The organism is uncultured Azohydromonas sp., from assembly GCF_937926365.1.
Lineage (GTDB): Bacteria > Pseudomonadota > Gammaproteobacteria > Burkholderiales > Burkholderiaceae_C > Azohydromonas.
On sequence record NZ_CALAOH010000082.1, the window covers coordinates 1 to 84,062 of the forward strand.

At 70.5% G+C, this 84,062-nt stretch carries 80 protein-coding genes and 1 pseudogene; 49 read left to right on the forward strand and 32 right to left on the reverse strand.

Going from position 1 to position 84,062, the window contains the following annotated elements; all coding sequences use genetic code 11:
* From Q0741_RS08065 to Q0741_RS08085, 5 genes are all read left to right on the forward strand, one after another.
* On the forward strand, positions 1–278 hold a 278-nt coding region (locus Q0741_RS08065), incomplete at its 5' end, for a TRAP transporter large permease subunit (RefSeq protein WP_298232683.1).
* A 90-nt stretch (positions 279–368) separates the two neighbouring features.
* Positions 369–1,382 (forward strand): TRAP transporter substrate-binding protein, encoded by a 1,014-nt coding sequence (locus Q0741_RS08070; RefSeq protein WP_298232684.1) that lies wholly within the window; start codon positions 369–371, stop codon positions 1,380–1,382.
* Between the two features lie 65 nt (positions 1,383–1,447).
* The gene (locus Q0741_RS08075; RefSeq protein ID WP_298232685.1) at positions 1,448–2,338 is read left to right on the forward strand and encodes a shikimate dehydrogenase; all 891 of its coding nucleotides are present in this window, start codon (positions 1,448–1,450) and stop codon (positions 2,336–2,338) included.
* Positions 2,339–2,461: 123 nt separating this feature from the next.
* A complete protein-coding gene (locus Q0741_RS08080; protein WP_298232686.1) occupies positions 2,462–4,375 on the forward strand; it encodes a sugar phosphate isomerase/epimerase and 4-hydroxyphenylpyruvate domain-containing protein in 1,914 nt (637 codons plus the stop codon).
* Between the two features lie 139 nt (positions 4,376–4,514).
* Positions 4,515–7,469: a response regulator gene (locus Q0741_RS08085; protein WP_298232687.1), complete on the forward strand. Its 2,955-nt coding sequence runs from the start codon at positions 4,515–4,517 to the stop codon at positions 7,467–7,469.
* On the opposite strand, the gene mnhG is transcribed toward Q0741_RS08085, so the two are convergent.
* From mnhG to Q0741_RS08115, 6 genes are read right to left on the reverse strand one after another with little or no spacing between them, the layout of a single operon-like run.
* Positions 7,426–7,788: a monovalent cation/H(+) antiporter subunit G gene (mnhG, locus tag Q0741_RS08090; RefSeq protein WP_298232688.1), complete on the reverse strand. Its 363-nt coding sequence runs from the start codon at positions 7,786–7,788 to the stop codon at positions 7,426–7,428. The two genes, Q0741_RS08085 and mnhG, sit on opposite strands and share 44 nt — an antisense overlap.
* Positions 7,785–8,063 (reverse strand): K+/H+ antiporter subunit F, encoded by a 279-nt coding sequence (locus tag Q0741_RS08095; protein ID WP_298232689.1) that lies wholly within the window; start codon positions 8,061–8,063, stop codon positions 7,785–7,787. The genes mnhG and Q0741_RS08095 overlap by 4 nt, the downstream gene beginning before the upstream one ends.
* Positions 8,060–8,548, reverse strand: a complete 489-nt coding sequence (locus Q0741_RS08100; RefSeq protein WP_298232690.1) for a Na+/H+ antiporter subunit E — start codon at positions 8,546–8,548, stop codon at positions 8,060–8,062. Before Q0741_RS08100 ends, Q0741_RS08095 begins: the two co-directional genes overlap by 4 nt.
* Entirely contained in the window at positions 8,545–10,227 is a 1,683-nt protein-coding gene (locus tag Q0741_RS08105; RefSeq protein ID WP_298232691.1) for a monovalent cation/H+ antiporter subunit D, read from the reverse strand. The genes Q0741_RS08100 and Q0741_RS08105 overlap by 4 nt, the downstream gene beginning before the upstream one ends.
* Positions 10,224–10,568 carry a Na+/H+ antiporter subunit C gene (locus tag Q0741_RS08110; RefSeq protein WP_298232692.1) on the reverse strand — a complete coding sequence of 115 codons (345 nt, stop codon included), beginning with the start codon at positions 10,566–10,568 and terminating at the stop codon, positions 10,224–10,226. Before Q0741_RS08110 ends, Q0741_RS08105 begins: the two co-directional genes overlap by 4 nt.
* Complete coding sequence (locus tag Q0741_RS08115; protein ID WP_298232693.1) at positions 10,568–13,486, reverse strand: monovalent cation/H+ antiporter subunit A; 2,919 nt, start codon at positions 13,484–13,486, stop codon at positions 10,568–10,570. Before Q0741_RS08115 ends, Q0741_RS08110 begins: the two co-directional genes overlap by 1 nt.
* A 222-nt stretch (positions 13,487–13,708) precedes the next feature.
* Here Q0741_RS08115 and Q0741_RS08120 point away from each other — a divergent pair, with 222 nt between their 5' ends.
* Complete coding sequence (locus tag Q0741_RS08120; RefSeq protein WP_298232694.1) at positions 13,709–14,647, forward strand: universal stress protein; 939 nt, start codon at positions 13,709–13,711, stop codon at positions 14,645–14,647.
* Positions 14,648–14,694: 47 nt separating this feature from the next.
* On the opposite strand, the gene Q0741_RS08125 is transcribed toward Q0741_RS08120, so the two are convergent.
* The gene (locus Q0741_RS08125) at positions 14,695–15,102 is read right to left on the reverse strand and encodes a GreA/GreB family elongation factor (RefSeq protein ID WP_298232695.1); all 408 of its coding nucleotides are present in this window, start codon (positions 15,100–15,102) and stop codon (positions 14,695–14,697) included.
* A 485-nt stretch (positions 15,103–15,587) separates the two neighbouring features.
* On the opposite strand from Q0741_RS08125, the gene Q0741_RS08130 reads away from it, so the two are divergent.
* The 8 genes from Q0741_RS08130 (at position 15,588) to Q0741_RS08165 (ending at position 24,127) form a co-directional block, all read left to right on the forward strand.
* Positions 15,588–16,574 carry a DMT family transporter gene (locus tag Q0741_RS08130; RefSeq protein WP_298232696.1) on the forward strand — a complete coding sequence of 329 codons (987 nt, stop codon included), beginning with the start codon at positions 15,588–15,590 and terminating at the stop codon, positions 16,572–16,574.
* Between the two features lie 165 nt (positions 16,575–16,739).
* A complete protein-coding gene (locus Q0741_RS08135) occupies positions 16,740–17,981 on the forward strand; it encodes an MFS transporter (RefSeq protein WP_298232697.1) in 1,242 nt (413 codons plus the stop codon).
* A gap of 112 nt (positions 17,982–18,093) precedes the next feature.
* Positions 18,094–18,501, forward strand: a complete 408-nt coding sequence (locus Q0741_RS08140; protein ID WP_298232698.1) for a hypothetical protein — start codon at positions 18,094–18,096, stop codon at positions 18,499–18,501.
* Between the two features lie 133 nt (positions 18,502–18,634).
* Entirely contained in the window at positions 18,635–19,912 is a 1,278-nt protein-coding gene (locus Q0741_RS08145) for a histidine kinase (protein ID WP_298232699.1), read from the forward strand.
* Complete coding sequence (locus tag Q0741_RS08150; protein WP_298232700.1) at positions 19,909–20,571, forward strand: response regulator transcription factor; 663 nt, start codon at positions 19,909–19,911, stop codon at positions 20,569–20,571. The genes Q0741_RS08145 and Q0741_RS08150 overlap by 4 nt, the downstream gene beginning before the upstream one ends.
* Positions 20,572–20,997: 426 nt before the next feature.
* A complete protein-coding gene (locus tag Q0741_RS08155; RefSeq protein ID WP_298232701.1) occupies positions 20,998–22,869 on the forward strand; it encodes a methanol/ethanol family PQQ-dependent dehydrogenase in 1,872 nt (623 codons plus the stop codon).
* Positions 22,870–22,966: 97 nt separating this feature from the next.
* On the forward strand, positions 22,967–23,578 hold the full coding sequence (locus tag Q0741_RS08160; protein WP_298232702.1) for a pentapeptide repeat-containing protein: 612 nt from the start codon (positions 22,967–22,969) through the stop codon (positions 23,576–23,578).
* Positions 23,579–23,623: 45 nt separating this feature from the next.
* Positions 23,624–24,127 carry a c-type cytochrome gene (locus tag Q0741_RS08165; RefSeq protein ID WP_298232703.1) on the forward strand — a complete coding sequence of 168 codons (504 nt, stop codon included), beginning with the start codon at positions 23,624–23,626 and terminating at the stop codon, positions 24,125–24,127.
* Between the two features lie 194 nt (positions 24,128–24,321).
* On the opposite strand, the gene Q0741_RS08170 is transcribed toward Q0741_RS08165, so the two are convergent.
* The gene (locus Q0741_RS08170; RefSeq protein WP_298232704.1) at positions 24,322–26,655 is read right to left on the reverse strand and encodes a TonB-dependent receptor; all 2,334 of its coding nucleotides are present in this window, start codon (positions 26,653–26,655) and stop codon (positions 24,322–24,324) included.
* 103 nt (positions 26,656–26,758) lie between these two features.
* Between Q0741_RS08170 and Q0741_RS08175 the strand changes: the two genes are divergently transcribed.
* Positions 26,759–28,174 (forward strand): histidine kinase, encoded by a 1,416-nt coding sequence (locus Q0741_RS08175; protein ID WP_298232705.1) that lies wholly within the window; start codon positions 26,759–26,761, stop codon positions 28,172–28,174.
* Positions 28,171–28,809 (forward strand): response regulator transcription factor, encoded by a 639-nt coding sequence (locus tag Q0741_RS08180; protein WP_298232706.1) that lies wholly within the window; start codon positions 28,171–28,173, stop codon positions 28,807–28,809. Before Q0741_RS08175 ends, Q0741_RS08180 begins: the two co-directional genes overlap by 4 nt.
* Here Q0741_RS08180 and Q0741_RS08185 read toward each other — a convergent pair.
* Positions 28,779–29,249 (reverse strand): GFA family protein, encoded by a 471-nt coding sequence (locus Q0741_RS08185; protein ID WP_298232707.1) that lies wholly within the window; start codon positions 29,247–29,249, stop codon positions 28,779–28,781. The genes Q0741_RS08180 and Q0741_RS08185 overlap by 31 nt on opposite strands.
* A 141-nt stretch (positions 29,250–29,390) precedes the next feature.
* A complete protein-coding gene (locus Q0741_RS08190) occupies positions 29,391–30,395 on the reverse strand; it encodes an isochorismatase family protein (RefSeq protein WP_298232708.1) in 1,005 nt (334 codons plus the stop codon).
* A gap of 111 nt (positions 30,396–30,506) precedes the next feature.
* Between Q0741_RS08190 and Q0741_RS08195 the strand changes: the two genes are divergently transcribed.
* From Q0741_RS08195 to map, 4 genes are all read left to right on the forward strand, one after another.
* Complete coding sequence (locus Q0741_RS08195) at positions 30,507–31,454, forward strand: LysR family transcriptional regulator (RefSeq protein WP_298232709.1); 948 nt, start codon at positions 30,507–30,509, stop codon at positions 31,452–31,454.
* A complete protein-coding gene (locus Q0741_RS08200) occupies positions 31,454–32,323 on the forward strand; it encodes a MaoC family dehydratase N-terminal domain-containing protein (RefSeq protein ID WP_298232710.1) in 870 nt (289 codons plus the stop codon). Before Q0741_RS08195 ends, Q0741_RS08200 begins: the two co-directional genes overlap by 1 nt.
* A gap of 74 nt (positions 32,324–32,397) precedes the next feature.
* On the forward strand, positions 32,398–32,622 hold the full coding sequence (locus tag Q0741_RS08205; protein WP_298232711.1) for a ParD-like family protein: 225 nt from the start codon (positions 32,398–32,400) through the stop codon (positions 32,620–32,622).
* Entirely contained in the window at positions 32,619–33,467 is an 849-nt protein-coding gene (gene map, locus Q0741_RS08210; RefSeq protein WP_298232712.1) for a type I methionyl aminopeptidase, read from the forward strand. The genes Q0741_RS08205 and map overlap by 4 nt, the downstream gene beginning before the upstream one ends.
* Here the strand turns inward: map and Q0741_RS08215 are convergent.
* A complete protein-coding gene (locus Q0741_RS08215) occupies positions 33,395–33,709 on the reverse strand; it encodes an IclR family transcriptional regulator C-terminal domain-containing protein (RefSeq protein WP_298232713.1) in 315 nt (104 codons plus the stop codon). The two genes, map and Q0741_RS08215, sit on opposite strands and share 73 nt — an antisense overlap.
* 97 nt (positions 33,710–33,806) lie before the next feature.
* On the opposite strand from Q0741_RS08215, the gene Q0741_RS08220 reads away from it, so the two are divergent.
* Both Q0741_RS08220 and Q0741_RS08225 read left to right on the forward strand, forming a co-directional pair.
* Positions 33,807–34,694, forward strand: coding sequence for a 4-hydroxyphenylpyruvate dioxygenase (locus Q0741_RS08220; RefSeq protein ID WP_298232714.1), 888 nt, complete (start codon positions 33,807–33,809; stop codon positions 34,692–34,694).
* Between the two features lie 29 nt (positions 34,695–34,723).
* A complete protein-coding gene (locus Q0741_RS08225) occupies positions 34,724–35,602 on the forward strand; it encodes a TIM barrel protein (RefSeq protein ID WP_298232759.1) in 879 nt (292 codons plus the stop codon).
* Between the two features lie 147 nt (positions 35,603–35,749).
* Here Q0741_RS08225 and Q0741_RS08230 read toward each other — a convergent pair whose 3' ends face one another.
* Entirely contained in the window at positions 35,750–36,049 is a 300-nt protein-coding gene (locus tag Q0741_RS08230) for a hypothetical protein (RefSeq protein ID WP_298232715.1), read from the reverse strand.
* An 84-nt stretch (positions 36,050–36,133) separates the two neighbouring features.
* A complete protein-coding gene (locus tag Q0741_RS08235) occupies positions 36,134–37,642 on the reverse strand; it encodes an adenosine deaminase (protein ID WP_298232716.1) in 1,509 nt (502 codons plus the stop codon).
* Positions 37,643–37,833: 191 nt separating this feature from the next.
* Between Q0741_RS08235 and purT the strand changes: the two genes are divergently transcribed.
* On the forward strand, positions 37,834–39,045 hold the full coding sequence (gene purT / locus Q0741_RS08240; protein WP_298232717.1) for a formate-dependent phosphoribosylglycinamide formyltransferase: 1,212 nt from the start codon (positions 37,834–37,836) through the stop codon (positions 39,043–39,045).
* A 34-nt stretch (positions 39,046–39,079) separates the two neighbouring features.
* Here the strand turns inward: purT and Q0741_RS08245 are convergent, their stop codons facing one another.
* On the reverse strand, positions 39,080–40,681 hold the full coding sequence (locus Q0741_RS08245) for an asparaginase domain-containing protein (RefSeq protein ID WP_298232718.1): 1,602 nt from the start codon (positions 40,679–40,681) through the stop codon (positions 39,080–39,082).
* 53 nt (positions 40,682–40,734) lie between these two features.
* Positions 40,735–40,983, reverse strand: a complete 249-nt coding sequence (locus tag Q0741_RS08250) for a DUF1272 domain-containing protein (protein ID WP_298232719.1) — start codon at positions 40,981–40,983, stop codon at positions 40,735–40,737.
* Between the two features lie 345 nt (positions 40,984–41,328).
* Between Q0741_RS08250 and Q0741_RS08255 the strand changes: the two genes are divergently transcribed.
* The 4 genes from Q0741_RS08255 to Q0741_RS08270 all read left to right on the forward strand — a co-directional run bounded on the left by Q0741_RS08255 (position 41,329) and on the right by Q0741_RS08270 (position 44,387).
* Positions 41,329–41,697, forward strand: a complete 369-nt coding sequence (locus tag Q0741_RS08255) for a PilZ domain-containing protein (protein ID WP_298232720.1) — start codon at positions 41,329–41,331, stop codon at positions 41,695–41,697.
* A gap of 289 nt (positions 41,698–41,986) precedes the next feature.
* Positions 41,987–42,370 carry a PilZ domain-containing protein gene (locus Q0741_RS08260; protein ID WP_298232721.1) on the forward strand — a complete coding sequence of 128 codons (384 nt, stop codon included), beginning with the start codon at positions 41,987–41,989 and terminating at the stop codon, positions 42,368–42,370.
* A 111-nt stretch (positions 42,371–42,481) separates the two neighbouring features.
* Positions 42,482–43,498: a ribonuclease Z gene (locus Q0741_RS08265; protein ID WP_298232722.1), complete on the forward strand. Its 1,017-nt coding sequence runs from the start codon at positions 42,482–42,484 to the stop codon at positions 43,496–43,498.
* A 235-nt stretch (positions 43,499–43,733) separates the two neighbouring features.
* Complete coding sequence (locus Q0741_RS08270) at positions 43,734–44,387, forward strand: hypothetical protein (protein ID WP_298232723.1); 654 nt, start codon at positions 43,734–43,736, stop codon at positions 44,385–44,387.
* A 110-nt stretch (positions 44,388–44,497) separates the two neighbouring features.
* On the opposite strand, the gene fba is transcribed toward Q0741_RS08270, so the two are convergent.
* From fba to Q0741_RS08315, 9 genes are all read right to left on the reverse strand, one after another.
* Positions 44,498–45,517, reverse strand: a complete 1,020-nt coding sequence (fba, locus tag Q0741_RS08275; RefSeq protein WP_298232724.1) for a class II fructose-bisphosphate aldolase — start codon at positions 45,515–45,517, stop codon at positions 44,498–44,500.
* A gap of 280 nt (positions 45,518–45,797) precedes the next feature.
* A complete protein-coding gene (gene tkt, locus Q0741_RS08280; protein WP_298232725.1) occupies positions 45,798–47,822 on the reverse strand; it encodes a transketolase in 2,025 nt (674 codons plus the stop codon).
* A gap of 325 nt (positions 47,823–48,147) precedes the next feature.
* Positions 48,148–49,026, reverse strand: a complete 879-nt coding sequence (locus Q0741_RS08285) for a phosphoribulokinase (protein ID WP_298232726.1) — start codon at positions 49,024–49,026, stop codon at positions 48,148–48,150.
* A gap of 34 nt (positions 49,027–49,060) precedes the next feature.
* Positions 49,061–50,101, reverse strand: a complete 1,041-nt coding sequence (locus tag Q0741_RS08290; RefSeq protein WP_298232727.1) for a class 1 fructose-bisphosphatase — start codon at positions 50,099–50,101, stop codon at positions 49,061–49,063.
* A 38-nt stretch (positions 50,102–50,139) separates the two neighbouring features.
* Positions 50,140–50,820 carry an HAD-IA family hydrolase gene (locus Q0741_RS08295; protein ID WP_298232728.1) on the reverse strand — a complete coding sequence of 227 codons (681 nt, stop codon included), beginning with the start codon at positions 50,818–50,820 and terminating at the stop codon, positions 50,140–50,142.
* Positions 50,820–51,617 (reverse strand): HAD family hydrolase, encoded by a 798-nt coding sequence (locus tag Q0741_RS08300; protein WP_298232729.1) that lies wholly within the window; start codon positions 51,615–51,617, stop codon positions 50,820–50,822. The genes Q0741_RS08295 and Q0741_RS08300 overlap by 1 nt, the downstream gene beginning before the upstream one ends.
* Positions 51,614–52,558, reverse strand: a complete 945-nt coding sequence (gene cbbX / locus Q0741_RS08305) for a CbbX protein (protein ID WP_298232730.1) — start codon at positions 52,556–52,558, stop codon at positions 51,614–51,616. Before cbbX ends, Q0741_RS08300 begins: the two co-directional genes overlap by 4 nt.
* 15 nt (positions 52,559–52,573) lie before the next feature.
* The gene (locus Q0741_RS08310; RefSeq protein WP_298232731.1) at positions 52,574–52,993 is read right to left on the reverse strand and encodes a ribulose bisphosphate carboxylase small subunit; all 420 of its coding nucleotides are present in this window, start codon (positions 52,991–52,993) and stop codon (positions 52,574–52,576) included.
* Between the two features lie 22 nt (positions 52,994–53,015).
* The gene (locus Q0741_RS08315; protein ID WP_367184084.1) at positions 53,016–54,473 is read right to left on the reverse strand and encodes a form I ribulose bisphosphate carboxylase large subunit; all 1,458 of its coding nucleotides are present in this window, start codon (positions 54,471–54,473) and stop codon (positions 53,016–53,018) included.
* Positions 54,474–54,608: 135 nt separating this feature from the next.
* Between Q0741_RS08315 and Q0741_RS08320 the strand changes: the two genes are divergently transcribed.
* The 7 genes from Q0741_RS08320 to Q0741_RS08350 all read left to right on the forward strand — a co-directional run bounded on the left by Q0741_RS08320 (position 54,609) and on the right by Q0741_RS08350 (position 61,168).
* On the forward strand, positions 54,609–55,574 hold the full coding sequence (locus tag Q0741_RS08320) for a LysR family transcriptional regulator (RefSeq protein WP_298232733.1): 966 nt from the start codon (positions 54,609–54,611) through the stop codon (positions 55,572–55,574).
* A gap of 155 nt (positions 55,575–55,729) precedes the next feature.
* The gene (locus Q0741_RS08325) at positions 55,730–57,547 is read left to right on the forward strand and encodes a methanol/ethanol family PQQ-dependent dehydrogenase (RefSeq protein WP_298232760.1); all 1,818 of its coding nucleotides are present in this window, start codon (positions 55,730–55,732) and stop codon (positions 57,545–57,547) included.
* A 110-nt stretch (positions 57,548–57,657) separates the two neighbouring features.
* On the forward strand, positions 57,658–58,059 hold the full coding sequence (locus tag Q0741_RS08330) for a cytochrome c (RefSeq protein ID WP_298232734.1): 402 nt from the start codon (positions 57,658–57,660) through the stop codon (positions 58,057–58,059).
* Positions 58,059–58,949 (forward strand): quinoprotein dehydrogenase-associated putative ABC transporter substrate-binding protein, encoded by an 891-nt coding sequence (locus Q0741_RS08335; RefSeq protein ID WP_298232735.1) that lies wholly within the window; start codon positions 58,059–58,061, stop codon positions 58,947–58,949. The genes Q0741_RS08330 and Q0741_RS08335 overlap by 1 nt, the downstream gene beginning before the upstream one ends.
* Before the next feature lie 4 nt (positions 58,950–58,953).
* Positions 58,954–60,027, forward strand: coding sequence for a serine protease (locus Q0741_RS08340; RefSeq protein ID WP_298232736.1), 1,074 nt, complete (start codon positions 58,954–58,956; stop codon positions 60,025–60,027).
* Positions 60,024–60,782 (forward strand): hypothetical protein, encoded by a 759-nt coding sequence (locus tag Q0741_RS08345; RefSeq protein WP_298232737.1) that lies wholly within the window; start codon positions 60,024–60,026, stop codon positions 60,780–60,782. Before Q0741_RS08340 ends, Q0741_RS08345 begins: the two co-directional genes overlap by 4 nt.
* Positions 60,779–61,168 carry a hypothetical protein gene (locus Q0741_RS08350; RefSeq protein WP_298232738.1) on the forward strand — a complete coding sequence of 130 codons (390 nt, stop codon included), beginning with the start codon at positions 60,779–60,781 and terminating at the stop codon, positions 61,166–61,168. The genes Q0741_RS08345 and Q0741_RS08350 overlap by 4 nt, the downstream gene beginning before the upstream one ends.
* A gap of 143 nt (positions 61,169–61,311) precedes the next feature.
* Here Q0741_RS08350 and Q0741_RS08355 read toward each other — a convergent pair whose 3' ends face one another.
* Entirely contained in the window at positions 61,312–61,863 is a 552-nt protein-coding gene (locus Q0741_RS08355) for a DUF3280 domain-containing protein (RefSeq protein ID WP_298232739.1), read from the reverse strand.
* A gap of 20 nt (positions 61,864–61,883) precedes the next feature.
* Complete coding sequence (locus Q0741_RS08360) at positions 61,884–63,890, reverse strand: sigma-54-dependent Fis family transcriptional regulator (protein WP_298232740.1); 2,007 nt, start codon at positions 63,888–63,890, stop codon at positions 61,884–61,886.
* 298 nt (positions 63,891–64,188) lie between these two features.
* Between Q0741_RS08360 and Q0741_RS08365 the strand changes: the two genes are divergently transcribed.
* From Q0741_RS08365 to fae, 7 genes are read left to right on the forward strand one after another with little or no spacing between them, the layout of a single operon-like run.
* The gene (locus Q0741_RS08365; protein WP_298232741.1) at positions 64,189–65,223 is read left to right on the forward strand and encodes a beta-ribofuranosylaminobenzene 5'-phosphate synthase family protein; all 1,035 of its coding nucleotides are present in this window, start codon (positions 64,189–64,191) and stop codon (positions 65,221–65,223) included.
* 27 nt (positions 65,224–65,250) lie between these two features.
* On the forward strand, positions 65,251–66,153 hold the full coding sequence (locus Q0741_RS08370; protein WP_298232742.1) for an NAD(P)-dependent methylenetetrahydromethanopterin dehydrogenase: 903 nt from the start codon (positions 65,251–65,253) through the stop codon (positions 66,151–66,153).
* Entirely contained in the window at positions 66,113–67,279 is a 1,167-nt protein-coding gene (locus Q0741_RS08375) for an ATP-grasp domain-containing protein (protein WP_298232743.1), read from the forward strand. Before Q0741_RS08370 ends, Q0741_RS08375 begins: the two co-directional genes overlap by 41 nt.
* Entirely contained in the window at positions 67,263–68,252 is a 990-nt protein-coding gene (gene mch, locus Q0741_RS08380; protein WP_298232744.1) for a methenyltetrahydromethanopterin cyclohydrolase, read from the forward strand. Before Q0741_RS08375 ends, mch begins: the two co-directional genes overlap by 17 nt.
* A gap of 8 nt (positions 68,253–68,260) precedes the next feature.
* Positions 68,261–69,190, forward strand: a complete 930-nt coding sequence (locus Q0741_RS08385; protein WP_298232761.1) for a RimK family alpha-L-glutamate ligase — start codon at positions 68,261–68,263, stop codon at positions 69,188–69,190.
* Positions 69,187–70,074, forward strand: a complete 888-nt coding sequence (locus Q0741_RS08390) for a triphosphoribosyl-dephospho-CoA synthase (RefSeq protein ID WP_367184085.1) — start codon at positions 69,187–69,189, stop codon at positions 70,072–70,074. The genes Q0741_RS08385 and Q0741_RS08390 overlap by 4 nt, the downstream gene beginning before the upstream one ends.
* A gap of 57 nt (positions 70,075–70,131) precedes the next feature.
* Positions 70,132–70,644, forward strand: a complete 513-nt coding sequence (fae, locus tag Q0741_RS08395; protein ID WP_298232745.1) for a formaldehyde-activating enzyme — start codon at positions 70,132–70,134, stop codon at positions 70,642–70,644.
* A gap of 128 nt (positions 70,645–70,772) precedes the next feature.
* Here fae and Q0741_RS08400 read toward each other — a convergent pair whose 3' ends face one another.
* A complete protein-coding gene (locus Q0741_RS08400; RefSeq protein WP_298232746.1) occupies positions 70,773–71,267 on the reverse strand; it encodes a dihydroneopterin aldolase in 495 nt (164 codons plus the stop codon).
* A gap of 230 nt (positions 71,268–71,497) precedes the next feature.
* Here Q0741_RS08400 and Q0741_RS08405 point away from each other — a divergent pair, with 230 nt between their 5' ends.
* From Q0741_RS08405 to Q0741_RS08430, 6 genes are all read left to right on the forward strand, one after another.
* Positions 71,498–73,513 (forward strand): sigma-54-dependent Fis family transcriptional regulator, encoded by a 2,016-nt coding sequence (locus Q0741_RS08405; RefSeq protein ID WP_298232747.1) that lies wholly within the window; start codon positions 71,498–71,500, stop codon positions 73,511–73,513.
* Positions 73,514–73,520: 7 nt separating this feature from the next.
* Positions 73,521–74,129 (forward strand): flavoprotein, encoded by a 609-nt coding sequence (locus Q0741_RS08410; protein WP_298232748.1) that lies wholly within the window; start codon positions 73,521–73,523, stop codon positions 74,127–74,129.
* Positions 74,108–75,529, forward strand: a complete 1,422-nt coding sequence (locus tag Q0741_RS08415) for a DUF6513 domain-containing protein (RefSeq protein WP_298232749.1) — start codon at positions 74,108–74,110, stop codon at positions 75,527–75,529. The genes Q0741_RS08410 and Q0741_RS08415 overlap by 22 nt, the downstream gene beginning before the upstream one ends.
* On the forward strand, positions 75,526–76,098 hold the full coding sequence (locus Q0741_RS08420) for a DUF447 domain-containing protein (RefSeq protein ID WP_298232750.1): 573 nt from the start codon (positions 75,526–75,528) through the stop codon (positions 76,096–76,098). The genes Q0741_RS08415 and Q0741_RS08420 overlap by 4 nt, the downstream gene beginning before the upstream one ends.
* A complete protein-coding gene (locus Q0741_RS08425) occupies positions 76,095–76,907 on the forward strand; it encodes a (5-formylfuran-3-yl)methyl phosphate synthase (RefSeq protein WP_298232751.1) in 813 nt (270 codons plus the stop codon). The genes Q0741_RS08420 and Q0741_RS08425 overlap by 4 nt, the downstream gene beginning before the upstream one ends.
* Before the next feature lie 237 nt (positions 76,908–77,144).
* Positions 77,145–77,618, forward strand: a complete 474-nt coding sequence (locus Q0741_RS08430; protein WP_298232752.1) for a hypothetical protein — start codon at positions 77,145–77,147, stop codon at positions 77,616–77,618.
* A 97-nt stretch (positions 77,619–77,715) separates the two neighbouring features.
* On the opposite strand, the gene Q0741_RS08435 is transcribed toward Q0741_RS08430, so the two are convergent.
* From Q0741_RS08435 to Q0741_RS08455, 5 genes are all read right to left on the reverse strand, one after another.
* Positions 77,716–78,168 carry a hypothetical protein gene (locus Q0741_RS08435; protein WP_298232753.1) on the reverse strand — a complete coding sequence of 151 codons (453 nt, stop codon included), beginning with the start codon at positions 78,166–78,168 and terminating at the stop codon, positions 77,716–77,718.
* 487 nt (positions 78,169–78,655) lie between these two features.
* Positions 78,656–80,026 carry a hypothetical protein gene (locus Q0741_RS08440; RefSeq protein ID WP_298232754.1) on the reverse strand — a complete coding sequence of 457 codons (1,371 nt, stop codon included), beginning with the start codon at positions 80,024–80,026 and terminating at the stop codon, positions 78,656–78,658.
* A 174-nt stretch (positions 80,027–80,200) separates the two neighbouring features.
* Positions 80,201–80,803 carry an aspartate kinase gene (locus tag Q0741_RS08445; protein WP_298232755.1) on the reverse strand — a complete coding sequence of 201 codons (603 nt, stop codon included), beginning with the start codon at positions 80,801–80,803 and terminating at the stop codon, positions 80,201–80,203.
* Between the two features lies 1 nt (position 80,804).
* A complete protein-coding gene (locus Q0741_RS08450; protein WP_298232756.1) occupies positions 80,805–81,866 on the reverse strand; it encodes a hydantoinase/oxoprolinase family protein in 1,062 nt (353 codons plus the stop codon).
* The gene (locus Q0741_RS08455) at positions 81,856–82,824 is read right to left on the reverse strand and encodes an ATP-grasp domain-containing protein (protein WP_298232757.1); all 969 of its coding nucleotides are present in this window, start codon (positions 82,822–82,824) and stop codon (positions 81,856–81,858) included. The genes Q0741_RS08450 and Q0741_RS08455 overlap by 11 nt, the downstream gene beginning before the upstream one ends.
* Here Q0741_RS08455 and Q0741_RS08460 point away from each other — a divergent pair.
* Complete coding sequence (locus Q0741_RS08460; RefSeq protein WP_298232758.1) at positions 82,823–83,563, forward strand: HisA/HisF-related TIM barrel protein; 741 nt, start codon at positions 82,823–82,825, stop codon at positions 83,561–83,563. The genes Q0741_RS08455 and Q0741_RS08460 overlap by 2 nt on opposite strands.
* A gap of 242 nt (positions 83,564–83,805) precedes the next feature.
* Positions 83,806–84,062: pseudogene (locus Q0741_RS08465) on the forward strand (formylmethanofuran dehydrogenase); the annotation flags it as partial.

Here is an 84,062-nt window from a genome sequence, read left to right on the forward strand (position 1 = left end):
CCATCCTGATCATGACCCCGGTGCTGATGCCGGTGATCAAGGCCGCGGGGATCGACCCGGTCTACTTCGGCGTGCTGTTCATCATGAACAACGCCATCGGCCTGGTCACGCCGCCGGTGGGCACCGTGCTCAACGTCGTGGCCGGCGTGGGCCGCATGAAGATGGACGAGGTGACGCGCGGCGTCCTCCCGTTCATGGCGACGCAGTTCGCCGTCATGTTCCTGCTGGTGCTCTTCCCCTCCATCGTCATCGTGCCGGCGCGCTGGCTGGCCAATTGACCGTGCAACGGTCGGCGCCCTCGTGCGGGTGCCGGCCGCCTCGCCCTACCTGTCCGCAACTCCCGTTCCACGAATCCCGGAGACCATTGCATGAAACTCGTCCGCACCCTCTTCGCCGCCGCTGCCGCCACTGCCGTGATGGCGCTGCTGCCGCTGTCCGCCCAGGCCCAGGTCAAGGAGCGCACCGTCAAGTTCGCGTTCCAGAATCCCAAGGAGCACCCGCAGGGCATGGGCGCGCAGAAGTTCGCCGACCTGGTGGCACAGAAGTCCGGCGGCAAGATCACGGTGAAGCTGTTCCCCGGCGGCACGCTGGGCGGCGACGTGCAGACCGTCTCCGCGATGCAGGGCGGCACCATCGAGATGACGGTGCTCAACGCCGGCATCCTGCAGTCGCAGGTCAAGGAGTTCGCGGTCTACGACTTCCCCTTCCTGTTCAACAACGCGCAGGAAGCCGACGCCGTGACCGACGGCCCCTTCGGCAAGGGGCTGCTGCAGAAGCTGGAGGCCAAGAACCTGGTGGGCCTGAACTACTGGGACCTGGGCTTCCGCCACCTGAGCAACAGCAGGCGCGCCATCAACAAGGCCGATGACATCGCCGGGCTGAAGATCCGCGTCATCCAGTCGCCGATCTACATCGACCTCTTCAACGCGCTGGGCGCCAACGCCACGCCCATGCCTTTCCCCGAGGTGTACCCGGCGCTGGAGCAGAAGGCCATCGACGGCCAGGAGAACCCGGCCACCGTCATCCGCGCCAACAAGTTCAACGAGGTGCAGAAGCACCTCGCGCTGACCAAGCACATCTACAACCCGCAGGCGGTGATCGCCAGCAAGAAGTTCTGGGACTCGCTCTCGGCCGAGGAGAAGAAGATCCTCACCGAGGCCGTTGACGCCGCCACCACCTACCAGCGCGGCATCTCGCGCACCCAGGCCGACCAGGCGCTGGACGAGTTGAAGAAGTCCGGCATGCAGGTGACGGAGCTGCCCGCGGCCGAGGTCGAGAAGCTGCGCGCCAAGGTCAAGCCCGTGATCGACAAGCAGACCGCGGTGGTCGGTGCCGACACCGTCAAGGCGCTCAACGCCGAGATCGCCAAGGTCCGCAAGTAAGCGCCGCGCTTCGGGGGGCGGCCTCGGCCGCCCCTTTTCTTTGCCTAACGACTTCCACACTCACCATGTCTGCCTCCTCCGCCCCCCTGGCCTTCCCTCACAACAAGCTGCTCGTGGGCCTGATCGGCGCGGGCATCCAGCGCTCGCTCACGCCCGCGATGCAGGAGGAGGAAGCGCGCCACCACGGCCTGCGCATGCACTACCAGCTCATCGACCTGGACACCACGAAGTCCGGCCCCGAGCTGCTGCCCACGCTGCTGGCGGCCGTGCGCACCATGGGCTTTGCCGGGCTGAACATCACCTTTCCCTGCAAGCAGGCCGTCATCCCGCTGCTCGATGAGCTCTCCGACGAGGCGCGCGCCATGGGGGCGGTCAACACCGTGGTGCACCGCGACGGCAAGCTCATCGGCCACAACACCGACGGCTCGGGCTGGTCCTGGAATTTCAAACGCCAGCTGCCGGACGCGGACCTGTCCCGTGTCCTGCTGCTGGGCACCGGCGGCGCGGGCTCGGCCATCGCGCACGCGGCGCTGCGCATGGGCGTCAAGGAACTGCGCCTCTACGACGTGGACCCGGCGCGTGCTGAAGGGCTGGCCGCGGAGCTCAACCGCCTCTACGGCGCGGGCCGCGCCGTGGCGGTGGGCGACATCGCCGGCGGCATCGCCGACGCCACGGGCCTGATCCACGCCACCCCGATGGGCATGGACAAGATGCCGGGCCTGCCGCTGGCCGAGGCGCTGCTGCGACCCGAACTGTGGGTGTCGGAGGTCGTGTACTTCCCCATCGACACCGCGCTGCTCAAGGCCGCGCGCGCCAAGGGCTGCCACACGGTGGACGGCGGCGGCATGGCCGTGGGCCAGGCCGTGGGCGCCTTCAGGCTCTTCACCGGGCGCGAGCCCGATGCTGCGCGCATCGATGCCCATTTCCGCCGCCTGCTGGCCGAGCGCGCGTCCTGATCGGATTTCCGTTCGCCCTGAGGTATCGAAGGGTGAACGGCCCCGGCCGAGCGGCAGGGCTTCGATACCTCAGCCCGAACGGACACTTTTTCACGGAACAGTCAGATCAGGAGGCTCTCCCCCATGCGCCGCTCCATCGCCACCGTCTCCCTCTCCGGCACGCTGCGCGACAAGCTGCAGGCGATCGCCGCCGCGCGCTTCGACGGCATCGAGCTGTTCGAGCCCGACTTCACCAACGCGCGCATGTCCGCCGCCGAGTTGCGGCAGCAGTGCGACGACCTGGGCCTGAAGGTCGAGCTCTTCCAGCCCTTCCGTGACTTCGAGGGCATGCCCCAGGACGCCTTCGAGCGCAGCCTGGTGCGCGCCGAGAAGAAGTTCGACCTGATGGAGGCGCTGGGTTGCCCGATGGTGCTGGTGTGCTCCAACACCTCGCCGCTGGCGCTGCCCGACCCGCAGCTCGCCGCCGAGCAGTTGCATGTGTTGGCCGAGCGCGCGGCGCGGCGCAACCTGCGCATCGGCTTCGAGGCACTGGCCTGGGGCCGCCACGTCAACAAATGGCGCCAGGCCTGGGACATCGTGCAGCGGGCGGACCATCCGCACCTGGGCCTGATCGTGGACAGTTTTCATACTGCATCGCTCAAGGACAGCCCGACGGGGATTGCAGACGTCGGTGAAAAGCTCTTCTTCGTGCAGATGGCCGACGCACCGCTGCTGGGCCTGGACGTGATCGACTGGGCGCGCCACCACCGCAACTTCCCCGGCCAGGGCCAGTTCGACGTGGTCACGTTCTTCGAGCAGTGCGTGCGCGCGGGCTACGGCGGGCCGCTGTCGCTGGAGATCTTCAACGACGTGTTCCGCGCCACGCCCAACCGCCGCATCGCGGTGGACGCCATGCGCTCGCTGCTGTGGCTGGAGAGCGAGGTGCGCCAGCGCCTGGAGCAGGCGCAGGGCGAGGACGCCCAGGCGGCGCGGCTGCTGCAGCGCCAGGTGCTGTTCGACCCGCCGGCGGTGCCGCGCTTCAGCGGCCTGAGCTTCATCGAGTTCGCGGTGGACGGCACGCACGCCGAGGAGCTGGGCCACCTGGTGCGGCAACTGGGCTTCCGCTTCGCCGGGCGGCACCGCTCCAAGGCCGTGACGCTGTTCCGCCAGGGCGGCATCAACCTGGTGCTCAACCAGCAGGCCACCCCGGCCGCGCGCGAACGTTTCAGCCTGCAGGGGCCGTCGGTGTGTGCGCTGGGCCTGCGCACCGGCGATCCCGTGGGCGCCTTCAACCGGGCCACCGCGCTGCAGTCGGCCCGCTACGACGCGCCCACCGGCACGGGCGAGCAGCGGCTGCCCTCGATCGTGGCGCCGGGCGGCATCGTGGTGCACTTCGTGGACGAGGCGCTGGGCGAGAACGGGCTGTTCGAGAAGGATTTCATCCTCGAACCCGAGCCCGCGGACGGCGCCGGCGGCGCGGGCCTGGAGTCCATCGACCACCTGGCCATCGGCCTGACGCCGGACCGGCTCGACACCTGGGTGCTGTTCTGCCGCGCGGTACTGGGCCTGGGCGCGGGCGACGCGGTGAAGTTCGCCGATCCCTTCGGCCTGATCCGCAGCACCGGCCTGTCGGACGCGGCGCGGCAGCTGCGCTTGGTGCTCAACATGAGCATGAGCGAGCGCACGCGCATGGCGCGGGCCGCGCAGGCCAGCGGTGGCGTGGGCGTGCAGCACATCGCTTTCGGTTGCCGCGACCTCTTCGCCGCGGTGGACAAGCTCCGGCGCGCGGGCGTGCGCTTCGTGCCCATCTCCGACAACTACTACGACGACCTGCCCACCCGCTTCGAGCTGGCGCCGGAGCTCGTGGAGCGGCTGCGCGCGGCGGGCGTGCTGTTCGACCGTAGCCCGCAGGGCGACTACCTGCACGCCTACACCGAGGGCTATGCCGGCGCGGGCTTCTTCTTCGAGCTGGTGCAGCGCCTGGGCGGCTATGACGGCTACGGCGCCGTCAACGCGCCGGCGCGCATGGCCTCGCAGGCGCAGGAGGAGCAGCAGTAAGCGCGCAAGGACTTGCACACCGGCCGTGGGCTGACCTTGAGGCTGATCAAGCTGCCTCGTCACGGCCGTGGAGCCGCCGGAGCCGGACAGGGGAAAATGGACAGCTGCCTGTCCCCGCTTTGCCCAAGCAGTACCCCCTGTGACCGACGCCCCGCTCCAGGCGCCCTCCCCGCTTTCCGACGATCCGGCCGCCGAACGCCGTGCCCTGCGAGCCACGCGGCTGCTGGCCGCCGCGGTGACGGCGCTGGGCGGCGCCGTGCTGCTGGGCTGGGTGCTGGACATTCCCACGCTGCGCCACGTGCTGCCGCGCTTCGAGTCCATGAAGCCCAACGGGGCGGCCGGCTTCGTGCTTTGCGGCACCGCGCTGCTGGCGTGGGGATTCAAGCCGTTGCCGTGGCGCCGGCTGGCCCGCGCCCTGGGCGCGCTGGTCGTGGTGCTGGCGCTCGCCGCGCTGTTCCAGGATCTGGCCGGCATCGATCTGGGCATCGACGCCTGGCTGATCGACGTCCACCGCGTTGCGGGCGAGAGCTCGGCCCGCATGGCGCCGCTGACGGCCTTGTGCTTCGTGCTGTGCGGCAGCGCGCTGGCCTCGGGGCCGGGCTGGATCGGCTCGCGCGGCGCGCGCTATTGCGCCCTGGGCACCGGCTTCCTCGCCCTGGTGGCGCTGTTCGGCTACCTGTTCGGCAACGACGCGCTCTACCGCCTGGGCATGTACCGCGCCATGACGGCGCATGCCGCCCTCGGCATGCTGGGCCTGGCGGCAGGGATGCTGCTGGTGATGCGGCCGCGGCACGGCGAGGGGCAGCTCTCGCGCCTGGTCACCACCGTGGCGCTGGCCGTGCTGCTGTCGGTGGGCTGGGTGGTCTCGGACCGGCTCAACAGCCTGGCCGAGTCCGACCGCCGGGAGACGCGCCAGGAGCTGGCGCTGCACGAGCTGGACCGGCTCAGCCTGTCCCTGGTCAACGCGGAATCGGCGCTGTACGGCTACATCCTGACCGGGGAGGAACTGCGGCAGGAGCTCTTCCATCGCGCCGTGCTGGCCGCGCAGGGCCAGCTGGCGTCCGCGCAACGGCTGCTGGAGGGCCAGCCCGAGCAGCACCATTGGCTGGCGCGGTTGGCCGTGCCCATCCATGAAGAGCTGCTGCGCATGCAGGCCAGCGTGGAGCTCATGCGCATGCAGGGCCCGGCGGCCGCGCGCCAGAGCGTGCTCGCGGCCGTGGACGGCGAGGTCCACATGCTGGGCATCCGGCAGCAGATCACGGAGTTGCAGGCGCAACAGCAGCGCCTGCTGGAACACAGCGTGGCGGCCAAGCAGGCCGACATCCAGCGCGCGCGCCGCACGCTGCTGGGCGGCGGCGCCTTCGGCACGCTGCTGCTGCTGGGCATCCTGGCGCTGCTGTGGCGCGAGAACGCCCGGCGCCGCGCCAGCGAGATCGAGCTGCAGCAGCGCCGCGACGAGGCCGAGGCCGCCAGCCGCGCCAAGAGCGCGTTCCTGGCCAGCATGAGCCACGAGATCCGCACGCCCATGAACGCCATCCTGGGCCTGACGCACCTGCTGCAGCGCGACGGCGCCACGCCGCAGCAGTCGGCGCGGCTGGGCAAGATCGACGGCGCGGCGCGGCACCTGCTGTCCATCATCAACGACGTGCTGGACCTCTCGAAGATCGAAGCCGGCAAGCTGCGGCTGGAGGAGCGCGATTTCGGCCTGGGCGCCCTGCTGGAGCAGGTGCGCTCCTTCATCGCCCCTGCCGCCGCGGCCAAGGGCCTGGAGGTGCGGGTCGTTGCCGAGGGCGCGCCGTCCTGGCTGCGCGGCGACGACACCCGCGTGCGCCAGGCGCTGCTCAACTACGCTGCCAACGCCGTGAAGTTCACGGCGCAGGGGCAGATCACGCTGCGCGCACGGCTGCTGGAGCGGCGCGGCGAGCGGCAGCTGATGCGCTTCGAGGTCGAGGACACCGGCATGGGCATCGACGCGCAGCTGCTGCCGCGGCTGTTCGAGGCCTTCGAGCAGGCTGACCGATCGACCACGCGCCAGCACGGTGGCACGGGGCTGGGGCTGGCCATCACGCGGCGCGTGGCCGCGCTCATGGGCGGCGAGGCCGGCGCCGACAGCACGCCCGGCCGTGGCAGCCTGTTCTGGTTCACGGCCTGGCTGGGCCGCGGCGAGCCGGTGCAGGCGGCCGGGCCCGCCGGGGTGCAGGCCGAGACCGAACTGCGGCGGCGCCATGCCGGCGCGCGCGTGCTGCTGGCCGAGGACAACGCCATCAACCGCGAAGTGGCGCTGGAGCTGCTGCACGGCGTGGGGCTGGTGGTGGACGTGGCTCAGGACGGCGAGGCGGCGCTGGCGCAGCTGCGGCGCGAGCCCTACGCCCTGGTGCTGATGGACGTGCAGATGCCGGTGATGGACGGCCTGGAGGCCACGCGCGCGTTGCGGGCGCAACCGGCGCTGGCCGCGCTGCCCGTCATCGCCATGACCGCCAACGCCTTCGAGGAGGACCGCGCCGAGTGCCTGGCCGCGGGCATGAGCGACTTCATCGGCAAGCCGGTGAACCCGCAGGCCCTGTACGCGGTGCTGCTGAAGTGGCTGCCGCCGCTGGCGCCCGCGCCGCCGCCCGCGCCAGCGGTCCGGGTCCAGCCTGCGCCGGTGTCCGAGGCGGCACTGTCCGCCGGGCCGGCCGCGGCGGCCGGTGCCTCGGCATCGCAGGACGACCTGCTGGCCCGGCTGGCGCAGCACCCGGGCATGGACGTGGACGGGGCCCTGACGCGGCTGGCCGGCCTGGAGCACCGCTACGGCGCGCTGCTGCGGCTCTTCGCCAGCCACCACGGCCGCGACGGCGAGCGGCTGGCGCAAAGCGTGGCGCGGCAGGATTTCAACGCCGCCCGTCTCACGGCGCATGGGCTCAAGGGCCTGGCCGCCACGCTGGGCGCCACCGAGCTGGCCGAGTCCGCCCAGGCGCTGGAGACGCGGCTGCGCGAGGGCTGCATGGACGCGGCGGAGCTGCGTGCGCTGGCAGCGTCGGTGGAGCAGCGCCTGGTGCCGCTGGTGCGGCTCATCGAGGAGACGGCGGTGGACGCTCCTGGCGCCGAGGCTTGAGCGCGGGCGGCAGCGCATCGCCCGCCTGGCGGCGGCGGAACAGCGCCGCGCGGGCCAGCACCATGGTCGTCACCGGTGCGGTGATGGACAGCACGATGATGATCAGCCACACGTGCAGCGACAGGCCTTCGCCACGGGCCGAGAAATGGACGATGGAGGCCAGCGTGACGATCCACGCCGCCAGCGTCGAGGCCAGCGCTGGCGCGTGCATGCGCAGGAAGAAGTCCGGCAGCCGCCACAGGCCCAGGCCGGCGGCCAGCACCATCGCGCCGCTGAGCACCAGCAGCACGGCCACGACCCACTCGCTGGTACTGGTCATTCGATGACCTCCCCGCGCAGCAGGAACTTGGCCAGCGCCACCGAGCTCACGAAGCCGAACAGCACCATCAGCAGCGCGCCCTCGAAGTACATGCTGCTGTCGTAGCGGATGGCCAGCACCAGCATCAGCAGCATGCCCACGACGTACATGAAGTCCACGGCCAGCACGCGGTCCTGCGCGCTGGGGCCGCGGAACAGGCGCATCAGCCCCAGCCCCATGGCCAGCACGTACATCACCAGCGTCACCGTGATCGCCACGGAAAGCACAGGGCTCATTGGAAGATCTCCCGCAGCGGCCGCTCGTAGCGCTGCTTGTAGTGGTTGACGAACGCGGCTTCGTCCCCGACGTCGAATACGTGCAGCAGCAGCGCGCTGCGGTCGGGCGCGAGCTCGCACCAGACGGTACCGGGTACGACGGCCGTGATCACCGACAGCGCGGCCAGCGCGTGCTCGTCCCGCAGCTCCAGCGGGATCAACACGAAGCGGCCGCGCGGCGGCCGCCAGCGCGCGCGCAGCGTGCCGTGCGCCACCTGCAGCGCCGACAGCACCACGTCGTGGCCCACCGTCAGGATCAACCGCGCCAGCACCAGCGGCCGGCGTACCGGGCCGCTCGGAGGCCGCAGCGGCGCCATCAGCCGCGGCAGCAGCACGGCCAGCACGCCGCCCAGCAGCAGGTGCGCCGGGCTCAGGCTCTCCTGGAGCATCAGCCACAGCGCGAACAGCGCGGCCGACAGCAAGGGGGCGGGCAGCCAGCGCTTCATGGCGTGGCCTCCACGGCCGGTGCGACAAGCTCGGCCGGCGCCACGGGCCGCGCCCCCATCACGGCGTCGATGTAGCGCCCGGGCTGGTGCAGCGTGTCGGCCGTGCGGCGCATGTAGCGCAGGGCCGCGTCGCCGTGCACCGACAGCAGCAGGCAGCCCAGCAGCAGCAGCCCGATGGGCAGCGTCTCGATGATGCGCAGCCGTGGCGCGGGCCGGGCTTGCAGCGTCCAGAAGTGGCGCATGCCCACGCGCAGCAGCGCCGTGACGGCCGCCAGGCCGGAGACGATCAGCAGCGCGAACAGCACCCAGCCCGCGCCCTCCTGCAGGTACAGCAGCGTCGTGAGCATGGCCAGCTTGGCGACGAAGCCCGACAGCGGCGGCAGCCCCGCCACCACCAGCGTGCACACGGTGAAGGCCACTCCCAGGAAGGCCAGCGCCGCCGGGATGGCCCGCCCGGTGAGCGCCTCCTCGTCGTCGTCGAGGTTGGTGCCGGCCGGCGGCTCGGCGTCCACGAAGAACGGCAGCGCCTCGCGGCTGTCGTCGAGCTGCGGCGGCGCGACCTCCACCTGCCGCGCCCGCTCCAGCAGCTCCACCAGCAGGAACAGCGCGCAGCCCGCCAGCGTGGAGCTGGCCATGTAGAACAGCGCGCCACTGCTGAGCGCGGGCTGGTTGAAGCCCAGCGCGGCGATGAGCGTGCCCGAGGAGGCGATGACGCTGTAGCCCGCCAGCCGCGCGAGCTGCTGCGAGGCCAGCATGCTCACCGAGCCGAAGGCCAGCGTCGCCAGCCCGCCCCACACCAGCGCCTCGCTGCCGAACATCGCCGATGCGCCCGCGCCGATCGGGAAGCACAGCGTCCACAGCCGCAGCACCGCGTACACGCCGACCTTGGTGAGGATGGCGAACAGCCCGGCCACCGGCGCGCTGGCCGCGGCGTAGGCCGGTGGCAGCCAGAAGTTCAGCGGCCACAGCGCGGCCTTGGCCAGGAAGGCGATGGCCAGGATCGAGGCCCCGGCATGCAGCAGCCCGCGGTCGCTCTCCGGGATCACGCGCAGCTTCATGGACAGGTCGGCCATGTTGAGCGTGCCGGCCACGCCGTAGAGCAGCGCCACGCCGATGAGGAACATCAGCGAGGCCACCAGGTTGATGGCGATGTAGTGCAGTCCGGCACGCACCCGCGCCGTGCCGTCGCCGTGCAGCAGCAGCCCGTAGCTGGCGGCCAGCAGCACCTCGAAGAAGACGAACAGGTTGAACAGGTCGCCGGTGAGGAAGGCGCCGTACAGCCCCATGAGCTGCAGCTGGAACAGCACGTGGAAATAAACCCCGGCCTGGTGCCAGCGCGCCAGGGCGTAGAGCAGCGAGGCCAGCCCCACGCCGCCGGCCAGCACCGCCATCAGCGCCGAGAGCCGGTCGGCCACCAGCACGATGCCGAAGGGCACGGGCCAGTTGCCGGGCAGGTACAGCGAGAAGGCCTGCGCCGCGTCGCCCACGCCCACCCGGCGCAGCAGCAGCACCGCCAGCACCAGCCCCGTCACGGTGGAGGCGAGGTTGAGCGTGGCCTTGAGCCCGCGCCACCGCGTGCCCAGCAGCAGCATGAGCGCGGCCGTGGCCAGCGGCAGCAGCACCGGCGCGACCACCAGGTGCTGCAGCGGCATCTCCAGAACGGACCAGACCTCGTTCATGGCTGCTCCTCCTGGCCGTCCACGTGGTCGCCGCCGCTCAGGCCGCGCAGCGCCAGCAGCACCACCAGGAACAGCGCCGTGGTGGCGAAGCCGATGACGATGGCCGTGAGCACCAGCGACTGCGGCAGCGGGTCGGTGTAGTTCTCCAGGTTGGCGGCGAGCCCGGGCTTGACGATGGGCTCCTTGCCTACAGCCAGGCTGCCGATGCTGAAGATGAAGAGGTTCACCGCGTAGGACAGCAGCGACAGCCCGATGAGCACCTGGAAGGTCCGCGGGCGCAGCACCAGCCACACGCCGGCGCCGGTCATCACGCCGATGGCCAGGGAGACGATGAGCTCCATCAGAGGCCCTCCTCGCCGGTGGCCTCGTCCGCGCGGCGCCGCACGCGCAGCGACTGGTGCGCGATGGCCGTGAGCAGCAGCAGCGTCGCGCCCACGACCACGGAGAACACGCCCAGGTCGAAGAAGGTGGCGCTGGGCAGGTGCACCTCGCCGATGAGCGGCAGCGTGAAGTGCGCGGTGTGCGTGGTCAGGAAGGGATGGCCCACCACCAGCGAGCCCAGCCCGGTGAACAGCGCCAGCAGCAGGCCCACGGCGATCCAGCGCGGCGGGCGCAGGTGCATGCGCGCCTCCACCCAGCGCGTGCCGCCGACCATGTACTGCGCGATGAAGGCGATGGCCACCACCAGCCCGGCCACGAAGCCGCCGCCGGGCTGGTTGTGCCCGCGCAGGAACAGGTGCACGGCGAACATCGCGGCCACGGGCAGCAGCAGCCGCACCAGCACCGCGGGCACCTCCAGGTAGCGCTGCTCGGCCACGGGCCCTGCCGCGGCCGTGGTCGCGGCCGGGCGCTCGGCCAGGTCGCTGTGCACGTTGTCGCTGACCACCTGCTGCTGCGCGGGCTGGTGGATCACTTCCTGCGGCGGCCTGAAGCGCCGCAGCAGCGCGAACACCGTCAGGCCCACGATGCCCAGCACCGTGATCTCGCCCAGCGTGTCGAAGGCTCGGAAATCCACCAGCATCACGTTGACCACGTTGGCGCCGCCGCCCTGGGGCAGCGCGCGTTCAAGGAAGAAGGGAGAAATGCTCAGCGGCGCCTCGCGCGTGAGCAGCGCGTAGGACAGCGCCGCCAGCCCGGTGCCGATGAGCAGCGCCAGCACGAAGTCGCGCCGCCGCCGCCAGCGCGCGCGGCCCAGGGTGCGCGGGTCGTCCAGCTCCACGCGCCGCGGCAGCCAGCGCAGCCCCAGCAGGAACAGCACCAGCGTGACCACCTCCACCGTCAGTTGCGTCAGCGCCAGGTCGGGCGCGGAGAACCAGGCGAAGGTGATGCACAGCGCCAGGCCCACGATGCCCAGCATGACCAGCGCCGCCAGGCGGTGGAACTTGGCTTGCCACGCCGCGCCGATGGCGCAGGTGCCGGCGATGATCCACAGCAGCACGAACTCCAGCGTCGCGGGCACGCGCTGGCGGTGGCCCCACTCCAGCGGCACGATCAGCGCCGAGCCCAGCGCCGCGGCGCCGGCGATGGCCACCATCCAGAACAGTTGCGGCTGCAGCCGCCGCGTGCCGGCCCAGCGGCGTCCGCGCCAGGCCAGGGCTGTGACCAGGGCCAGCGTGTACTCGAACAGCCGCTTGCCTTCCCAGGGCACCAGCGGCACGCCCCGTCCGCCGCGGCGCTTGAAGTGCGGGGCGAAGCGCAGGTACACCGCGATGCCCACCACCAGCGCGATGAGGCTCATCACCAGCGGCGTGTTGAAGCCGTGCCACACGGCCAGGCTGTAGTCGGGCAGCGTGCCGCCCACCACCGGCCGGGCCGCCGTGGCCAGCATCGGGCCGACCGACCAGGCCGGCAGCGTGCCCACGACCACGCAGGCCAGCACCAGCAGCTCGATGGGCAGCCGCATCCAGTGCACCGGCTCGTGCGGCCGGCGCGGCAGGTTGCGCGCGGGCGGGCCGAAGAAGACGTCGTGCCCGAAGCGCAGCGAATACACCACGGCGAACACGCCGGCCAGCGTCGCGGCCAGCGGCAACGCTGCTTCCACGCTGGGATGCGAGCTCACGAACACCGTCTCGGCGAAGAACATCTCCTTGGACAGGAAGCCGTTGAGCAGCGGCACGCCGGCCATGGCCGCGCAGGCCACGATGGCCAGCGTGCCGGTGACGGGCATGCTGCGGTACAGGCCGTCCAGGCGCCGCATGTCGCGGGTGCCGGTCTCGTGGTCGATGATGCCCACGGACATGAACAGCGAGGCCTTGAAGGTGGCGTGGTTCATCATGTGGAACACCGCCGCCACGGCGGCCAGCGGGCTGTTGAGGCCCAGCAGCAGCGTGACCAGCCCCAGGTGGCTGATGGTCGAGTAGGCCAGCAGCCCCTTGAGGTCGTTCTGGAACATGGCCGCGTAGGCGCCCAGCAGCAGCGTGGCCAGGCCCGCGCCGCCCACGGTCCAGAACCAGGCGTCGGTGCCCGCGAGCACCGGCCACAGCCGCGCCAGCAGGAACACGCCGGCCTTGACCATCGTGGCCGAGTGCAGGTAGGCCGACACCGGCGTGGGCGCGGCCATGGCGTGCGGCAGCCAGAAGTGGAAGGGGAACTGCGCGCTCTTGGTCAGCGCGCCCAGCAGGATCAGCCCCAGCGCCAGCGGGTACATCGGGTGCGCGCGCACCGTCTCGCCCGCGGCCAGCACGGCGTCGAGGTCGTGGCTGCCCACGATGTGGCCCAGGATCAGCAGCCCGGCCAGCAGCGCCAGCCCGCCCGTGGCCGTCACGGTGAAGGCCATGCGCGCGCCGCGCCGCGCGTCCTTGCGGTGGTACCAGTAGCCGATGAGCAGGAAGGAGAAGACGCTGGTGAGCTCCCAGAACACCACCAGCTGGATCAGGTTGCCCGCCGTCACCACCCCCAGCATCGCGCCCATGAAGCCCAGCAGCAGCGAGTAGAAGCGGGCCGCGGGGTCCTCGGGCGAGAGGTAGTAGCGCGCGTAGACGATCACCAGCAGCCCCATGCCGCTGACCAGCATCGCGAACATCCAGGCAAAGCCGTCGAGCCGCACCACGATGTCCACGCCCAGCCCGGACAGCCACGGCAATCGCTCGCTCACCATCGCGCCGCCGGCCACCTCCGGGTACAGCAGCGCCAGGGGCACCGCGACGGCCAGCGCCACGGCCGCGGCCCACAGCGATTCGACGTTGCGCGCGTTGGTGGGCAGCAGCGCGGCAATGGCGCTGCCCACGAACGGCAGGCACAGGAGCAACAGGAGTGACATGAGTGCGCAGTCTAGCGGTCGGTCGGGGCCGCTCTTTTCAGGCAAAAAGCTCGTGCTGAGTCGAAAACCGGCCAAGGGTTCCGCGGCCGGGGCCGAGGGCTGATGCCGGTCAACGGTGAGCGCGTTGCCGGCATGGCGACGCGCGAGCGTGCGCCGCGGTGCGGCGAAGATGCGCCCTCGGCCATCCCTCGCGCCGCCCCCTCCCCTCCTGGAAAGGACCGCATGAGCCCCTTGAGCCCCTTGAGCCCGATCCTCGTGGCCACCGACTTCTCCACGCCGGCCCGGCATGCCGTGCAGCGCGCGGCCCGCGTTGCGCATGAAACCACCGCCGCGCTGAAGCTGCTGCACGTGCTGCCAGGCGACGTGCTGGGCCTGCTGCGCGAGTGGCTGGGCACGGACAACGCCACGGAGTCGCAACTGCTGGAGCAGGGCCGCCAGCAGCTGCTGCAGCTGGCCCAGGAAGTGGGCTCGGCCCGCCACGTGCGGCAGATCGAGATCAGCGCCAAGGCGGGGCCCATCGTGCGCGAGATCCTGGCCGAGGCCCAGTGCTCGGCCGCCGGGCTGCTGGTGCTGGGCGCGCGCGGGGCCGGCTTCCTGCGGCGCCTGGCGGTGGGCACGACCTCCGAGCGGCTGCTGCGGCGCACCCTCACGCCGCTGCTGGTGGTGCGGCAGACGCCGCACGAACCCTACCGGCGCGCGCTCGTGGCCGTTGATTTCTCACCCTGGTCTGCCCAGGCGCTGGCCCTGGCCCGACAGGTGGCGCCGCACGCGCAGCTGGTGCTGCTGACGGTGTTCCAGGTGCCGTTCGAGGACAAGCTGCGCTTCGCCGGCGTGGACGCGGAGACGGTGGAGCAGTACCGGCTCCAGTCCCGCGCCCGGGCCGAGCAGGAGTTGCACGCCCTGGCCGAGCGGGCCGGGCTGCGGCCCGGCCAATGGACAAGCTGCGTGCTGGAAGGCGATGCGTCGCTGCGCATCGTCGAGCAGGAACAGGAGCAGGACTGCGACCTGGTCGTGCTCGGCAAGCATGGCCGCTCGCTGACGGAGGACCTGCTGCTGGGCAGCGTGACCAAGCACGTGCTGGCCGAAGGCGGCGCGGACCTGCTGGTGTCCACGGCGCACGCGGGCCAGGACCAGCCCACGGCCGGCGAGCAGGACGCGTAGCCCGCCGCGCGCCGGCCGGCGCCTCCACGCTGCGGCCGGCGCGTGGCTTACAGCGTGTAGATACCGTGGGCCTCGGGCTGGAACTCAATGGCCTCCACCCGCGCCGCGCCTTCCCAGCCGTCGGGCAGCCGCCAGCGCGCCACCTCGCCCACGCGCAGGCCCAGCACGCTCATGCCCACCGGCGAGAGCACCGACACGAAGCCGCGCGCGGGCTCGGCATCGGGCGGGTAGCACAGCGTGAGCTTGAGCTGGCGGCCGGTTTCCAGGTCGGTCAGGCGCACGCGCGAGTGCATCGTCACCACATCGGCGGGAACCTCGCGTGCAGGCAGCAACTCGGCTTGCTGCAGCACGGCGGCCATGGGATGGCTGCGCTGCTCATCGTGGTTGATCAGTCGCCCGATGCGGCTGTGGTCCAGCTCGGTCAACGTGCGGTCGTCGGTGGTCAGGATGTTCATCTACGGTTCCTGCAAGCAAGGCCAGGGCAGGCGGTGCCCGGGCACGGATGGGGCGCTGTAGGTGGCCCGGCGATCGACGTTGCGCGAAGAGGAGGGACAGGGATCGCCGGGCTCAGCAGGGTGCGGCCGGCTGGCGTCGCAGCCCGCATCGACACCGTCGCGCGCCGACACCGCCACGGCTGGGCGGTGTCGTTGCAGCGCACGGGCGGAGCGGGACATCCATGGGCGGCGAGGGTAGGCGCCCTGCCAATCCGCAGGCAAGCACGTGCCTTTTGAAACACCATTAGGTCGTCGCTGGAAGTCGTACAACTTGATCGAGGCGACGGCACCGCACGGGGCAAGAAACAGGGGAATTCGGCGCGCTTTGGGAGTGAGGAAGCCTCGGCGGGCCAAAATGGTGCGTTCTTTTGTCGCGTGTTGTCGTACAACCAAGGAATTTCCGCTGGCTGGATGACAACCCTCAATCGCCTTCACGAACCCTGGAAATGCCCTGCGCCACCCCTGCACGCCCTGCCCCGTCGGCCACTGACGTCTTCACCGAACGCAACACGGTGTTCCTGCTCGCCACCCTGTGCTGCCTGCTTTGGGGCAGCGCCTACCCGGCGATCAAGGGCGGTTTTGCGCTGTTCGGCATCGAGGCGGGCGACGTGGCGTCCAAGCTCGTGTTCGCGGGCTGGCGCTTCGTGCTGGCGGGCGCGCTGCTGCTGGCGCTGGCGGCCTGGCAGCGCAAGGACGTGATGGGCCCGTTGCGGCGCCAGCCCGGCATGCTCACCGTGCTGGGCGCGACGCAGACCACGGCGCAGTACATCTTCTTCTACGTCGGGCTGGCCTACACGACAGGCGTGAAGGGCTCGATCCTCAACGCCACGGGCGTGTTCTTCAGCGTGCTGCTGGCGCATTTCATCTACCACAACGACCGCTTGAGCCCGGCCAAGGTGCTGGGCTGCCTGGTGGGCTTCGCGGGCGTGATGGTCGTGAACTTCCACGCCGCCGGGGGGCTGGATTTCGAGTTCACGCTGCTGGGCGAAGGTTTCATCGTCATCGCCGCCTTCGTGCTCTCGGCCGCTTCCATCTACGGCAAGCGCGTGTCGCAGCGCATGGACGCGATGGTGATGACGGGCTGGCAACTGGGTATCGGCGGCGCACTGCTCCTGCTGCTGGGCTACGGCAGCGGCGGCGGGCTCTCGGGCTTCACCCCCGCCTCCACCGCGCTGCTGCTCTACATGGCGCTGCTGTCCTCGGCGGCCTTCGCGCTGTGGAGCCTGCTGCTCAAGCACAACCGCGTCAGCCTCATCACCGCCTTCACTTTCCTGATCCCGGTTTTCGGCGCGCTGCTGTCGGCGTTGTTCCTGGACGAGAACATCCTGGAGTGGAAGAACGCCCTGGCACTGCTGCTGGTGTGCCTGGGCATCCGGCTCGTGACGCGCGAGGCCGCGGCGCCGACGAAGCCGGCCGGCACCGGCGGACGCTGAGCACCGTCCGCCATCGGGGCGCACAGCCGTCTCGAATGGAGTCAATTTAAGGGTTAACCCTGAATCAGCAAGGACTTGCTGCACCGCAACACAATCGCCGCCTTTCTTTCGGCTTGACCGAAGTCAATGCGGCGAGGCCGTGAGGGCTTCGGGGCCCCTTTGCCCATGTCCTCCGCCCCACCGCTGTCCAACGCTTCCAGGCTGTCCTCGTCCCCGGTGTCCCAGGCCCTGGCCGAGCGGCGGGCCCGGGCCTTCTGGCCCTCAGTGATTGCGCTGGGCGTGGGCGGCTTCGCCATCGGGACGGGCGAGTTCGTGATCATGGGCCTGCTGCCCGAGGTGGCGCGGGACCTGGGCGTGTCCATTCCGCAGGCGGGCCACGTGATCAGCGCCTACGCGCTGGGCGTGGTGCTGGGCGCGCCGGTGCTGGCCGTGCTGGCGGCGGGATGGCCGCGGCGCGCGCTGCTGCTGGTGCTGATGGCGCTGTTCGCGCTGGGCAACTTCGCCAGCGCGCTGGCGCCGGGCTACCTGTCGTTGAACCTGCTGCGCTTCGTCGCCGGGCTGCCGCATGGCACCTACTTTGGCGTGGCGGCGCTGGTGGCCGCCTCGCTGGCGCCGCCCGACCGGCGCGCCAGCGCGGTGGGACTGGTGATGTCGGGCCTGACCAGCGCCACGCTGGTGGGCGTGCCCATCGCGGCCTGGCTGGGCCAGCACGTCGGCTGGCGCGCGGCCTTCGTGCTGGTGGGCGCCATCGCCACGCTGGCCTGCGTGCTGATCCGCCGCGGCGTGCCCGACCTGCCCGCGGCCGGCGGCGCCAGCCCGCTGCGCGAGCTCGGCGCGCTGGCGCGGCCGCAGGTGTGGCTGACGCTGGGCATCGGCGCCATCGGCTTCGGCGGCATGTTCGCCGTGTTCAGCTACATCAAGCCCACGCTGATCGAGGTCGCGGGCCTGTCCATCGACGCCATGCCGCTGGCGCTGGCGCTGTTCGGCATCGGCATGGTGGTGGGCAACCTGCTGGGCTCGCGCCTGGCGGACAAGTCGCTCAAGGGCACGATCGCCGGTCTGCTGGTGTGGAACGCCGTGGTGCTGGGCAGCTTCGCCTTCATGGCCGGGCACGCGGCGATGGCCGCGATCAGCGTGTTCCTGATCGGCACCATCGTCGCCATCGCGCCGGCGCTGCAGATCCGGCTGATGGACGTGGCCGGCGAGGCGCAGACGCTCTCCGCCGCGCTCAACCACTCCGCCTTCAACATCGCCAACGCGCTGGGCGCGTGGCTGGGCGGCGTGGCCATCGCCGCCGGCCTGGGCTGGACCTCCACCGGCTGGGTGGGCACGCTGCTGGCTCTGGGTGGCATGGCGGTGTTCGCGGTGTCCATCTGGTGGGACCGCCGCGCCGGCAGGCGTTCATAACGCCAGGCGCGTCACGGCCGAGGCGCAACGGCGTCCCCACGATGCCCGCGGACCTGCCGACCTGGGACGTCCCGGCCCCGCAGGCCGGCTCAGTTGCTTGGAGCCTCAAGAGATGAAAACGCTGTTTGCCATCGCAACCCTTTCGCTGACCTCGGCCCTGGCGTTTGCCGCCGATCCCGAGTTGACCGAAGCGCAGGTCGAGCCCGCTTTCGCCAAGGCCGATGCCAACAAGAACGGCACCGTGGACCTGGCCGAGGCGAAGAAGTTCGGCATCACCGAGAAGGCCTTCACCAAGGCCAACCCGGACAACGACGGCTCGCTGGACAAGAAGGAATTCGCCGCCGCGATCGTGGGCCAGTTCACGGAGGCCAATCCCGACAACGACGGCACGCTCGATCCGAAGGAGGCCCGCAAGGCCGGTATCAAGAGCAAGGCGATCTTCGAGGCCGCCAACCCGGACAAGGACGGCACGCTCGACATCGCCGAATACTTGACCGCGCTGACGATGTCGGCCAAGTAAGGCCCGGCCAGACGGCCCGGGCCGGCTGGCGCCATGCTTGCGCCCGCAACGGCAGCGCGGGGCGCATGGGGCGGTTCATCCCCTTGCCGGCGGCACAATGCGCCGCCCGCCCTTTGCGTCGTAGCAGTGCTGCATGGATCTGCGCCGTACCCTCGTCACCCGCCTGGCCCTGTCCTTTGCCGGCCTCATCGTCGTTTTCAGCATCGTCTGGCTGCACGATCTGCGCGAGGACACGCGCGCGGAGCAGCTCGCCGCCTCGCGCCTGGTGGACCTCATGCAGGCCGGCGACGGCCTGGACGCGCAGGCCCGGGTGGTGGAGGTGCTGGCCCAGGGCGGCCTGCGCCACGTCACGGCCACCCTGCTGCAGGCCGGCGAAGCGTCGCCGCCGGCCCAGACCTCGGCCTGGCTGGGCCTCCTGGGCCTGTCCGCCAGCCCGGTCACGGACCACCGCATCGCGCTGGGCGACCGGGTGCTGCTGATACGCCCCGACCCCAACAGCGAGTTGCACGAGAAACTGGGCTCGTCGCTGCAGGTGCTGCTCATGCTGCTGGTCTTCTGCGCCGCCTGCCTGGGCATGACTTGGTATGCCGTGCACCGCGCGCTGTCGCCCGTCAAGGAGCTCGAAGCGGGCCTGCTGCGCCTGGAGCAGGGCGAGTCCACCGCGCGGCTGCCGCGGTTCGAGCTGCGCGAGTTCGCCGCCATCGCCGGCGTGATGGACCGGGTCGCCACCAGCCTCAACCGCGCCCGCGAGGGGCAGCGGCGGCTGACGCGGCAGCTGATGGAGCTGCAGGACAAGGAGCGCCGCGAGCTGGCTGCCGAGCTGCACGACGAGTTCGGGCAGTCGCTCACCGCCATCAGCGCCTCGGCCGCCTACATCGAGCGCCACGCCGCCAGTGCCGACGCGGCGGTGCTGGTCGAATGCGCCCGGGAAATCGGCAACGAGTCGCGCCGGATTTCCGGGCACGTGCGGCACATGCTCTCGAGCCTGCGGCCTTACGGCATCGAGGACAGCGGCATGCGCGAAACCCTGTCCGAGCTGGTCGCGGCCTGGCGCCCACGGCTGCCGGACCGGCGCATCGAATCCCGCATCGATGACCTGCCGCCGTTGCCGGCGGCCAACGGGCTGGCCCTTTACCGCAGCCTGCAGGAAGCCTTGACCAATTGCGTGCGCCATAGCGGCGCCGACGTGGTGAATGTCGAATGCCTCAACAAGGGCACGATGATTTTGTTGAGGGTGACCGACAATGGCCGGGGCACGGCTGCGCAAATACTCGACCAGGCCGGCGGTGGCTTGCTTGGATTGCGGGAACGCTTGACGATGGTGGGCGGAAGTTTCTCCATACAGGACGCGGCGCAGGGTGGTGTCGCGCTCACCGCCTATGTGCCCATTGCCGGGAAGGAAAACCAATGACGATTCGCGTGATGCTCGTGGACGACCACGCCGTGGTGCGCACCGGTTATCGTCGCCTGGTCGATGCCGAGCCCGACATGCATATGGTGGCCGCGGTCGCCACCGCGGATGAAGCTTGCGCCACCTTGCGGGAAAACGAGATTGACGTGGTGGTGATGGACCTGTCGCTGCGCGAAGGCAGCGGCCTGGAAACGATTCGCCGCCTCCTGGAGCGCAAGCCCGAGTTGAGAATCCTGGTTTTCAGCATGCACCAGTCGGTTGGTTATGCGACCCAGGCGCTGCGCAACGGCGCCATCGGCTACATCACCAAGAATTCGGAGCCGCTGGAAATGATCGATGCCATTCGCAAGACATTCCAGGGTCAGCGAACTTTTTCTCCCGAAATCGCCCATGCCCTGGCCTGCCAGGCCGTGGAAGGCGCCGGTGCGCTCGAATGTCTCACGCCGCGCGAATTCGAGATTCTTCGGCTGGTGGCCGGTGGTGTGGCGCCGACCAGCGTTGGTGAACAGTTGCACCTGAGTCCGAAGACCGTGCTGAACCATCTCTCCAACATCCGCCGCAAGCTCAACGTCAACAGCGAGCTGGAGCTTTTGCTGCTCGCGGCTCGGCATGGCTTGGTGAACCTGCCGTCGGAAAACCGGGTTGATGGGTCGGCATGAGCTGACCCGCCGTTGATCGACCTTTCGCACCCTCATCCCTTTCCCAACAGGGTATCGATCGCGACGATTTGCTTGGTGGGCCCTCCAGCGGGACGCGCTCTGGTCCTCGGCGGCCACGGCCGTCGCGCCACCGCTCCTTTTATCGCCGGGAATCTTTCCCGGCCCGCATGACCCCGTGTCAAGTCGGCACAACCCTTGTTCCTTCGCTGTTCCACTCCCTGTTCCATGCAACCGGGTATTCCCGGAATCGCGCTAAATCCCGAGCGTACCGGGAAATTTTCCCGGTTCCGGCGGGACCAATGGCACGTATTTCGAGGTGGACCGACACCTAACATCGCGTCCCAGCAGGGAAATCAATTCCGCTGTGTACGGCGTTTTGCCCAGGATGGGTCGCCAATTCAATTGGAACAAGTGAGAGGAGCACAAATGGACAGGTATCAACTCGTCCGCGGCGCCATTGCGGTGGCTGTTTCGGCGGTGTTTTCCGTCGGAATGGCCCAGGCTGGCAAGACCGTGTCCTGGGAAGATATACGCAACGATGACAAAACCACCGGCGACGTGTTGTCCTACGGCCTGGGCTTGAAGGCCCAGCGTTACAGCCCGCTCAAGCAGCTCAACCCCAAGACGGTGGCGGGGCTGGTGCCGGCCTGGAGTTTCTCCTTCGGCGGAGAAAAGCAGCGCGGGCAGGAAGGCCAGGCGCTGGTGCATGACGGCGTGGTTTACATCACCGCGTCCTATTCCCGCTTCTTCGCCGTCGATGCGAGAACCGGCAAGCGGCTGTGGGAGTATGAGCATCGCCTGCCCGACGATATCCGCCCCTGCTGCGACGTGGTCAATCGCGGCCCGGCCATTTACGGCGACAAGGTTTTCTTCGGCACGCTGGACGCCAGCATCGTGGCGCTGGACAAGAACACCGGCAAGGTGGTCTGGAAGGAGAAGTTCGCCGACCACAAGGTGGGCTACACCATGACCGGCGCGCCCTTCATCGTGAAGGACCAGAAGACGGGCCGGGTGCTGCTCGTGCACGGCTCCTCGGGCGACGAGTTCGGCGTGGTCGGCTACCTGTACGCCCGGGATCCCGACACCGGCGAGGAGGTCTGGGCGCGCCCGCTGGTGGAAGGCCACATGGGCCGCCTCAACGGCAAGGACAGCACCCCCACCGGCGACCCGAAGGCGCCGTCCTGGCCGCGCAACAAGGACGGCCAACTGGTCGAGGCCTGGAAACATGGCGGCGGCGCCCCGTGGCAGACGGCCAGTTTCGACGCCGAGAACAATATGGTGGTCATCGGTGCCGGCAATCCCGCGCCCTGGAATACCTGGCACCGCACCCAGGAGGGCGACGATCCGCGCAACTGGGACAGCCTTTTCACGTCCGGCCAGGCTTATGTGGATGCCAGCACCGGTGAGCTCAAGGGTTTCTATCAGCACACGCCCAACGATGCCTGGGATTTCTCGGGCAACAACTCGGTGGTGCTGTTTGAATACAAGGACCCCAAGACCGGCAAACTGGTCAAGGCTTCCGCCCATGCCGACCGCAATGGTTTCTTCTTCGTTACCGACCGCGAGAAACTGGCCACCGGGGCCGGTTATCCGAACAAGCCGACCTCGCTGATCGGCGCCTGGCCCTTCGTCGATGGAATCACCTGGAGCAAGGGATTCGATCTGAAAACGGGCAAGCCCATCGAGGTCAGCGGCCAGCGGCCCCCCATGCCGAAGGACGGCGCGGACAAGGGTGACTCCATATTCGTGTCCCCGCCGTTCCTGGGCGGCACGAACTGGCACCCGATGTCCTACAGCCCCGACACCGGCCTTTTCTACATTCCCGCGAACCATTGGGCGATGGATTACTGGACGGAAAAGCTGACCTACAAGGCCGGCTCCGCCTACCTGGGCCAGGGTTTCCGCATCAAGCGGCTGTTCGACGACCACGTGGGCATCCTGCGGGCCATCGACCCGGTCACGGGCAAGATCGCCTGGGAGCACAAGGAGAAATTCCCGCTCTGGGCCGGCACCCTGACCACCGCGGGCGGGCTGGTCTTCACCGGCACGGCCGACGGCTATATCAAGGCCTTCGATGCAAAGAACGGCAAGGAGCTGTGGAAATTCCAGACCGGCTCTGGCGTGGTTTCCGTGCCCATCACCTGGGAAATGGATGGTGAACAGTATGTGGGCATCCAGTCCGGCTATGGCGGCGCGGTTCCGCTGTGGGGCGGTGACATGGCCGAGTTGACCAAGCAGGTGACACAGGGCGGCTCCATGTGGGTCTTCAAACTGCCCAGCAAGGTGGCTTCCCGCTGAGCCTCGACCTGTTCACTGAAACTGCCTGACCGAGCGCCGGCCACCTTTACGTGGCCGGCATTTTTCATTTGAGGATTTTCATGGGAGGCATTCCCCGATGAACACTTGGGTTCGTCTGCTCTGCGCCTCGCTGTCGCCCCTGCTGGTGGCTGCGGCCAACGCTCAGAATGGGGCCGCGGCGGATTCCCGCGAGCCGCTCGTCATCAATGGTTGCCCAATCTGGCCCCATACCCGCTGCCGAGGCGCGGATTTGCGGCATGCCAACCTGGCCGGCCAGGATCTGGCCGGTGCGGATTTGCGTGGCGCCAATCTCACGCGGGCCGATTTGCGCGGCGCCAACCTGGCCGGGGCCGTGCTCGACGGTGCCAATCTCACCGCCGCCCGGCTCAACAAGGTGAACGCGCCGGCCGCGACCTTCAAGAGTGCCAAGATGATCGGGGCGGACCTGGAATTTGCCCGGCTCATGCGCGCCGACCTCAGCGATGCGGACTTCACCGGCGCCAACCTGGAGGCGGTACGGGCCAATTTCTCCTGGTTCTCACGGGCCAGGCTGGTCAACGCCAATCTCCAGGAAGCCAAGTTCGTGTCGGTGAATTTCGAGAATGCCGTCATCGAAGGCAGCGTGCTGCGCTTCGCCATATTTCCCGACGGCTATTTCAAGGGCTGTACCGGTTGCCCGAAGGACTGGTATGCCAACCAGTCGGAGTGAGCGCGAATGAGCTCACGTGGAACGGGGAAATTCAGGAGAACGGAAATGAGCAATCGTTTCAGCCGCACCGGGGAACCGGGCACAGGCTGGCGGCCCTGGGTCGCCGGCGTCTTCATGGCGGTGCTGGGCGGCGCCGCGGCCGCGCAGGCGGAATTGCCCTACAACGTGGCCGACGTGCCGGCCTTGGGCAGCGAATGGAGAGTGGCCAACCCCTACCGGGGCAACGCCGAGGTCGCGCGTGCGGGCGGCGTGGCCTTCAACCACAACTGCGCGCGCTGCCATGGCGTCGATGCGGTGGCCAGCGGCATGGGCGGCATGCCCGCGCCAGATTTGCGCCGACTCGCCCGGGCCTGCCGCCGCATCAAGGACGCCGCGCTGCAGTCCGCGTGCATGGATGACGATGACGACTACTTCCGCGTCACGGTGCTCGAAGGCAAGACCGTGGTCGGCGTGCAGCACATGCCGGCCTGGAAGGGGCAGTTGACCCAGGAAACCATCTGGGCGCTCAAGACCTACGTCGACGCCCGCGGCGCCGAGGGCAAGCGCTAGCCGGGGCAGCCCGGCCGCGGCGCCGGGCGCCGCGAAGAGAACTCCCGGAGGCTACCTTCCGCATCCCACGACAGATGCAGGCCGGCAATGCCCCCGGGAAAAGGGCCCGCCCGACGCCTGGGCGGGCCTGCGCTTGACTGAATGAACTCGGCGCTCCTGCGCGCCCGGCAAGCCCGTGCCGGGCGCCAGCCGCCTCAATACCGGTAGCGTGCCCCGATGAAGAAGCTGCGCGGCGCGCCGGGCGCCACGAACACCGCGTCGCGCTCGTCGCCGCTGTAGGCGCCGGTGGGGGTGAACACCGTCTCGGCCAGGGCGCCGAAGGTTTCGTAGCGGCGGTCGAAGACGTTGTTGGCCTTGGCGAAGAACTCCCAGCCCTTGCCCTGCGGCAGCGCGCTGGGACGCCAGCTCGCGCGCAGGTTCACCACCGCGTAGCCCGGCAGGCTCAGGTCCACGAGTTCGTCCTCGTCGTCCTCGATGCGCCCGTCCTCGTTGCCCGCGGTGCCGCGCCGCGACAGCGCCTGCACGTCGCCGCCGATGCTCCAGCCCGGCGCGAAGCGCCAGTCCGCGCCCAGCTTCAGCGTGTGCTTGGGCAGCCCCGCGATGCGCGTGCCCGGCACCACCGTGACGTTGCGCTCGCCCTGGCGCAGCACCCCGTTGGCCTCGTAGGTGGCTTGCAGGAAGCTGTAGCCCAGCGTCCAGGACACGGCACCCAGCCGCCCCTGCAGGTCCAGGTCGATGCCCTGGTGGCGCGTGCGCTCGAAATTCTCGAAGTAGCCCTCCTGGCCGGTGACGCTGACGCTGCGGAAGAGAATGTCGTCGCGGTTGATGGTGCGGTAGGCCGCGGCGCTGAACTGCAGCGAACGGCTCAGCGGCCAGCGCACCCCGACCTCGGCCGTGCGCGAGATCACCTGCTTCAGGTACGGGTCGGCCTGCAGGCCCGCGGGCAGCCGGCACGGTTCCTCGGGATCGGCGCAACCCAGCTCGATGACGGTGGGCACGCGGTTGTTGCGCGCGATGTTGGCGAACAGCGTGGGGCCGCCTTCGAGCTGGTGGGCGATGCCCACCGCGGGGTTGAGGCTGTTGTAGCGGAACTTCTCGTTCGGCCGTTCGTTGACCTCGTCGGTGTCGTCGTCCCGGCTCGTGAGCTGGTTGCTCACGCGGGCGTGGTTGTAGCGCAGCGTGCCGGTGAGGTGCGTGCGCGGCGCCACGCGCCAGGTGTCGGTGCCGTAGAGGCCGAAGGCCAGCGAGCGGCCCGATACGCGCGCACCCAGTTCGGCTTCCTCGTCGCCGGGCAGCACGCCACGGCTGTCGTCGAAGAAGCCTTCCTGCTCGGTCTCGTGGAAGCGCGTGCGGCTGCCGTCCACCGTGGCGCCGAGCTGCCACTGGTGCGCGCCGGTCTTGCCCGAAAGGCTCAGCGCCGCGCCGGCGCTCTTCTGGCGCGTGTGCGTGGTGTTGAAGGAGGCGTTCTCGTCCAGCCCATCCGGGTCCTCGGCCTCGTCGCCGTTGACGGTGTCGCGGCGCGACTTGCGCACGTAGGCCAGGGCCGCCAGCTCGGTGGTGGCGTCGATCTGGTGCCGCATGTTCGCGCTGACCTGCGCCAGCCGGTTGGTGGTGCGGTCGGGGTGCGTGTAGACGCTCTCGCGGCGGTTGGCGTAGAGGTCGGGCTCGCGCGTCACCTCGCCGTCGTCCTCGTCCAGCGTGTAGGCCGGCACCAGGCCGTTGCCGATGAGGCGGCTGCGGCCGAGCAGCAGCGACACGTCCCACTCGGTGTCGCCGGCGCGGTGGCCGACCTTGGCCAGCACGGTGCCCAGGCGCCCGTCGGAGTGGTCGCGCCAGCCGTTCTCATCGAACACGCTGCCCGCCACGTAGCTGTGCCAGCCCGAGTCGTCGCTGGTGCCGTAGCTCAGGTCCAGACGCTTGCGCCCGAAACTGCCCGCCGAAATCTCGGCGCGCACGCCCGGCGCGGTGAGGCCGCTGTGCGTGGTGAAGGACAGGGCGCCGCCCAGGGTGTTGAGGCCGAAGGCCGGGTTGGCGCCGGGCACCAGCGTCAGGCTGTTGATGGAGAACTCCGGGATCAGGTCCCAGTTGATGACGTCGCCGAAGGGCTCGTTGACGCGCACGCCGTCCAGGTACACCGAGATGCCCTGTGCCGCGCCCAGCAGCGGCGAGGCGCGGAAGCCCCGGTAGGTCAGGTCGCCCTGGAAGGGGCTGCCCTGCACGTCGTTGACCTGCACACCGGGCAGGTTGCGGTTCATGAAGTCGATGAGGTTGTCGGCCTTGGCCTCGTCCAGCCGCTCGCGCCGCACGCTTTGCGTGCTGTAGGGCAACTGGTTGCGGTCCACACCCTGGCCGGGCAGCGGCGAGGTGCCGATGATCTCCACCGTGGCGGCGGGCGGCTGCTCCGCCGGTTGTTGTGCCTGGGCCGCTCCGCCGGCCGCGGCCAGTGCCAGGGCGGGCAGCACGGCCTGCCGCAGCAGCCGCGGCAGCGGCGATAGTTGAGGCTGGCGTGCCTTGATGCGCTGTTTCACGCAAGTCTCCTTGGTTGTTGTCGTACTCATGCAGTCACTCTATGCAAACCCGACCGCGGCAGCGGCGGGAGAAATTCCCGAAACGCATTCCGGTCCGCCGCCCATGGAGCTGCCGCGCCTGGTGATGCGCCGCGCGCTGGCGGTGGCGCTGGGCGCGCTGGTGCTGGCACTGCTGCTGGGCCTGCTGCGCATGCGCGAGGACACCCGGCGCGAGATGGAGGGCTCGCTGGCGTTGGCGCAGGCCGGCGCGGTGCTGGCGACGCTGGCCGACCGTGACGACGCGGCGGTGCTGCAGGCGCTGCGCGAGCTGCGGGGCTTGCGCCACCTGGTGCTGACGCTGCGCGACGCCGAGGGCCGGGCGCTGACGGGCACGGGCGACGTGGCCGGGGCGTCCGCGTCGCCGGGCTGGAGCCGCGTCGCCGCGCTGCTGGGCCTGGAGGCGGCCGAGCGCAGCGTGCGCTGGAGCGTGCCGCGCCCCGACGGCCGGCCCTGGAGCGTGGAGCTCACCGCCTCGCCCGACAGCGAGCTGCAGGAGTCGCTGGGCGGCCTGGTCGGCACCTTCGGGCTGCTGGGCCTGTGCTGCGTGCTGATGCTGGCGGTGATGCACTGGAACGTGCGCCGCGCGCTGCACCCGCTGCGGGCGCTGCTGGGCGCCATCGGGCGCATCGAGCGGCAGGACCTGGGCGCGGTGCGCGCGCTGCCGCGCATGCCCGTGCGCGAGCTGGAAGCCATCGCGCAGGCGCTCAAGCACCTGGTGGCCGAGCAGGAGCGCACCGAGGCCGCGCGCCGTGTGCTGGGCCACCGGCTGCTGAGCCTGCGCGAGGACGAGCGCCAGCGCCTGGCGCGCGATCTGCACGACGAGTTCGGCCAGCGGCTGACGGCTTTGCGCGTGGATGCGGCGTGGCTGACGCGGCGGCTGCAGGACCAGCCCGCGCTGCAAGGCGTGGCCGCCGGCATGAGTGAGCAGGTGGCGCGGGTGCAGGAGGACGTGCGCCAGCTGTTGCGGCGGCTGCACCCCTTCGACGCCGCTGAGGGCGGCGCGCCGCAGACGCTGGGCCGGCTGCGGCCGATGCTGCAGGAACTGGTGCAGGGGTGGTCCGCCGCCGCCCAGGGCCATGGCGCGCGCTTCTCGCTGGAGCTCGACGCCGCGCACGACGCGCTGGAGCTGCCGCAGGAGCTGATCCTGGGCCTCTACCGCATCAGCCAGGAGGCGCTGACCAACGTGGCGCGCCATGCCGATGCCCGGCAGGCGTGGCTGGCGGTGCGCGTGGAGCACGCTGCGGACGGCGCGCCGCGGCTGGACTGGTCGGTGCGCGACGACGGCCGCGGGCTGGACAACCTGGAAGCGGCGCTGCAGCGCGGCAGCGGCCTGGCGGGCATCAAGGACCGGGTCTGGGCGCTGGGCGGCGATTTCGACTGGTCCGCCGCCGCTGCTGGGGGCCCGTCCGGCGAGCGGCACGGGCTGCTGTTGCGGGCGCGCTTCACGGTGGAAGCGGCGGCTGCGGAGGTGCGGCCATGAGCGCGGGCGCCCTGCGCATCGGCCTGGTGGACGACCACGCCGTGGTGCGGGCCGGCTACCGCCGGCTGCTGGAGCTTGAAGGCATGGCGGTGGCGGCCGAGTTCGCCGATGCCGACAGCGCTTACGCCGCGCTGTCGGCGGGCGAGCATTGCCCGGTGGACCTGTTGATCCTGGACCTGTCGCTGCCCGGCCGCAGCGGGCTGGAGCTGCTGCGGCGGCTGTCGGTGCGGCGTCCGGACCTGAAGGTGCTGGTGTTCACCATGCACGACAGTGCCGCCACGGTGGCGCAGTGCCTGCGCGCGGGGGCGGCGGGCTTCGTGACCAAGAGCAGCGCGCCGGAGGAGCTGATCGAGGCGGTGCACCGCGCCTGGCGCGGCGAGCTGGCGCTCTCACCCGACGTGGCGCAGGCCGCGCGGCAGGCGGCCGAGCCGGCGCCGCACCTGCAGCTGTCCACGCGCGAGTTCGACGTGCTGCAGGCGCTGCTGCGCGGCGCCAGCGTGGAGGAGATCTCCCAGCAGTTGCGCCTGAGCCCCAAGACGGTGGCGAACTACCAGACGCTGGTGCGGCAGAAACTGGGCGTGAGCAACGCGGTGGAATTGCTGCGCTATGCGCGGGAGCATGGGTTGGTGGGGTGAAGCCAAGCGGCGATCAGCGCCTCGTAGCCGTCGGGGTTGCCGGGATACTGCAGCGAGTTTTCATCCAGCCGCACCCAGGGCTGCCGGCTGGCGGTCCAGATGTGCCCGGCCGGCCGCAGCCAGCGCGTGTCCTCCAGCGTGCCGGGCTTGATGCTCATGAGCGCCTCCTGGCCCAGCACCTGGTGGAACAGCCGCGTGCCGCAGCCGGGGCAGAAACGGCAGGCCATGCGGCGGCCGGACGGTAGCTCGCGCACCCATTCCTTCAGCTCGCCCGACAGCAGTTCCACGTCGGCCTTCTTCACCCACAGCGCCATGCCGAAGGCGCTGGAGGACTGGCGCTGGCAGTCGGTGCAGTGGCAGGCGAACAGCGTCAGGGGTTCGCCCGTGAGGCGGTAGCGGACGGCCCCGCATTGGCAGTGGCCGGTTCGTGCGTCTGGCATGGTCGATGGCGGCGGTGTTCGCCGCCGCCCGTTGCTGGTCGGCCCGCAGCATCCAGCAAAGGCGGCCGCTTTCACCGCCGCCGGTGCGCGCGGCCTGGAGCGATGGCGCGGCCGGCGTGCGGATTTCACGCCGGACCGGCCTCACACCGCTCCCAGCGTCAGCACGTCCGCGAAGCGATCGGCCAGCGCGGCGAGGCTGGCGCGGTGCAGGGTGTCGCCGTCCACGCCTTCCGGGCCGCCCTGCCCGTGCGTGCCGGGCAGCGGGCGCGACGCGCAGGCATCCCCCACCACCACCGCCTGGAACCCCCGGTGCACCGCGTCGCGCGTGGTCGTGTCCACGCACATGTGCGTGGCGAAGCCGGCCAGCACCAGCGTTTTCACTTGCAGCTCGCGCAGCGACTCCTCCAGCCCCGTGCCGTGGAAGCAGGAGGGCATGCCCTTGCGCAGCAGCCGGTGCCCGGGTGCAGGCTCCAGCCCGGGAACGGGCTGCACGCCCTCGGAACCGGGCGCGAACAGCGGGGCATCGGGCCGGGCCGCGACGTGGTGGACGTGGATCACCGGCAGTCCGGCCGTGTCGGCCCAGGCCATCAGCGCTCGGGCGCGCTCCACGGCCGCTTCCACGCCCGTGAGCGGCAGGCGGCCGTCCAGGTACTCGCGCTGGTAGTCGATCAGCAGCAGCGCCGCGTCGCGGGTCGGCAGCGCCGTGGCCGGCGGCAGGCCGGCCCAGTCGCGCAGGGTCCGGGGCGCCATCGTGGTGGCCGCCGCGCGACGAGCCGCCTGCGTGGCGCCGTCGTAGCCCCAGTCGCCGGCCGGCAGCTCCTGCACCATGACGTAGGTGGGCGAGGTCAGCGGCCCCAGCACCGTGGCCAAGGCGTCGTGCGCGGCACGGATGAAAGCCGCCTTCTGCGCCGCGCTGTTGGTGCCGGCGGTGATGAAGGCTTCCACATGCGCCAGGGGCGCGGCGCCGGCTGGGGCCACGCCGCCGACGGACCAGCTTCCGGCCGGCTGCTGCTCCACGGTCACGACCGTGAGCCCGGCCTGCTTGCCCAGCAGGTCCGCCATCAGCGCCGTCATGCGCCGCTGCAAGTCGGCCACCTGGGCGGGTGTGGGATCGGTGCCCGCGAGGGCGATGCGGACCAAAGGCATGTGCGTGCTCCTGTGCGTTGAAGAGAAGAACGAGGAGCCGCCATGGTTTCAGGAACTCCTGGGCGCTACTATCCGCTGCCAAGCCAACACACCGTTGCCTGAAAGAGAACGATGAGCCTGGACAAGAGCCTGCTGGAGCAGATGGAGGACATGGCGGTGTTCGCGCTGGTGGTGGAGCAAGGCAGTTTTTCGGGCGCGGGGCGGCGGCTGGACCTGGTGAAGTCGGCCGTGAGCCGGCGGGTGGACCGGCTGGAGCGCAGCCTGGGCGTGAAGCTGTTGCAGCGCAGCACGCGCGCGCTGTCCATGACCGAGGCCGGGCAGGCGCTGCATGCGCGGGCGCTGCAGTCGCTGGCCTTGCTGGAGGAGGCGCGCAGCGAGCTGTCGCAGCTGAGCCAGGCGCCGCGCGGGCTGCTGCGGGTGACGGCCTCGGTGGCGTTCGGGCGGCTGTGCGTGGCGCCGGTGCTGCCGGATTTCCTGGCCGCGTACCCGGAGGTGCGTGTGCAACTGGCGCTGCTGGACCGCATGGTGGACCTGGCTGAGGAGGGCTACGACCTGGCGCTGCGCCTGACGCGTTCGCCGCCCGATCACGTGGTGGCCCGGCCGCTGATGCCCATCCGCTACGTGGTCTGCGCGGCGCCGGGCTACCTGGACGGGCGCGTGCTGGAGCACCCGCGCGAGCTGGCGGGGCTGAACTGCCTGTCCTACGGCTACCAGTCGCTGGCGGACGAGTGGGTTTTCCAGCGCGGGGCCGAGCGCGAGGCGGTGAAGGTGCGGGGCAACGTCATCGTCAACAGCAGCGAGGTGGTGCGCGACCTGATGCTGGCCGGCGTGGGCGCGGGGCTGGTGGCGCGCTACGCGGTGGAGGCCGAGTTGCGCGCGGGCCGCCTGGTGGAGCTGTTGCCCGGCTGGAGCCCGGCCGGCACCTTCGGCCCCACCGCCTACGCCCTGTGGCTGCCGCAGCCGCACCTGCCGCCGAAGATCCGGGTGTTCGTGGAGTTTCTGAAGAGCCGGCTGGCGGCATCGGCCTCCACCCCTTCCCCGACCGAGGAGAACCCTTGATGACTGATTCCATGCCCTCCCCAGGCTCCGCCCTGCTCGACCTCCCCGCCCTGCGCGCCTGGATCGGCCGCGAGGCTTGGGACGAGGACCTGCTGGCGGTGCGCCATGCGCGGCTGATGGCCGCGACGCTGGGCCTGCCGCAGGACGATTTCAATGCCGGCACGCCGCTGCCGCCGCTGTGGCACTGGTTGTATTTCCTGGAGGGGCTGCCCCCGTCGGCGCTGGGCCGCGACGGACATCCGGCGCGCGGCGGCTTCCTGCCGCCGGTGCCGCTGCCCAACCGCATGTGGGCTGGCGGGGAGCTGGAATTCCACCGCCCGCTGGCGCTGGGCGCCACGGTGCGCAAGCGCTCCAGCGTGGAGTCCATCGAGCACAAACGCGGGCGCAGCGGCGATCTGGTGTTCGTGGGCGTGCGGCATGAGCTGTTCGACGGCGACGAATTGGCCCTCAGCGAGCGCCACGACATCGTCTACAAGCATCCCTCCCCACCGGGCGCCCAGCCCGCAGCCGTCGCCGCTGCGGCCACGGCCACGTTCAGCGAGACGCTGGAGCCCAGTTCCACCCTGCTCTTCCGCTATTCGGCGCTCACCTTCAACGGGCACCGCATCCACTACGACGCCGACTACTGCCGCGCGGTGGAGGGCTACGCCGACCTGGTGGTGCACGGCCCGCTGCAGGCCACGCTGCTGGCCGGGCTGGCGCAGCGGCTCGCGGCCCGGCCCCTGCGGCGCTTCCGCTACCGTGGCCTCCAGCCCGCGCTGCTGGGCCGGCCGCTGGCGCTCAACGCCGCGCCGGCGGGCGACGGCTTCACCGTCTGGACCGCGCTGCCGGACGACGGCGTGTGCATGCAGGCTGAAGCGATGTTCTGAGCGCGCCGCACCTGCACCGCGGCCAAGGGCTTCGAATAAACGTACCATATACGTTTCGTATATCGGGAGGCCTGATGGGTCTGGTGAAGATTTCGGAGCCCATGCACGAGAACCTGCGCGTGGCCAGCGGGGCGCTGAGCCGCAGCATCAACGCGCAGGCCGAGCATTGGATGCGCATCGGCATGCTGTGCGAGCTGCACCCGGAGCTGCGCTACGGCGACCTGTGCCGCCTGCTCGTTCAGGACGAGCTCAAGCTGAGCGCACAGGTGATGGAGCTGAACAGGAGGGAAAGCGCATGAAGTCCTCGCGTTTTCCCATCCACGGCGCCGAGGGCATCGAGATGGCGCGCCGCGCCGGGCAGCTGGCGGCCGACGTGCTGCGCATGATCGGCGCCCATGTGAAGCCCGGCGTGACCACCGACGAACTCGACCGTCTGTGCCAGGAGCACATCGTCCACGTGCAGGGCGCGGTGCCGGCCAATATCGGCTACCACGGCTACCCGAAGACGCTGTGCACTTCGGTCAACCACGTGGTGTGCCACGGCATCCCGTCGCCCAAGGTGCTCAAGGCCGGCGACATCGTGAACATCGACGTGGCCGTCATCAAGGACGGCTGGTACGGCGACAGCAGCCGCATGTACTTCGTGGGCGAGCCGAGCCCGCTGGCGCGGCGTCTGGTGCGCACCACCTACGAGGCGCTGCGCGCGGGCATCCTGCAGGTGCGCCCCGGCGCGACGCTGGGCGACATCGGCCATGCCATCCAGACCGTGGCGCACCGTGAGCACTTCAGCGTGGTGCGCGAGTACTGCGGCCATGGCATCGGGCAGGTCTACCACGACGAGCCGCAGGTGCTGCACTACGGCCGGCGCGGCGAGGGGCTGCGCCTGGAGCCGGGAATGATCTTCACCATCGAGCCGATGATCAACGCCGGCAAGGCCGCCGTGCGCCAGCTGCCCGACGGCTGGACGGTGGTCACCAAGGACCACTCGCTCTCGGCCCAGTGGGAGCACATGGTGGCGGTGACGGACACGGGCTTCGAGATCCTCACGCCCTGGCCCGACGGCTACGGTGACTACGCACCGATCGAGGCGCCGGCCGCGGAGGGCGCGCGCGATTCGGGCTTGCCGGCCGTCGCGGCGCGCTGAGGTCCGAGACCTCGCTGCCCGCGCGCGGCGCGCACCTGCGCCAGGGACACCTCCGGCGCCGTCACGGTGCCGGCGCTGAAGCCGGCAAAGGGGTGCGCCGCCACCCATGCCTGCAGCGCCTCGTCCGGCAGCGCCGCCATCAGCACCGTGCCCGGACCCACCACGTGCGCCGGCACGCGCGCGCCCGCGTGGAAGCCGATGGACACCACGCGAGGGCTGTTGCTGCGTGCGACGTACGCCACCTCGTGCGGGTTTCCTGCCCTGAAAGGTCCGGGCGGGACGCTCGGGCGCTGGGGGCAGAATCCCCGTATCACGCATCACCTCTGCCGGAAGTTCGACATGCCCTCAAGCCTCCCCGACCGCGAAGCCATCGGTGCCGTACCGAACCCGCTGGGCCTCGACGGCATCGAGTTCATCGAGTTCGCAACCAGCAAGCCGCAGGCCTTCGGGCAGGTGCTGGAGATGATGGGCTTCAGGCCCGTGGCGCGGCACCGGTCGCGCGAGGTGCTGCTCTACCGCCAGGGCGGCATGAACGTCATCGTCAACGCCCACGGCAGCGGGCTGCCGGCGGCGGCGCAGCTGACCGAGACGCCCGTGATCTCGGCCATCGCGCTGCGCGTGCGCGACGCCGCGGCCGCGTACCGCCGCGCGCTGGAGCGCGGCGCCTGGGGCGTGCCGCCACGGGTGGAGGTGATGGAGCTGCACATCCCGGCCATCCACGGCGTGGGCGCGAGCCGCCTGTACTTCGTGGACCGCTACAGGGAGTTCTCGATCTACGACGTGGACTTCACGCCCATCCCCGGCGCCGACCGGAACCCGCCGGCGGTGGCCGGGCTGCACGGTTTCGGCGTGGTGCAGTACATCGGCCCGGGCCGCACCGACGACTGGAGCGAGTTCTACGCCGAGCTGCTGGGCTTCAGCGCGCTGCCCGACGAGGAGCGCTTCGGCATCCTGCCCACCGGGCGCGTGCTGCGCAGCCCCGACGCCTCGTTCTACCTGCAGCTCATCGAGCCGCAGTTCGATGCGCTGGAAATCGACCAGGACGAGACGCTGCACCGCGTGGCCTTCGGCACGCCGGACGTGCTGGACGCGGTGCGCGAGCTGCGCGCGCGGGGCATCGAGTTCATCGAGGCCGGCGGCGTGCACAGCGACGCGCGCGGCGCGCTCACGCGGCCGTACCTCGGCGGCATGAGCTTCGAGCTGGTCCAGCACGAGCTGCCGCAATGAGCGCGGCGAGCACGCAAGCGGCGGTGGGCATGAACCACTTCGACGACTTCGCCCTGGACAGCGCCGCGCTGCCCGGGCCGCTGCAGGCACGGCTGCGCGCGATGCGCGAGGCCGGCTTCACGCAGCTGACGCTGCAGGCGCGCGACCTGGCCGGCGACGCCGCGGGCTTCGAGGCCGCGGTGGAGGCGGTCAAGGCCAGCGGGCTGCGCGTCTCGGCCTTCCAGGCGCTGCGCGACTTCGAGGGCCTGCAGGGGCCGCTGCACGACTACAAGGTGGACATCGCCAAGGCGATGCTGGAGAGCTGCCGCGCCGTGGGCTGCCGGTTGCTGGTGGCCACCTCCTCCACCGCCGCGGCGCAGCCCGGCGGCGACCTCGACGCCATGGCGCGCGACCTGCGCAAGCTGGCGATGCTGGCGGTGCCGCTGGGCGTGCGCATCGCCTACAAGGCCGTGGCGGCGGGGCACCACGTCAACGACTTCGCCATCGCCTGGGACGTGGTCAGCCGCGCCGATTGCCCCAACCTCGGCCTGGGACTGGACGCGGGCCATGCGCTGGCGGAGGGCACCTCGCTGGAGACACTGGACGATATCGACCCGGAGAAGCTGTTTCTCGTGCAACTGTCCGACGCGCTGTGCGAGGCGCCGGGTGCGGGCTGCGAGCCTCTGAGCGTCTTTCCCGCAGAGGGCGTGCTGGCGGCACGGCTGGCGGAACTCACGCTGCGGCTGGACCGTTTGGGCTACCGCGGCGACTACGGCTTCAACGTCTGCAACGAGGACAACCTGCAGCTGCCGCCGGCGGTGGTGGCGCAGCGCGCGCGGCGCGCCGCGGAGTGGCTGTCGGAGGACGTGCTGCGCCGCTCGGCGCCGCTGCCCAACCTCATGAAGCTGCGCGGAGGAGCGCAGGGTTGATACGGGTCTCGTGAAATTTTCGAACCCGTATTCCGTTCGCCCTTGAGGTATCGAAGGGTCAGCCGAACGGGCTTTCAGCGTTCGAAAACCAAGTGGGATCCGTATGAGCCCGGGCCGGCGCGCTCCGGCGGCGTTCCGGCCCGGCCGTCACTTGGCGGCCGAGGCGGAGGACGCCGGCAGGCCCACCTTCTGCGCGGCCCGCTCCACCGCGCTGCCCGCGGCGGCGAAGCCACGCTCCACGGCGCTGGCGCCGCGTTTCACCCCGCGCTCGGCGGCGCCCACGACCGCTTCCCCCTTGCTCTGGATGGCCTGGCCGGTGCGGGTGATGGCCGACGAAGCCTTGCTCGCGGCCGGTTCGGCCGCCTCCGCGGGCTGGGCGTGCAGCGGGGCCCATCCCGTGGCGATCAGGGCACCCAGGGCCCAGGTGCGCAGGTGCTTCGTTTTCATGCTGGTCTCCAATCCTTCAACGCGCCGCAGCGAGCTTGCGCCCCCGCGCCAGTGCATTTTCAATGCCTGCCCCGGCCTGCGGGCTCAGCGCGGCGCGCGCGGCAGCCGGGCGATGCGGGCCTCGAACGCCGCGAAGCGGCGGTCGAGCCGGATGATCTCCTCCTGCTTCAGGTTGGCCGGCAGGAAGGAGTAGCGCACGCTGTCGTAGGAGAGCTGCTTGAGCCGGGCGTAATCGGGCTTGTAGCGCGTGGCGTAGAGCAGGTATTCCTGGCTCAGGTTGTTGCGCGAGACACCGGGGTCGTCGGTGGACAGCACGAAGGGCACGCCGTGGCGCGCGTACAGCCGCACCGGGTGCGCCTCGTCCTTGACGCCCAGGATGAAGGCGTTGCTGGTGAGGTTGACCTCCACCGTCACCGGGCGCTGCTTCATCAGCGCCAGCAGCTCGATGGCCTCGCTCTCGTGCGCGATGTCGATGCCATGCCCGATGCGGTCGGCGCCGGCCACCGTGACGGCCTCGCGGATGTGCGAGCGCAGCCCTTCCGGCGGCACCATGCCCAGCGCCAGTTCGCCCGCGTGCATGGCCAGCTTCACCTGAGGGAACTGGCGCTTGAGGAAGGCGAACATCCTCATGTGCAGGCTGTAGTCGCGCATGGCGACGATGCCGTTCTCCGGTCCGACGATGTTCACGCCCACGATCAGCGGGCTGCGCGTGGCGGCCACGAACGAGGTGTAGAGGCTGCTGAAGACCACCGACGGCGCGCTGTTGCGCGATGCGTAGGCGAGGAAGCGCAGTCTGAAGCTGTCGTCGTCCACGCCCTGGGCGGCGTCCTCGTGGCTCTTGAGGTAATCGGCGATGGACTTCTGCGTGCCCGGGTCGTTGCGCAGGAACACGAAGGAGCGGATCAGCGCGTCTTCGACCTGCTCGGCCGTGGCGTCGGCGGGGAGCGTGTCCAGCAGCGGCGAGTAGTCCGGCACGTTGCGCAGGCTGGGACCGCCGCGCAGCATGGTTTCCATGTAGCCCAGGTTCTCGGCCTGGGCGCGGGCCTTGAGGTGCTTCAGGGCCAGGTTGTAGTTGTAGTCCGACACCGCGCCGAAGTAGTTGAAGGTGTCGAAGAACTGCTTGTCCGGCGGCGGCTGGTCGTGGACGTGGTTGTCGTAGTCCTTGTCGGACCAGCGCGTGAGCAGCTGGCGGTAGAAGCCGTTGTCGGCGCGCACTTGGTCGATGCTGGCGCACACGGCCCTCTTCGCTTCGCTCATCGCCTGGGGCTTCGTCTCGACCTTGAACTGCTCGACGCCCAGCGCCGCATCGCTGGCGCGGTAGATGCAGTAGCCCAGCGCCGCGGCCCAGTCGAGGTAGGTCTCGACGTAGATGGCGCCGGAGTAGTGGTGGTGCAGGTCCGCGCCCTTGGGCAGCAGGTTGGCGAACAGCGTCAGCTCGGCGACGTTGGGCACCGGCCCGGCCAGCAGCTGCTTGTAGTGGGCGCTCGTGGCGGCGAAGTGGGCCTGCTGCGCGGTGCCGGTGTTGTCCCGGGCGGCGGCAAGCGGTATCGCCAGCGCGCAGGACAGTGCCAGCAGTACGTGGTGGGGCTTCATGGGGCTCTCTGGGTTTGTGGTCGTGGGCCGGGCCGGTACCGCGCCGAGGCGCGCCGGAGCATGGCCAGGCGGGCCATGGCGGGCATGATCCTATCGCCGCCCCAGGCCGTCCCGGGCAGCCCGGCCCGTGCCTTGCCGCGCCGGCGAGCCACTACCATGTCGCCCATTTTTCTTCCGAACCGGAGCCCGCCATGACCGCACCCCTTTGCCTCGGCACCCCCCTGTCCCCTACCGCCACGCGCGTGATGCTGCTGGGCTCGGGCGAGCTGGGCAAGGAAGTGCTGATCGCGCTGCAGCGCCTGGGCGTGGAGACCATCGCCGTGGACCGCTACGAGAACGCGCCGGGGCAGCAGGTGGCGCACCACGCCCGCACCATCGCCATGAGCGACCCCGAGGCGCTGCGCGCGCTGATCGAGGCCGAGCGCCCGGCGCTGGTGGTGCCGGAGATCGAGGCCATCGCCACGCCGGTGCTGCAGGAGCTCGAAGCGCAGGGCCTCGTGCGCGTGATTCCCACCGCGCGCGCCGCGCGGCTGACCATGGACCGCGAGGGCATCCGCCGCCTGGCGGCCGAGACCCTGGGCCTGCCCACCAGCCCCTACGCCTTCTGCGATTCGCTGGAGGAACTGCAGGCGGCCATCGACGGCGGCATTGGTTACCCCTGCATCGTCAAGCCGGTGATGAGCAGCTCGGGCAAGGGCCAGAGCAAGCTCGACGGTGCGCAGGACGTGCGCAAGGCCTGGGACTACGCGATGGCGGGCGGGCGCGTCAGCCACGGCCGCGTGATCGTCGAAGGTTTCATTGATTTCGACTACGAGATCACGCTGCTGACGGTGCGCGCCGTCGGGGCGGACGGCCAGATCGAGACGCAGTTTTGCGCCCCCATCGGCCACATCCAGGTCAGCGGCGACTACGTCGAGAGCTGGCAGCCGCACCCGATGTCGGCCGCGGCGCTGGAGAAGGCGCAGCACATCGCGCGCGCGGTGACGCAGGACCTCGGCGGCCAGGGCCTGTTCGGCGTGGAGCTGTTCGTCAAGGGCGACCAGGTGTGGTTCAGCGAGGTCAGCCCGCGCCCGCACGACACCGGCATGGTGACCATGGCCACGCAGTGGCAGAGCGAGTTCGAGCTGCACGCGCGCGCCATCCTGGGCCTGCCGGTGGACACCAGCCTCAAGAGCCCCGGCGCCAGCGCCGTGATCTACGGCGGCGTGGAGGGCCAGGGGGTGGTGTTCGAAGGCGTGGAGCAGGCGCTGCGCGTGCCGGGCATCGACGTGCGCCTGTTCGGCAAGCCCGAGAGTTTCACGAAGCGCCGCATGGGCGTGGCGCTGGCGCACGCGGACGACGTGGAGACGGCGCGGGCGCGGGCCAAGGAAGCGGCCGGAAAGGTGCGTCCGCGACTGGGCTGAGGACCGCGCGCCGGCTGGCGCCCCGGGCCGCGGGCTACGCGCTCAGGGTGCCGCCCTGGCTGTACAGGACGCAGTTGCCGCCGGTGACGTAGTCGAGCACCGACAGGCTCAGCGAGCCGTCGTTCGCGCTGCCGTCGAGCATGAGCATCGAGGCATGGCCGTCCGGGCCGCCGCAGGGCGCGGACCAGAGCGTGGTGCCGTTGCGGCCCTGGAACACCAGGCTGCCGTCGTCGTTCACCATCAGCCGGCCCGGCATCTGTTGCGGCGGCAGCGTTTCCGATGCGGACCACAGGACCGTGCCGGTGCCGTTCCTGAGCCGCGGGCCCAGGACGGGGTCGTTCACCAGCGTGGCGCTGCCGTCCAGGGCCACGAGGGTCTGGCCCGGCAGCAGCACCGGGTTGACGCGGCTGTCGAGCCGGCTCACGTCCAGCATCTCGCCCAGCAGGTTCAGCTGGAACAGCCGCTTGACCTGTGCCGGACTCCAGGCGTTGTCCGGGTGGTCGGCGAGGGTCAGCAGCACCATCAGCTTGGCCAGGGCCGCCATGGGCGTCATGTCCAGCGGGCCCAGCGCCCCCACCTCCGCCAGCCAGGAGCCTGCCGCATAGGCGCTGTCGTTGACCACGCCACGCGGCACCTGGGTGCAGTCCACGATGATCACGCCCTGCGCATTGGCGCTGGCCAGGGCCTGGTAGACCGCCCCTTGGCTGGGCTGGCTGGGGTTGCCCGAAGGGAAGTTGCCCGCGCCGTAGGACGCCAGGACCAGGCCCTTGATGCCCTGGGCGGTGCAGGCCTGAAGCAGCGACGCGATCAGCGCCGTGCCCGGGGTGCCGCTGTCGTACCAAGCCGGGAAGGCGTTGAACGGCATCACCGGGAAGCCGTTGATGCGCGCCTTGGCGTGATCGACCAGCTCCAGCACGCGCTCACGCACCGCGGGCTCGTCCAGGCTGACGGCCGGGCTCACCGGCGGCGGCAGCACCAGCGCGGTGTTCAGCTCCAGCGTCATGCCGTTGACGCCCAGCGCCGGGAAATTGGGCGAGGAAAAGGCGTCGAAGTGGTTGGCGTCGGTCTTGACGCCCCGGTTGCCGCGGAAGAGTTGGGCGTTGAAATAAATGCAGACTTCCGGAATGCCGGTCTGCGCGGCTGCGGCGGCGCCGCAGAAATTCTGGAAAGCGTCGGTGTTGTAATTCAAGGTCAGCGGCGCATTGGAGCCGGTGGCCTCGTAGAACAGGGGAACCTGGGAGCCCGTGAGAATAACCGGCTTGCTCAGGACGGCGGTGCCCACGCCCCGCGCCGAGAAACTCGACAGCAGGAACGGCAGCGCGGTGCCGGTGAAGCCCATGGTGTCCGTACCGTGCAGCACGATCCAGCCGTCGCACTCCGCATAGTGCTGAAGGATGTACTGGGCCATCCGGCACCAGTCGGTCGGCTGCAGATTGGTGCTGTCCAGCGTTCCGGTGGGAGACTCCGGAAATACCAGGTCGGTCACATAAACCAGCTGCAACTCGGGAAATCGCTGCGCGATGATGGGATCGAGAATGGTCTGGCAGGCTTCGGCGAATTCCTGCGCGGACATCGGCGCCAGCGGATCGCCGATGCAACTGATGGTGCCGCCCGTGTTGATGACGTTGATGATCATGGCAGTGGGAAACAGGTTGGCCAAATCCGCGGCAGGCGCAAACCGGGCGCCGTTTAGCCCGCGGGCGCGCAACCCGCAGGCTTGAGCACCCGCTCGGTCGTGGCCGGGTACTTCTCCAGCTTGCTGGCCGGGCGTCGCGGACGGGTCACCAACTCGCCACCGCAATTGGGGCAAGTGTCGTGCAGAACTCCCTCGGCACAGGTGTTACAAAAAGTGCACTCGAAGGAGCAGATACGGGCTTCGGTCGAACCTGGCGGCAGGTCCTTGTCGCAGCACTCGCAGTTGGGTTTCATTTTCAGCATGGTGTGCCTTCGGTCAGGACAGCAAAGAACCCGGTGTTGGCCCTGTACCAGGCAGTTGGCCTTATCCGGAACAGCCGGGATTCTTGTCCATGCCAACTGCGTCAATGGTTCATGTCCTGTCAAAATCGGTTTGAATCAGGAAAACAGGTATTAATTCACGAATTTTCCTGTTGATTTTGGTGGGTGTGAAAAAGTCCACGTTGGCGAGCCGATAAAGGACCGCGGCTCATCCGCCACGGATGGGTTCCTTTAGACGCATGGCTGTGCCTTCAGAGGCGCGCATGTCCGCTGGGGGGATGAGCCGTGCATAAGAGCGTCGTTGGCTTTGGGGAGAAAAACACCATGATGGAAACACGCGACATCGCCACCTGGGTCTATCTGGGGGCTGAGCGGCGCCAGTGCGACCGCAAACTGTTTCGTTGTTCCGCCCAACTGTTGTTGCCCGACCGTAAGGTACAGCGCGTACGCACGCTGGACATCAGTGTGGGGGGCATCGGCTTCGTGGCCCCTTCGAATCTGCTGCGGGATGCGGTGTGCGAAATCAAATTCCGCGCGCCCTTGCTGGACGACGGCGTCGAGATGCTGATGGCTCGCGGGCGCATCGCCTACAGCATTCTCAGCGGCAAGGAAAACGGCTTCCTGGTCGGTCTGCAGTTCACGGAGATTTCGCCAAACGCGGTGGCATCGATACGGCGCTTCGTGAACCCTTGCTGACACCGCCGACCTGTTTCCTTGCCAGCCCTGCCTTGACGGCACGACGGGCCGACGGTCAGTTGGCTCGGTGGGCGTGGCGGGCGGCGGCCCGCAGAGGCTTCTTTACAAAGTCCGAAGCCTGTGCAGGGTTGTCCGAAAAGTTGTGCGACCCTCGAACGCCGACAGGGTAGTCTCGTAACCACTTGTATTGGGAGGGGCGATCGCTCTTTGGTGCTGTACCGCGCGAGCTGTTCATGGAGAAGCGGGATCGGCCTGGCGCGAACGCCGGGCTCCTGCAGGAGCGGAATTCATGATGGAAGCAAGAGAGGTTTCAGCGTGGGCGGGCGCGGGCATCGACCGCCGCTTGGGCGAGCGCAAGAAATTTCGCGCGCCAGCCTTGCTGCGGCTGCCTGACCGGCAGGTCATCGAGGTGCGCACTTTTGACATCAGCGTGGGCGGCATCGGCGTCGTGACGCCCATGAACCTGCGGCAGGACGTCGTTTGCGACATCCGGGTGCGGCCGCCCATTCTGTCCGAGGGCATGGAGGTGCTGCTGGCCCGGGGCCGCATCGCCCACAGCATCCTCAGCGGCAAGGAAAAGGGTTTCCTGATCGGACTGGAGTTCGTGGAGATCGCCTCTTCCATGAGGGAGATCATCAAGCAGTACGTGAGCATCAGGCACCTGTCGTCGTGAGCATCGAGCGCCGTTGAGCCCGGCGGACATGGCCGGTGGCGTGCCCACCCTGGCCCTGCGCTTGCCGTGAAGCGGGGGCGACGCCCCCGGCGGGGCGTCAGCCGCCCGGCCATGTCCTGTCTCTTCACCACCCGCCTCGTCAACGGTCCCACCGGCGACCCGGGCCTGTACTGCGAGATGAACGGCCAGCGCCGCGGCCTGCTGTTCGACCTGGGCGAGCTCGCGCCGCTGATGCCGCGCGAGCTGCTGCGCGTCTCGCACGCCTTCGTCAGCCACACGCACATGGACCATTTCGCGGGGCTGGACCACCTGCTGCGCGTGATCCTGGGCCGCCAGTCGCGGCTGGTGCTCGTCGGCGGCCCGGGCTTCGTGGCGCAGGTGGAGCACAAGCTGCACGCCTACACCTGGAACCTGGTGCACCGCTACGAGGTGGCGCTGGAGATCGAGGTGCGCGAGTTCCGTCCCGAGGGCCGCCGGCGCCGCGCGCTCTTCAGCAGCCGGGACGCTTTCAGGCGCGGCGAGGACGAGGAAGGCCCCTGGGACGGCGACGTGGTGCACGACGAGGACCAGTTCCGCGTGCGCGCCCGCTTCGTGGACCATGGCATCCCGGTGCTCGCCTTCGCGCTGGAGGAGAAGGCGCGCGTGGCCGTCAACGTGGCGCGCATGCAGGCTCAGGGCTTCACCAGCGGCGCCTGGTTGCGCGAGCTCAAGGACGCCGTGATGTCCGGCGCACCCGGCGGCCGTGTCATCGAGGTGCGCTGGATCGACCGCGGGGGCGAGCACGCGCAGCGGCGCACGGTCGATGAGCTGCGTCCCATCGTGCTGGACGAGCGCCCCGGGCGCTGCATCGGCTATGTGACGGACCTGTGCGGCAGCGAGGCCGACGCCGCCACGCTGGCGGCGCTGCTGCGCGGCGTGGACCAGTTGCACATCGAATGCGTGTTCCTGGACGCCGACCGCGAGCATGCACTGCGCAAGCACCACCTCACGGCGCGGCGCGCGGGCGAGATCGCGCGGCTGGTGGGCGCGCGCGAGCTCATCCCCTTCCACTTCTCGCCGCGCTACGAGGGCCGCGGCGACGCGCTGCGCGACGAGGCCGTCGCGGCCTGGGGCGGCGGCCCGGGCTGAGGCCCGCGCCGCCCCCGCATCGAACGGATCTCCCCCCGTGGAGGGTGCCGCCGCATCCCCCCACGGAGGGCTGAACGGCCATCGTCACCCCGGCAACTGAAGCAGCGGATCAGGGACGCGCCATGCGCTTCCCGCGATCGACAGGGGTTGGCGCCGTTCCAGGCACCGCGCGCCGAGTCCGTTTCCTTCTCAACTTTCAAGCGCCTGGGTGACCCGTTCACAAGGAGTTTTCATGATGAGCAAGCAAGTCCGTTCCCTGCGCCGTGCTGCCCTGGCGGCCTCCGTGATGGCCGCCGTTGCGGCTTCCTCGGCAGCACAGGCTCAGGAAACCGAAGCCGCCGCGGCGGAATGGGATGCGCCGTTCGTGTTCAACATGGTTCGCTCGCCCGGATTGGCGTCCTCGCCGAGCTGCGTGGTCAAGGCCAAGGGCCGTGTCTCCATCCAGAAGGTCGGCGAGGCCGAGGAGATGACGGTGCAGGTGCAGGGCCTGCCGCCCAACACGGAGTTCGACCTGTTCGTGCTGAGCGTGCCGAACTTCCCCTTCGGCCTGGGCTGGTACCAGGGCGACATCAAGACCGACTGGCAGGGCAAGGGCAAGCAGAAGTTCATCGGCCGCTTCAACAAGGAGACCTTCTCGCTGGCCATCGGCAACTCGGTGGCGGCGCCGCACGTGCATAACGGCCCGTTCCCGGACGCCGCCACCACGCCGCTGACGCCGCCGGTGCACCAGTACCACCTGGGCTTGTGGTTCAACTCGCCCGCCGACGCCCAGAAAGCCGGCTGCCCGGGCGCCGTCACCCCCTTCAACGGCAAGCACAACGCGGGCATCCAGGTGCTCAACACCAGCAACTTCCCTGATCTGGCCGGCCCGCTGAAGCGGGTGAAGTGAGCCGGCCGGCGCCATGCCGGACCTCAGGGCGCCGCGGCAACGGGAGGCCGCGGCCCATTTGCACCGGGGAGTCCGTTGCCGACGGCAGCGGCCCCCGGCTTTTTTGCGTCCTACGCCGCCAGCCGCGGCGGCCGAATGCGCGAGGCCTGTCCGGCGCAGCCGAAGGCCTCGAAGCGCTCGGCGCACAGCGCGCGCGCCGCGGCGGTGGCCTGCTTGAGAAAGGCGCGCGGGTCGAATTCGCCGCGCTGCTGCGCCATGGCGCGGCGCAGCGCGCCGGTCATGGCCAGGCGGATGTCGGTGTCGATGTTGATCTTGCGCACGCCGTGGCGGATGCCCTCGCGGATCTCCTCCACCGGCACGCCGTAGGTTTCGCGGATCTCGCCGCCGTGCTCGCGGATCACCGACAGCCACTCCTGCGGCACCGAGGACGACCCGTGCATCACCAGGTGCGTGTCGGGCAGCCGCGCGTGGATCTGCTTGATGCGCTCGATGGCCAGGATGTCGCCCGTGGGCTTGCGGCTGAATTTATAAGCGCCATGCGAGGTGCCGATGGCGATGGCCAGCGCGTCCACGCCGGTGCGGGCCACGAAGTCCGCGGCCTGCGCCGGGTCGGTGAGCAACTGCTCGTGCGAGAGCGTGCCCTCGGCACCCACGCCGTCCTCCTCGCCGGCCCGGCCCGACTCCAGCGAGCCCAGGCAGCCGAGCTCGCCTTCGACCGACACGCCCACCGCGTGCGCCATCTTCACGACGTGGCGGGTCACCTCCACGTTGTACTCGTAGCTCGATGGTGTCTTCGCGTCGGGCAAGAGCGAGCCGTCCATCATCACGCTGGTGAAGCCGGAGCGTATGGCCTGGATGCACACGGCGGGGCTGGCGCCGTGGTCCTGGTGCAGCACGATGGGCAGTTGCGGATACATCTCGGCGGCGGCCTCGACCATCTTGCGCAGGAAGGGCTCGCCGGCGTACTTCCTGGCGCCCGCGGAGGCCTGCAGGATCACCGGGCTGTCGGTGGCCTGGGCGGCCTGCATGATGGCCTGTATCTGCTCCAGGTTGTTGACGTTGAAGGCCGGCACGCCATAGCCGTTCTCGGCGGCGTGGTCGAGGAGCTGGCGCAGGGGGATCATGGGCATGGGGTTCTCCTGGGAAGGGGTCGTTGAGGGAGAAACGGAAACGAGAAGCGTGTTGGGTGCTGCCGTGAGCTGATCCGCCTCCCTTGCTACTTCGTCATCCCCGCGCAGGCGGGGATCCAGGCGGCCCCACATCGGAGCGCGAGAGGCCAGGCAGGCGGCACGAGGTCCGGCTCTTGGTGCGCCGTTTCCCGTGCTGGCGGCCGGCTTGGGGGCCGCCTGGATTCCCGCCTTCGCGGGAATGACGAAACAGTGGGCATCACGGGCCAGCGTCGGCCAACGCTCATCCGGCGTGGTTCACCTGTCCGAGCAGTCTCCTCGCCCTCCCCGCCACCGCCTGCGGCGTGAACCCGAAGTGCTCGAACAGCGCCGGCGCGGGCGCCGACTCGCCGAAGCGCTCCAGCGCCACCACGTCGCCGTCCTCGCCCACGTACTTCCACCACAGCCCGCTGCGCCCGGCCTCGATGGCCAGGCGCGGCAGCGCGCGCGGGATCACCTCGCGGCGGTAGGCCTCGTCCTGGCGTTCGAAGACTTCCAGGCACGGCGCCGACACCACGCGCGCCGCGATGCCCTCGTCGGCCAGCCGCTGCGCCGCGGCCAGCGCCAGCGACACCTCCGAGCCCGAGGCGATCAGCACCACGCGCTCGCCGCGCTCGCGGCGCAGCACGTAGGCGCCGCGGGCGATGCCCTCGATGCGCTCCTGCCCGTCGCCCGCGTGCGGCAGCGCCTGGCGGCTCAGCAGCAGGCAGCTCGGTCCGTCATCGCGCCGCAGCGCCTGCTGCCAGGCCACCGCCGTCTCGGTCGCATCCGCCGGGCGCCACACGTCCAGGTTCGGGACCAGCCGCAGGCTGTGCGCGTGCTCCACCGGCTGGTGCGTGGGGCCGTCCTCGCCCAGGCCGATGGAGTCGTGCGTGAACACGTGCACCACCGGCAGCCGCATCAGCGCTGCCATGCGCAGCGCGTTGCGCGAGTAGTCGGAGAAGGCGAGGAAGGTGCCGCCGAAGGGCCGGTAGCCGCCGTGCAGCGCCACGCCGTTCATCACCGCCGCCATGCCGAACTCGCGCACGCCGTAGTGCACATGGTTGCCGCTGCCCTGCCCGGTCAGCGAGCGGCTGCCGCGCCAGTCGGTGAGGTTCGATCCGGTGAGGTCGGCCGAGCCGCCCAGCAGCTCCGGCGCGGTGGGTGCGACCGCATCCAGCAGCTCCTGCGAGGCCTTGCGCGTGGCGACCTTGGCGCCGCGGCGCTCGGCATCCAGCACCGCCTGCGCCAGCGCCGCCAGCGTCTCTTCGCGCAGCGGGCCGCCGCGGCGGCGGCGCAGGAACTCCGCCGCCAGCTCGGGAAAGGCCTGCGCGTAGGCGTCGAAGCGCTGCTGCCAGTGCCGGCGCAGCGTGGCGCCGCGCTCCGCCGCGTCCCAGGCTTGGCGCACTTCCTGCGGCACCTGGAACGAGGCCGCCTCCCAGTCCAGCGCCTGGCGCACCAGGGCGATCTCCGCCTCGCCCAGCGGTGCGCCGTGCACGTCGGCCGTGCCGGCGCGGTTGGGCGAGCCGTGGCCGATCTGCGTGCGGCAGCAGACCAGCACCGGGCGCTCGGAGCGCAGCGCCTGCGCGATGGCCTCGTCCAGCGCCTGGAAGCTGTGGCCGTCCACGCCGCGCAGCACCGTCCAGCCGTAGGCCTCGAAGCGCGCGGGCGTGTCGTCGCCGAACCAGCCCTTCACGTTGCCGTCGATGGAGATGCCGTTGTCGTCGTAGAACGCCACCAGCTTGCGCAGCCCCCAGGTGCCGGCCAGCGAGCAGGCCTCGTGGCTGAGGCCTTCCATCAGGCAGCCGTCGCCGAGGAAGACCCAGGTGCGGTGGTCCACGATCTCGTGGCCGGGGCGGTTGAACTCCTGGGCCAGCAGCTTCTCCGCCAGCGCCATGCCCACCGCGTTGGCCAGGCCCTGGCCCAGCGGCCCGGTCGTCGTCTCCACGCCGGGCGTCATGTGCACTTCCGGATGCCCCGGCGTGCGCGAGCCGAGCTGGCGGAAGCGCTGCAGCTCCTGCATCGGAAGGTCATAGCCGCTCAGGTGCAGCAGCGCGTACAGCAGCATGGAGCCGTGGCCGTTGGAGAGCACGAAGCGGTCGCGGTCGGGCCACTGCGGATCGGCCGGGTCGTGTTTCAGATGGTGGCGCCACAGCGCCTCGGCGATGTCGGCCATGCCCATGGGCATGCCGGGATGGCCGGAATTGGCGGCCTGCACGGCCTCGATGGCCAGCATGCGCAGGGCGTGCGCGCAGCGGCGGCGGATGGGGTCCGGGGCGGTGTGGGGCATGGGCTCTCCTTCCAGTGAAATCAGGGTGTTGTTCGTGAGGCGGCGACGCCGGGGTTTGCGCCGACCGTCAGCCGACGCGCCGCGCACACCGCTCCGTCATGCCCGCGAAGGCGGGCATCCACGCGTGCTGCCACCCAGCCCCGGCCGACGTTCGGGGCTGTCCTGTACCCACAAGGAGACCAACGGGTGCGCGTGGATGCCCGCCTTCGCGGGCATGAGGGGTCAGGGTGCGGTGCGGGTCAGCCGCCTGGAGGCGCGATGCGGTCCGCATACCGCGGACGTCCGGCGCCCCGTGCGGCAGTACGGTTGCCGCCGCACCTTTCTTTCAGGCCACCATCGCCTGCCGCCTGCGCTCCATCAGCCGCAGGATCATGGGCGTGAAGATCAGCTGCATGGCCAGGTCCATCTTGCCGCCCGGCACCACCAGCGTGTTGGCGCGCGACATCCACGAGTCGTGCAGCATGCTCAGCAGGTACGGGAAGTCGATGCCCTTGGGGTTGGCGAAGCGGATCACCACCAGGCTCTCGTCCGGCGTGGGGATGGTGCGGGCGATGAAGGGGTCGGAGGTGTCCACCACCGGCACGCGCTGGAAGTTGATGTGCGTGCGCGTGAACTGCGGGCAGATGTAGTGCACGTACTCGTGCATGCGGCGCAGGATCACGTCCGTCACCGCCTCGGTGGAGTAGCCGCGCGTGGCCTTGTCGCGGTGGATCTTCTGGATCCACTCCAGGTTGATCACCGGCACCACGCCGATGAGCAGGTCCGGGTAGCGCGCCACGTCGTGCTCCCCGGTCTTCACGCCGCCGTGCAGGCCTTCGTAGAACAGCAGTTCCGACTCCGGCAGCGGCGCCCAGGGCGTGAAGGTGCCCGGCGGCTGCTTGAAGGGCGCCGCTTCCGCCTCGTCGTGCAGGTACTTGCGCGCCTGGCCGGTGCCGGTCTCGGCGTAGTGGCGGAACAGGTTCTCCAGCTCGGAGAACAGGTTGGCGTCGGTGCCGAAGTGGCTGAAGTGCGGCTTGCCGTTGGCTTCGGCCTCGGCCATGGCCTTCTTCATCTCGGCGCGGTCGTAGCGATGGAAGCTGTCGCCTTCGACGATGGCGGCGCGCACGCCCTCGCGGCGGAAGATGGCTTCGAAGGTGCGCGTCACCGAGGTGGTGCCGGCGCCGGAGGAGCCGGTGATGGCGACGATGGGGTGCTTCACGGACATGGGAAAACTCCAGGGGTCGTCAGAACCGTTGTGCTTACACGGGCGCGAACAGCCCGCGCTGCCCGAACAGCGGCGCGCGGTAGCCGCCGTCGAGCAACTGCTCCTCGTGGTAGCGCTCGATGCGCTCCACCTCTTCCGCCGATCCGAAGATGAAACCCACGCGCTGCTGCAGCCCCTCGGGCTCCAGGCCCAGCACGCGGTGGCGCCCGGTGCTCGCGCAACCACCGGCCTGCTCGATGAGCATCGCCACCGGGTCGGCCTCATGCAGCAGCTGCACGCGGCCCGCGCGCTGCGGGTCGGTGCCGTCGCGCGGGCACAGGAACACGCCGCCGCGCAGCAGGATGCGGTGCGTCTCCGCCACCAGCGAGGCGATCCAGCGCATCGAGAAGTCCGCGCCGCGCACCCCGTTGCGTCCCTCCAGGCACTCGTCCACGTAACGCTTGACGGCCGGCTCCCAGAAGCGGCTGTGCGAGGCGTTGATGGCGAACTCGCGCGCGCGCCGCGGCACCTGCAGGTTCGGGTGGCTGAGCATCCACTCGCCCAGCTGCGGGTCCAGCGTGAAGCCGTGCGTGCCCTGGCCGAAGCTCAGCACCAGCATGGTGGCCGGGCCGTAGAGCGCGTAGCCGGCGCAGACCTGGCTGCTGCCGGGCTGCATCCAGTCGGTGGCGCTCGGCGCCACGCCGGCCTGCGGCGCGCGCAGCACCGAGAACAGGCTGCCCACGCCATGGTTGATGTCCAGGTTGCCCGCGCCGTCCAGCGGCTGGAACAGCAGCAGGTACTTGCCGCGCGGATAGGCCTCGGGAATGGGCGTGGCCTCGGCCTCGCCGCAGGCGGAATAGCCCGCCAGGTTGCCGCCCCACTCGCAGGCGCGCGTGAAGGCGTCGCGCGCGAACTGCGGCGTGGCCTCGGCGGCGGCGTCCTGCCCCAGGGCGCCGCGCGCCACGCGCGCCGCGATGGCCTTGCACGCCAGCGACACGTCGGTCACCAGCGCGTTGAGCTCGCCGGTGGCGCGCGGGTGGCGCCGGCGTTCCTCGATCAGGAACTGCGTGAGGTTGCTGCGGCCTTCGATCAGCATGGGGGGTCTCCTTCGGTTGTCTTGTTGGATGCCGGTTTTCAGTGGGACGCTGTGGGCGCGCGCGGCGGCAGCAGGGCCAGCAGCTGCCGTGGCACCTGCAGCCGCCACACGGCGGGGCCGGGCTCCTCCACGCCGCCGTAGCCCCAGCCGGCCAGCGCCATCAGGCAGCCCGCCGCCGCCGCGGCGCGCACGTCCGCGGGGCCGTCGCCGACCATCAGCAGCCGCGAGGGCAGCACGCCGCACAGCTCGCACGCGGCCAGCAGCATTGCCGGCGCGGGCTTGCGCAACTCGGGGCGGTCCGCGCCCATCACCGCCGCGCAGTGCGGCAGCAGTCCCGCACTGGCGAGCACCGCCCGCGCCAGCGGCGTGGGCTTGTTGGTCACCACCACCAGCGGCAGCGAGCGCGCCAGCTCGCCCATCACGGCTTCGATGCCCTCGAACACCGTGCCGTGCGCCAGCGGCGCGGCCAGCGTGGCCTTGTCGAAGTGGCTGCGCAGGCGCCGCAGCAGCGTGGGATGCGGGTCCGTCACGCCCCGCGCCGCCAGCGCGCGGCGGATCAGCGCGTCCGGCCCGTCGCCCACCCAGCCGCGCACGGTCGGCAGGTCGAAGCGGGCGTCCAGGTGCTCCGCGCGCAGCGCATGCGCCAGCGCCGCGGCGATGTCCGGCGCGCTGTCCACCAGCGTGCCGTCCAGGTCCAGGGCCAGGGCTTCGGCGCGCATCACACGCCCTGGTAGAGCTGCCGCACTTCGCAGTGCACGGGCGGATGGCGCAGCTGCTCCAGGCCCTGCAGCGTGAGCCAGGCCGCGTCGGGCAGGCTGCCGCCGGGCTCGCCGGACAGCGGCTGCCCGGGGTCGCCCAGGTGCGGCAGCAGCAGCTGCGCGTCGGCGAAGCGCTCGTCCTCGGTCCACCAGGTGGGCGTGACCACGGTCCACAGCCCGGCGGCGCGCGCCGCGCGCAGGCCGTGGGCCGAGTCCTCGAAGGCGACGGCCTCGTCCGCATCCAGGCCCAGCGTGCGCAGCACCAGCTCGAACACGTCCGGCGCCGGCTTCTTGTGCCGCACCAGGTCGCCGCAGGCGATCAGGTCGAACAGCCCCGGCCCCTGCGGGCCCAGCGTCGCCACCAGCAGCGCCTCGACGTTGGCGGGGCTGGTGGTGCTGGCGATGGCCAGGTGCAGCCCGGCCTCGCGCGCCTCGCGCAGCAGCCGCGCCACGCCCGGGCGCAGCGGCACGGCGCCCTGCGCCACCAGCGCCGCGTAGTGCCGCGTCTTGGCCGCGTGCAGCGCGGGGATGCGCGCCAGCGCGGCGCGGCGGTCCAGCTCGTCCAGGCCCAGGGTGTCGATGTGGTGCGCGATGCGCTCCTTGCCGCCGGTCACGCGCAGCAGCTCGCGGTAGCGCGCGCGGTTCCAGTCCCAGCGCAGGCCGGCATCGGCGAAGGCGGCGTTGAAGGCTTGGCGGTGCAGTTCCTCCGTGTCGGCCAGCGTGCCGTCCACGTCGAAGATCAGGGCCTGGATGCTCATGCGCGATTCCTTGCGTCGGGGTCGTTGGGCGTGGGGTTGTCGAACACCCGGCTGCCGAGCACGTCGGCCGCTTCCAGGGTGACGAGCTGCTCGGGCTGCAGCGGCGCGTCGCTGTCGAACAGCCGCGTGGCGTGGCGCAGCCGGATGCGGTCCAGCGCGTTGCGGATGGAGCGCGCGTTGGCGAAGTGCGGCTGCGCGCGGCGCAGCGCGATGTAGCGCGCGAAGGCGGCCTGCGCGCCGGGGTCGAAGCGGTAGTGCAGCTTCTGCAGCATCAGCTCCGAGATGCGCAGCAGCTCGGCTTCCGTGTAGTCGGGGAAGTCGATGTGGTGCGCGATGCGCGAGGCCATGCCCGGGTTGGAGCCGAAGAAGGTCTGCATGCGGTCCTTGTAGCCGGCCAGGATCACCACGATGTCCTCGCGCTGGTTCTCCATCACCTGCAGCAGGATCTCGATGGCCTCCTGGCCGTAGTCGCGCTCGTTCTCCGGCCGGTAGAGGTAGTAGGCCTCGTCGATGAACAGCACCCCGCCCATGGCCTTCTTGAGCACCTCGCGCGTCTTGGGCGCGGTGTGGCCGATGAACTGGCCCACCAGGTCGTCGCGGGTGACGGCCACCAGGTGCCCCTTGCGCACGTAGCCCAGTTGCTTCAGCACCTCGGCCATGCGCAGCGCCACCGTGGTCTTGCCCGTGCCGGGATTGCCGGTGAAGCACATGTGCAGCGAGGGCGGCTGCGAATCGAAACCCTGTTGCGCGCGCAGCTTGTCCACCAGCAGCAGCGCGGCGATGTCGTGGATGCGGCTCTTCACCGGCGCGAGGCCGACGAGCTCGGCGTCGAGCTGCGCCAGCACCGCCTTCACCCCGCTGCTCTCGAACAGCTGGCGCGGGCTCTGCACCGGGGGCGCGGCCGCCTCGGAGGCGGCCGCTTCGAGCACTTCGGCTTCCATGGCGGCCTCCCGCGCTCAGTAGCGCGCGCCCTCGGGCCGCGCCTGCGCCGCGTAGCCCTCGATGCGGTAGTGGATCTGCCGTCCCGGCCCCTCGGAGCGCACCAGGCGGAAGCCGGGCTCGTCCTGCGGCCGGTTCACGATGAAGGACAGCACCACCGACTCGACCCCGTGCGTGGAGTCGAAGGCCGTGACGCGGATGTAGTGGTTCGGGAAGGCCTTGCGGCAGTCCTTGATCTCCATGAGCACGCCGGCAGGGTCCTGCAGGTCGAACATCGGGTTGCCGTGCATTTCCCAGAAGGTGTTGCGCGGGTGCGGGTCGTCGGTGTACTCGATGCCGACTGCGAAACCCTTGTCGAGGGCGTATTCGACCTGCTTGAGGATCTGCTCGTCGGTGAGGTCGGGCAGGAACGAGAAGGTGCCTTGGGTCAGACGCATGGGGGGCTCCGGTTTGCAACGATCAGGCCACCGAGGGGGTGGGCACGAAGTCCGAGGTGTCGGTGGGCGTGTAGTTGAAGCTGACCTCGCCCCAGGTATCGAGCGCGGCCTGCAGCGGGGTGCACCACTTGGCCGCGGCGCGCAGGATGTCGGGGCCTTCTTCCTTGATGTCGCGGCCCTCGTTGCGCGCCAGCACCATGGCTTCGAGCGCGACGCGGTTGGCGGTGGCGCCGGCCTGGATGCCCTGCGGGTGGCCGATGGTGCCGCCGCCGAACTGCAGCACCACGTCGTCGCCGAACAGGTCCAGCAGCTGGTGCATCTGGCCGGCGTGGATGCCACCCGAGGCCACCGGCATCACCTTGCGCAGCGCGCCCCAGTCCTGCTCGAAGAAGATGCCGCGCGGCAGGTCGGGCACCGTGTGCGCGTCGCGGCACACGTTGTAATAGCCCTGTACCGTCAGCGGGTCACCTTCGAGCTTGCCCACCGCCGTGCCGGCGTGGATGTGGTCCACGCCCGCCATGCGCATCCACTTGGCGATGACGCGGAACGAGACGCCGTGGTTCTTCTGCCGGGTGTAGGTGCCGTGGCCCGCGCGGTGCAGGTGCAGGATCATGTCGTGCTGCCGGCACCAGTGGCTCAGGCTCTGGATGCCCGTGTAGCCCACCACCAGGTCCACCATCACGATCACCGAGCCCAGCTCCTTGGCGAACTCGGCGCGGCGGTACATCTCCTCCATCGTGCCGGCGGTGACGTTGAGGTAGCTGCCCTTCACTTCGCCGGTGGCGGCGCTGGCCTTGTTGACCGCGTCCATCACGAACAGGAAACGGTCGCGCCAGTGCATGAAGGGCTGCGAATTGATGTTCTCGTCATCCTTCATGAAGTCCAGGCCGCCCTTGAGGCCCTCGTAGACCACGCGGCCGTAGTTGCGGCCCGACAGGCCCAGCTTGGGCTTGGTGGTGGCGCCCAGCAGCGGGCGGCCGAATTTGTCCAGGCGCTCGCGCTCCACGATGACCCCCGTGGGCGGGCCGCTGAAGGTCTTCACGTAGGCCACGGGGAAGCGCATGTCTTCCAGCCGCGCGGCCTTCAGCGGCTTGAAGCTGAAGACGTTGCCGATGATGGACGCGGCCACGTTGGTGATGGAGCCTTCCTCGAACAAGCTCAGGTCGTAGGCCACCCAGCAGAACCACTGGCCCGGCTGCCCCGGCACCGGCTCCACGCGGTAGGCCTTGGCGCGGTACATGTCGCAGGCGGTGAGGCGGTCGGTCCAGACCACGGTCCAAGTCGCGGTGGAGGACTCGCCGGCCACCGCCGCGGCGGCCTCCACCGGGTCCACGCCCTCCTGCGGCGTGATGCGGAACAGCGCCAGGATGTCGGTGTCCTTGGGCTCGTAGTCCGGGTTCCAGTAGCCCATCTGCGCGTACTTCAGCACGCCGGCCGCGTAGCGCTTGCTCGCGTCCACGATCTGCTTGAGTTCGTTCATCTCGCCCATCGCCTGCTCCTTGGCTGCTTGTCCGACACCGGTTTGCATCGGCTTGGGATGGACTCTAGGAAGCGAATGGAATCAGGAAAAGTTAATTCTTTTTAAGATGACATCAGGTTTAACTAATATCGGATCATGTCGTCGTTGCGCCATGCCACCTTCAAGCAACTCGCCGCCCTGCACGCCGTGGCCCGGCTGGGCAGCGTCTCGGCCGCTGCGGCGGAGCTGCATTTGACGCAGCCGGCGGTGTCGATCCAGATCGGCGCGCTGGAGGAGGCGGCGGGCACGCCGCTGCTGCAGCGCACCGGGCGCGGCATCCGGCTGACCGAGGCGGGCGAGCTGCTGGCGGGCTATGCCGGGCGCATCCTGGAGCTGTGGCGCGAGGCCGGCGACGAGATGGCTGCGCAGCACGGAGACTTTTCGGGAACGCTGCGCGTCGGTGCGGTGACGACGGCGGAGTACCTGCTGCCGCCGCTGCTGGTGGCCTTCGCCAACGAGCACCCCAAGGTGAAGGTGAAGCTGCAGGTCGGCAACCGCGACCAGATCGTGCGCATGCTCGCCGGCCAGGAGGTGGACCTGGCCATCATGGGCCGCCCGCCGGCGGAGCTGAAGACGGTGTCCGCGGCTTTTGCGCGACACCCCATGGCCTTCCTGGCCGCGCCGGGGCATGCGCTGATGCAGCGCAGCGATCTCAGATTGGCGCAGTTGCTCGATGCCGAGCTGCTGGTGCGCGAGCGCGGCTCGGGCACGCGCGCCACGGTCGAGACGCTGTTCCGCGAGGCCGGGCTGCCGTTGCGTCTTGGCTCGGAGATGTCGAGCAACGAGGCCATCAAGCAGCTCACCGCGGCCGGGCTGGGCGTGGCCTTCCTGTCGCTGCACACCTGCACGCTGGAGATGCGGGCCGGGCTGCTGGGGCTGCTGCCGCTGCCGGGCAACCCCATCGAGCGCGACTGGTACGTCATGCACCTGGCCGCACGCCAGCTGCCGCAGGTGGCGGCGGCCTTCGAGCGCTTCCTGTGCGAGCAGGGCCAGGCGCTGGTGAAGGCCCAGCTGGAGCCACGGGAACAGGCCCGGGGCGAGCCCGGGGCTGTAACGCGCTGACGCGCGGCACCGGGGCGACTGTTCAATTTTGACCCTGGCCGCAGGGTCTGCCCTGAGTGGTTGCGCCCGCGATCGATGCCTACAACGCGCTCCTGGGAACCCGTCGAAGACGCCGCGGTGGGCCCGCTGACATTCACCAGGAGACGACAATGACCATGCGTTTGAAGCCTTCCGTCGCCGTATTGGCGCAGACATTCGGAAGCCTGCTGCTCGCCGTACCCGCCGTGGCACTGGCCAACGCCGACGTGGAAAAGAACATCGCCAACTCGAAGAACTGGGCGATGCAGGCCGGTGACATGTTCAACCAGCGCTACAGCAAGCTGGACCAGATCAACAAGGGCAACGTCGGCAAGATGCAGGTCGCCTGGACCTTCTCCACCGGCGTGCTGCGCGGCCACGAGGGCTCGCCGCTGGTGATTGACGGCACCATGTACCTGCACTCGCCTTTCCCCAACAAGGTCTTCGCCATCGACCTGGAGACGCAGAAGATCAAGTGGAAGTACGAGCCCAAGCAGGACACGGCCGTGATCGCGCAGATGTGCTGCGACACCGTCTACCGCGGCTTGGCCTATGCCGAGGGCAAGGTCTTCCTGCAGCAGGCCGACTCCATGCTGGTGGCGCTGGATGCCAACAACGGCAAGGTGATCTGGAGCGTCAAGAACGGTGACCCGAAGCTCGGCGCGGTCAACACCAATGCCCCGCACGTGTTCAAGGACAAGGTGATCACGGGCATCTCCGGCGGCGAATGGGGCGTGCGCGGCTTCTTGGCGGCCTACGACATCAACACCGGGCGCCAGGTCTGGAAGGCCTACTCCACCGGCCCGGACAACGAGATGCTGATGGACCCGGAGAAGACCATGACCTGGGCCGACGGCGGCCTCAAGCCCGTGGGCAAGGACTCCTCGCTCAAGACCTGGCAGGGCGACCAGTGGAAGACCGGCGGCGGCACCACCTGGGGCTGGTACAGCTATGACAAGGCCACCAACATGGTCTATTACGGGACCGGCAACCCCTCCACCTGGAACCCGGCTCAGCGCCCCGGCGACAACAAGTGGTCCATGACCATCTTCGCGCGCGACGTGGACACCGGCGTGGCCAAGTGGGCCTACCAGATGACGCCGTATGACGAGTGGGACTTTGACGGCGTCAACGAGATGATCCTGGCCGACATCCCCGTCAAGGGCAAGCAGACCAAGGCGCTGGTGCACTTCGACCGCAACGGCTTCGCCTACACGCTGGACCGCGTCACGGGCGCGCTGCTGGTGGCCGAGAAGTACGACCCGAAGGTCAACTGGGCTACGCACGTGGACATGCGCACCGGGCGCCCGCAGGTGGTCAAGCAGTACTCCACGGCGCAGAACGGGCCTGACGTCAACACCAAGGGCATCTGCCCGGCGGCGCTGGGCACCAAGGACCAGCAGCCCGCCTCCTTCGACCCCAACACCAAGCTGTTCTACGTGCCCACCAACCACGTGTGCATGGACTACGAGCCGTTCAAGGTCGAGTACACCGCCGGCCAGCCCTATGTGGGCGCCACGCTGGCGATGTATCCCGCCCCGGGCAGCCACGGCGGCATGGGCAACTACATCGCCTGGGACGCCGGCACCGGCAAGATCGTGCAGAGCAAGCCCGAGAAGTTCTCGGTGTGGAGCGGCGCGCTCAACACGGCCGGCGGCATCAGCTGCTACGGCACGCTGGAGGGCTACCTGAAGTGCGTGGACGCCAAGGACATCAACAAGGAGCTGTTCAAGTTCAAGACGCCCTCCGGGATCATCGGCAACGTGTTCACGTATGAGCACAAGGGCAAGCAGTACATGGGCGTGTTCTCGGGCATCGGCGGCTGGGCCGGCATCGGCATGGCCGCGGGCCTGGAGAAGGACAACGACGGCCTGGGCGCCGTCGGCGGCTACCGCGAGCTGAGCCAGTACACCGAGCTCGGCGGCTCGCTGACCGTGTTCGCGCTGCCCAACTGATCTCCCGCATCACAACAAGGCACCACTGAAAAACGCCTCAGGCACGGCCCGTGCCGGGTTGGCCTGGGGCGTTCGCATTCCTCACTGACGTTCGTTGGAGTGAAGCTCTCATGAAGTTCCGCAAAGTCGCTCTCGCCGCCGTGTCGTGTCTGGCGCTGTTCGGTGCCACGGTCTACAGCAATGCTCAGGGCAACCAGCTCTACACGGTGGTGGATGGCAACAAGGTCGATCCCCAGACCATGAAGGGTTTCCGCACCTGGCGCTCGGCCGCTTGCGACCGCTGCCATGGTCCCAACCAGGAAGGCATGGTCGGCCCCTCGCTCATCGAGAGCCTCAAGAAGCTGAGCAAGGACGAGTTCACCAAGACCGTGCTGGAAGGCCGGCTGGAAAAGGGCATGCCCTCCTTCGGCAGCAACCCGGCCGTGACGCAGAACATCGACCAGCTCTACGCCTACCTCAAGGGCCGCTCGGACGGGGCCATCACTTCCGCCAGGGTGCAGGAGATGCCTTGATGAGCGCCGCCGCTTTCCCGCGCTCGCGCCGGCGCGGCTGGAGCGCGGCGCTGCTGCTTGGCGCACTGGTGGCGGCCTGGCCCGCTGCAGCGCAGGAGGAACAGCCGCCGCGCAAGGCCTTCAAGGTGTGCCAGGACCCGCACAACCTCCCCTTCTCCAGCGCGCAGGGCAACGGTATCGAGAACCGCATCGCCGAGCTCTTCGCCCGCGACCTGGGGCTGCCGCTGCAGTACTACGACTTCCCCAACCGCCTGGCCTTCATCCGCAACACGCTGCGCTACAAGCTCCCCGGCGAGGACTGGCGCTGCGACGTGGTGCTGGGCGTGCCCGAGGGCTTCGATCAGGTCTCGGTGACCAAGCCCTACTACCGCTCGACCTACGCGCTGGTGTTCCCGCGCGGCAAGGGGCTCGACGGGGTACGCACGGGCCAGGACTTCCTCAAGCTCGACCCGGGCGTGCTGGGCAAGCTGCGCATCGGCGTGCACGATCGCTCGCCGGCCGGCAAGTGGCTGGCCAAGCACCAGCTGGTGGATCGCGCCGTGGTCTACCCGATGATGAGCCCGGACACCGAGCACGACCCCGGCGAGGCGGTGGAGGCCGACCTGGCCGCCGGCCGCATCGACGCCGCCATCCTGTGGGGCCCGCTGGCTGGTTACGCCGCCAAGCGCCAGAGCGCGGCCAACCTCGTGGTGGTGCCGCTGGCCTCGGAGCCGGACGTGCGCTTCGACTACGCCATAGCCATGGGCGTGCGCTACGGCGAGCCGCAGTGGAAGAGCCAGATCGAGGGCCTGATCGAGCGTCGCCGCGGCGACATCCAGGCCATCCTGCGCGAGTTCGGCGTGCCGCTGGTGGAGTCCGGCGCCTCTGGTCGGCCGGCTTCGAGGGACTGATGCCGTGGCCCGCGGCCCCTCGGCTCACCAGCGCCGCCTCCTGGGCTCGGCGCTGGTGGCGGCCTGCCTGCTCAGCAGCAGCGGCGCGCACGCGGAGTTCGACCGCCGCTCGCTGATCCTGCTGGGGCGCAGCGTGCTGCGCATCGAGGCCGAGGGCGCCGGCGGGCGACTGCAACTGGGCTCGGGCGTGGTCATCGCCAAGGAGCGCGTGGTCACCAACTGCCATGTCACCCGCAACGCCAGCAGCATCTCCGTGGTGCAGGCCGGCGCGCGCTGGTCGGTGCAGTCGCAGGCCCTGGACACCGAGCGCGACCTGTGCGTGCTGCAGGTGCCCGGGCTGCCCAACGCGCCGGTGGCGCTGGGCCGCGCCGCTTCGCTGCGCGAGGGCCAGGAGCTCGCCGCGCTGGGCTACACCGGCGGGCCGGCGCTGCAGATCAGCGGCGGCAGCGTGGTGGCGCTGCACCACTGGGGCGGGCACCTCGTCATCCAGTGCAGCAACGGCTTCACCTCGGGCGCCAGCGGCGGCGGGCTGTTCGACCGCGACGGCAACCTCGTGGGCATCCTCACCTTCCGGCTGCCGGGCGGGCGCACGCACTACTACGCCGTGCCGGCCGAATGGCTGGCCGACAGCACCGAGCTGCGCATGCGCTTCGGCCAGGTGCGCCCGCATGACGGGCTGAGCTTCTGGCAGCAGCCGCTGGCCGCGCAGCCGCTGTTCCTGCAGGCGGCCACGCTGGAGCGCGCCGGGCAGTGGGACGATCTGCTGCACTTGGCCGAGCGCTGGGCGCACGAGGACGCCGCCGATCCCGAGCCGCTGTACCTGCGCGCGCTGGCCTACGAGCACCTGGGCCGTGACACCGCCGCGGTGCAGAGCTGGCAGCGCAGCCTGGACATCGATCCCGCCTACAGCCGCAGCTGGGCCCGGCTGGCGCAGCTCTACCACCGCACCGGCCTGGCCTCGCAGGCGCAACAGGCCATCGAATCGCTCACCGCCCTCAATCCCGGACTGGCGCTGGAGGTGTCGGACCGCCTGCGCGCCGATCCTTCAGAACCCCCTCAGGAATCCGCACGCCAATGAGTCTTTCCCTTCTTTCGCGCGGTCGCCGTGCTGCGGCGCTGGCCGCGGCGGCGCTGGCGGCCACGCTGCTGGGCGCCGCGCCGCTGCGTGCCGCCGAGGAGCCGAGCCCCGACGAGGAGCCGCGCGTGGCCGGCGCCGGCACCATCTCGGAGGCCGAGCGGCGGATCTTCATGGCGCCGCACCTGCAGGGCCTCAAGCCCGGCACCGTGCTGCGCTATGCCTTCACGCATGGCGGCTCGCTGGAGCCCGGCTACGCCGGCGCGCTGGAGCTGCAACTGCGCGCCGGCGCCGATGGCCGCTGTTGCGACACCAGCGCCACCTTCCCGGAGGCGCAAGGCCCGCGTCCCTTGCCGACCGTGGAAGGCGCCAGCGCCAACCCGGTGATCCTCTACTTCCTGGAGCACGACTTGCGCGAGATGCAGCGCCTCACGCGCGGGCAGATGAACCACTTCCGGCGCCGTATCCGCCTCGCGCTGGCCGAGGATGCCCGCAGCGAGGACACCCGCGTGCGCTACCAGGGCCGCGAGCTGCCGGCGCAGCGGCTGCAGGTGAGCCCCTACCTCACTGATCCCATGCGCAACCGTTTCGAGCAGTACGCGGCCAAGCGCTACGAGTTCGTGCTGGCCGACGTGCCCGGCGGCGTGGCGCAACTGCGCACCCTGCTGCCCGGCAATCAGTCCGGCACGCCGCCGCTGCTTGAAGAAACCCTCACCCTTGAAGGCGCCGAAGTGGGCGCCGCGACTGCAAAACCATGACCCTGCCCTCCCTTCGCCTGGCCCGCCAGCTGCTGCGCCCCGCCGCCGTGTCCGTGCTGTTGAGCGTTGCCGCTCCCTGGGCCTTTGCCCACGACTACCCCACGGCCGCACGCGTGGAATACGTGCAGGCCTGCATGCGCGACCACCCGGGCAGCTACTACGAGATGCTCAACAAGTGCTCGTGCGTGCTGGATCGTCTGGCGGCGCAGGTGCCCTACGACGACTTCGTGACCATGAGCACCGCCACCAACGCCAACAGCATCGGCGGCGAGCGCGGCAACACCATCCGCGACACCGAGCCGCTGCAGAAGCAGATCCGCGAGTTCCGCAAGCTGCAGTCCACGGCGCGCGAGGGCTGCTTCATTGCGCCGACGGCGGCGCGCTGAAGACCTTCCTCCAGTCCCGGCTTGCTCTTGTTCGTGAAATGACCCGTTTGCACTGACCCTTCGATACCTCAGGGCGCGCCCTGTGCTGAGGTATCGAAGCATCAGGACGAACGGAATACGTCGCTGATCAGCAAGCGCGGGACTCACGTCCCGTACTTCGGATTCCCCTGCCGCTTCTGCGCCATGTCGCGCACCAGGAAGCGCACGGCGCGCTGCCACGACTCGTCGTTGTTACCGCGCAGGTCCACCGACTTCGACAGCACCACGCGCTTGCGGCGCACGTCGTGCACCTCGATGTTGAAGTTCAGGATCAGCTCGCTGACCTTCTGTACCCAGCCGGTGATGGCGTAGTCGGTGTCGAGCTGCTGCCCTACCTGGCGCGCGCAGTCCTCGCAGCGGTGCATGAACTCCTGCTCGTTGCGCAGCTTGTCCATCAGCGCTCGCGCACCCTGCAGCGGAACGATCCGGTAGAGCCGCTGCGCCTGCAACTGCTCCTCCAGGTCCTCGCGCGCCTGGCGCAAGCGCCGCTGCAGCGCGGCATGCGCTTGCGGCTCGGGGTTGGGATGGTCGTCGAGCAGGTCGAAGTCCAGCACCACGGCGCTGGGCGGCGGCACCGGCTGCGCGCGGGCCGTGGCCCCCGGTATCGCCAGCGCGGCGGCCGCGGTCAGGAGCAACAGGCGGCGATGGCGCTGCATCCGGTGGCTCCGATACGCGCTCACGAACGCCGCCTCAGCTTGCGGTAGATGGTGTTGCGGCTGATGCCCAGCCGCTTGGAAGCCAGCGAGATGTTGCCGTCCAGCTCCTGCACCACGCGCAGGATGGTCTGCATCTCCAGCTCTTCCAGCGTGGCGCCGGCCTCGGCCGGATCAGGCTGTGCCGCCAGTACGGGTGCCGGATCGTGCTCCGCTGCGGGCTTGCCGGTGCCGATGCTCGCGTCCGGCTGGCGCCGTGCCACGGCGCGCTGCACGTCCTCGATGAAGTCCTCGGGCAGGTGCGCGGGCGTGATGGCGGCTTCGTCGCCGGCCATCGCGGCCGCCGCGCGCAGCACGTTGACGAGCTGGCGCACGTTGCCCGGCCAGTGGTAGGACTGCATCAGCCGCACCACCTCCGCGTCCAGCGTCGGCGCGCGCAGCGGGCCGTGGCGGCGCAGGATGCGCTGCACCAGCACCAGCAGGTCGCTGCGCTCGCGCAGCGGCGGCAGCCGCACCGTCAGGCCGTTGAGCCGGTAATACAGGTCCTCGCGGAAGGCCTGGCGCTCCACCATCTCGCGCAGGTTGTGGTGCGTGGCGCTGATCACGGCCACGTCGGCCGGCGCGCCGCCCAGCGGCGCAAGCTCGTGCTCGTGCAGCACGCGCAGCAGCCGCGCCTGCAGCGCCAGCGGCATGTCGCCCACCTCGTCCAGGAACAGCGTGCCGCCCTGGGCTTGCAGGATGCGCCCCAGCGCGCCGGGGCGCCGCGCGCCGCCTTCGCTGCCGAAAAGCTCGGCCTCGATCATCGGCTCCGGCAGCCCGGCGCAGTTCACGGTCGCGAAGGGCAGGCCGGCGCGCGAGGATTCCTGGTGGATGGCGCGCGCCAGCACCTCCTTGCCCGACCCGGTCTCGCCCAGGATCAGTACCGAGATGTCGCGGTCGGCGACGCGGCGCAGCCGGGTGGCCAGCGCCTCCATCTGCGCGTCGCCCGTCTGCAGCCACGACAGATCGGGCACGGCCTCGGCGTCCGCCGCGCGCGGCCGCTCGCGCCGCGGCACCAGCACCGAACTCACCGGGGGGGAGGCCGGCCGTACCAGCGCGGACGGCGCCTCGGTGGCGCCCGCTTCGGCTGCCGCGTCGCCGGAGGGCAGCAGGCTCATCGTCGGGCGCGCCAGCGGCCAGTTCAATTGCAGCCGCGCGTGCAATTGCAGCCCGTTGGCCAGCGTGAGCGTGAGCGGGCCGGTCGAGGCGCTGCGCGCCTGGTCCAGCAGCTGCGGCAGGCTCAGGCCGAAGAGGCTTTCCACGCAGTTCATGCGCAGCCCCGCGGGGCTCAGCGCCAGCAGGTCCAGCGCGCTGCGGTTGGCGCCCAGCAGCTTGCCGTCCTCGCCCACGGCCAGGATGCCGCCCATGAGCGTGTCGATGAACTCGACGCGGCTGTGGAAGTGCAGCCGCAGCGCGTGCTGGCAGTCGTCGGTCAGCCAGTGGTTCTCGATCATGCGCGCCGACATCTTCACCAGGCCCAGCGTGTGGGCGTGGAAGGAGCGGTGGTCGCCGGTGACGTCGAGCACGCCCAGCAGGTTGCCGCGCGGATCGAAGATGGGCGCGGCCGAGCAGGTCAGGAAGTCGTTGGCATACATGAAGTGCTCGTCGGCATGCACGAACACCGGCTCCTCCGTCACCAGCGCCGTGCCCATGCCGTTGGTGCCCTTGCTGGCCTCGGCCCAGTTCACGCCGGGCGCCAGCGCCACCTTGGCCGTGCGCTCCAGCAGGTCCGAGTGGCCCACCGAGTGCAGCACCGTGCCCTGCGTGTCGGCCAGCACCACCATGCTCTTGCTGACCAGGATCTGCTCCAGCAGCAGCTCCATCACCGGCGCGGCATGCATGAACAGCCGGCGGTTGCGTTCATGAACCAATGCCAGGTCGGCCCGCGGCAGCGGCGTGTAGTCGCCATGGCCGATGCGCGTGAGCCCCAGCGCCGCGCAGCGCTCGTGCGACTTGCGGATGGCCTCCACATGCGCCGGGTCGCTGGGCACCAGCACGCTCGTGGCTGAGTGTCCGAAGCCCAAGTCGCGCTTTCGGCCAGCCAACGGGCCCTCGGACGGACGGGTCGTGAGCATCGCTGTCCTTTCTACTTCCGCCTGCAGCGGAGGTCTCCTCTGGGTTTTCTTACAGGCGCGCGCAGCATACGCCCCCGGCCTGCCGTGACACTGTGTACTGAATCCAGGGCAGCAACAGGGTTGCCAGACAACCCGGCTTGCAACAAGCACGCCATCCAGCCGCGTGGAACAGGGCTTGCAGGAAGGGGGTTCCTTCTCCGAGCCGCGTCCCGCCATGACTTTTGCCCTTGCCGTGTCCGCCGCTTCCACTCCTGAGTTCGTGCGCGTGAGCGCCCCGGGCCGGCTGCACCTGGGCTTCCTGGATCCCGGCGCCTCGCTGGGCCGGCGCTTCGGCAGCCTGGGCCTGGTGGTGCAGGGACCGCGGACGCGGCTGGAGCTCCGCCTGGCGGGCCGTCCGGTGGTGGAGGCCGCGCCCGGGATCGATCCGGGGGAACTGGAGCGCGCCGCCACGCACCTGGCCCAGGTGCAGGCCCACACCGGACTGGGACGGCCGCTGCACCTGCGGCTGCTGGAGGTGCTGCCCCCGCACGCCGGCCTGGGCTCGGGCACGCAGCTGGCGCTGGCGGTGGGCACGGCCTTCGCGCGGTTGCACGGGCTGGCGCTGGGTGCCCCGGAGGTGGCCCAGATGCTGGGACGCGGCCTGCGCTCGGGCGTGGGCATCGCCGGTTTCGAGCACGGCGGGCTGCTGCTGGACGGTGGTCCGCAGGCCGACGGCCGGCCCGCGGCCGTGACGTCGCGGCTGGACTTCCCGGAGCGCTGGCGCGTGCTGCTGGTGCTGGACCCTGCTCGCCGCGGCCTCTCCGGCGCGCAGGAGAAGCAGGCGCTGGCCCAGCTCCCGCCCTTCCCGCGCGAGCTCGCGGCCGAGCTGTGCCACCGTGTCGTGATGCAGGTGCTGCCCGGCGCCGCGGCGGCCGATTTCGGCTGCTTCGCCGAGGGGCTCAACCGCATGCAGGCGCTGCTGGGCGGGTACTTCGCGCCGGCGCAGGGCGGCAGCTCCTACACCAGCCCGGCCGTCGATGCGCTGATGCGCTGGATCGGCCGCCACGGCGACGCCGCCATCGGCCAGAGCTCCTGGGGCCCCACGGGCTTCGCCATCCTGCCCTCGGCCGAGGCCGCCGCGGCGCTGCTGCGGGCCGCGCGCGCGGCCGGCGCGGTGGCGCCGGGGCTGCAACTGCAGCTCGTGCAGGGCCGCAATGCCGGCGCCGATCTCCAGATCCTGGCGGCCTCCCCGGCCGCTGCCTGCGCCTGACGGCGCCCACCCCTCCGGCATCACCTCATGGAACGACCCTACATCCTGCACATGCTCACCCCCGGCCCGTGGATGAGCCCCTTCGACGTCAACATGGCCGCCGACGCCGGCTACCAGGTGATCGTCCCGTACTGCGGCGTGGACGTGGCCGCCACGCCCAACCTGACGCAGGACGCCATCTTTTCGCGCGGCCCCAAGGGCGTGGCGCGCACGGGCCTGTTCATCGGCGGGCGCGACGTGATGCAGGCGGTGGACATGCTCGACGCCGCGCGCAAGGCCATGGTGCCGCCCTTTGTGGTGTCGGTGATGGCCGACCCCAGCGGCGCCTTCACCACCGCCGCGGCCATGCTGGCCTGCGTGCGCGAGCAGCTGAAGAAGGCGCATGGCGCCGATCTCGCCGGCCGCCAGGTGCTGGTGCTCGGCGGCACGGGGCCGGTGGGCCGCATCGTGGCGGTGCTGGCGGCGCGCGCCGGGGCACAGGTGCGCGTGGCCAGCCACAAGGGACAGCAGGCGGCCGACGAGACGGCCCAGGCCGTGAACGGGCGCTTCGGGACCCAGGTGCTGGGCGCCTCCAGCGCTGACCAGGCCGCGGTGCGCGAGGCGCTGCAGTCCACCGACGTGGTGCTCGCCACCGCCGCGGCGGGCGTGCAGGTGCTGAGCGCCGAAGACCTCGCCGCCGCGGGCGGAAAGCTGCTGGTGGCGGCCGACGTCAACGCCGTGCCGCCGGAGGGCATCGCCGGCGTGGGCGTGATGGACGACGGCAAGCCGCTGGCGGGCACCCGGGCGGTGGGCATCGGCGCGCTGGCCGTGGGCAACGTCAAGTACCAGGTGCAGCACCGCCTGCTGCAGCGCATGCGCGAGGCCGAGAAGCCCGTCACGCTGAGCTTCGATGACGCCTTCGCACTGGCCTGCGAGCTGCGCGCCGGCTGAGGCCATGGCCCGGCCCACGCTGCTGGTGGCCGGGCTGTCGGTGCGGCAACTGGCGCAGGCGTCCGCGCGCGAGGGCTTCACGACCCTCGCGCTGGACGCCTTCGGCGACCGCGACACGCGCCATGCCGCGCCGCGCTGGCGGGCCTGGCACCGCTTCGACGCCGGCGACCTGCTGGATGCGCTGCACGAGGCCGCCGCGTCCGGCGCGCTGGGCTGGATCGCCGGCAGCGGCTTCGAAGCCCACTTGGACCTGCTGGCCGCCGGCGCGCTGCGGCTGCCGCTGCTGGGCACGCCGGTGGATGGCTGGCGGCTGGTGCGCGATCCGCGCCGCTTCTTCCCGCTGCTGCAGGCGCTGGGTCTGCCGCACCCGCCCACGCGCTGGGACCAACCCCCGGCTGATCATCAGGACTGGCTGTTCAAGGACGGCGCCGCCTGTGGCGGCTGGCACGTGCGGCCGGCACGGGATGTCGAGGCGCCGGGCGGCCTGGGCTGTTGGCAGCGCCGCCTCGACGGCGTGCCGATGTCCGCCGCCTTCGTGGCCGACGGTTGCCGCGCGCTGTGTCTGGGCTTCAACGAACAACTCGTCGGCCTGCCCGATGCGCCCTACGCCTGGCGCGGCGCCATCGGCCCCGTGCCCGTGCCGTCCGATGTGGCGGCGCAGATCGACACGGCCTTGCAACAGCTCATACCGGCCTGCGGCCTGCGCGGGCTGGGCAGCCTGGATTTCCTGCTCGGCGCCGATGGCGGCGTGTCGCTGCTGGAACTGAACCCTCGTCCCGGGGGAACGCTGCAGCTCTACGCGCCGCAATCGCCGCTGCGGCTGCACCTGCGCGCCTGCCTGGGTGCGCCGTTGCCGACACAGCCTGTGTCGCAAACGGTCAGTGGCCTGGAAGTGTTGTACGCGCCGCGGCGGCTGCGCCTGCAGGCCGCCGAGCTGCAGCGGCTGGCGCGCCGCGCCTGGGTGCACGACCTGCCCGATGCGCCGGTGGACGTGGCCGCGCGCGAGCCGGTGTGCTCGCTCAGCGCCACGGCGCCGGACGCCGAGGCCGTGCGCGCGCTGCTGCGTCGGCGCCATGACGAATTGACCCCCCTCTTGGAGAACTGTGCTCATGAGCTCCCCTGCTGACACCCTGAGCGTCAACCACCTTGCGCAGCCCCTGCTGCGGCGGTTGCTGGACGAGGCCACGGCGCTGCGCGTGCGCGTGCAGCGCGACGAATTCGGCGTGCAGGTCGTCGATGCCGGGCTGGAGGCCCAGGGCAGCGTGGAGGCGGGCCTGGCCGTGGCGCGCATCTGCATGGGCGGCCTGGGCGAGGTGAGCCTGCGTGCCGCGCCGGAGGAGGGCTGGCCGACCTGGGTGCAGGTGAGCAGCGCGCAGCCGGTGCTGGCCTGCCTGGGCAGCCAGTACGCGGGCTGGAGCCTGTCGGCCACCAAGGAGGAGACCGGCGGCAAGAAGTTCTTCGCCCTGGGCTCGGGACCGGCGCGGGCGCTGGCCGCGCGAGAGGACCTGTTCCAGGAGCTGGGCTATCGCGACCGCGCCGACGCCGGTGTGCTGGTGCTGGAGGTGGACCGCCTGCCGCCGGACGTGGTGGTGGAGAAGGTGCTGCGCGACTGCGCGCTGCCGCCGCAGGGCCTCACGGTCATCGTCACGCCCACGGCGAGCCTGGCCGGCACCACGCAGGTGGTGGCGCGGGTGCTGGAGGTGGCGCTGCACAAGGCGCACGAGCTGGGTTTCCACCTGGCCGACATCGTGGGTGGCAGCGCGACGGCGCCGCTGCCCTCGCCCGGCGCCGACGGCTTGCAGGCCATGGGGCGGACCAACGACGCGATCCTGTACGGCGGCCGGGTGCACTTGCAGGTACGCGGCGACGAGGAAGCGGCGCGGCGCCTGGCGCAGCAACTGCCCTCGCGCAACGCGCGGGAGTACGGGCGCAGCTTCGCCGACATCTTCAAGGCCGCGGAATACGACTTCTACAAGATCGACGGCGCCCTCTTCGCGCCGGCCGAGGTATGGGTCAGCCACCTGGGCTCGGGCCGCACCTGGCGCGGCGGCGGCACGGACATGGGACTGCTGCGCGGGCTGTGGCTGGAGGAGGCGTGAGCCACGGCATGGAGGGCCTGCGCGTCGCCCTGATGAGCGACGAATCCGGTTGGCACGTGCGGCGGCTGCGCCGGGCGCTGCTGGCGCGCGGGGCGGCGCTGGTGCGTTGCCTGGACCTCGCGCAGTGCGGCGTCGCCACCGCCGCCTCGCGCCACGGCCTGGTGCTGCCGGGCTTCGGGCGCGAGCTGCCCGACGCGGTGATCGTGCGCGGGGTCGCCGCCGGCAGCTTCGAGCAGGTCACCAAGCGGCTCACCGTGCTGCATGCGCTCGCGGCGCTGGGCGTGCCCGTCTACAACGAGGCGCGCGCCATCGAGCGCAGCGTGGACAAGGCCATGACGAGCCTGCTGCTGCGCAGCGCCGGCATTGCCTCGCCGCCGGCCTGGACCACCGAGTGCCCCGCGCAGGCGCAGCGCCTGGTGATGCGCGAGGCCGCCGCCGGCCGCGCGCTGGTGCTCAAGCCGCTGTTCGGTTCCCAGGGCAAGGGGCTGCAACTCGTGGGCCGCGTGCACGGCACCTTCGTGCCGCTGCCGCCGCTGGAGCCCTACGGCGGCCTGGCCTACCTGCAGCGCTACGTGCCGCCGCTGGGCACGCCGGGCTTCGACTGGCGCGTGCTGGTCATCGGCAGCCGGGCCGTGGCCGCCATGCGGCGCGTGAGCGCGCACTGGGTCCACAACGTGGCGCAGGGTGCGCGCTGCGAGGCGGCCGAGGTGACGCAGGACCTGGCGTTGCCCGCGGTACGCGCGGCCCAGGCCCTGGGGCTGGACTACGCAGGCGTGGACCTCATTCCCACGCCCGATGGGCCGCAGGTGCTGGAGGTCAACGGCGTGGCGGCCTGGCAGGGGCTGCAGCGCGTCACGGGCTTCGACATCGCGCAGGCGATCGTGGACGACCTGCTCGACCGCAAGGTCGCGGCGGCGCTGGGACGGCGTAGCGCATGAGCATGCAGATGCCCGTGGTTTCCGCCGAATCCGCCGTGGCGCTGGAGCGCGGACGCGCCGCCTTCCTCGCCGCTTGCCGCCTCGACGTGCAGGTGCGCAAGCCCGGCAACGTCAGTTTCCATTCGCCCGGCCACGGCATGCGGGCGCAGCAGTTCCTGGACAGCGCCGCGGCGGCGCAGGAGGCACTGTTCGCGCCGGGGCTGAGCGTTGGCCAGCGCATCGAGGGCGCGGTGCGGGCCACGCTGGCCGTGGCCGGCTGCAACACCAACCTGGGCATCGTGCTGCTGTGCGCGCCCATTGCCGCCGCGCTGGAGCGCGCGCCCGGCGCCCGCGACGCCGCCGGATTGCACGCGGCGGTGCGGGCGGTGCTGCGGGAGCTGGACCTGGAGGATGCCCGTCACGCCTTCCGCGCCATCGCCGCGGCCCATCCCGGCGGCCTGGGCCGTGCCGAGGCGCAGGACGTCAACGACGCACCCACCGCCGGCCTGCGCGAGGCCATGGCGCTGGCGGCGCGGCGCGACAGCATCGCGCGGCAGTACGCGTGCGACTTCGACGATCTCTTCGCCGTGGGCCTGCCCGCGTTCCAGGCCGGCGCGGATGCCGAGGCCGGGATGCTGCGGGCCTGGCTGGCCTGCCTGGCGCGCTGGCCCGATTCACACATTGTTCGAAAGCAGGGTGCAGCCGTGGCACAGACTGTCCTGGAGCGGGCCACGGTCTTCGAGCAAGGGCTGCGCGGTCAAGGCCCGGCCGCGCTGGCCGAAGCGCTCGCCGACTGGGATGAAACCCTGAAACAGCAGGGGCTGAACCCGGGCACCAGCGCCGATCTGGCAGTGGCCAGCACCCTGCTGGGCCTCCTGGTTTCGCGTGGCACGGAACGTGAATAAAGGCACGAAGCGCCGCAGCCGCGGCGTGGATCGCGAAACCCACATGGAGACTGACCCATGGCAAAAATCGACCGCATGCTCGTCGGCGAATCACTGGTTGGGGATGGCAACGAGGTCGCCCACATCGACCTGATCATCGGCCCGCGTGGTTCCCCTGCCGAGACCGCCTTCGCCAACGCGCTGGTGAACAACAAGGAAGGTTTCACGTCGCTGCTGGCCGTGGTCGCGCCGAACCTGATGGCCAAGCCGGCCACCGTGATGTTCAACAAGGTCACCATCAAGGGTGCCAAGCAGGCGGTGCAGATGTTCGGCCCGGCCCAGCGCGGCGTGGCGATGGCGGTGGCCGACAGCGTCGAGGACGGCACCATCCCGGCCGACGAGGCCGACAACCTGTTCATCTGCGTCGGCGTGTTCATCCACTGGCAGGCCGAGGACGACAAGAAGATCCAGGAGTTCAACTACCGCGCCGTGCGCGAATCCATCGCCCGCGCCGTGCGCAACGAGCCCAGCGCACAGGAAGTCGTGTCCAAGAAGGGTTCCGTCACCCACCCCTTCCAGGCCCAGGGCTGAGGAAGGGCCCCAAGCCGCAGCGCCTGCCCACCGGCAGGCGATCGCGGAAGGCCCGTGGCGCCGCGGCGCCACGGGCCGCCACCCCAAGAGAAGCGGCCCCGCGGGGCCGCTTCTTCATTTCGTTGACGTCACTTCTTCCCGGGCACCATGCCCTCGCCGATCAGCGACAGCACCCGGGCCGGCGCGCGCGCGCGGGACGCGGCGCCATTGAAATCGTCCGCCCGGCGTTCGATGGCCACGCCCACGGCCTGCAGGTCGTCGAACTTGCGCGGCTTGGCCAGCGCCACCCGCACCCAGTGCGCGCCGAACTCGCACACCGTGATGCGCGCGATCTCCTCGGCCAGCGCCTCCAGCAGTTGCACTTGGTGCTCGGCGAAGAGCCGGTGCAACCGCTCGCGCAGCACGCTGTAGTCGATGGTGTCGCCTATGCGGTCGCTGTCGCAGGCACCGCTGCGCGGCAGCCCGGCGGCGAGATCCACGCGCACCGGCTGCGGGTCATGCAACTCGCTGTGGTGGATGCCGATCACGGTCGGGATGGTCAGTCCCTCGATGAAGATCAGGTCCAGCGCGGCACCGGTGGATTCGTGGCGTGGCAGGGGTGGCAAGGGCATGAGGGCGGACATCGGCAAGCCTCCAGGCGTGGTTCGGACGGCGGCTTTCCGCAAGTTGCGCGCCAGTCCCGGCCGGCCTTCTTCCGCGCGGCAAGCAGGGAGCCCGCGCCGTGTCACGGAATGACGCAATAACCCGGTGGATTGCGGGCAATTCCCGACAGCGCTGACCCGGGGGTGCCGGCCGACAATGCGCCGCGAGCGGGCTCCCTCCAACGGGGGCCCTCTTCAGTAGGAGCTCACATATGACACAAGGCCTGTTGGCGGCGGTGGGACATGGCCAACGCGTGCTGGGCGCGGTGCTGAGGGGCATGCGCTCGGGGTTGCACGAGCAGGTGGCGCAGTCGTGGACACGCTGCCTCAACGAGTACCGCCTGGACCCCGACGGCGAACCGCATCCGCCCGTGCTCGACCGCAACGCGCTGGCGCTGCGCTGCCGCCGCCTGGGCGACGTGATCGAGGCGGCGCGGCTGGAGATGAGCACGCTCTACCAGCAGCTCGCCGACACCGAAACCGCCGTGGTGCTGACCGATGGCGAGGGCGTCATCCTGCATTTGGTGTCCTCGCCCGAGTTCGCGCAGGAGCTGGAGCCGGTGGGCTTCACCGTGGGCGCGTTGTGGAACGAGGCCTACGCCGGCACCAACGGCATGGGCACCTGCCTGGCCCTGGCCGAGCCGGTGTCGGTACGCCAGGAGGACCATTTCTTCACCCGCCTGACCTCGCTGACCTGCTCGGCCGTGCCGGTGCACGACCCGGAGGGCCGCATGGTGGCGGTGCTCGACGTCACCAGCCGCTCGGCGCTGCAGCAGCAGCACGTGCTGGTGCTGCTGGGCATGACGGCGCGCATGATCGAGAACCGCCTCATCGACCAGCGCTACCGCGACAGCCACCCGCTGCACTTCCACACCCGGCCCGAGCTCGTGCACACGCTGCACGAAGGCCGCTTGGCGGTGGACGGCGAGGGCGTGATCCGCGCCGCCAACCGCAGCGCGCTGTTCCAGCTCGGCGTGGACCACCCGCAGGCGCTGTGCGGGCGGCGGCTCGAAGAGGTGTTCCAGACCACGCTGGACGACCTGCTGGAGCGCAACCGCGCCACCTCCTTCCATCCGGTGGCGGTGTACCGCGCCAACGGCGCGCACCGCTTCTTCGCCGTGGTGCGCTGCCCGGCGGCGGAGGCACAACCGCAGTCGCAGACCGGCGCGCGCGGCCTGTCCTCCACGCTGGTCCCGGCCGCGCGGCCAGCGCGCGCGGTGCCGGCCGCCGGGCTGGCCGATCCGCAGCTCGTGCAGCAACTGCACACCGGTGCGCGCGTGCTGGCGCGTGGCACGCCGCTGCTGCTGCGCGGCGAGACCGGCGCGGGCAAGGAGGTGTTCGCGCGCGCGCTGCACGAGCGCAGCCCGCATGCCTCGGGCAGCTTCGTGGCGGTGAACTGCGCCAGCCTGCCGGAGAGCCTGGTCGAGTCCGAGCTCTTCGGCTACCGCGCCGGCGCCTTCACCGGGGCGCAGCGCAACGGCCGGCGCGGCAAGATCCTGCAGGCCGACGGCGGCACGCTGTTCCTGGATGAGATCGGCGACATGCCGCTGGAGCTGCAGGCGCGGCTGCTGCGCGTGCTCGACGAGCGCCGCGTCACGCCGCTGGGCACGGAGGAGACGCACCCGGTCGATTTCCAGCTCATCAGCGCCAGCCACCGCAACCTGCTGGAGCTGGTGGCGCAGGGGCGCTTCCGCGAGGACCTGTACTACCGTCTGGCCGGCATCGAGCTGGGCATCCCGGCACTGCGCGAGCGCAGCGACAAGCGAGAGCTGATCCAGCGCATCCTGCAGGAGGAGAACGGCGGCCCGGTGGTGCTGCGCCCCGAGGCCGAGCAGCTGCTGATGGGCTACCGCTGGCCCGGCAACGTGCGCCAGCTGCGCCACGTGCTGCGCGCGGCCGTGGCGCTGGCCGACGGCGCGCCGGTGGGGCTGGAGCACCTGCCCTCGCTGCGCCAAGGCCCGGCGGCCGTGCCGGCCCCGGCGGTGGCGGATGCGCCCGCGCCGGCGCTGGCATCGGTTTCGCTACTGGCTTCGGGCATGGTCCCGGCCGAAACCCCGGCCCCGCAGGGCCTCAACCTGATCCAGTCGCATGAGCGACAGGTGCTGCTGCAGTTGCTGGAGCAGCACCGCTGGAACGTGAGCAACGTCGCCAAGGCGCTCGATGTCAGCCGAAACACCCTCTACCGCAAGCTCCACAAGCTCCAGATCGCCGTCTCCCAACGCGCCTGAAGAAGACGTGCTCGAAACCGAGGCCGCGCTGGAGGCCCTGGACGTGCCCGACGGCCCGCCGCGCTCGCGCTTCGCCTTTGCCGTCACCGGATCGGGCCACTACCTCGAAGAAGCCATGGCGCTGGCGGCGCGGCTGCCGGCGGTGGACCTGTTCCTCTCCGCCGCGGCCGAGGAGGTGCTGCCGCAGTACGGCTTCACGCTGGACTCGCTCAAGGAGCGCTTCAAGGTCTTCCGCGACAAGAGCGCCAGCGCCGTACCGGTGGGCATGCTGTATTCGGACGCCTACCACACGGTGATCGTGGCGCCGGCGACCTCCAACACGGTGGCCAAGTGCGCCTTCGGCATCTCCGACACGCTGCCCACGAACATGTTCGCGCAGGCGGGCAAGCTGGGCATCCCGGGCATCGTGTTCGCGTGCGACACCGAGCCCACCGTCATCACCAAGGCGCCGCACGAGTGGGTGACGCTGCACCCGCGCCGCATCGAGCTGGACAACGTGGAGCGGCTGCGCGCCATCGACCACTGCCGCGTGGTGTGCTCGCCCGCCGAGCTGGAAGCGGCCCTGTCACGGCGGCTGCGGGAGCTGTCCCTGGAATGGAACACATCGTCTTCCTGACGGGCCACCTGGCGCAGCCAGCGCTGCAGCGTGTGCTGGCCGGCATGGACGCCCCCTTCACCTGGGAAGTGCGCGACATCGGCCTGCAGGTCGCCGGGCTCATGACCGCCGACATGGTGCGCCGCCGCGTGAGCGCGCCCGTGCTTTCCCCTGTCGAGGGCGAGGCGCCGCGGCCGGCCGACCGGCTGCTGCTGCCCGGGCGCTGCCGCGGCGACGTGCACGCGCTCGAAGCCCATTTCGGCATCCCGGTGCAGCGCGGCCCCGAGGAGCTCAAGGACCTGCCAGCCTTCTTCAACCGGGAGGCCAAGCCGGTGGACCTCTCCACGTACCGCGTGGACATCTTCGCGGAGATCGTGGACGCGCCGCGGCTGGACGTGGCCGGCATCGTCGAGCGCGCCCGCGCCTACGCCGCTGACGGCGCCGACGTGATCGACCTCGGCGGCCTGCCCGCCACGCCGTTCCCGCACCTGGAGGACAGCGTCAAGGCGCTCAAGGCGGAAGGCCTCAAGGTCAGCGTCGATTCGCTGGACACGGCCGAGCTGCTGCGCGGCGGGCGCGCCGGGGCCGACTACCTGCTCAGCCTCAACCTCGACACGCTGTGGGTGGCCGACGAGGTGGCGAGCACGCCAGTGCTGATCCCGAGGACGCCGCAGGACGAGGAGTCGCTGGCGCAGGCGATCGAGACGCTGCGCGGGCGCGGGCGCGCCTTCCTGGCCGACTCGATCCTGGACCCGCTGCCCTTTGGCTTCACCCGCTCCATCTGCCGCTACCAGCGCCTGCGCGACCGCTTCCCGGACGTGGACATCCTGGTGGGCGTGGGCAACGTCACCGAGCTGACCGAGGCTGACACCGCCGGCATGAACGCGCTGCTGCTGGGCCTGTGCGAGGAGCTGCAGGCGCGCGCGATCCTGACCACGCAGGTCAGCGCGCACGCGCGGCGCGCGGTGCGCGAGGCCGACGTGGCGCGGCGCCTGATGCATGCCGCGCACGAGAGCCGGAGCCTGGCCAAGGGCTTCACGGACGAGCTGCTGACGGTGCATGCCAAGCGCCCGTTCCCGGACACGGCCGAGGAGATCCGCCAGACCGCCGCCGGCGTGCGCGACCCCAACTTCCGGGTGCAGGTGGCGGACGACGGCATCCACGTCTACAACCGCGACGGCCACCGGCTGGCGCGGGACGCCTTCGAGTTGTGGCCGCAACTCAAGCTTGAGAACGATGCTGCCCATGCCTTCTACATGGGGGTGGAGCTCGCACGCGCCGAGGTCGCGTGGCAGCTGGGCAAGCGCTACGTGCAGGACCAACCCCTGAGCTGGGGCTGCGCGGTACCGCGGCGCGAGGACAACCTGGACGCCTGGTGCGCACCAGGTTCCACGCTGCGCGGGAAGGACGAAACGCCATGAACGATCAGATTTTTGAAGTGGTGGTCAGCACGCTGTCGCCCGATGGGCGGCCGCACCATGCGCCTCTGGGCGTGCGCTACCAGGGCGCCGAGGTCGTACTGATGCCTTTCAAGCCCTCCTCGACCCTCATGAACATCCTGGGCTCGGGTTGCGCGGTGCTCAACGTGCTGGTGGACACGCGCGTGATCGCCGGCTGCGTCACGGGCCGGCGCGGCTGGCCCACGCTGCCGGCGCGCATCGTCCCGGGCGTGCGGCTGGAGTGCGCGTTGCGCCACCTGGAGCTGCGGTTGACCCGGGCGCAGGACGATCCGCAGCGGCCCGTGCTGCGCATGGCGCGCGTGCACGAGGAGACGCACGGCGAGTTCATCGGCCTCAATCGCGCCCAGGCCGCGGTGGTGGAAGGCGCGGTGCTGGTGAGCCGGCTGCACCTGCTGCCGAGCGAGAAGGTGGAAAGCGAAATGCGCTACCTGCAGATTGCCATCGACAAGACCGCCGGACCCGAGGAACACGAGGCCTGGGGCTGGCTGCAGCAGGCGGTGGCGTCGTACCGGACGAGGGAGGCAGCATGACGATGGCCCCGCCGCCGTCCGTGGAGGCCGCCGCCGACGCTCCGGCTCCCGCAGCCGCGCCGCGTTTCCGTCCCACGCCTTCGGGCGCCGCTTCCGGCGGCCTGCGGCGCGCCATCGATGGACGCGTGCAGTTGCTGGTGAGCGTGCGCGACGTGCCGGAGGCGCTGGCCGCGGTGGCGGGAGGGGCTGATCTCATCGATCTGAAGGAGCCCAACACCGGCGCACTGGGCGCGCTGCCGCTGCACGTGGTGCACGAGGTGGTGCAGGCCCTGCGCGCGGCCGGGCATGTGCATCCCGTGAGCGCCACTGTGGGCGACTGGCCGCTGGACGCGCGCGCCGCGGTGCTGGAGCAGGTGCGTGCCACGGCCGCCTGCGGCGTGGACGTGGTGAAGGTCGGCATCCCGCGCGGCGACGGCGCCACGGCACTGCTGGCGGCGCTGGCCGCCAGCCCGGCGCCCGTGGTGCCGGTGTTCTTTGGCGACGACGGGCTGGACGAGGCGGTGTTGGCGCTGGCGTGCTGGCTGCCCTTCCCCGCGCTGATGCTGGACACGGCCGACAAGCGCGCGGGCAGCCTCTTCGATCGCCTGGACGAGGCCACGGTGCGCCATTTCATCACCTGCGTACAGGGTGCAGGCCGGCTCGCCGGCGTGGCCGGTTCGCTGCGGCCGGCCCAGGCCGCGCTGCTGCGCGAGCTGGCGCCGGATTACGCCGGCTTCAGAGGCACGCTGTGCGAGGGTGGGCGTGGCGCTGCGCTGCAGCCCCAGCGCGTGCAGGCCTTGGTGCAGGCCTTCGCAACCCCGCGGAGCTGAGCGCTGCCACGAGGGTCCCGCACACCGGTAAACGGCAGTTACCGCGCGGGCAACCGTGACGGGCTTCACGGTGTCGTCACGGGAAGCACCCCACCATTCACATCAAGTGGACAGGCCCGTTCCCGTATCACGGAGATCGGTGCCCCCGCTATTTCCATTGCATTCGCGGGCCCACGGGTGGCGGGTAACATGGTTACAAGTTTTTGGAATGGTCGGCTGCCTTGACGCAAGGAAACCATGAAGACGCTTAATGCCCGCTTCGTGCAGTTTTTCTCCATTGCTGTCTGGGCGATGGCATTGCAGGTGTTGGCAGCGCGGCACGCCCCGGTCGTGGTATTGAGCCAGCCCGTGCCGCCTGAAAGAATCCATTGGTCGCCCGAGGTGCCCGCGAGCGCGGCGCTGGCTACCGTGCATATCATCCGAGAGGCCCGTTTCAAGGGCTGGGCCATGCCCACGACGTTGACCATCGACGGCAAGGAAGTTGCCGTGATCAAGAATGGTGAAAACCTGATGGTGCGTATCCCGCCGGGACAGTATTCGTTGGGCTTGAGATATGAAGGCCAAGGCCCGCTGAATCCGCAACCGCCGGCCCACGAACGCGAAAAAGCTTTTGTCGAATTGATGCTCGATTTTGCCGGGGGCAAGTATCACGACTTGCGAATCGTTCCCGACGAGCGCTGGAACTGGCAGATTTCTCGCGCCGGAAATTGATTCATCCAGGATGTCCAGCCTTGGAGCCGGAATGGCTTGCCTGGGCTACGGTATTTTGGGCAACTGTATTGCCCATCACCGCGTTTCTTTCGGTTTCCTAAGGCTGAGGTCGCGCTGCCTGAGCCGTCTTCAATTCCCGGCTGATGTTGAGCACCGCTGATTGAATCAGCGTGAAGCAGGTGCGCAGGTAGGAGGGGCCCTTGCGGTGCGGATCCTGGAGATGCAGGCGCTGAGGGCGGGACCAGAAACCCAGCAGCGCCACGCGTTCGGCCGGATAACCCTGGCGCACCAGGTAATGGGCATGGCGCAGTTCCATCACCAGGTACAGGTCACCGGCGGAGGGCTCGAACAGCGGCATGTCCACGCTGTGGTGGCCGTCGAGGCTCACGCCCATTTCGGCGGCCACTCTCAGCACCGTGCCCAGCGGCGCCTGGCCGCTGACGGCGCACAGCCCGAAGGAGGCGGCCGGCAGGCCCGCCTGTTGCGCCACCGCCTGCGCGAAGGCGCTGCGCTTGAGATTGGCCAGGCACACGAAAACGAGCCGGTCCACTTGGGATAGATCCGGCCGTGTGAATTTAACTGCCGGTCCCGTCAAATAATCCACGTTGGCCAGCAGCAGGCGTACCAGCCCCTTGAAACCGCCGAAATTGCGCCGCAGCAGTGCCGCCAGTCGCTGGCTGGCTCCTTCAGGATCCTGGAATTCTTGTCGAGGTGCTGGAGCCATATTTCCAGTTCAATGGAATGCCGCTGCAATGGGGCCGAATTGTGGCACGCGAGCCTCAAGCCGAGATTTCCCGCCAGGCCGGTTCTTCCGCATCCAGCAGGGCCGGGTCATGTTGCCGGCGTGCTTCGTGGCAGCGTGCGTTTCCCTGGGTGAACTCACGGCAGGTGCTGGAGCGCTGCTCATAGATGGTGCCTCCCACCGTCCCGCCTATATCGCCCCGCAGTGCCACGCAGCGAGACGGGCGCTGCTGCGTGCCACGCACGCGCGGGGAGCCCGGCGCCGCTGCCGCGGCACCCGCGGCAGGACCGGGGTATCAGGCCGTCGCGGCGCTGGGCTGCGGCGCCGGCGCTGCGGCCACGCGCCGCGGCGCTAGCTCGAAGCCCTCGACACGGCCCTTGTCGATCCGGATCGCCAGCCGGATCGGCTTGAGCCCCGTGGTTCCCTGCGACACCGACTCCTCCAGCACCTTGCCTGCCTCCGCGAGTTCGGTACGCGTGTTCTCGAACGCTTGCTGGACGAAGACCTTCAGGGCGGCCTTGCGGTGGCCCAGCGTCTTATCGTCGGAGAGTGTTTCGTCCAGGCTGTCGAGTTCTTCGACCAAGGCCCGGATCAGCGGCTCGAAGCCGGTGCCCAGCTCCGGCGTTTGCATGGACTCGGCAATGGCCTGCCGGCGGGGCTGCAGCACCTGCGGGTCCTGGACGAACATGGCCTCGAACTGCAAGACCGTCAGCCGCGCCTGTACCGTCCACACGAACTGCTTGCGCAGCGCGTCCACGGCCTTTGCGTGGTCGGATAGGGCCTTGAACATTTCGTCCGGGTCGAACTCGCCAGCGCGGCGCAGATGCTTGGTGCGCTGATTGAGCATGCGGTGCAACTGCACCAGTTCCTGCTGCACCTTGACCAGACGGGCCTCGGCAGCCTGGAGTTCGGTCATCAGCGCCGGGGGCAGATGGCCGCGCCGCACGGCTCCCAACACTTTGTCGTACAGGAAGTTGACAACCTCGGCCAGGGCCGCCTTGAGCTCGGTGCTTTGCGTGTCGCGCACCTCTGCCAAGCCCTTGCCCAAGTCCACCAGCATGGAGTTGATGCCGTCCAGATAGTGCTGCCCCGCCAGCGCCTTGGCCGTGGCGGCCACGGCCGAAGCCGGCAATGGGGCCAGCGACGGCAGGTTGCGCACGCGCGACTGCTCCACGACCTTGCCGCCGGCGCCGCGCACCATGGCCAGCAGTGCATCGCCGTTGCAGCTGGCCGCCAACGGGCCGTTGAGCACCACCTCCATCAACTGGCCCTCCTCGATGCCCGCATGCGTGAGCACGGACGGCGATGCCTGCAGTACGCCCTTGATGGTGGCCAGCCTGCTTTCAGAGCCGCGGATGGCGCTGCGCGTGAAGCGGGCCAGCTGCTGGATTTCGAGCTTCTTGATGCCCAGCACCATCTTGCCGTCGCTGGTACAGAAGTAGAGCTGCGTGGGCTGCAGCTCCTCGGCGCTGATGTCCTGGGCGGGCCGGACAGCGTCCGGCTCGCGTGCCTCGGCCGGCGCGTGCGAGACGCCGCCGGGTTCGGACAGCAGTGCCTTCAGCTCATTCAGCTGCGTCAGTACCTGGTCCGTCTTGCGCGAAAGGCGAAAGACGGCAACGCCAAGGACCGGGGTCGCAATGAGCAGGGCAAGGGTGGCGACGTCCATGGCTGGATAGCGGAGTTCTGTGGGTGACGACGGATCCGGTGCGTCCGTGCGAGGCGCTAGCCCGCAACCTGGCCGAACCGGACACAGCAGACGCGCGATCCTGCCCGGGCATTTCTGCTGTGACAAGCCGTTTCGTCACGTTTACGGCTGTTTCGTGCACCAAAACAGCAGTTCTTAGGCCGGCGAGTGCCGGCAGCCGCCCACCAATTGGGCCTGCACCTCATCCAGCGCGCTTTTGTCCACCACGTCCACGGCACAGCCCGCGCCGGCGGCCATGGCGGCGAAGCGGGTGTCGAGAACGCCCGTGTCCACCAGCTCCCGCAGCGAGGCCAAGGGCGGCGGCGCGCAGCTCTTGACCACCACCAGCCGCTCGGCGTTGAGCCGCATCGCCAGCCACAGCGCCAGGCTGTCGGCGGTGACATCCCAGCTCGTGAGCTCGTCGGCGTGCTCGCGCAGCAGCTCCAGCGGCATCCATAGCGCGGTGCGGCCCGCGCGCAGGGCGCGGCGGATGTCGGCATCGCGCGCCGCCATCTGCAGCGTGGGGCGCAGCGCGCGCAGCAGCAGCGCGCTCTGGCCCATGCCCAGGATGGCCATGTTGTGCGCCGCGAGGTCGTCGAAGCCCCAGTGGGCCTGCGTCTGCCGCACCTGGTCCACGAAGGGGCCGCCGCCAGGGACGATGACCACGCGCCCGCGGCCCAGCGAGGAGAGCAGCTCCAGCCAGCGCCGCAGCAGCGCCGGGTCCGACTGCAGGCTGCCGCCGAGCTTGACGACCCACATCTCAGCAGCGCTCCTGCTCCAGCAGCAGGCCCACGGCCACCGCGGGCGCGCACACCTGCGCCAGCCGGATCGTCGACGGCTTCGCGCGCGCGTCCAGCCGCACCACCTGCGAGGCGAAAAAGAGGCACGCCCGCTCGCGCGCCGCCGCCAGCTTCTCCACCAGGAAGCCACCGCAGCCCGCCGCCACCAGCGGCGCGTCGGCCGGCAGCCCGGCAGCAGCCAGCACGCGGTCGAGGTTGTGCCCGATCTCGTTGAGCTGCTCGGCGCGCCAGGCGCGCGCGAAGTCCAGCCAGGCCTCGTCCCCGGCCTCCTGCGCGTCGCGCCCGACCATGCGCGCCAGGCGCCGCCGCGTGCCCACGGCGTCCTTGGGGCCGTGGTCGGCCGCCGGATGCTGGTCGTGCGCGGCGTCGAGCTCGCCCAGCAGCCGGTACACGTCGGCCGTGGTGGCGAAGAACTCATTCATCACGTTGTGCGGCCGGCCCTCGAAGTCGATGTGCCGCGCCAGCGCGCACAGCGGCGTGCGTGTGACGCCCTGGTAGACCAGCTCCCCGTTGGCCAGGCGCTGCGCGTCGCTGCGGCCCTGCGCTGCGGGACGGCCGTGGCGCAGCGCTATCAGGTCGCAGGTGGTGCTACCGATGTCCACCAGCAGCCCTTGCTCCACGCGCCGTGCCGCCAGCTGCGCCGTGGCAAGCCAGTTGGCCGAGGCGATGGCCTCCCACAACGCCGCCACGTGGCCGGCCGCGACGAAACCCTGCTCGCCCGCCCAGAAGCGCAGCCCGATGCCCGGCTGCAGCGCCATGTGATCAGCGATGCGGCGCACGCCCTCGGCGCGGGTGGCGAACAGGTCGGCCATCTCGCCGGTCATGGTCACGGCGTGCTGCGCGCGGTGCATGTCCGGCCAGCGCGCGCGTGCCTGCGCCAGCACGGCGTCGAGCCGGTCCAGGCCCTCCCACAGCGGGCAGGCCCACTGCGCGGCGTCGCGCAGCCGCCCGCCGTCGAGCCAGGCGGCCTTGACGTGCGCGCCGCCGATGTCCCAGCCGATCACGCCCGATTCAGGCCGCATGCAGCACCTCCGAACGCGCGAAGGGCTCCAGCGCCTCCAGCGCCAGGCGCCGGCCCAGGCGCTGCGACAGGCCCACGAAGGCGCTGGTCAGCCGCGGGTTGACCTCGATGAGCACCGGCCCGCGCACCGGGTGCCAGACCAGGTCGATGCCCACGCAACCCCGCAGCCCCGGCAGCGACAGCGCCACGTCGCGCGCCAGGCGCTGCAGCAGCGCGGCGCGCGCGTCGTCCAGGCCGATGGCGCCATGGCACACGCCGCCGAAGTGCACCGCCCCGTCGGCGGCCAGGAGCAACTGCTGGCGGTTGATGCTCAGCAGCTCGGTGCGCTGCCGGCCGCACAGCAGCGACAGGCTCATGGCCTCGCCCTCGACCCAGGGCTCCAGCGTGGCGCTGGCGTTCATGCGCTGGCGCTGGCGCAGGTCGGCCTTGGCGTCGGCCAGCGAGGCGTGCACGCGGGTGTGCAGGGCGCCGGCGCCGTCATCGGGCTTGACCACCCAGCGCGTGGCCTCGCGGGCGCTGGAGGCGTCCAGCGGCGTGGGCAGGCCGTGGCGCGCCAGGTGCTCCAGCGTGGCGAGCTTGCTGCTGGCCACGCGGATGGCGACGCTGTCGCAGCCGATCCAGCGCATCGGGCCCACGAGCTTGCGCAGGCAGCCCAGCAGCCCGCCGGTCTCGGGCGCAACGATCCAGCTCAGGTCGTGCGACGCGGCCTGGCGCAGCACGAAGTCGTGCGCGGACTCCTGCAAACGTGGCCGCACCCATTGCACGCCGGCCGTGGCCGGCATCGGCCCGGTGCTGGCGGCGGCGCTCACGCTCAGCCAGGGCACGTCCACGAGGTCCGCCAGCAGGGCATCGCGCATGGCGATGCCCTCCTCCAGCAGTTCCTCGTCGTCGCCGTCCTCCCCGCCGACCAGTCCACCGCCGCTGAGATACTCGTATACGAAGACACGCTGCGTTCGCATGGAATCAATGCTCCTCATTCCCGTCATCGACCTGCTCGAGGGCCAGGTGGTGCGCGGCGTGCGCGGCGATCGCGCGCGCTACCGTCCCATCGAGTCGGCCCTGTGCCGCGGCAGCGAGCCGCTTGCCGTGGCCCGCGCGCTGTGCGAGCACGCCGCGTCCGGGCTGCTTTACGTCGCCGACCTGAACGCGCTCACCGGCCGCGCGCCGCAGACCGGGCTGCTGGCCTCGCTGCTGCAGGCGCTGCCCGGCGTGACGCTGTGGCTGGACGGCGGCTTCAGCGGCCCGCCCGCGGCGCGGGCCGCGCTGGACACCCTGGGCGAGGCAGCCCTGCGCGTGCGCCCGGTATTCGGCACCGAGTCTTTCCAGAGCGCCGCCGATTTCGAGTGCTGCTTCCCGGCGCCCGGCGGCGCCACGGCCGAGAACGCCGCCGCCCCGGCGCTGCAGGGCTTGCTGTCGCTGGACCGCCGCCATGAGGCGCCGATGGACCCGGCCGGCGCATGGCAGCGTCCGGGGCACTGGCCGCGCGAGCTGATCGTGATGACGCTGGACCGCGTGGGCGCGGACGCCGGGCCGGACCTGCGGACCCTGGCCGACGTCCAGTCCCAGGCGCCGCGCGCCCGGCTCTTCGGCGCCGGTGGCATCCGCGGCGAGGCGGACCTGGAGGCCGCCCAGGCCGCCGGCGCCGCCGGCTGGCTGGTGGCCAGCGCGCTGCACGACCTGAAGCTGCGCCCACGCTGAGGCCCACGGCAGCCGCGCGCGGCGCCGGGCGGGTGGGTTGGACAGGTCGGGCGCGTGCTCCATGGCGGAGAGGTGAAACACGTTCCATGCCATGGGGCCGGTGCGCGCCGCGGCCTCAGCCCCCGCAACACACTGTCCCACCCCCGCAGCACAGTGGGACACCCACGGGGCAACAGCCCGGCCGGACGCCCGCCCCGAGCCCCCGCAAACCGCGTGGCATGCCCCTTGCGGACCCGGCCCCCATGGATGACGCCCGCGACGACCTCTCCGCCCCGGCCGCCGAAGCCCCCTGGACCTGCCCTTTCTGCACCCTGCTTTGCGACGGCTGGGGCGTCGCCGCGCAGGCCGACGGCAGCCTGCAGCTCCAGGGCAGCGACTGCCCTCGTGCCCAGCGCGGCCTGGCTCAGTTCCGCGCCACGCCACCCGCGCCAGCCGCCACCCCGCTGGTGAACGGCGCGCCGGCCTCGCTGGGGGAGGCCGCCGCCGCCGCGGCGGCGCT

Excerpts from the sequence above, each read along its gene's own strand:
- Q0741_RS08070 (WP_298232684.1), top strand. The coding sequence starts at position 369 with ATGAAACTCGTCCGCACCCTCTTCGCCGCCGCTGCCGCCACTGCCGTG.
- Q0741_RS08075 (WP_298232685.1), top strand. The coding sequence starts at position 1,448 with ATGTCTGCCTCCTCCGCCCCCCTGGCCTTCCCTCACAACAAGCTGCTC.
- Q0741_RS08080 (WP_298232686.1), top strand. The coding sequence starts at position 2,462 with ATGCGCCGCTCCATCGCCACCGTCTCCCTCTCCGGCACGCTGCGCGAC.
- mnhG (WP_298232688.1), bottom strand. The coding sequence starts at position 7,788 with ATGACCAGTACCAGCGAGTGGGTCGTGGCCGTGCTGCTGGTGCTCAGC.
- Q0741_RS08095 (WP_298232689.1), bottom strand. The coding sequence starts at position 8,063 with ATGAGCCCTGTGCTTTCCGTGGCGATCACGGTGACGCTGGTGATGTAC.
- Q0741_RS08100 (WP_298232690.1), bottom strand. The coding sequence starts at position 8,548 with ATGAAGCGCTGGCTGCCCGCCCCCTTGCTGTCGGCCGCGCTGTTCGCG.
- Q0741_RS08105 (WP_298232691.1), bottom strand. The coding sequence starts at position 10,227 with ATGAACGAGGTCTGGTCCGTTCTGGAGATGCCGCTGCAGCACCTGGTG.
- Q0741_RS08110 (WP_298232692.1), bottom strand. The coding sequence starts at position 10,568 with ATGGAGCTCATCGTCTCCCTGGCCATCGGCGTGATGACCGGCGCCGGC.
- Q0741_RS08115 (WP_298232693.1), bottom strand. The coding sequence starts at position 13,486 with ATGTCACTCCTGTTGCTCCTGTGCCTGCCGTTCGTGGGCAGCGCCATT.
- Q0741_RS08120 (WP_298232694.1), top strand. The coding sequence starts at position 13,709 with ATGAGCCCCTTGAGCCCCTTGAGCCCGATCCTCGTGGCCACCGACTTC.
- Q0741_RS08125 (WP_298232695.1), bottom strand. The coding sequence starts at position 15,102 with ATGAACATCCTGACCACCGACGACCGCACGTTGACCGAGCTGGACCAC.
- Q0741_RS08130 (WP_298232696.1), top strand. The coding sequence starts at position 15,588 with ATGCCCTGCGCCACCCCTGCACGCCCTGCCCCGTCGGCCACTGACGTC.
- Q0741_RS08135 (WP_298232697.1), top strand. The coding sequence starts at position 16,740 with ATGTCCTCCGCCCCACCGCTGTCCAACGCTTCCAGGCTGTCCTCGTCC.
- Q0741_RS08140 (WP_298232698.1), top strand. The coding sequence starts at position 18,094 with ATGAAAACGCTGTTTGCCATCGCAACCCTTTCGCTGACCTCGGCCCTG.
- Q0741_RS08145 (WP_298232699.1), top strand. The coding sequence starts at position 18,635 with ATGGATCTGCGCCGTACCCTCGTCACCCGCCTGGCCCTGTCCTTTGCC.
- Q0741_RS08150 (WP_298232700.1), top strand. The coding sequence starts at position 19,909 with ATGACGATTCGCGTGATGCTCGTGGACGACCACGCCGTGGTGCGCACC.
- Q0741_RS08155 (WP_298232701.1), top strand. The coding sequence starts at position 20,998 with ATGGACAGGTATCAACTCGTCCGCGGCGCCATTGCGGTGGCTGTTTCG.
- Q0741_RS08160 (WP_298232702.1), top strand. The coding sequence starts at position 22,967 with ATGAACACTTGGGTTCGTCTGCTCTGCGCCTCGCTGTCGCCCCTGCTG.
- Q0741_RS08165 (WP_298232703.1), top strand. The coding sequence starts at position 23,624 with ATGAGCAATCGTTTCAGCCGCACCGGGGAACCGGGCACAGGCTGGCGG.
- Q0741_RS08175 (WP_298232705.1), top strand. The coding sequence starts at position 26,759 with ATGGAGCTGCCGCGCCTGGTGATGCGCCGCGCGCTGGCGGTGGCGCTG.
- Q0741_RS08180 (WP_298232706.1), top strand. The coding sequence starts at position 28,171 with ATGAGCGCGGGCGCCCTGCGCATCGGCCTGGTGGACGACCACGCCGTG.
- Q0741_RS08185 (WP_298232707.1), bottom strand. The coding sequence starts at position 29,249 with ATGCCAGACGCACGAACCGGCCACTGCCAATGCGGGGCCGTCCGCTAC.
- Q0741_RS08190 (WP_298232708.1), bottom strand. The coding sequence starts at position 30,395 with ATGCCTTTGGTCCGCATCGCCCTCGCGGGCACCGATCCCACACCCGCC.
- Q0741_RS08195 (WP_298232709.1), top strand. The coding sequence starts at position 30,507 with ATGAGCCTGGACAAGAGCCTGCTGGAGCAGATGGAGGACATGGCGGTG.
- Q0741_RS08200 (WP_298232710.1), top strand. The coding sequence starts at position 31,454 with ATGACTGATTCCATGCCCTCCCCAGGCTCCGCCCTGCTCGACCTCCCC.
- Q0741_RS08205 (WP_298232711.1), top strand. The coding sequence starts at position 32,398 with ATGGGTCTGGTGAAGATTTCGGAGCCCATGCACGAGAACCTGCGCGTG.
- map (WP_298232712.1), top strand. The coding sequence starts at position 32,619 with ATGAAGTCCTCGCGTTTTCCCATCCACGGCGCCGAGGGCATCGAGATG.
- Q0741_RS08220 (WP_298232714.1), top strand. The coding sequence starts at position 33,807 with ATGCCCTCAAGCCTCCCCGACCGCGAAGCCATCGGTGCCGTACCGAAC.
- Q0741_RS08225 (WP_298232759.1), top strand. The coding sequence starts at position 34,724 with ATGAACCACTTCGACGACTTCGCCCTGGACAGCGCCGCGCTGCCCGGG.
- Q0741_RS08230 (WP_298232715.1), bottom strand. The coding sequence starts at position 36,049 with ATGAAAACGAAGCACCTGCGCACCTGGGCCCTGGGTGCCCTGATCGCC.
- Q0741_RS08235 (WP_298232716.1), bottom strand. The coding sequence starts at position 37,642 with ATGAAGCCCCACCACGTACTGCTGGCACTGTCCTGCGCGCTGGCGATA.
- purT (WP_298232717.1), top strand. The coding sequence starts at position 37,834 with ATGACCGCACCCCTTTGCCTCGGCACCCCCCTGTCCCCTACCGCCACG.
- Q0741_RS08245 (WP_298232718.1), bottom strand. The coding sequence starts at position 40,681 with ATGATCATCAACGTCATCAACACGGGCGGCACCATCAGTTGCATCGGC.
- Q0741_RS08250 (WP_298232719.1), bottom strand. The coding sequence starts at position 40,983 with ATGCTGAAAATGAAACCCAACTGCGAGTGCTGCGACAAGGACCTGCCG.
- Q0741_RS08255 (WP_298232720.1), top strand. The coding sequence starts at position 41,329 with ATGGAAACACGCGACATCGCCACCTGGGTCTATCTGGGGGCTGAGCGG.
- Q0741_RS08260 (WP_298232721.1), top strand. The coding sequence starts at position 41,987 with ATGATGGAAGCAAGAGAGGTTTCAGCGTGGGCGGGCGCGGGCATCGAC.
- Q0741_RS08265 (WP_298232722.1), top strand. The coding sequence starts at position 42,482 with ATGTCCTGTCTCTTCACCACCCGCCTCGTCAACGGTCCCACCGGCGAC.
- Q0741_RS08270 (WP_298232723.1), top strand. The coding sequence starts at position 43,734 with ATGAGCAAGCAAGTCCGTTCCCTGCGCCGTGCTGCCCTGGCGGCCTCC.
- fba (WP_298232724.1), bottom strand. The coding sequence starts at position 45,517 with ATGCCCATGATCCCCCTGCGCCAGCTCCTCGACCACGCCGCCGAGAAC.
- tkt (WP_298232725.1), bottom strand. The coding sequence starts at position 47,822 with ATGCCCCACACCGCCCCGGACCCCATCCGCCGCCGCTGCGCGCACGCC.
- Q0741_RS08285 (WP_298232726.1), bottom strand. The coding sequence starts at position 49,026 with ATGTCCGTGAAGCACCCCATCGTCGCCATCACCGGCTCCTCCGGCGCC.
- Q0741_RS08290 (WP_298232727.1), bottom strand. The coding sequence starts at position 50,101 with ATGCTGATCGAAGGCCGCAGCAACCTCACGCAGTTCCTGATCGAGGAA.
- Q0741_RS08295 (WP_298232728.1), bottom strand. The coding sequence starts at position 50,820 with ATGCGCGCCGAAGCCCTGGCCCTGGACCTGGACGGCACGCTGGTGGAC.
- Q0741_RS08300 (WP_298232729.1), bottom strand. The coding sequence starts at position 51,617 with ATGAGCATCCAGGCCCTGATCTTCGACGTGGACGGCACGCTGGCCGAC.
- cbbX (WP_298232730.1), bottom strand. The coding sequence starts at position 52,558 with ATGGAAGCCGAAGTGCTCGAAGCGGCCGCCTCCGAGGCGGCCGCGCCC.
- Q0741_RS08310 (WP_298232731.1), bottom strand. The coding sequence starts at position 52,993 with ATGCGTCTGACCCAAGGCACCTTCTCGTTCCTGCCCGACCTCACCGAC.
- Q0741_RS08315 (WP_367184084.1), bottom strand. The coding sequence starts at position 54,473 with ATGAACGAACTCAAGCAGATCGTGGACGCGAGCAAGCGCTACGCGGCC.
- Q0741_RS08320 (WP_298232733.1), top strand. The coding sequence starts at position 54,609 with ATGTCGTCGTTGCGCCATGCCACCTTCAAGCAACTCGCCGCCCTGCAC.
- Q0741_RS08325 (WP_298232760.1), top strand. The coding sequence starts at position 55,730 with ATGCGTTTGAAGCCTTCCGTCGCCGTATTGGCGCAGACATTCGGAAGC.
- Q0741_RS08330 (WP_298232734.1), top strand. The coding sequence starts at position 57,658 with ATGAAGTTCCGCAAAGTCGCTCTCGCCGCCGTGTCGTGTCTGGCGCTG.
- Q0741_RS08335 (WP_298232735.1), top strand. The coding sequence starts at position 58,059 with ATGAGCGCCGCCGCTTTCCCGCGCTCGCGCCGGCGCGGCTGGAGCGCG.
- Q0741_RS08345 (WP_298232737.1), top strand. The coding sequence starts at position 60,024 with ATGAGTCTTTCCCTTCTTTCGCGCGGTCGCCGTGCTGCGGCGCTGGCC.
- Q0741_RS08350 (WP_298232738.1), top strand. The coding sequence starts at position 60,779 with ATGACCCTGCCCTCCCTTCGCCTGGCCCGCCAGCTGCTGCGCCCCGCC.
- Q0741_RS08355 (WP_298232739.1), bottom strand. The coding sequence starts at position 61,863 with ATGCAGCGCCATCGCCGCCTGTTGCTCCTGACCGCGGCCGCCGCGCTG.
- Q0741_RS08365 (WP_298232741.1), top strand. The coding sequence starts at position 64,189 with ATGACTTTTGCCCTTGCCGTGTCCGCCGCTTCCACTCCTGAGTTCGTG.
- Q0741_RS08370 (WP_298232742.1), top strand. The coding sequence starts at position 65,251 with ATGGAACGACCCTACATCCTGCACATGCTCACCCCCGGCCCGTGGATG.
- Q0741_RS08375 (WP_298232743.1), top strand. The coding sequence starts at position 66,113 with ATGACGCCTTCGCACTGGCCTGCGAGCTGCGCGCCGGCTGAGGCCATG.
- mch (WP_298232744.1), top strand. The coding sequence starts at position 67,263 with ATGAGCTCCCCTGCTGACACCCTGAGCGTCAACCACCTTGCGCAGCCC.
- Q0741_RS08385 (WP_298232761.1), top strand. The coding sequence starts at position 68,261 with ATGGAGGGCCTGCGCGTCGCCCTGATGAGCGACGAATCCGGTTGGCAC.
- Q0741_RS08390 (WP_367184085.1), top strand. The coding sequence starts at position 69,187 with ATGAGCATGCAGATGCCCGTGGTTTCCGCCGAATCCGCCGTGGCGCTG.
- fae (WP_298232745.1), top strand. The coding sequence starts at position 70,132 with ATGGCAAAAATCGACCGCATGCTCGTCGGCGAATCACTGGTTGGGGAT.
- Q0741_RS08400 (WP_298232746.1), bottom strand. The coding sequence starts at position 71,267 with ATGTCCGCCCTCATGCCCTTGCCACCCCTGCCACGCCACGAATCCACC.
- Q0741_RS08405 (WP_298232747.1), top strand. The coding sequence starts at position 71,498 with ATGACACAAGGCCTGTTGGCGGCGGTGGGACATGGCCAACGCGTGCTG.
- Q0741_RS08415 (WP_298232749.1), top strand. The coding sequence starts at position 74,108 with ATGGAACACATCGTCTTCCTGACGGGCCACCTGGCGCAGCCAGCGCTG.
- Q0741_RS08420 (WP_298232750.1), top strand. The coding sequence starts at position 75,526 with ATGAACGATCAGATTTTTGAAGTGGTGGTCAGCACGCTGTCGCCCGAT.
- Q0741_RS08425 (WP_298232751.1), top strand. The coding sequence starts at position 76,095 with ATGACGATGGCCCCGCCGCCGTCCGTGGAGGCCGCCGCCGACGCTCCG.
- Q0741_RS08430 (WP_298232752.1), top strand. The coding sequence starts at position 77,145 with ATGAAGACGCTTAATGCCCGCTTCGTGCAGTTTTTCTCCATTGCTGTC.
- Q0741_RS08440 (WP_298232754.1), bottom strand. The coding sequence starts at position 80,026 with ATGGACGTCGCCACCCTTGCCCTGCTCATTGCGACCCCGGTCCTTGGC.
- Q0741_RS08445 (WP_298232755.1), bottom strand. The coding sequence starts at position 80,803 with ATGTGGGTCGTCAAGCTCGGCGGCAGCCTGCAGTCGGACCCGGCGCTG.
- Q0741_RS08450 (WP_298232756.1), bottom strand. The coding sequence starts at position 81,866 with ATGCGGCCTGAATCGGGCGTGATCGGCTGGGACATCGGCGGCGCGCAC.
- Q0741_RS08460 (WP_298232758.1), top strand. The coding sequence starts at position 82,823 with ATGGAATCAATGCTCCTCATTCCCGTCATCGACCTGCTCGAGGGCCAG.
- Q0741_RS08455 (WP_298232757.1), bottom strand. The coding sequence starts at position 82,824 with ATGCGAACGCAGCGTGTCTTCGTATACGAGTATCTCAGCGGCGGTGGA.